General features: G+C 57.1%; 106 protein-coding genes, 1 other RNA gene and 1 riboswitch (2 of these 108 cut by a window edge). Of the genes, 63 read left to right on the forward strand and 44 right to left on the reverse strand.

The annotated features are described in order from the left end of the window. Both SANT_RS05375 and SANT_RS23785 read left to right on the forward strand, forming a co-directional pair. On the forward strand, window positions 1-763 hold the final stretch of the coding sequence (locus tag SANT_RS05375) for a hypothetical protein (protein ID WP_025421277.1). It extends 3,089 nt beyond the left edge of the window; only the last 763 of its 3,852 coding nucleotides appear in the window; the start codon falls outside the window, past its left edge; its stop codon occupies window positions 761-763. A gap of 160 nt (window positions 764-923) precedes the next feature. After that, entirely contained in the window at window positions 924-1,724 is an 801-nt protein-coding gene (locus tag SANT_RS23785; protein ID WP_237234654.1) for a hypothetical protein, read from the forward strand. A gap of 83 nt (window positions 1,725-1,807) precedes the next feature. Here the strand turns inward: SANT_RS23785 and SANT_RS05385 are convergent, their stop codons facing one another. The 4 genes from SANT_RS05385 to SANT_RS23240 all read right to left on the reverse strand — a co-directional run bounded on the left by SANT_RS05385 (window position 1,808) and on the right by SANT_RS23240 (window position 4,606). Beyond that, window positions 1,808-2,485 (reverse strand): inovirus Gp2 family protein, encoded by a 678-nt coding sequence (locus SANT_RS05385; RefSeq protein WP_025421278.1) that lies wholly within the window; start codon window positions 2,483-2,485, stop codon window positions 1,808-1,810. Between the two features lie 314 nt (window positions 2,486-2,799). Beyond that, entirely contained in the window at window positions 2,800-3,372 is a 573-nt protein-coding gene (locus SANT_RS23235; RefSeq protein WP_071881998.1) for a recombinase family protein, read from the reverse strand. A 141-nt stretch (window positions 3,373-3,513) separates the two neighbouring features. Next, window positions 3,514-4,272, reverse strand: a complete 759-nt coding sequence (locus tag SANT_RS05390) for a hypothetical protein (protein WP_025421279.1) — start codon at window positions 4,270-4,272, stop codon at window positions 3,514-3,516. Between the two features lie 121 nt (window positions 4,273-4,393). Beyond that, complete coding sequence (locus SANT_RS23240; RefSeq protein ID WP_071881999.1) at window positions 4,394-4,606, reverse strand: AlpA family transcriptional regulator; 213 nt, start codon at window positions 4,604-4,606, stop codon at window positions 4,394-4,396. Between the two features lie 125 nt (window positions 4,607-4,731). Between SANT_RS23240 and SANT_RS22860 the strand changes: the two genes are divergently transcribed. After that, window positions 4,732-5,484, forward strand: a complete 753-nt coding sequence (locus tag SANT_RS22860) for a hypothetical protein (RefSeq protein WP_025421280.1) — start codon at window positions 4,732-4,734, stop codon at window positions 5,482-5,484. A gap of 39 nt (window positions 5,485-5,523) precedes the next feature. Here the strand turns inward: SANT_RS22860 and SANT_RS05400 are convergent, their stop codons facing one another. From SANT_RS05400 to smpB, 3 genes are all read right to left on the reverse strand, one after another. Further along, on the reverse strand, window positions 5,524-6,756 hold the full coding sequence (locus SANT_RS05400) for an integrase (RefSeq protein WP_025421281.1): 1,233 nt from the start codon (window positions 6,754-6,756) through the stop codon (window positions 5,524-5,526). 202 nt (window positions 6,757-6,958) lie between these two features. After that, window positions 6,959-7,341: a transfer-messenger RNA gene (gene ssrA, locus SANT_RS23245) on the reverse strand. A gap of 45 nt (window positions 7,342-7,386) precedes the next feature. Continuing rightward, complete coding sequence (gene smpB, locus SANT_RS05405) at window positions 7,387-7,869, reverse strand: SsrA-binding protein SmpB (RefSeq protein ID WP_025421282.1); 483 nt, start codon at window positions 7,867-7,869, stop codon at window positions 7,387-7,389. A gap of 159 nt (window positions 7,870-8,028) precedes the next feature. Here smpB and SANT_RS05410 point away from each other — a divergent pair, with 159 nt between their 5' ends. After that, on the forward strand, window positions 8,029-8,463 hold the full coding sequence (locus SANT_RS05410) for an SRPBCC family protein (RefSeq protein WP_025421283.1): 435 nt from the start codon (window positions 8,029-8,031) through the stop codon (window positions 8,461-8,463). Next, window positions 8,456-8,740 (forward strand): RnfH family protein, encoded by a 285-nt coding sequence (locus SANT_RS05415; protein ID WP_025421284.1) that lies wholly within the window; start codon window positions 8,456-8,458, stop codon window positions 8,738-8,740. Before SANT_RS05410 ends, SANT_RS05415 begins: the two co-directional genes overlap by 8 nt. A 121-nt stretch (window positions 8,741-8,861) precedes the next feature. On the opposite strand, the gene bamE is transcribed toward SANT_RS05415, so the two are convergent. The 3 genes from bamE to nadK form a co-directional block, all read right to left on the reverse strand. Further along, window positions 8,862-9,215, reverse strand: a complete 354-nt coding sequence (gene bamE, locus SANT_RS05420; protein ID WP_025421285.1) for an outer membrane protein assembly factor BamE — start codon at window positions 9,213-9,215, stop codon at window positions 8,862-8,864. A 113-nt stretch (window positions 9,216-9,328) separates the two neighbouring features. Continuing rightward, on the reverse strand, window positions 9,329-10,990 hold the full coding sequence (gene recN / locus SANT_RS05425; protein WP_025421286.1) for a DNA repair protein RecN: 1,662 nt from the start codon (window positions 10,988-10,990) through the stop codon (window positions 9,329-9,331). Between the two features lie 87 nt (window positions 10,991-11,077). Then, a complete protein-coding gene (nadK, locus tag SANT_RS05430) occupies window positions 11,078-11,956 on the reverse strand; it encodes an NAD(+) kinase (RefSeq protein ID WP_025421287.1) in 879 nt (292 codons plus the stop codon). Window positions 11,957-12,080: 124 nt separating this feature from the next. Between nadK and grpE the strand changes: the two genes are divergently transcribed. After that, window positions 12,081-12,668 (forward strand): nucleotide exchange factor GrpE, encoded by a 588-nt coding sequence (gene grpE / locus SANT_RS05435; RefSeq protein WP_025421288.1) that lies wholly within the window; start codon window positions 12,081-12,083, stop codon window positions 12,666-12,668. A 301-nt stretch (window positions 12,669-12,969) separates the two neighbouring features. Here grpE and ung read toward each other — a convergent pair whose 3' ends face one another. After that, the gene (ung, locus tag SANT_RS05440; RefSeq protein WP_025421289.1) at window positions 12,970-13,653 is read right to left on the reverse strand and encodes a uracil-DNA glycosylase; all 684 of its coding nucleotides are present in this window, start codon (window positions 13,651-13,653) and stop codon (window positions 12,970-12,972) included. A gap of 318 nt (window positions 13,654-13,971) precedes the next feature. On the opposite strand from ung, the gene grcA reads away from it, so the two are divergent. Continuing rightward, window positions 13,972-14,355, forward strand: coding sequence for an autonomous glycyl radical cofactor GrcA (gene grcA, locus SANT_RS05445; protein ID WP_025421290.1), 384 nt, complete (start codon window positions 13,972-13,974; stop codon window positions 14,353-14,355). Between the two features lie 568 nt (window positions 14,356-14,923). On the opposite strand, the gene srmB is transcribed toward grcA, so the two are convergent. Then, window positions 14,924-16,267 (reverse strand): ATP-dependent RNA helicase SrmB, encoded by a 1,344-nt coding sequence (srmB, locus tag SANT_RS05450; RefSeq protein ID WP_025421291.1) that lies wholly within the window; start codon window positions 16,265-16,267, stop codon window positions 14,924-14,926. Window positions 16,268-16,381: 114 nt separating this feature from the next. Between srmB and SANT_RS05455 the strand changes: the two genes are divergently transcribed. Together SANT_RS05455 and SANT_RS05460 are read left to right on the forward strand one after the other, a co-directional pair. After that, on the forward strand, window positions 16,382-17,125 hold the full coding sequence (locus tag SANT_RS05455; RefSeq protein ID WP_025421292.1) for a tRNA1(Val) (adenine(37)-N6)-methyltransferase: 744 nt from the start codon (window positions 16,382-16,384) through the stop codon (window positions 17,123-17,125). Window positions 17,126-17,632: 507 nt separating this feature from the next. After that, window positions 17,633-18,238, forward strand: a complete 606-nt coding sequence (locus tag SANT_RS05460) for a lytic polysaccharide monooxygenase auxiliary activity family 9 protein (RefSeq protein WP_025421293.1) — start codon at window positions 17,633-17,635, stop codon at window positions 18,236-18,238. Window positions 18,239-18,673: 435 nt separating this feature from the next. On the opposite strand, the gene nadB is transcribed toward SANT_RS05460, so the two are convergent. After that, window positions 18,674-20,275, reverse strand: a complete 1,602-nt coding sequence (nadB, locus tag SANT_RS05465) for an L-aspartate oxidase (protein WP_025421294.1) — start codon at window positions 20,273-20,275, stop codon at window positions 18,674-18,676. A gap of 414 nt (window positions 20,276-20,689) precedes the next feature. Between nadB and rpoE the strand changes: the two genes are divergently transcribed. The 11 genes from rpoE to acpS all read left to right on the forward strand — a co-directional run bounded on the left by rpoE (window position 20,690) and on the right by acpS (window position 30,181). Next, window positions 20,690-21,265: an RNA polymerase sigma factor RpoE gene (gene rpoE / locus SANT_RS05470; protein ID WP_025421295.1), complete on the forward strand. Its 576-nt coding sequence runs from the start codon at window positions 20,690-20,692 to the stop codon at window positions 21,263-21,265. Between the two features lie 28 nt (window positions 21,266-21,293). After that, window positions 21,294-21,989 carry an anti-sigma-E factor RseA gene (rseA, locus tag SANT_RS05475; RefSeq protein WP_025421296.1) on the forward strand — a complete coding sequence of 232 codons (696 nt, stop codon included), beginning with the start codon at window positions 21,294-21,296 and terminating at the stop codon, window positions 21,987-21,989. Next, on the forward strand, window positions 21,989-22,945 hold the full coding sequence (gene rseB, locus SANT_RS05480; RefSeq protein ID WP_025421297.1) for a sigma-E factor regulatory protein RseB: 957 nt from the start codon (window positions 21,989-21,991) through the stop codon (window positions 22,943-22,945). The genes rseA and rseB overlap by 1 nt, the downstream gene beginning before the upstream one ends. Next, a complete protein-coding gene (gene rseC / locus SANT_RS05485; RefSeq protein WP_025421298.1) occupies window positions 22,942-23,400 on the forward strand; it encodes a SoxR-reducing system protein RseC in 459 nt (152 codons plus the stop codon). The genes rseB and rseC overlap by 4 nt, the downstream gene beginning before the upstream one ends. 254 nt (window positions 23,401-23,654) lie before the next feature. Continuing rightward, window positions 23,655-25,454 (forward strand): translation elongation factor 4, encoded by a 1,800-nt coding sequence (gene lepA, locus SANT_RS05490; RefSeq protein ID WP_025421299.1) that lies wholly within the window; start codon window positions 23,655-23,657, stop codon window positions 25,452-25,454. A gap of 15 nt (window positions 25,455-25,469) precedes the next feature. After that, a complete protein-coding gene (gene lepB / locus SANT_RS05495) occupies window positions 25,470-26,456 on the forward strand; it encodes a signal peptidase I (RefSeq protein ID WP_025421300.1) in 987 nt (328 codons plus the stop codon). Between the two features lie 177 nt (window positions 26,457-26,633). Continuing rightward, window positions 26,634-27,314 (forward strand): ribonuclease III, encoded by a 681-nt coding sequence (gene rnc, locus SANT_RS05500; RefSeq protein WP_025421301.1) that lies wholly within the window; start codon window positions 26,634-26,636, stop codon window positions 27,312-27,314. Continuing rightward, window positions 27,311-28,216, forward strand: coding sequence for a GTPase Era (gene era / locus SANT_RS05505; RefSeq protein ID WP_025421302.1), 906 nt, complete (start codon window positions 27,311-27,313; stop codon window positions 28,214-28,216). The genes rnc and era overlap by 4 nt, the downstream gene beginning before the upstream one ends. 9 nt (window positions 28,217-28,225) lie before the next feature. Further along, window positions 28,226-29,005, forward strand: coding sequence for a DNA repair protein RecO (gene recO / locus SANT_RS05510; RefSeq protein ID WP_025421303.1), 780 nt, complete (start codon window positions 28,226-28,228; stop codon window positions 29,003-29,005). A 64-nt stretch (window positions 29,006-29,069) separates the two neighbouring features. Continuing rightward, window positions 29,070-29,801: a pyridoxine 5'-phosphate synthase gene (gene pdxJ / locus SANT_RS05515; RefSeq protein ID WP_025421304.1), complete on the forward strand. Its 732-nt coding sequence runs from the start codon at window positions 29,070-29,072 to the stop codon at window positions 29,799-29,801. Next, window positions 29,801-30,181: a holo-ACP synthase gene (gene acpS, locus SANT_RS05520; RefSeq protein WP_025246245.1), complete on the forward strand. Its 381-nt coding sequence runs from the start codon at window positions 29,801-29,803 to the stop codon at window positions 30,179-30,181. The genes pdxJ and acpS overlap by 1 nt, the downstream gene beginning before the upstream one ends. Before the next feature lie 24 nt (window positions 30,182-30,205). On the opposite strand, the gene SANT_RS05525 is transcribed toward acpS, so the two are convergent. Together SANT_RS05525 and SANT_RS05530 are read right to left on the reverse strand one after the other, a co-directional pair. Beyond that, window positions 30,206-30,466 carry a YfhL family 4Fe-4S dicluster ferredoxin gene (locus SANT_RS05525; RefSeq protein WP_025421305.1) on the reverse strand — a complete coding sequence of 87 codons (261 nt, stop codon included), beginning with the start codon at window positions 30,464-30,466 and terminating at the stop codon, window positions 30,206-30,208. Between the two features lie 514 nt (window positions 30,467-30,980). Beyond that, window positions 30,981-31,694, reverse strand: coding sequence for a helix-turn-helix transcriptional regulator (locus SANT_RS05530; protein WP_025421306.1), 714 nt, complete (start codon window positions 31,692-31,694; stop codon window positions 30,981-30,983). 292 nt (window positions 31,695-31,986) lie between these two features. Between SANT_RS05530 and SANT_RS05535 the strand changes: the two genes are divergently transcribed. Beyond that, a complete protein-coding gene (locus SANT_RS05535; RefSeq protein ID WP_025421307.1) occupies window positions 31,987-33,261 on the forward strand; it encodes an acid phosphatase in 1,275 nt (424 codons plus the stop codon). 6 nt (window positions 33,262-33,267) lie between these two features. Here the strand turns inward: SANT_RS05535 and SANT_RS05540 are convergent, their stop codons facing one another. Beyond that, window positions 33,268-34,116 (reverse strand): MurR/RpiR family transcriptional regulator, encoded by an 849-nt coding sequence (locus SANT_RS05540; protein ID WP_025421308.1) that lies wholly within the window; start codon window positions 34,114-34,116, stop codon window positions 33,268-33,270. Between the two features lie 143 nt (window positions 34,117-34,259). Between SANT_RS05540 and murQ the strand changes: the two genes are divergently transcribed. From murQ to tadA, 4 genes are all read left to right on the forward strand, one after another. Beyond that, entirely contained in the window at window positions 34,260-35,162 is a 903-nt protein-coding gene (murQ, locus tag SANT_RS05545; RefSeq protein ID WP_025421309.1) for an N-acetylmuramic acid 6-phosphate etherase, read from the forward strand. Window positions 35,163-35,315: 153 nt separating this feature from the next. Beyond that, window positions 35,316-36,692, forward strand: coding sequence for a PTS transporter subunit EIIC (locus tag SANT_RS05550; protein WP_025421310.1), 1,377 nt, complete (start codon window positions 35,316-35,318; stop codon window positions 36,690-36,692). 3 nt (window positions 36,693-36,695) lie between these two features. Then, a complete protein-coding gene (gene yfhb, locus SANT_RS05555; protein ID WP_025421311.1) occupies window positions 36,696-37,334 on the forward strand; it encodes a phosphatidylglycerophosphatase C in 639 nt (212 codons plus the stop codon). A gap of 66 nt (window positions 37,335-37,400) precedes the next feature. Next, window positions 37,401-37,916, forward strand: coding sequence for a tRNA adenosine(34) deaminase TadA (gene tadA / locus SANT_RS05560; RefSeq protein WP_025421312.1), 516 nt, complete (start codon window positions 37,401-37,403; stop codon window positions 37,914-37,916). A gap of 108 nt (window positions 37,917-38,024) precedes the next feature. Here the strand turns inward: tadA and mltF are convergent, their stop codons facing one another. Beyond that, window positions 38,025-39,512: a membrane-bound lytic murein transglycosylase MltF gene (mltF, locus tag SANT_RS05565; RefSeq protein ID WP_025421313.1), complete on the reverse strand. Its 1,488-nt coding sequence runs from the start codon at window positions 39,510-39,512 to the stop codon at window positions 38,025-38,027. A gap of 291 nt (window positions 39,513-39,803) precedes the next feature. On the opposite strand from mltF, the gene purL reads away from it, so the two are divergent. The 6 genes from purL to glyA all read left to right on the forward strand — a co-directional run bounded on the left by purL (window position 39,804) and on the right by glyA (window position 50,640). Further along, the gene (gene purL / locus SANT_RS05570) at window positions 39,804-43,691 is read left to right on the forward strand and encodes a phosphoribosylformylglycinamidine synthase (protein ID WP_025421314.1); all 3,888 of its coding nucleotides are present in this window, start codon (window positions 39,804-39,806) and stop codon (window positions 43,689-43,691) included. A gap of 1,088 nt (window positions 43,692-44,779) precedes the next feature. Then, the gene (locus tag SANT_RS05575) at window positions 44,780-46,213 is read left to right on the forward strand and encodes a sensor histidine kinase (RefSeq protein WP_025421315.1); all 1,434 of its coding nucleotides are present in this window, start codon (window positions 44,780-44,782) and stop codon (window positions 46,211-46,213) included. Between the two features lie 3 nt (window positions 46,214-46,216). Beyond that, on the forward strand, window positions 46,217-47,281 hold the full coding sequence (locus SANT_RS22865; protein ID WP_081730420.1) for a hypothetical protein: 1,065 nt from the start codon (window positions 46,217-46,219) through the stop codon (window positions 47,279-47,281). Further along, window positions 47,278-48,615 carry a two-component system response regulator GlrR gene (glrR, locus tag SANT_RS05585; protein WP_025421317.1) on the forward strand — a complete coding sequence of 446 codons (1,338 nt, stop codon included), beginning with the start codon at window positions 47,278-47,280 and terminating at the stop codon, window positions 48,613-48,615. The genes SANT_RS22865 and glrR overlap by 4 nt, the downstream gene beginning before the upstream one ends. Before the next feature lie 60 nt (window positions 48,616-48,675). After that, on the forward strand, window positions 48,676-49,014 hold the full coding sequence (gene glnB, locus SANT_RS05590) for a nitrogen regulatory protein P-II (protein ID WP_025246230.1): 339 nt from the start codon (window positions 48,676-48,678) through the stop codon (window positions 49,012-49,014). A gap of 372 nt (window positions 49,015-49,386) precedes the next feature. Then, the gene (glyA, locus tag SANT_RS05600; RefSeq protein ID WP_025421319.1) at window positions 49,387-50,640 is read left to right on the forward strand and encodes a serine hydroxymethyltransferase; all 1,254 of its coding nucleotides are present in this window, start codon (window positions 49,387-49,389) and stop codon (window positions 50,638-50,640) included. Between the two features lie 262 nt (window positions 50,641-50,902). Here the strand turns inward: glyA and csiE are convergent, their stop codons facing one another. Continuing rightward, window positions 50,903-52,156 (reverse strand): stationary phase inducible protein CsiE, encoded by a 1,254-nt coding sequence (csiE, locus tag SANT_RS05605; RefSeq protein WP_025421320.1) that lies wholly within the window; start codon window positions 52,154-52,156, stop codon window positions 50,903-50,905. A 305-nt stretch (window positions 52,157-52,461) separates the two neighbouring features. On the opposite strand from csiE, the gene SANT_RS05610 reads away from it, so the two are divergent. Further along, on the forward strand, window positions 52,462-53,601 hold the full coding sequence (locus SANT_RS05610; RefSeq protein ID WP_025421321.1) for a nickel/cobalt transporter: 1,140 nt from the start codon (window positions 52,462-52,464) through the stop codon (window positions 53,599-53,601). Here SANT_RS05610 and idnO read toward each other — a convergent pair whose 3' ends face one another. Both idnO and suhB read right to left on the reverse strand, forming a co-directional pair. Further along, the gene (idnO, locus tag SANT_RS05615) at window positions 53,602-54,366 is read right to left on the reverse strand and encodes a gluconate 5-dehydrogenase (RefSeq protein WP_025421322.1); all 765 of its coding nucleotides are present in this window, start codon (window positions 54,364-54,366) and stop codon (window positions 53,602-53,604) included. A gap of 318 nt (window positions 54,367-54,684) precedes the next feature. Further along, on the reverse strand, window positions 54,685-55,488 hold the full coding sequence (gene suhB / locus SANT_RS05620; protein WP_025421323.1) for an inositol-1-monophosphatase: 804 nt from the start codon (window positions 55,486-55,488) through the stop codon (window positions 54,685-54,687). A gap of 117 nt (window positions 55,489-55,605) precedes the next feature. Between suhB and trmJ the strand changes: the two genes are divergently transcribed. The 5 genes from trmJ to sseB all read left to right on the forward strand — a co-directional run bounded on the left by trmJ (window position 55,606) and on the right by sseB (window position 61,407). Further along, on the forward strand, window positions 55,606-56,373 hold the full coding sequence (trmJ, locus tag SANT_RS05625; RefSeq protein ID WP_025421324.1) for a tRNA (cytosine(32)/uridine(32)-2'-O)-methyltransferase TrmJ: 768 nt from the start codon (window positions 55,606-55,608) through the stop codon (window positions 56,371-56,373). A gap of 407 nt (window positions 56,374-56,780) precedes the next feature. Further along, the gene (gene iscR / locus SANT_RS05630) at window positions 56,781-57,278 is read left to right on the forward strand and encodes a Fe-S cluster assembly transcriptional regulator IscR (RefSeq protein WP_025421325.1); all 498 of its coding nucleotides are present in this window, start codon (window positions 56,781-56,783) and stop codon (window positions 57,276-57,278) included. Between the two features lie 47 nt (window positions 57,279-57,325). Then, a complete protein-coding gene (locus SANT_RS05635; protein ID WP_025421326.1) occupies window positions 57,326-58,522 on the forward strand; it encodes an IscS subfamily cysteine desulfurase in 1,197 nt (398 codons plus the stop codon). Between the two features lie 716 nt (window positions 58,523-59,238). Then, the gene (gene pepB / locus SANT_RS05640; RefSeq protein ID WP_025421327.1) at window positions 59,239-60,534 is read left to right on the forward strand and encodes an aminopeptidase PepB; all 1,296 of its coding nucleotides are present in this window, start codon (window positions 59,239-59,241) and stop codon (window positions 60,532-60,534) included. 78 nt (window positions 60,535-60,612) lie between these two features. Next, a complete protein-coding gene (gene sseB, locus SANT_RS05645) occupies window positions 60,613-61,407 on the forward strand; it encodes an enhanced serine sensitivity protein SseB (protein ID WP_025421328.1) in 795 nt (264 codons plus the stop codon). A 174-nt stretch (window positions 61,408-61,581) separates the two neighbouring features. Here the strand turns inward: sseB and sseA are convergent, their stop codons facing one another. Continuing rightward, a complete protein-coding gene (gene sseA, locus SANT_RS05650; RefSeq protein WP_025421329.1) occupies window positions 61,582-62,430 on the reverse strand; it encodes a 3-mercaptopyruvate sulfurtransferase in 849 nt (282 codons plus the stop codon). 300 nt (window positions 62,431-62,730) lie between these two features. Here sseA and ndk point away from each other — a divergent pair, with 300 nt between their 5' ends. The 10 genes from ndk (at window position 62,731) to SANT_RS05700 (ending at window position 72,440) form a co-directional block, all read left to right on the forward strand. Beyond that, complete coding sequence (gene ndk / locus SANT_RS05655; RefSeq protein ID WP_025421330.1) at window positions 62,731-63,162, forward strand: nucleoside-diphosphate kinase; 432 nt, start codon at window positions 62,731-62,733, stop codon at window positions 63,160-63,162. A gap of 172 nt (window positions 63,163-63,334) precedes the next feature. Continuing rightward, complete coding sequence (locus SANT_RS05660; RefSeq protein ID WP_025421331.1) at window positions 63,335-64,516, forward strand: bifunctional tRNA (adenosine(37)-C2)-methyltransferase TrmG/ribosomal RNA large subunit methyltransferase RlmN; 1,182 nt, start codon at window positions 63,335-63,337, stop codon at window positions 64,514-64,516. Between the two features lie 66 nt (window positions 64,517-64,582). Beyond that, the gene (gene pilW, locus SANT_RS05665; protein ID WP_025421332.1) at window positions 64,583-65,353 is read left to right on the forward strand and encodes a type IV pilus biogenesis/stability protein PilW; all 771 of its coding nucleotides are present in this window, start codon (window positions 64,583-64,585) and stop codon (window positions 65,351-65,353) included. After that, on the forward strand, window positions 65,343-66,311 hold the full coding sequence (gene rodZ / locus SANT_RS05670; protein ID WP_025421333.1) for a cytoskeleton protein RodZ: 969 nt from the start codon (window positions 65,343-65,345) through the stop codon (window positions 66,309-66,311). The genes pilW and rodZ overlap by 11 nt, the downstream gene beginning before the upstream one ends. A gap of 40 nt (window positions 66,312-66,351) precedes the next feature. Further along, window positions 66,352-67,473 (forward strand): flavodoxin-dependent (E)-4-hydroxy-3-methylbut-2-enyl-diphosphate synthase, encoded by a 1,122-nt coding sequence (ispG, locus tag SANT_RS05675; protein WP_025246218.1) that lies wholly within the window; start codon window positions 66,352-66,354, stop codon window positions 67,471-67,473. An 18-nt stretch (window positions 67,474-67,491) separates the two neighbouring features. Then, window positions 67,492-68,766, forward strand: coding sequence for a histidine--tRNA ligase (hisS, locus tag SANT_RS05680; RefSeq protein ID WP_025421334.1), 1,275 nt, complete (start codon window positions 67,492-67,494; stop codon window positions 68,764-68,766). A 13-nt stretch (window positions 68,767-68,779) separates the two neighbouring features. Beyond that, window positions 68,780-69,403, forward strand: a complete 624-nt coding sequence (locus SANT_RS05685) for a YfgM family protein (protein ID WP_025421335.1) — start codon at window positions 68,780-68,782, stop codon at window positions 69,401-69,403. A 10-nt stretch (window positions 69,404-69,413) separates the two neighbouring features. Beyond that, a complete protein-coding gene (gene bamB, locus SANT_RS05690; RefSeq protein ID WP_025421336.1) occupies window positions 69,414-70,595 on the forward strand; it encodes an outer membrane protein assembly factor BamB in 1,182 nt (393 codons plus the stop codon). 136 nt (window positions 70,596-70,731) lie between these two features. Further along, window positions 70,732-72,210 carry a ribosome biogenesis GTPase Der gene (der, locus tag SANT_RS05695; RefSeq protein WP_025421337.1) on the forward strand — a complete coding sequence of 493 codons (1,479 nt, stop codon included), beginning with the start codon at window positions 70,732-70,734 and terminating at the stop codon, window positions 72,208-72,210. 11 nt (window positions 72,211-72,221) lie between these two features. Continuing rightward, a complete protein-coding gene (locus SANT_RS05700) occupies window positions 72,222-72,440 on the forward strand; it encodes a zinc ribbon domain-containing protein (protein WP_025421338.1) in 219 nt (72 codons plus the stop codon). A gap of 5 nt (window positions 72,441-72,445) precedes the next feature. On the opposite strand, the gene SANT_RS05705 is transcribed toward SANT_RS05700, so the two are convergent. The 7 genes from SANT_RS05705 to SANT_RS05735 all read right to left on the reverse strand — a co-directional run bounded on the left by SANT_RS05705 (window position 72,446) and on the right by SANT_RS05735 (window position 80,899). Next, on the reverse strand, window positions 72,446-72,814 hold the full coding sequence (locus SANT_RS05705; protein ID WP_025421339.1) for a protealysin inhibitor emfourin: 369 nt from the start codon (window positions 72,812-72,814) through the stop codon (window positions 72,446-72,448). 46 nt (window positions 72,815-72,860) lie between these two features. Continuing rightward, window positions 72,861-73,898 (reverse strand): M4 family metallopeptidase, encoded by a 1,038-nt coding sequence (locus SANT_RS05710; protein WP_038668248.1) that lies wholly within the window; start codon window positions 73,896-73,898, stop codon window positions 72,861-72,863. Window positions 73,899-74,081: 183 nt separating this feature from the next. After that, the gene (locus tag SANT_RS05715) at window positions 74,082-74,951 is read right to left on the reverse strand and encodes an NAD(P)-dependent oxidoreductase (protein ID WP_025421341.1); all 870 of its coding nucleotides are present in this window, start codon (window positions 74,949-74,951) and stop codon (window positions 74,082-74,084) included. A 22-nt stretch (window positions 74,952-74,973) separates the two neighbouring features. Continuing rightward, the gene (locus tag SANT_RS05720; RefSeq protein ID WP_025421342.1) at window positions 74,974-75,423 is read right to left on the reverse strand and encodes a GNAT family N-acetyltransferase; all 450 of its coding nucleotides are present in this window, start codon (window positions 75,421-75,423) and stop codon (window positions 74,974-74,976) included. A gap of 243 nt (window positions 75,424-75,666) precedes the next feature. Next, complete coding sequence (locus SANT_RS05725) at window positions 75,667-76,122, reverse strand: GNAT family N-acetyltransferase (RefSeq protein ID WP_025421343.1); 456 nt, start codon at window positions 76,120-76,122, stop codon at window positions 75,667-75,669. Between the two features lie 329 nt (window positions 76,123-76,451). Continuing rightward, window positions 76,452-77,723: an oligosaccharide MFS transporter gene (locus tag SANT_RS05730; RefSeq protein WP_025421344.1), complete on the reverse strand. Its 1,272-nt coding sequence runs from the start codon at window positions 77,721-77,723 to the stop codon at window positions 76,452-76,454. 53 nt (window positions 77,724-77,776) lie between these two features. Continuing rightward, window positions 77,777-80,899 (reverse strand): beta-galactosidase, encoded by a 3,123-nt coding sequence (locus SANT_RS05735; RefSeq protein ID WP_025421345.1) that lies wholly within the window; start codon window positions 80,897-80,899, stop codon window positions 77,777-77,779. Window positions 80,900-81,198: 299 nt separating this feature from the next. Here SANT_RS05735 and SANT_RS05740 point away from each other — a divergent pair, with 299 nt between their 5' ends. Further along, on the forward strand, window positions 81,199-82,278 hold the full coding sequence (locus SANT_RS05740; protein WP_025421346.1) for a LacI family DNA-binding transcriptional regulator: 1,080 nt from the start codon (window positions 81,199-81,201) through the stop codon (window positions 82,276-82,278). Between the two features lie 33 nt (window positions 82,279-82,311). Here the strand turns inward: SANT_RS05740 and SANT_RS05745 are convergent, their stop codons facing one another. After that, complete coding sequence (locus SANT_RS05745; RefSeq protein ID WP_025421347.1) at window positions 82,312-83,253, reverse strand: zinc-dependent alcohol dehydrogenase family protein; 942 nt, start codon at window positions 83,251-83,253, stop codon at window positions 82,312-82,314. Window positions 83,254-83,257: 4 nt separating this feature from the next. After that, entirely contained in the window at window positions 83,258-84,877 is a 1,620-nt protein-coding gene (mqo, locus tag SANT_RS05750; RefSeq protein WP_025421348.1) for a malate dehydrogenase (quinone), read from the reverse strand. A 522-nt stretch (window positions 84,878-85,399) separates the two neighbouring features. On the opposite strand from mqo, the gene SANT_RS05755 reads away from it, so the two are divergent. Both SANT_RS05755 and SANT_RS05760 read left to right on the forward strand, forming a co-directional pair. Next, on the forward strand, window positions 85,400-85,891 hold the full coding sequence (locus tag SANT_RS05755; protein ID WP_025421349.1) for a GNAT family N-acetyltransferase: 492 nt from the start codon (window positions 85,400-85,402) through the stop codon (window positions 85,889-85,891). 87 nt (window positions 85,892-85,978) lie between these two features. Further along, window positions 85,979-87,217, forward strand: coding sequence for an MFS transporter (locus tag SANT_RS05760; protein ID WP_025421350.1), 1,239 nt, complete (start codon window positions 85,979-85,981; stop codon window positions 87,215-87,217). A 264-nt stretch (window positions 87,218-87,481) separates the two neighbouring features. On the opposite strand, the gene xseA is transcribed toward SANT_RS05760, so the two are convergent. Further along, entirely contained in the window at window positions 87,482-88,858 is a 1,377-nt protein-coding gene (xseA, locus tag SANT_RS05765) for an exodeoxyribonuclease VII large subunit (protein WP_025421351.1), read from the reverse strand. A 168-nt stretch (window positions 88,859-89,026) separates the two neighbouring features. Between xseA and guaB the strand changes: the two genes are divergently transcribed. The 3 genes from guaB (at window position 89,027) to SANT_RS24840 (ending at window position 93,575) form a co-directional block, all read left to right on the forward strand. Then, window positions 89,027-90,490, forward strand: coding sequence for an IMP dehydrogenase (guaB, locus tag SANT_RS05770; protein WP_038668253.1), 1,464 nt, complete (start codon window positions 89,027-89,029; stop codon window positions 90,488-90,490). Window positions 90,491-90,604: 114 nt separating this feature from the next. Then, on the forward strand, window positions 90,605-92,182 hold the full coding sequence (guaA, locus tag SANT_RS05775; RefSeq protein WP_025421352.1) for a glutamine-hydrolyzing GMP synthase: 1,578 nt from the start codon (window positions 90,605-90,607) through the stop codon (window positions 92,180-92,182). A gap of 910 nt (window positions 92,183-93,092) precedes the next feature. After that, window positions 93,093-93,575, forward strand: coding sequence for a site-specific integrase (locus tag SANT_RS24840; protein WP_335328937.1), 483 nt, complete (start codon window positions 93,093-93,095; stop codon window positions 93,573-93,575). Between the two features lie 265 nt (window positions 93,576-93,840). On the opposite strand, the gene SANT_RS05785 is transcribed toward SANT_RS24840, so the two are convergent. After that, entirely contained in the window at window positions 93,841-94,176 is a 336-nt protein-coding gene (locus SANT_RS05785) for a hypothetical protein (protein WP_025421355.1), read from the reverse strand. 923 nt (window positions 94,177-95,099) lie between these two features. Here SANT_RS05785 and SANT_RS05790 point away from each other — a divergent pair. From SANT_RS05790 to SANT_RS05800, 3 genes are all read left to right on the forward strand, one after another. Continuing rightward, window positions 95,100-95,993, forward strand: coding sequence for a glycosyltransferase family 2 protein (locus SANT_RS05790; RefSeq protein ID WP_025421356.1), 894 nt, complete (start codon window positions 95,100-95,102; stop codon window positions 95,991-95,993). A 13-nt stretch (window positions 95,994-96,006) separates the two neighbouring features. Continuing rightward, the gene (locus SANT_RS23255; protein ID WP_038668262.1) at window positions 96,007-97,269 is read left to right on the forward strand and encodes an O-antigen ligase family protein; all 1,263 of its coding nucleotides are present in this window, start codon (window positions 96,007-96,009) and stop codon (window positions 97,267-97,269) included. Window positions 97,270-97,534: 265 nt separating this feature from the next. Continuing rightward, a complete protein-coding gene (locus tag SANT_RS05800; RefSeq protein WP_237234655.1) occupies window positions 97,535-98,023 on the forward strand; it encodes a cupin domain-containing protein in 489 nt (162 codons plus the stop codon). A 490-nt stretch (window positions 98,024-98,513) separates the two neighbouring features. Here SANT_RS05800 and SANT_RS05805 read toward each other — a convergent pair whose 3' ends face one another. After that, complete coding sequence (locus SANT_RS05805) at window positions 98,514-98,864, reverse strand: winged helix-turn-helix transcriptional regulator (RefSeq protein WP_025421359.1); 351 nt, start codon at window positions 98,862-98,864, stop codon at window positions 98,514-98,516. 339 nt (window positions 98,865-99,203) lie between these two features. Here SANT_RS05805 and SANT_RS05810 point away from each other — a divergent pair, with 339 nt between their 5' ends. After that, window positions 99,204-99,983: an SDR family oxidoreductase gene (locus SANT_RS05810; protein WP_025421360.1), complete on the forward strand. Its 780-nt coding sequence runs from the start codon at window positions 99,204-99,206 to the stop codon at window positions 99,981-99,983. 115 nt (window positions 99,984-100,098) lie between these two features. Here the strand turns inward: SANT_RS05810 and SANT_RS05815 are convergent, their stop codons facing one another. Further along, a complete protein-coding gene (locus SANT_RS05815; protein ID WP_025421361.1) occupies window positions 100,099-100,707 on the reverse strand; it encodes a TetR/AcrR family transcriptional regulator in 609 nt (202 codons plus the stop codon). A gap of 230 nt (window positions 100,708-100,937) precedes the next feature. On the opposite strand from SANT_RS05815, the gene SANT_RS05820 reads away from it, so the two are divergent. After that, window positions 100,938-101,696 carry an SDR family NAD(P)-dependent oxidoreductase gene (locus SANT_RS05820; RefSeq protein WP_200867277.1) on the forward strand — a complete coding sequence of 253 codons (759 nt, stop codon included), beginning with the start codon at window positions 100,938-100,940 and terminating at the stop codon, window positions 101,694-101,696. A gap of 25 nt (window positions 101,697-101,721) precedes the next feature. Here SANT_RS05820 and SANT_RS05825 read toward each other — a convergent pair whose 3' ends face one another. From SANT_RS05825 to SANT_RS05865, 9 genes are all read right to left on the reverse strand, one after another. After that, window positions 101,722-102,051, reverse strand: a complete 330-nt coding sequence (locus SANT_RS05825) for a helix-turn-helix domain-containing protein (protein ID WP_237234656.1) — start codon at window positions 102,049-102,051, stop codon at window positions 101,722-101,724. Window positions 102,052-102,088: 37 nt separating this feature from the next. Next, window positions 102,089-102,544, reverse strand: coding sequence for a PTS sugar transporter subunit IIA (locus SANT_RS05830; protein WP_025421364.1), 456 nt, complete (start codon window positions 102,542-102,544; stop codon window positions 102,089-102,091). After that, on the reverse strand, window positions 102,541-103,920 hold the full coding sequence (locus SANT_RS05835) for a PTS galactitol transporter subunit IIC (RefSeq protein WP_025421365.1): 1,380 nt from the start codon (window positions 103,918-103,920) through the stop codon (window positions 102,541-102,543). Before SANT_RS05835 ends, SANT_RS05830 begins: the two co-directional genes overlap by 4 nt. 10 nt (window positions 103,921-103,930) lie before the next feature. Next, window positions 103,931-104,206 carry a PTS sugar transporter subunit IIB gene (locus SANT_RS05840; protein ID WP_025421366.1) on the reverse strand — a complete coding sequence of 92 codons (276 nt, stop codon included), beginning with the start codon at window positions 104,204-104,206 and terminating at the stop codon, window positions 103,931-103,933. Between the two features lie 649 nt (window positions 104,207-104,855). Further along, a complete protein-coding gene (locus SANT_RS05845; RefSeq protein ID WP_038668264.1) occupies window positions 104,856-105,608 on the reverse strand; it encodes a sulfite exporter TauE/SafE family protein in 753 nt (250 codons plus the stop codon). Between the two features lie 30 nt (window positions 105,609-105,638). After that, the gene (locus SANT_RS05850) at window positions 105,639-106,070 is read right to left on the reverse strand and encodes a RidA family protein (RefSeq protein WP_025421368.1); all 432 of its coding nucleotides are present in this window, start codon (window positions 106,068-106,070) and stop codon (window positions 105,639-105,641) included. A gap of 165 nt (window positions 106,071-106,235) precedes the next feature. Further along, complete coding sequence (locus tag SANT_RS05855) at window positions 106,236-107,435, reverse strand: M20 aminoacylase family protein (RefSeq protein ID WP_025421369.1); 1,200 nt, start codon at window positions 107,433-107,435, stop codon at window positions 106,236-106,238. A 29-nt stretch (window positions 107,436-107,464) separates the two neighbouring features. Continuing rightward, window positions 107,465-108,877, reverse strand: a complete 1,413-nt coding sequence (locus SANT_RS05860; protein ID WP_025421370.1) for a YfcC family protein — start codon at window positions 108,875-108,877, stop codon at window positions 107,465-107,467. 366 nt (window positions 108,878-109,243) lie between these two features. Further along, window positions 109,244-110,377, reverse strand: coding sequence for a DSD1 family PLP-dependent enzyme (locus SANT_RS05865; protein ID WP_025421371.1), 1,134 nt, complete (start codon window positions 110,375-110,377; stop codon window positions 109,244-109,246). A gap of 95 nt (window positions 110,378-110,472) precedes the next feature. On the opposite strand from SANT_RS05865, the gene SANT_RS05870 reads away from it, so the two are divergent. From SANT_RS05870 to tsuB, 3 genes are all read left to right on the forward strand, one after another. Further along, a complete protein-coding gene (locus tag SANT_RS05870; protein ID WP_025421372.1) occupies window positions 110,473-111,405 on the forward strand; it encodes a LysR family transcriptional regulator in 933 nt (310 codons plus the stop codon). Between the two features lie 125 nt (window positions 111,406-111,530). Further along, complete coding sequence (tsuA, locus tag SANT_RS05875) at window positions 111,531-112,586, forward strand: thiosulfate utilization transporter TsuA/YeeE (protein WP_025421373.1); 1,056 nt, start codon at window positions 111,531-111,533, stop codon at window positions 112,584-112,586. 21 nt (window positions 112,587-112,607) lie between these two features. Further along, entirely contained in the window at window positions 112,608-112,832 is a 225-nt protein-coding gene (gene tsuB, locus SANT_RS05880) for a thiosulfate utilization sulfurtransferase TsuB/YeeD (RefSeq protein ID WP_025421374.1), read from the forward strand. A gap of 66 nt (window positions 112,833-112,898) precedes the next feature. On the opposite strand, the gene SANT_RS05885 is transcribed toward tsuB, so the two are convergent. After that, window positions 112,899-113,384 (reverse strand): GNAT family N-acetyltransferase, encoded by a 486-nt coding sequence (locus SANT_RS05885; RefSeq protein ID WP_081730421.1) that lies wholly within the window; start codon window positions 113,382-113,384, stop codon window positions 112,899-112,901. A gap of 273 nt (window positions 113,385-113,657) precedes the next feature. Here SANT_RS05885 and SANT_RS05890 point away from each other — a divergent pair, with 273 nt between their 5' ends. Together SANT_RS05890 and thiM are read left to right on the forward strand one after the other, a co-directional pair. After that, window positions 113,658-114,383, forward strand: a complete 726-nt coding sequence (locus SANT_RS05890; protein WP_025421376.1) for a helix-turn-helix transcriptional regulator — start codon at window positions 113,658-113,660, stop codon at window positions 114,381-114,383. Window positions 114,384-114,809: 426 nt separating this feature from the next. After that, a riboswitch (TPP riboswitch) is annotated at window positions 114,810-114,910 on the forward strand. Window positions 114,911-114,955: 45 nt separating this feature from the next. Continuing rightward, on the forward strand, window positions 114,956-115,343 hold the beginning of the coding sequence (gene thiM, locus SANT_RS05895) for a hydroxyethylthiazole kinase (RefSeq protein WP_398458726.1). 401 nt of this gene lie beyond the right edge of the window; only the first 388 of its 789 coding nucleotides appear in the window; the start codon lies at window positions 114,956-114,958; the stop codon falls past the right edge of the window.

A 115,343-nucleotide genomic window follows, 5' to 3' on the forward strand; every position in this document is an offset into this window, starting at 1 on the left:
CAAAGATAAATCTGCAGATACACTAGGTGCAGACTTTCGATTGATCGGGCTCGCTGCAGCTATTCAGAGGATTCAAAACAGCGACAGAGATCAAGGTGGGGCAATTGATTATCGCATGGAAAGAGTTATCAATGCTGCGTTGCGTTTCGATGGCAATGAGGCAAAAAAAATAGAGTGGTTGGACACAATCTTCAGTGTCGTTGATGAGCACTATGGATACATGTTTGGTTTTGATAAAACTATAGAAACGACAGTTTCGTTGATGCCAGAAGCATTTCTCAATCGCATTTTTGAAGGTACCGAGGAACAGCAACAAAGGAGGCTGTTCTTTATTCGTCGTGGTGGTTTACGCAGTTATCCCCTTGCAAAGATAAACACAAACGTTTTAATTGCGTGGTGCTGTGCCAGAAATGATCCCAGCGTTTGGCCTGCTATTGCTGGTGGCGTAACGCTTTGGTCAAAGAAAAGTGAGCAGAGTGTAATGACCTTACACGATGCTGCAATTGAATTGTTAGAAGCCTCGCCTGAGCCAATAGTTGTACTGGAGTCTTTTGCTGAGCGCATCGCTCCATCATCCTGGACTGGTAGCCTAGCGAACATAATGCAAGTCAGAGCTGGGGTCATCAGTATGTTGATCAAACACGAGCGTACAGATATTTCTGAGCCTGCCAAAGTAGTTTGTGAAAAAATGACTCAGTGGGTCGAACGCCAAAAAGAACGCGAACAACGGGAAGATAGTGAACGGGAACAGCGGTTTGAATAAAGGCTATTAGCGCTAGCCTATACTAACGTTCTGCGTTAAGGAGAAAGTAATGGAATCTGCACGTGATAAACGCACCGGAGAAAAAGTCGAGGCTGAAGATCTCTGGCTGCTGGATAGCGTTGATACTTAAGGCTACGTGTGCTGGGGATGTGGTATAACCATGCATCCTGCTGCATGGGAAAAAGATAAAAAAGTCAGAGCCTATTTTAAAAAGAAACGCCATATTCAACATCATCATGAATGTGATGCTGATGCTGAAAGCACAGTAATTCGTCGGGGTCAGAAGGAGAGTGTCCGTAACATACTGGACAGTGCTCCAGGTTTAATGCCCTCGGGATTAAAGTTGATTGAACAACGCCCGGTTGTTGAACCAGGTATCGCAGGTGATGAAAGCAAGTCCTGTTCGACGCGTTCAGCATCCTCAGCATTTGGTGAAGGAAATTCACCTGAACGACAATCCCGGCGTCAAGTGAATGCTATCCGCAATATTTGCCGTGCCTTCATCCGCTTCCCATATGATCGAGGAATGTCGTTAAACGTTCCTGGTATCAAGGGGCAAACTTACTCAGAGGTGTTTAAAAAGCTCCAAAGTAAAATTCAGCCCTATCCGGAGCCAAAGATCTTTTATGCTGAACTACTCTGGAATAAATTTGTTGAAGATGATGAAAAACTCATCATCCCGTTGTCTGGCGAGTGGGCGGAAGACGAATTCGGAAAGCGTAAATCCTCCCGAAGTTATCAGATCCACATAAAATGGGCTGAGTGGTCAAAAGCCAAGCGGACTGTGGTACGCAAAGAGTTGGAAGCTGCTCGTACAGAGGCACAGGAAGCTAAAGCAAAAAGATTAAAAGATAAGGCCAGGGTCTTCTTTATCGGTGAGCAAAGCGCTGATAGCCGCCTGGAGATCTTCTACGTAACTGATTACCGGTTAATTTGTGCGATTGTGGGACATATTACTTAACTCTGACGTAAAAAAAGGCCTTCCCACGCAGAGAAGGCCACCGCCGAGTTGCACGGAACTACCTACACTGTCATAACCGTAGACTACTTTAACAGGCTCGTGCCAAAGTTACGGTAGCCATCGTGAACATCTTTTGTATTTTCTTTAGCCAGATAAGACAAACGCAACAGGAAGTCCACATAAACAGGCGAGCGAGCCAGAGCATCGCTCCTGTCAAACTTAAACGACTGGTTCTTCGGGAAATTCGCTAAGGCTGCATAGTATGGATAATTAAGACCCACAGCGCTACACCAGGCTTTCTGCATCCTCGTTGCCATATTATCTGCATCGCGATTGGTATAATTTCCCAGATATCCGTAAACGTTCCGTTTGAACAACAGCATCAAATGATAGTGGGGATGTTCGCTTGTGTCACGCTCTCTGGCCCAGACATAAGCTGGTAAAGCAGGTTTCCCATGTCTGCCTGATCGTCTGTGATCCTCTCGTAACTGGCTTTTCAGCGACTCAATGCAGCGAGTTATTGCCTGCGGATCTACCCGTTGATGACAAACAAGCGAGTCAGGATCGTCAGATACATGATCCTCAGCAAACCTTAGGTCTGTACGGCAAGCAAATATACGATTATCGTGTTCAAGAGTGTTATATACCACAGCAAGAGATTTACGAAGAATATAACGCTCTATAGGTGAATCGTATTTCTTCTCTGCTGTTTTTAGCAGTAGTTCAAATTCTTTCTCGGTTAATTCATAAGGTGATTTCATAATATACCATTAGCTGTATTTGTGTTATCAGGTAATGGGTAGCTATTACGCCACCCATATGAGATGATGTATCTGCATTCAGTATGCTTTACTGGATACACCTCTAACTGAACCAGAGGTATATTACATATACCGGGCTCATGAGATAGATATCGCGTATTAATAATGAAAGCGGAAGGCGCGATATACCTTGCTTTAGAGATTATATTTGATCTCATGACAATGAATTAAATTACTCTGAAGTTATCTTAATTATGAGGGCTTATACCACACCCTAGATAACCGTATTTACAGGCTATACTTGGCAATAGAATTTAACCAATAATTCCGTTGCTCCAATGTCTTTTAACTGTGGATATGCTGACTCCTAATTCTCTTGCTACCTCTGATTGTTTATATCCTTTCAATTTGAGTGTGTAGATACTGAGTTTATGATGACTGCCTTCTTTTCGTCCAAGCGGTTTCTTGATTCTTCTATGCTTACTTCTGCTTGATTTAATGTTTTGAATATCTACCCCTGTTTGTACCGATATCAGAAAAGACATACAGCTTTCAGAAGAGGGCTCTATTCTCGTGTGAGGGTGATAGCAATAGATATTGATGTCTTTTTTGAAACAAAAAAATAAAATATCCAGTATATCCTCAACATTTCTTCCTAGGCTACTTAAGCCCGTCAGTATAATGGTGTCACCTTTGTTTGCTTTATGATTTACCAGTTCATGCAGTAGTCGCTGATGTGATACGGGCTGTTGTTCATTAACTATCTCAATCACCACATTATCAGGTGGAATAGAAAACTCTTTGCATATTTCCTTAAAGGTAACATGCTGCTTGATATTGCTTGCTGCCTCTGTATCCGCGCAGTTTAAATAAAAATGGAAGACCATTTTTTTAGCTCCATGTCAGAGAGTGGTATACGGATGCTTTTTTATTACGAAGAATAATCGAGAGTAATAATCACTCATCTTTGTATTTTGGATAAAATTGTTAAGCATTTTGCCGTTTTTGCATAATCCAGGTGTCATCTATTATTTTTTGCTCCCTGTGGTGAATGGGTTAATGAGAATGATTTTCTTTTCATTTTTCGTGCATTGTGGTAATTCAGCTTTACAGATGATCGGAAGCATGACAGCGAGATTATTGGTGTGATAAATATTTATCCAGCAAATATAAGGGTGAGAGAAATAGATATCCTTTCTTTTCAAAACCCCTTTCACTCCGAATATTATCAGTTCAGTAATAGGTAATACCACGATTTTGTTAATGTCAAAGTAGTATTCCCCGTATGAGGTTTCTTTAAGAAGAATAGTGTTTGAATATCCTTTAAGATACTGGCTGTTGTCATCTGTAATTCGGTCTGTATGAATATGTATAGCTGCCTTTGCTCTATTTGTGTCCACTAGAACTTCAAGGCGTTCTGTTATGTTTTTTATCTCCAATGTCCCCATCGAACCATCGTTGGTTTTTTTCTGGGAATTTTCAATCGATGGTATCCAAAGCGCACTTTTAATGTGAGTGTTCCAAACAGTCAGAAAAAACTCCTCATGTGTGATTTCAGGTGTGCCTCGAATCTGTGAAATATGTCCATGTATTGACTGTCTTAATAATATCATTTCGATCTGTCTAGCTTGATAATGATAAGAAGTGATTTTATTTAAAAAAGGAACTGATGCTTTTACTACTAATTCGAAAGCAGCAGAGCGTGAGACGTCCTTAACGTGACAAAAATTATCTACTGCTGTAATAAGTGACTCATCTTTAAAGTTGATAGTAACTTTTTTTGACATACGTTCTCCATTGCAATTTTTAATGAAAAATTACGAATTAGCAGCTATTTTGTTATTAAAGAAAAATAGCTGCGTAAAAGGACATGGACATTAATTTATGCATTTGCTTTAAAATAATTCTTCATGGAATGGAGTGGATTCGTTGTAGAATCCACTCATCAAGTTCAGCCTCTAGCCATCCCACCGACTGATTCCCCAAAGACCTGGGTCTTGGGAACGTTGGGTCAAAGCGGGGAGATTTTGGGTTCATCCAGTCATAAATTGTGGACCGGGCAAGACCTGTTTTGAGCGCGACAGCGGGTAGGCGTAGAATCTTTACATTTGGCGATGTCATGGTTTGTTCTCCTGAATCATATTGTTTTTGATGCAGCAAGATTAAGGATGTGGGCGTTTTAAAAAATATTTGTGCCTTCTCGTTTTTTTTATTGAAGGTTTAAATTACTTAACCTATTGATTTTAATGGAAATGAATTTTAAAGAAATTTACGATTTTTTGATTAAAAGCTTCGACGATGTACGTGGAACGATACCAGATTGGGTACAAAATACGCCGTGGGAATCAGCGTGGCGCATGTTGGACTACGAAAATCCTGACGTTCAGCTTTTTCTGGAACAGCTCATTGATGAGTTCACATCTAAGGACTCTTTTTTCAGAGCGAAATTTTCATTCACTTCTTTAGACCCTGAGCTCAAGCGAAAAAATAGTGATGGGTGGCATACTGCTTTTGGATCATTCTATCACCACTTAGAAAGTGCTCTTAGAGAGCGTCAAAGAGGGATATATCTCTGTAATAAACATGATTGCGAATCACTTCAGGCCCTTTTCAACGCCGTGAGTCATCTTGAGATTGCGAAAGGAATGTGTATTAATTTCAGTCACATGATAACTGTGGATATGACTGATTGGTATAGATCACAGGGTGCTGTTAAAGGCGGCTTGGCTAAGGCTGCATTGAACATCCCAGTAAAAGAACAAGCGGTAAAATTGCTGTACGAATACGTACCATCAAATGGAGGATGGAAAAATAGATCCATAGCGGCAGAGGCGATTGTAGATAAGCTTTGGGAGTTTATTGAAAGCGAAAATCAGCTTGGGAGAAAGATTGATTTAAAGTATGAAAATTTAGTCACTACTTTGAAACAATGGGCCTACAAAGATGAGCCGCTTAAAGCAGCCTTTGATCATACAGTTCGAATGAAGAAAAAAAAATGAAGTGCCGGAGGCACTTCATTGTGCGTTGTTCATGAATTGTTATCCAACCAATCGCAAAGATTCTTTGTGAGTATTCCCGCTTTCGGCGCTAGTGACGAAATCAGCCCACCATTGCATCATAGGACGACGTTGCTCAAGATAATCGCTGCGGTTATAAGCGCGACGTACCTCATTTTTGTCCACATGAGCCAATGCTGCTTCAATAACATCAGGTGGAAATCCCTGCTCATTGAGAGCAGTGCTGGCAATAGAACGTAAGCCATGAGAAACGAGAACGCCCCCCAATCCAGCACGCTTGAGTGCTGCATTCACTGTTTGGCTATTCATCGGCTGGGTTGGTTTGATGCGACTGGGAAAGATAAATTCTCGGCCACCACTGAGTGACTTCATCATTTCCAGAATAGAAAGAGCCTCATTGGATAGTGGAACCGTATGGTCCCGGTTCATCTTCATTCGGGCTGCTGGAATTTTCCATTCGCTAGCATCAAAATCGATCTCATCCCATCTAGCCTCAGCAGCTTCGGCAGGGCGGGTGATGGTGAGAAGCTGCCACATGAACAGACACCGCGTGGACACACTGATACTTGCCGTACGCATTGTTTGCATTAACTGTGGAAGTTGATCCGGGCGGATACTCGGCATGTTTTTCTTCTGCGGTTTCTCGAATGCTTTCCCGATGTTTACGCTGGGAACCGCATCAATCAGGCCCGTGTTCTGGGCGTAAATCATGACTTCGTTAATACGCTGACAAAGGCGGCGAACAGTCTCTAATGCCCCTCTAGCCTGAACAGGCTGCACTGCTTTAACCAGAGTATGAGCCTTAATCTCAGTGACACTGATATCACCGATTGCTGGGAAAATATCTCTCTCAAGCGAACGCCAGATGTCGTCGGCATAGTCCTCTGTTACGCTGGCTTTCTTCACATTCCACCAACGCTCAGCAACTAACAGGAAAGTGTTGGTTTTGGCCTCTTGAGAATTTCTCACCTGTTCTTTCTGATGTTCCTGAGGATCAATGTCTTTCGCCAATAAAACTTTAGATTCGGCTCTGAGTTTACGTGCATCAGAAAGCGAGACGGCAGGGTAGGCACCGAAGCTCTGTTTGGTTCGCTGCTTGGTCAGAGGTCGATAGTAACGGAACTGCCAGAGCTTGCTACCACTGGACTTGATTAACAGAGTAAGCCCGTCACCATCATACAGCTGGTAATCGGCATCTTTAGGTTTGGCGGCTTTGATTTCCGTATCCGTTAGCGGCTTGGTTTTTCTTGCCATGGGAGTCTCCATGCGTTTAGGCCCAACGAAAACAATAGAGCTTTTCGTTGGGCCTATCAATGGGCCTAAAAGGTTCGGATTTAATTAGTTCTCTTCGGACTTCGCGGGACAAATGACAGGCACAAAAAAGCCCGCAGGGCTTGCGCCGTGCGGGCTCTTAGGACTTCATCGGATGACTCTGGTAATCACCGGTGGAGAATTTTGGTGGAGCTGGCGGGATTTGAACCCGCGTCCGGAATTTCTACGCCCTCGGCACTACATGCTTAGTCCTGTCTTTACATTCGCCTGTCAGCTGCGGACGGACACGCCACTAACAGACTAGCCTGATTGGATTTAACGCTTCAGCCCCAGGCAGGACATCCACGCGATCTCTTTTGGGTTTGACCTCTCTTGATCCCCGTCCTAAGAGCGGAGGCTAGGGAGAGAGGGAATCTTCAGTTTATTAGGCTGATTAAGCTGCTAACGCAGCAGATTCGTATTGCGAGTCGTTTGCAATTATTTTTTTTGAGGCTTTTTTACGAGGCCAACCCCACCTCGGCATGCACCTTGAGTTTCGCAAATCCCGTCGAATCCAGGATCAGCCCCAAGTTGTTCATTTCATTGTAGCAAACTTACGGCGTGGCGGCAACGTTATCGACTGGCGTGCTTCATGATGCGCGCTTTGTCTAGCTGCCATTCGCGTTCCTTAATGTCGGTACGTTTATCGAACTCTTTCTTACCCTTGGCGACGCCGATTTTCACTTTCACCCAGGCGTTTTTCCAATAAAGCGAGAGCGCGACAACCGTATAACCTTCACGATTGACGCGGCCGAACAGTGAATCGAGCTCACGCTTATTCAACAGCAGCTTACGAGTCCGCATGGGGTCACAGACCACATGGGAAGACGCCACCGTCAGCGGCTGGAAAGTAGCGCCGAAAAGATAGGCTTCACCATCCCTGAGCAGGACATAGCTATCGCTGATGTTCGCCTTCCCGGCGCGGAGCGATTTCACTTCCCATCCCTGCAGCGAAAGTCCCGCCTCAAACTCCTGTTCAATGAAGTATTCGTGTCGGGCGCGTTTGTTTTGCGCAATGGTGGCTGAACCGGGTTTATGTGCTTTTTTCTTTGTCATAGTGCGCAATATTATACAGTTAAGGGCGGGGAAGAAAAGCTTTCGTCTCGCCCGGACTGGCTTTTCATCACGGACGTGGCATAGCGCACGTAACGGTCTTTTTGTCTCAGTGGAGAAAAATGATAATATTAAGGTGAATCGATAAAGACAGGAAAGATTATGCCTCATATTACGCGCTCCGCGCTGGTTCCGTATAGCGCAGAGCAAATGTTCGCCTTGGTTAATGATATCAGAGCTTATCCCGAATTTATTCCTGGGTGTACCGCCAGCCGGGTACTTGAGCAGAACGGCAGTGAATTGACCGCTGAAATGAATGTCTCCAAAGCGGGCATCAGTAAATCATTTACCACCCGTAATGTTATCACCGAAAATCAAAGTATTGTGATGCGCTTGGTAGAAGGCCCATTCAGCTCTTTTGCCGGCGATTGGCGTTTCATTCCGCTTAGCGAAGAAGCCAGTAAAGTCGAGTTTCATCTCGATTTTGAATTCAAAAACAAACTTATCGAACTGGCGTTTGGGCGCATTTTCAAGGAAATGGCCAACAGCATGGTCATGGCGTTTACCCGCCGGGCAAAAGAGGTTTACCATGCCTGACATCCGGGTCGAGGTGGTCTATGCCTTGCCGGAGCGCCAATATCTGCGGCAGCTGGTGCTCCAGGAGGGGAGTACTCTGGAACAGGCGATTCGTGCCTCCGGTCTGCTGGCGCTACGGCAGGACATCAATCTCGACGTTAATAAAGTTGGTATCTTCAGCCGGCCCGCTAAACTGGAAGACAAACTCAGTGACGGGGACCGGGTGGAAATCTACCGGCCGTTGCTCATTGACCCCAAGGAGCTGCGCCGTCAGCGCGCGGACCGCACGCGGAAATAACCCGCCGCCGTTATTTCCTGCCTGCGCAACGGCAGGCGTTCCCTAGCGCCGTACAGGCCCTGTGTCCAGCCGGCCTAAAGCCATTGTCCTGCCGCACTGTTGCCGGCTAAAAACACACCACTTATTGACTGGTGCTGGGACCTTCCAGCGTCGGTTTGTTGTCGATATGGGTCAGAATATCGCTACTGTTAAAGGTCAGCGTCAGCGTTTGCTGCGTGACGGATTCATGGCCCGGTTCGCGACGGAAAATGTAATACCAGGTATTCGAGCCGAACGGATCTTTCATCATTGAGGTGCCAAGGGTGTAGGCTACCTGCTGCTTTGTCATGCCGGTGTGGATTTTGGCGACGTCAGCTGCGGTCAGATAATTACCCTGATTGATGTCGGGACGATAAACCACTCTCTCGAACACGGAGCAACCGGCGGTAAACATCAGCATAACGACAGCAGCGGCAGTCAACGTCTTACAGCTCATAATAATCACATTCCTTTTGGGCATAGGATGCCGATGATAATAGACCTTGCCGGCGTTGGGAACCTCTGCAAGGCCCATCTATGACCGCAGGATGAGAAAAAAGTTGAGCTTTTCTAGGCCGCGAGTAGCTCCCTGGCGTTCGCCAGCGTGTTTTTAGTGACTTCGCTACCGCCCAGCAGGCGTGCCAGCTCCTGCAGACGGGCTTTTTTATCCAGCGCCTGCATTTGCGTTTGTGTGGCGCTGCCGTCGGTATTTTTGCTGACGAAAAAGTGATGATGCCCGAAACCGGCCACCTGTGGTAAATGCGTCACGCACATGACCTGAGTGGATTCACCCAACTGACGCAACATCTTGCCCACGATAGCGGCCGTAGGCCCGCTGATGCCCACGTCCACTTCGTCAAAGATCAGCGCCGGCGTGTCCATTTTACGGGCGGTAATGACCTGTATCGCCAGCGCGATGCGGGACAGCTCGCCGCCGGAGGCCACTTTCGCCAGCGGCTGAAGCGGCTGCCCAGGGTTGGTCGTCACCATGAACTCCACGCGGTCGGCGCCGTCAGCGTTAAGCTGCTCTGGCTGGAAGTGCACGTCAATGGCCAGCTTACCGTGCGGCAGAGCAAGATCGCGTAGGCTGTGGGTAATGTGGCCGGCTAAACTGCCGGCGTGCTCAACGCGGCGCTGGTGGAGCTGGCGGGCGAGATCCATCGCCTGTTGATGATGGCGCTCCACCGCCTCGGCCAGCGCGCCGGCGCTGGCATCGTACTGCGCCATCGCCGCCTGCTCCTGCAAGAGCTGCTGATGGTGCTGCGCCAGGGCTTCCGGCTGCACATGATGCTTGCGTGCCAGGCTGATTTGCCGAGACAGACGCTGCTCCAGCTCATGGAGGCGTCCGGGATCAAGATCGATGCGGTCGCCGTAATGGCGCAGTTCATTGCTGGCTTCGGTGAGCTGAATTGCAGCGTCTTCGAGCAGCGCCATCACCTCGGACAAGGCGGGATCCAACGTGACCAGTTCGCTCATCACATGCCTCGCGGTGTGCAACTGACTCAGTAAATTGGTCTCTTCGCCTTCGCTCAACAGCTCCAAGGTTTGTTGGGTTGCGGTGATCAACTGTCCGCTGTTGGCCAGCCGCTTATATTCCTGATCGATCTGCTCATACTCCTCCGCGACCGGCGCGAAGTCGTTCAACTCTTTCAATTGATATTGCAACAGCTCGCGTCTGGCGTCGCGTTCTGCGGCCTGCTGGCGCAGGCTGGCCAGATCCAGGCAGCTTTGGTGCCACTGGCGGTAGGCGGCCGCCATGGCCTGCTGAAGGTCTTTTTCACCCGCGTAGGCGTCGAGCAGCCGCTTTTGGTGATCGGGACGCAACATCAGCTGGTGGGCATGCTGGCCGTGGATTTGAATCAGGTACTGGCCCAGTTCACGCAATTGTGAGAGCGGCACCGGCGTACCGTTAATAAAGCCGCGTGAGCGGCCGTCCTGGCTCACTACGCGGCGCATCAAACATTCATTGCCGTTATCCAGCGCATTATCCGCCAGCCAGCGGGCGGCCAAGGGAGTATCGTTAAGTAAAAAGCGTGCGCAGATGTCCGCTCTCGCGGCGTCGGGCCGCACCATGCTGGCCTCGGAACGGCCGCCCAGACACAGACCGAGCGCATCGATCGCAATGGATTTCCCCGCGCCGGTCTCACCGGTAATCACGCTCATTCCCGACTGAAAATCAATCGTTAACGCGTGCACGATAGCGAAATTGGCAATGGTCAGTTGAGCCAGCATAGTTGCCTTCCTGTATATAAACACACAGCTGTGATTAACCACAGTATAAACTGGTTTTTTATACAGTAAAGCTGTGCCGGCAAAAATTTAGAATAATTTTTTCGACCAGCCAAGCTTGCTGCTTAACGTATTGAAATAGTTATAATCATTAGGATGAATCAAATCGAGATAGTAGTCGCTACGGCGGATGAAAATTTCTTCACCTTCCTGGATAGGCAAGGCTATCTGGCTGTCGCAGCTGATTTCGAGATCCGGCGTCAGTTGGGAAAACTTCAGGCGTATCGTACTGCCGCCGTTAATGACCAAGGGTCGTGATGAGAGAGTATGCGGAAACATCGGCACCAGCGCGATGGCGTCCACCAGCGGCGTCAGGATCGGCCCGCCGGCGGAGAGGGAATACGCCGTGGAGCCGGTAGGCGTGGCGATAATAAGGCCATCGGAGCGCTGGGAAAACGCAAAGGTATCATCAATATAGACCTCGAACTCAATCATATGCGCCACTTTGCCGGGATGCAGCACCACCTCATTAATGGCGCTGCTCAGCCGGCCGCAGACATCGCCCCGGCAGACCTGGGCTTCCAGCAAAAAGCGTTTTTCACTGCGATAGTGCCCCGCCAGCACGTCCGATAATTGCGCCAGCGCCGAGTCGGGATCGAGGTCGGTCAAAAAACCAAGGTTCCCGCGGTTGATACCAATGACCTTGATATCATAACGCGCCAAGATGCGTGCCGCGCCCAGCATGTTGCCATCGCCGCCCACCACGATAGCCAGATCGGCCTGCTGGCCAATATCGGCCAAACTACCGGTTATGGCCTGATCCAGCGCCAGATCGCGGGCGATCTGATGTTCCATGATGACGTGATACCCTTTCTCGTTGAGCCAGTGGTAAAGCGTTTCGTGCGTGGCCAGCGCATTGGGGTGACGCGGATGGCCGACGATGCCGATAGTGTGAAAAGTGGTAGTCATTTGATTGCTGATCCCCGGCGTATTTTTGCAAGCTTCATTATGCGTCATCCCTTGAATCCCCGCTATTCATCCCCATAATAATCGGACTAGCGAGAATAATGCTGAACCGCGGAGAAAACTCATGATGAGTAGTAAAGAACAGAACACCCCTGACGAGCAAGTCTCACAAGAGAGTGAAATGGAGCAAGGGCAGCAGGCGGAAGCGATGCCCGAGACGGTTGACGTCGTGGATCCGCGAGATGAGCGTATTGCCGAACTGGAGACCGCGCTGTCGCAGGCACAGCAGCGCGAGCGCGATAGCGTGCTGCGCGCCAAGGCGGAAATGGAAAACGTGCGCCGCCGCAGCGAACAGGATGTCGAGAAGGCGCATAAATTTGCCCTGGAACGTTTTGCCGGTGAACTGTTGCCGGTTATCGATAATCTAGAGCGCGCGCTGGACATGTCGGATAAAACCAACAGCGAGCTAGCGTCCACTATCGAAGGCATCGAGCTGACGCTCAAATCGTTGCTGGATGCCGTTCGCAAATTCGGTCTTGATGTGGTGGGTGACACGCACGTGCCGTTTAACCCGGAAGTACATCAAGCCATGACCATGCTGGAGTCCGACGAACACGAGCCTAATCACGTGATGATGGTGATGCAAAAAGGCTACACCCTCAACGGCCGACTTATCCGCCCCGCGATGGTGGCGGTATCAAAAGCGAAGAGCTGATATCTTTTCTCACGCCGCCGCGCGCGGCGTGAGAGCCTACGCCGACAGCGCCGTTGGCGGAAACGGGGATGCACGCTATCGCCCCCGAGGCTATCTGCCGGCGGTAGCGTTCTCATCGGCGGCTAAAACAGGTTACCGGTTGTGCTACTGCAGCCCACAACCGCCGTGCCCATCAGGATCGATCCGACGTTTCCTTCCTCTCCTCTAAAAGGTACTTTCTCTGTCAGGCTGCCTGGCGAAGTTCGCACAGACGATAATAGCCGCTTTACTTCTGAACGTGGCGCCCGGACTGGATCCGCCGTTAGGCGGGCGGCAGCGTTGGCGTCCAGTCGATAGCGGGTTGGCCTTGACGCGTCAGCAGGGCATTGGTCTGGGAGAAATGGTGGCAGCCGAGAAAGCCGCGATGCGCGGATAGGGGCGAGGGGTGCGGCGCTTTAAGCACATGGTGGCGTTTCGGGTCGATAATCATGCCTTTTTTCTGGGCATGGGACCCCCACAGTAAAAACACAACCCCTTCACGGTGCGTGTTGAGTACCTTTATGACCTTATCCGTAAACGTTTCCCAACCCAGACTGGCGTGGGAATGGGCTTTTCCCGCTTCCACCGTCAGCACCGTATTGAGCAACATCACCCCTTGTTGCGCCCAGCTTTGCAGACAGCCATGTTTGGGTATAACAAAACCGGGAATGTCGCTGGCCAACTCTTTATAGATATTGACTAAGGAGGGCGGGGCGGGCACGCCCGGCTTGACGGAAAATGAAAGGCCATGGGCTTGGTTGGGACCGTGATAGGGATCTTGGCCGAGGATCACGACTTTCACCGCATCCAACTCCGTGAAACGAAAAGCATTAAATACTTCCTTGGCCGGCGGATAGACGGTAATTCCCGCCGCGCGTTCCCTGGCGACAAAGGCCAGCGTTTCCTGAAAATAGGGCAGGGTTTTTTCCTGCGCGAGAGCATCGCGCCAGGTGAGCATTTGCGTCATGATACGCTCCATGATAGTGACGACATGGGCTAAGCTTAACGTTTTCTCTTCGTGGGTTAAACGTTTTCCCGCTGGCGGCGGAGGGAAAATTCGCCCAGCGGTTGGCGTTCAGCGGCCGCTTTAAATTGACCTAAATCAATAAATTTGCCCAACAATGCCGCCACTTTCCGCCAGACATTGATTTAAATCAAAGTATCGGCCCCGGTTGGCGGGTGTATAATCAGTTTTAGAAATTGGTTTTACCAAATGTCCAGGTAGGCTAAATGTTGAACGGCCTGCGTCTGGACGCCGTATGGCACCCCTACCACGGAGGCATCAATGATTATCGGAATACAAATTACCGAAGCTGAAAACAAAGCGCTGGTAAACTCTTTCTGGTTGCTGGATGACGCTAACCATCAAGCCCGCTGTCTGGCCGCCGTTGCCGGTTATGCCGACGACCAAGTGGTTCCTTTGCAGGAGCTGGGCAAATTTGATTACCGCGAAATTCCCCTTGAGCAGAAGGAAGTGGTGCGTGTTGAAGGCGGGCAGCACCTGAACGTCAACGTGCTGAGCCGCGAGACGCTGGAAGACGCCGTGGCGAACCCGGAAAAATACCCGCAGCTGACTATCCGCGTGTCGGGCTATGCGGTGCGTTTCAATTCGCTCACGCCTGAGCAGCAGCGAGATGTTATTACCCGTACTTTTACCGAAAGTATGTAATCGCCGCTTGTCACGCGCCTAACGGGGGCCTCGCGGGCCCCCGGCGGTAGTCCTAATGCAATAGCGTTGCTTTTCACCCGCATAAGGGGGCCATGGGCCCCCTTTTTTACATCGAGAGCGGGATATTGCCGACGCTTGGCGCGGGCCAGCGGCGTCGGCATAGGCCATAACCATACGCCGGGCGGCGTTCACAAAGCTGAATGCTGACAGCCGTAAGCGGCGCTTGGCGTGGCGCGGCGCCGATAAACGCCGAAAAGCGCTATTAAATGGCGTTAACCGCCGAGACATCCAGCGGCAAAAGCGCCCCGCTGGGGTAAAAGTAACCATGTCGTCAAATGCGGCCAGATGAGGTGTAGGTCAATGAAAAACAGGGATTTTATTTGATGGGTATCACCCTTGCAACATGACGGTTACCTTTCACTAACGATTAATGACACCTTGACGGCGGATGGCGCGCGAACGGCGCGAAAGCGCAGCTTTCAGCCCGATTTAGCCTCTCTCGCGCGCCACGATAATGTGGCGGGTGGTGTTTTTATCAGCATACCGCCGCGCCACGGTTCAGTGTGACTTAAGCGCCGTTTTCCGGCTTGCTGTCGCTGGCCGCGTCCGGCGCCGCTTTCGGCACGCGGCGTTTGCCGATGTTCTTTTTAGCGCGCAAACGTACTTTGGTTTTGTCTTTCGTGCGCGCCTGCTCTTTCTTTTCCTTGCGCTTCGCCAACACCTTTTTCGACGGTTTGCCGGTCATCTTTTCCGACGGCGCGCGCGTGGCGGGGCGCAGCGCGTCAATCGTGCGCGCTTTTAACGGTTCATTCAGATAACGGCTGATTTTGCCCAGTAGCAAATGATCGTGCGCTTCCACCAGCGAAATGGCGCAGCCTTTGCGGCCGGCGCGGGCGGTGCGGCCTATACGGTGCAAATAGACATCCGGCGTTGAGGGCAAATCGAAATTGATGACATGACTGATATCGTCAATATCCAGGCCACGGGCCGCAACATCCGTTGCTACCAGCACGTTGGTGCGGCCGTCGGTCATGCGTTTAATGGCCTCATTACGCTTGGCCTGAACCAGCTCCCCTTCCAGATAACAGGGCGTGATGCCGGCATCACGCAGCCAGCCCACCAGCTCATGAAGCCGCTCGCGTTTGCGGACGAATACGATACTTTTGCTGACGTCGGGTTGTTTAAGCAGGTGACAAAGCAGCGCGGTTTTGTGCGTCAGATCGTCGGCGCGATAATACCATTGCACAATTTTTTTGCGTTCACGGCGCGACGGCGCAGCGTCGATTTCGACCGGATCGTTGAGCAGGCGTTCTGCAAAATCCTTGACCGCGTTCCCTTCCAGCGTGGCCGAAAATAATAGCGTTTGCTTGCGCCAGCGGGTTTCTGCGGCGATCTGCTCGACGTCCTGGGCAAACCCCATGTCCAGCATACGGTCCGCCTCGTCCAGAATCAGCGTTTCTACCGCCCGGCAGTCAAAATTCTCTTCCTTGATGTATTGCAGCAGTCGGCCGGTGGTGGCCACCACGATATCCTGATTCTCGCTGAACACTTCCGCATGATTCATATAGGCCACGCCGCCGGTAATAGTGGCGATGTCCAGATGGGTGTGGGCGGCCAGTTGTTTGGCCTGCTCCGCTACCTGCATCGCCAGTTCACGGGTGGGGGTGACGATCAGCACGCGGGGTGGACCGGATTTCTTGCGAGGGAAATCAAGGAGATGCTGCAAGACCGGCAGTAGATAAGCGGCGGTTTTGCCGGTACCGGTCGGCGCCGAACCCAATACATCGCGTCCGTCCATGGCCGCCGGAATAGCTTCAGCCTGAATGGCGGTGGGACGCTCAAAGCCCTTGTCGCTCAATGCGGCGAGCAGGTCTTCGTGCAGCTCGAGTTCGGAAAATTGGGTTACAGTCATGGGCTACCTCTGGTTGGGGCGCAGATTATAGACGGATCCTGCGTAATCTTCATCTGTTTGTGCGTGTCAGTTTATTTTAAAGTAGAGGTATATGCCTGCAGGAGCCAGATGACTATGCTACCCACTGCCGTCACTAAACCGCTGCGGCGGGACGGATTTACTTTTAAACACTTTTTTGTCGCCCACGATCGGTGTGCGATGAAAGTCGGCACCGATGGGGTGCTGCTGGGCGCCTGGGCACCCCTTATTGAGGCGGGCAGGGCGCTGGATATCGGCACCGGCAGCGGTCTGGTCGCGTTGATGCTGGCGCAGCGTATGCACGGCGCCATTCCGATCGATGCGATCGAACTGGATTCGGACGCCTGCCGCCAGGCGCGAGACAATTTTACCGCCAGTCCTTGGGCGATGTCCCTCTGCGCTGTCGAGGGCGACATCTGCGCCTACGCCGGCAGAACGTCGCGGCGCTATCAGGCCATTGTCAGCAACCCTCCCTACTTTGATGCGGGGCCGGCCTGCGCCACCCCGGCGCGCGCGCGGGCCCGCTATACGCAGAGTCTGAGCCATCAGGCGCTGCTGACGGCCGCCACCGCGCTGCTGGATAAAGACGGTACGCTGGCGCTTATCCTGCCGTACGCCGCCGGCGAGGCGCTCATAGCCCGCGCGTTGGCCCAGGGCTGGTGGCTACAGCGGCGTACCGATGTCAGCGACAGAGCGGAATTGCGCCCGCACCGGCTGCTGCTGGCCTTGACGCGCCGGCCGGTGGCGTTAATTCACGACACGCTAACGTTGCGCGACCCGAACGGGGAAGGGTCGCCTGCGTTTCGCACCCTGGCCGGAGATTTTTATCTGGCGTTCTAACCGCCGAGCCGCTGTAGATGACCATTGCGCGGCAGTGTGCTGTTTCCGTCCGGTCCCTGCATGACGCATTGGTGGAGGGGCAGCCTGCCCGTGTTTATTTGCCCCTGGACATTATTACTATTGCGTATTCACTCCTATCTATCGATAAGCCATAAAGCTTGAGAAATAACACGTTGTGAGTGCCTTAAAAAATATTTCTCTGTCTTTATCTTCCGGTTAAATATACAGATTGTTCAAATTTAGGCGCCGCGGGTATGAATTTCCCTCGTACCGGGTTATGCCGCTAAATCTACTGCGGCGACGATTAAAATAAAGCAAGCAACGGTGCAAGCCATAATTTTATTGACAGTAATGAGGCTTATGGCTGGTGCAGTCCTGTCATCATGGAATGAGCATGGGCTTGATGTCTTAATATCTCCGTCACGGCATTATGATTCTGCCCCTTAACCGGCGCTGAAATGTTGTTAACAAATTAAGTAATTCATTAATATAATAGTGAGGATAATTATGGGTAAAAATAATGATATGATTAGACATGGTCGCATCACTTTTCCTGAATCACGGTCTGAAAAGATGGGACAATGGTGGGCAAATGCGTTAGAGAGTGGAAAGTTTTTCCCCGAAACGCAGGCGGGTTTGGCCGATAAATTCGCCCCTACCGATGAACTTAATGCCCTCCCGCCGCAGGATGGACAGATTGCCAGTGCCGGTTTCACGGATGGCGGTACGACTACCGCACCGCTCAAATTGGATGAATACGGTGAAGACCGCTGGGAAAAGAATGAAATAAAAGCGAATTCAGTTGTGGATTTCACGTGGCACTATACCGCAACACACGCCACGCGACGTTGGAATTATTTTATCACTAAAGAGGGTTGGAACCCTAATGAACCCTTAAGCCGCGCTCAATTTGAGAAAGAGCCCTTTTTCATGGTGCAAAACCCGCAGCAGCCGCATTGGGAATATGCCGATGAATTGACCCCCAGTGCCGCCGGGACGGTTCACAAAGTTCCCATGCCCGACAGAAAAGGCTACCATGTTATTCTTGGCGTATGGGAAATTGCAAACACCGCCAGAGCCTTTTATCAGGTCATCGATGTTAATTTTGTTTGATGATGACTTCCGGTTATTGCTCGCTTTAAAATAAAAGGCAATAACCACGTTATCCGAGTCGGTATGCGCTGGAGGCATTTTTAAGCACTATTTCACCGACATCGCATGCCGTCATGTTTAGCGTCAATAACCTGCCGCGTCATTAGCTTCTCCTAATTAAGTGAGCGACATGGTCAGGATGGCGCTGCAGGTAGGAAAATTGACAAGCTGGCAACCAAGGGGGAAATACATTAACGCCAAAGGGACGATATTGGCTAATGGACGCCATGCCCTATAATTCATGGCCTTTTGCAATCCAAACATGCGCCGCCCTCTCTGTTTTTGATCTCGGCACGCAACAGCATGCGGGCCGTTTTACACCGACCCTTACGCTATGATGCAATAGCAAACCGGAAAATCATCACCTGTCGAGTCTTCAACAGGTGATAATCTCAATCAGGGCTGCAAGATAGTGGGCTGCGGGTCAGGCTGCATAGCGGGATAATCCAGGGTGAAATGCAGGCCGCGGCTCTCCTTGCGTAGCAGCGCGCTTTTGACAATCAGCTCGGCCACCTGCACTAAATTGCGCACTTCCAGTAAATTATTGGAGATGCGGAAATTGGAATAATACTCGTCAATTTCGCGCGTCAGCAGCTCTATGCGGTGCAGTGCCCGCTCCAGCCGCTTGGTGGTGCGTACAATGCCCACGTAGTCCCACATAAAAAGCCGTAGCTCGTGCCAGTTATGTTGCAGCACCACCTCTTCATCGGAATTGCTGACCCGGCTTTCATCCCACGGAGGGAGCTGGCGAACCTGGGCGATGGTCGGCAGCCGGCGCAGGATATCTTCCGCCGCCGACCAGCCGTAGACCAAACATTCCAACAGTGAATTGGAGGCCAGGCGGTTGGCGCCGTGCAGGCCGGTATAGCTGACCTCGCCGATAGCGTAGAGACCGTCCAGATCGGTGCGCCCGTGTTTATCCACCATGACGCCGCCGCAGGTGTAATGGGCCGCCGGAACGATGGGGATCGGCTGGCGAGTCAGATCGATATCCAGCGTCAGCAGCTTGTCATAAATGGTTGGGAAATGCTGGCGGATAAACGCCTCCGGCCGATGGCTGATGTCGAGGTACATACAATCGGCGCCCAGCCGCTTCATTTCATGGTCGATTGCCCGGGCGACGATATCTCGCGGCGCCAGTTCGGCGCGGGCGTCGAACTCCGGCATGAAGCGGCTGCCGTCGGGCCGGCGCAAATAGGCGCCTTCGCCGCGCAGCGCTTCGGTCAGCAGGAAATTACGTGCCTGGGGGTGGAACAGGCAGGTGGGATGGAACTGATTAAACTCCAGGTTGGCGACCCGGCAGCCGGCCCGCCAGGCCATGGCGATACCGTCGCCGGAGGAAATATCGGGGTTGGTGGTGTATTGATAAACCTTGGACGCGCCGCCGGTGGCGAGCACCACCGCGCGCGCGCGGCACAGTTCCACCCGCTCTTCGGCGCGGTTCCAGATATAGGCCCCCACCACCCGCCGGGTACCCGGCAGCCCGAGGCGGTTGGACGTAACCAGATCCACCGCGTTGCAGCGTTCCAAAATCTGAATGCCCGGATGCGCCGCCGCTTTGCTGACCAATGTGGTTTCCACCGCCTTGCCGGTCGCATCCGCGGCGTGCAGGATGCGGCGGTGGCTGTGGCCGCCCTCGCGGGTGAGGTGGTAGCGATCGCCGGCCGGCGTCGAGGCTTCGGTGTCGAACAGCACGCCCTGATCGATAAGCCACTGCACACAGTGGCGGGCGTTGCCGGCGATGAATTCCACCGCCTCACGATCGCAGACGCCGGCGCCGGCTATCAGCGTATCTTCCACGTGAGAATCGACGCTGTCGGTCTCATCGAACACCGCCGCGATGCCGCCTTGGGCATACAGCGTAGAGCCCTCGTCCAACGGACCTTTGCTCAGGACCATGACCTCGCAGTGTCCGGCCAGACGCAGCGCCAGCGATAACCCGGCCGCACCGCTGCCGATGACCAGGACATCGGTGGTGTATTCAGTTGATGGTTGCATAGCGGATGGTGTGCATTCCGATAGAAAAGACTGTTTGGTCATGGTACCACCCAATGCGGCCCGGCTGTACCGCTTATCGCCGCTTTTTGACGCGGTTTTATTTACGCATGTTTACTGACAGCATGGCGAATTCACGTTACCCTGCGCTATTTATTGCAGCTGTTTCGCGTGGTGCTTTGGCTCCGCGAGAATCCGGGTACCGGCCATCCTATTTATGGTAGTCTGGTGCTCAGCCCGGCCGGCGGCCCTGGCGTTATTGTGGCCGCGCCCTTTATTTTAAGAAAAACACCAGGCGTGGCGGAACTTTATGATTATCATTAACTCCAATCGCCAGCTTGCTCGTAATATTGGTTCAGAAGCTGGCGGTACTCTTTTTTTGCGCGTGGAGAAAAATTTGAGGAGACATTACCTCGGATGAGCGAGCAGTTAACGGATCAGGTGCTGGTTGAACGGGTCCAGAAAGGCGACCAGAAAGCGTTCAATTTACTGGTCGTTCGCTACCAGCATAAAGTGGCGAGCCTCGTGTCGCGCTACGTCCCGCAAGGGGATGTGCCGGACGTGGTGCAGGAGTCGTTCATTAAAGCGTACCGTGCCCTGGCGTCGTTTCGCGGCGACAGCGCTTTCTATACCTGGCTATACCGTATCGCCGTCAATACGGCGAAGAATTACCTAGTGGCTCAGGGACGGCGTCCGCCCTCAAGCGATGTGGACGCCAGCGATGCGGAAAATTACGAAAGTGCGGGCGCATTAAAAGAAATATCGAACCCTGAGAATTTAATGTTGTCTGAGGAGTTGCGACAGATAGTGTTTCGCACTATCGAGGTGTTGCCCGAAGACTTGCGTATGGCGATTACGTTGCGGGAGCTGGATGGCCTGAGCTATGAAGAGATAGCCTCCATCATGGATTGCCCGGTAGGAACGGTACGCTCACGTATATTCCGTGCGCGCGAAGCAATTGACAATAAAATTCAACCGCTTATTCAGCGTTAACGACGGCGGCAGGAGAAGGTACCCAGGCATGCACAATGAAAAGCTTTCCGCTCTGATGGATGGGGAATCGTTCGACAGCGAACTGTTCAACGATTTGTCCAGGGATGTTAAGTTGCAGCAAAGTTGGCAACGGTATCACCTCATTCGTGACGTTATGCGCGGTGACGCGGGCGAAGTCCTCCATTTCGACATTGCCGATCGCCTGGCCGCCGCCATTGCCGAGGAACCGGTGCGGATCGCGCCGCAGGCCGTGAAAGAGTCGCAGCCGGCGCCGGAAACCTGGCAGACGTCCCCGTTCTGGCGTAGAGCCCGCCCGCTTACGGCGCGCATCGCCCAATTCGGCATCGCGTCGCACCTTACCCAAATCGGCGTCGCGGCCTGTGTCTCGCTGGCGGTCATCGTCGGCGTGCAGCATTACAATACGCAGCAGGGCGTCGGTCAGGACAGCAGCCAGCCGGAAAATCCGGTGTTTAACACGCTCCCGATGATGGGCCAGGCGTCTCCGGTCAGCCTGGGCGTCCCGTCGGCCAACAGCGCTGGGGTGGATAACGGCAATCAGCAGATGCAGGTGCAGGAACAGCGCAGGCGCATCAACGCTATTTTGCAGGATTATGAACTACAGCGCCGCCTGCATGCCGATACGCTGCAGTTTGATCAGCAAGACGCGCAGCAGGCCGCCGTACAGGTGCCGGGTACGCAATCATTAGGAATGCAGCCGCAGTAATGAAGCAAATTTGGTATGCCGTGTGTTTGTTGACGGGCAGCCTGCTCTATTCCATCCACGCTCCGGCTCAGACGACCGCATCCGGGGCGTTGCTCGCGCAAATGAGTCAGGCCAGCCAGACGCTGGACTATGAATATGCATACGTGCTGGTTAGCAAGCTGGGCGTCGACTCGCTGCGCTATCGCCATGTGGTTATCGATAAGCAACGGCTGGCGCAGCTGCTGCAAATGGACGGTCCACGCCGCGAGATAGTCCAGCGCAACGGTGAAATCAGTTACTTTGAGCCCGGGCTGGAGCCGTTTACCCTGCTTGGCGATCATATCGTCGATTCTCTTCCCTCTATTGTCTACGCGAACTTTGAGCGCTTGGCGCACTTCTACGATTTTATTTCCGTAGGCCGCGCCCGCATCGCCGATCGCCTGTGCGAGGTGGTGCGGGTCGTCCCCCGCGACGGCACCCGATTTAGCTATATCGTTTGGATTGATACCACGACCAAATTGCCGCTGCGTGTCGATCTGCTGGATCGCGATGGCGAAGCGCTGGAACAGTTCCGCGTTATCGCCTTCAACGCCGATAGGCAGGTCGAAAACACCATGGCCGGTTTGGAGAAGGTCACTTTGCCGCCCCAATTGGCGTTGCCGGCGTCAACGACCGCGGATTTCGACTGGTCCGTAAACTGGTTGCCGGCGGGCGTGACCGAGGCCTCCCGCAGCCGGCGCACGCTGCCGGGCATCAATGAACCGATTGAGGCCAGGCTGTACACCGATGGATTGTTCAGCTTCTCCGTCAACGTCGGTCAGGCGACCACCGGCAATGGGGAGCGCCTCATTCGCACCGGGCGGCGCACCATTCATACCGAGCAGCGCGGCAGCCGGGAAATTACCGTGGTGGGCGAACTGCCCCCGGCTACCGCGAAACGCATCGCCGACGCCGTTGTGTTCAAGGCTCAGCCATGATGAGAGAATGGGCCACCGTCGTGACTTGGCAGCATGGCGTAGCGCAAGTGCGCTGCGAACAGCGCGCGGGCTGCGGTGGCTGCCATGCCAAGCAATCCTGCGGTACCCGCATTCTGAATAAACTCGCGCCCGAAACGCAGCATCATCTAGAGGTGGCCAGCGCGCTGCCGCTGGTGCCGGGGCAGCGCGTCGAAGTCGGCATCACTGAGGGTAGTCTGCTGCGCTCCGCATTTCTGGTGTACATGCTGCCGCTGCTGGGGCTTATCGGCGGCGCGGCTATCATGCAGGCCACGGTGGGTACCGATCCGGCCGCCGCGTGCGGCGGCGTGGCGGGCGGCGTAGCCGGTTTTCTTTGCGCGCGCTACCTGGCGCGTCATACACATGAAACGCACAATAATCAGCTGGTGATTCTGCAGGTGGCGCTGCCGCCTTCGTCTCTGCATGTCCGGGATTGACGCCGGCACCCGCTCGGCAAGCCGCGTTATGTATCGTCACATAATACGCACCTCACGGCTACAAATTGACCACGCCCTTGTGCCGCGACGCCAAATCAAGGTGCGGATCCCGGCAATGTCCCCGCCATTCTTCCTTGCTTCCCCCAGACAGTGTAAGATGCGTCCATCATTTTGTGGGCCATCGGGGCCACGTTCCCCGCAGGGCGACCACCGGACCGACCTAGAGCGCCTGTTTAAGAGAAAAATTTATTAAGATGAAGAACATACGCAACTTCTCCATTATTGCCCACATCGACCACGGCAAATCGACGCTATCCGATCGCCTCATTCAGACCTGCGGCGGCCTGAGCGAGCGTGAAATGGCGGCCCAGGTGCTGGACTCCATGGACCTGGAGCGTGAGCGCGGCATCACCATTAAGGCGCAAAGCGTGACGCTGGACTATAAGGCGCCTGACGGTCAGATTTATCAGCTGAATTTCATCGATACCCCGGGGCATGTGGATTTTTCCTATGAAGTCTCCCGTTCCCTGGCGGCGTGCGAAGGGGCGCTGCTGGTGGTGGATGCCGGGCAAGGAGTAGAGGCCCAGACGCTGGCCAACTGCTACACCGCGATGGAAATGGATTTGGAAGTGGTGCCGGTGCTGAACAAAATCGACCTGCCCGCCGCCGATCCCGATCGCGTCGCGCAGGAGATCGAAGATATCGTCGGCATTGACGCCACCGACGCGGTGCGCTGTTCGGCGAAAACCGGTGTCGGTGTCACTGATGTGCTCGAACGGCTGGTGCGCGATATCCCGCCGCCGGAGGGCGACCCCGCCGCACCGCTGCAGGCGCTGATTATCGATTCCTGGTTCGATAATTACTTAGGCGTGGTATCGCTGGTGCGCATCAAGAACGGCACGCTGCGTAAAGGCGACAAAATAAAGGTAATGAGTACCGGTCAACTTTACAACGCGGATCGGTTGGGTATTTTCACCCCCAAACGGATCGATCGTGACGTGCTGACCTGTGGTGAGGTCGGTTGGCTGGTCTGCGCCATTAAAGATATTCACGGCGCGCCGGTAGGCGATACGCTTACGCTTGCGCGCCAGCCGGCGGATAAAGTACTGCCGGGCTTTAAAAAAGTGAAGCCGCAGGTGTATGCCGGTCTATTCCCGGTGAGTTCCGACGACTACGAGGCGTTTCGCGACGCCCTCGGCAAGCTCAGCCTGAATGATGCCTCGCTGTTCTATGAACCCGAAAGCTCTACCGCATTGGGTTTTGGCTTCCGCTGCGGCTTTCTCGGTCTGCTGCATATGGAAATCATCCAGGAACGGCTGGAACGGGAATATGATCTCGATCTGATAACGACCGCCCCAACGGTTATTTATGAGGTGCTGACCACCGACAACAACACGGTATATGTAGACAGCCCGTCCAAGCTGCCGCCGCTGAATAATATCGCCGAGCTGCGCGAGCCGGTCGCCGAATGCCATATGCTGCTACCGCAGGCTTATTTGGGTAATGTCATCACGCTGTGTATCGAAAAACGCGGCGTGCAGACCAATATGGTCTATCACGGCAATCAGGTAGCGCTGACCTATGACATTCCCATGGCCGAAGTGGTGCTGGATTTCTTTGATCGGCTGAAATCCACCTCGCGCGGCTATGCCTCGCTGGATTATGGGTTTAAGCGTTTTCAAAATTCGGACATGGTGCGGGTGGATGTGTTGATTAACGGCGAGCGGGTCGATGCGCTGGCGTTGATTACCCATCGCGATAACGCGCCGTATCGCGGCCGCGAGTTTGTCGATAAACTTCAGGAACTGATCCCGCGTCAGCAATTTGATATCGCTATTCAGGCGGCCATCGGCAACCATATCATCGCCCGTTCCACCGTCAAGCAGTTGCGCAAGAACGTACTGGCGAAGTGCTATGGCGGCGACGTCAGCCGTAAGAAAAAGCTGCTGCAAAAGCAGAAAGAAGGTAAAAAGCGCATGAAGCAGGTGGGTAACGTTGAGCTACCGCAGGAAGCGTTCCTGGCGATTCTGCACGTGGGTAAAGACAGCAAATAAGTTTGAGGAGATGGCATGGCCAATATGTTTGCCCTGATTCTGGCAATCGCGACGCTTATCACCGGGATCCTCTGGTGCCTGGAACGTTTCAAACTGGCGCCTGCGCGCCGCCGGCTGGCGCAGCAACCCGGCCAGCAACGCGCTGACGCCGTCGGGGTGCCGGCCGGGAATGACGTCGCCGCGAAGGTCAGCCATAAACCTGGCTGGATCGAGACCTGCGCGTCCATTTTCCCGGTATTGTTATTGGTGTTTGTGGTGCGCTCATTTATTTTCGAGCCGTTTCAAATTCCCTCCGGATCGATGATGCCGACGCTTCTGGTCGGAGATTTCATTCTGGTGGAAAAATTCGCCTATGGCATTAAAGACCCGATCACCCAGACGACGCTCATTGAAACCGGCCATCCCAAACGCGGTGACGTCGTGGTATTCAAATACCCGCCCGATCCAAGCCTGGACTATATTAAACGGGTCGTGGGTTTGCCGGGCGACCGAGTCAGTTATGATCCGGTCAACAAACGCGTGACGGTGCAGCCTGGCTGCGTCAGCGGGCAGGACTGCGCCACGGCGTTGCCCATTACCTATAGCGAATTCGCCCCAAGCGATTTTGTACAGACCTTCAACTCGACCGGCAACGGCGAAGCCAGTAGCGGTTTCCTGCAGGTCGCGCCCGATAGGCAGGTGGACGGCGGCATTCGCCTGGCGCAGCGCAAAGAGTCGTTGGGCGGCGTGGTGCACAATGTGCTGACGGTGCCGGGACAGCAAGATCAATTGGGCATTTATTATCAGCAGCCGGGCAGTTCACTGGCGGAGTGGGTAGTGCCGCAGGGCGAGTATTTCATGATGGGCGATAACCGTGATAACAGCGCCGACAGCCGTTATTGGGGATTCGTGCCGGAAAGAAATCTGGTGGGTAAAGCGACGGCTGTCTGGATGAGCTTCGATAAGCAGGAAGGCCAATGGCCGACCGGCGTACGCTTAAGCCGTATTGGCGGCATTCATTAATTCCTTTTTTAGCGAAGCATTATTTCGCTTACCGATGTAGAATACCTCTCAGGTTAGGAAAGGCGGGCTCCCTTCGCGGGAGCCACTGCAAACGAAACAGTTTTGGACAGGCGTGTCGTTCCCAGGCCTGTTCCGTCAGCTGCGGTTTTTTACGCATGGTTGAGTTATTGGTAACGCATGAATCCCATCTTAATAAATAGGCTCCAGAAGAAACTGGGCTACACTTTTCAACAGCACGATCTTTTGTTACAGGCGTTAACGCACCGCAGCGCCAATAGCAAACACAATGAGCGGCTGGAATTTTTGGGCGATTCGATATTGAGTTATGTTATCGCCAATGCGCTGTATCAGCGTTTCCCGCGCGTCGACGAAGGCGATATGAGCCGGATGCGTGCCACGCTGGTGCGCGGCAATACGCTTGCGGAAATGGCGCGGGAGTTCGAGCTGGGCGAATGTTTACGTCTGGGGCCGGGAGAGCTGAAAAGCGGCGGTTTCCGTCGTGAATCCATTTTGGCCGACACGGTAGAAGCGTTGATTGGCGGCGTGTTCCTGGACAGCGATATTCAAACCGTCGAAAAGCTGATCCTCGACTGGTACCGCACACGTTTGGATGAAATCAGCCCCGGCGATAAGCAAAAAGACCCGAAAACCCGGCTGCAAGAATACCTTCAGGGACGCCATTTGCCGCTGCCTACCTATCTGGTGGTGCAGGTGCGCGGCGAGGCGCACGATCAGGAATTTACCATACACTGCCAGGTCAGCGGGCTGGCGCAGCCGGTGGTCGGCAATGGCTCAAGCCGTCGCAAAGCCGAGCAGGCCGCGGCGGAACAAGCACTTAAACTGTTGGAACTTGAATGAGCGAACAGACGACCTATTGTGGGTTTGTGGCGATTGTGGGCCGGCCAAACGTCGGCAAATCCACGCTGCTGAATCAGTTGTTAGGGCAGAAGGTCTCTATTACCTCGCGCAAACCGCAAACCACCCGCCACCGCATTATGGGGATCCACACCGAGGGGCCCTATCAGGCTATCTACGTGGATACCCCTGGGCTGCACATTGAAGAGAAACGGGCGATCAACCGTTTGATGAATCGCGCCGCCAGCAGCTCCATCGGCGATGTGGAACTGGTGATTTTCGTAGTGGAAGGCACTCATTGGACGCCGGACGATGAAATGGTGGTGAACAAACTGCGCGACGTTGGCTGCCCGGTCGTACTGGCGATCAATAAAGTGGATAACGTCGCTGACAAGGAAAAGCTGCTGCCTCATATGCAGTTTCTCAGTCAGCAGATGTCTTTCCATGACATTGTGCCTATCTGCGCCGAGAACGGCATGAACGTCGATACGCTGGCCGGTATTGTGCGCAAGGCGCTGCCGGAGGCCGAGCATCATTTTCCCGAAGATTATATTACCGACCGCTCGCAGCGTTTTATGGCGTCGGAAATTATCCGTGAAAAGCTGATGCGGTTTCTGGGTGATGAACTCCCTTATTCCGTGACGGTGGAAATTGAGCGCTTCGCGGCCAACGATCGCGGCGGTTACGATATCCACGGTCTGATTCTGGTGGAACGAGACGGCCAGAAGAAAATGGTCATCGGCAATAAGGGCAGTAAAATCAAGACAATCGGCATTGAAGCTCGGCAAGATATGGAAGCCATGTTCGAGACACGGGTGCATCTGGAGCTGTGGGTGAAAGTCAAATCGGGCTGGGCCGATGATGAACGTGCCCTGCGCAGCCTGGGTTATGTCGACGACCTCTAGGGAGCGCCGATGGACGGTTGGCAACGCGCTTTCGTGCTGCATGCACGCCCCTACAGCGAAACCAGCCTGCTTCTGGACTTTTTCACCGAGCATCAAGGACGGGTGCGCATTCTGGCCAAGGGCGCGCGTTCGCGCCGCTCCGCGCTTAAAGGCGTGCTGCAGCCGTTTACGCCGCTGCTGGCCCGCTGGGGCGGCCGCGGCGAGGTAAAGACCCTGCGCAGCGCCGAACCCGTCTCGCTGGGCCTGCCGCTGACCGGGTTGATGCTGTATAGCGGACTCTATATCAACGAGCTGCTGTCGCGCGTACTCGCCCATGAAACCGATTACTCCACGCTGTTTTACGATTACCTCCAGTGTCTGCAATGGCTGGCGGGCGCCACCGGTTCACCGGAGCCGGCGCTGCGCCGTTTTGAACTGGCATTGCTGACGCATCTGGGTTACGGCGTCGATTTCCTGCATTGCGCCGGCTCCGGCGAGCCGGTCGACGACGCCATGACCTATCGTTACCGGGAAGAGAAAGGCTTTATCGCCAGCGTACTCTTGGATCGCTATAGCTTTACCGGCCGCGAGCTGCGCGCCCTGGCGGCGCGCGAGTTTCCCGACGTTGACACGCTGCGCGCGGCCAAGCGGTTTACCCGTATGGCGCTGAAACCCTATCTGGGCGGCAAACCGCTCAAGAGCCGCGAGCTGTTTCGTCAGTTTCTCGACCGGCGTCCGGGCGGCGCAGGCGGTGCGGCGGCGCGGGATGCGGGTCCGTCGGGGCCAGCCGGTGAAGCGGGTGAGCAATAAACTGGCCTGCGTCACAGCGCTGGTTTACACTGCGACACAGTATCGACAAAATCAGGGGAAGGGGATGTCTGAATTGCTGCTGGGCGTGAATATCGATCATATCGCAACGTTACGCAATGCGCGCGGGACGGCCTGGCCGGATCCGGTTCAAGCGGCTTTTATCGCCGAGCAAGCGGGGGCCGACGGCATTACCGTGCATCTGCGCGAAGATCGCCGGCATATCACCGATCGCGATGTCCATCTGCTGCGCAAGACGATTCAGACCCGAATGAATCTGGAAATGGCGGTGACGGAGGAGATGGTGGCTATTGCCTGTTCCCTGTCGCCGCATTTCTGTTGTCTGGTGCCGGAAAAGCGCCAGGAAGTCACCACCGAAGGCGGGCTGGATGTGGCCGGCCAGCGCGACAAACTTCGTCAGGCCGTGGCCCGTCTAAGCGATGCCGGGATCCAGGTCTCGTTGTTTATCGATGCCGATGAGCGTCAGATCGCGGCGGCGGCGGAAGTGGGCGCGCCCTACATTGAAATTCATACCGGCGCCTATGCCGATGCGGCCGATGAAGCATCGCGCGCCGCGGAGTTCGCTCGCATCAGTCATGGCGCGCAGTACGCCACGACGCTGGGCCTCAAGGTCAATGCCGGCCACGGTCTTGATTATCACAATGTGAAGCCCGTGGCCGCGCTGGCGCCTATGCACGAGCTGAATATCGGCCACGCGATTATCAGCCGGGCCGTGATTGGCGGTCTGGCGGAAGCGGTAAGCGACATGAAACGCCTGATGCGCGAAGCGCGCGGCTGATGGCGATTGTCGGCATTGGTACCGATATCGTCGAGATTGGACGTATCGAGGCGGTGGTTTCCCGCAGCGGCGATCGGCTTGCGCGCCGTATCCTCAGCCCCGATGAATGGTTGCAATATCAGCAGCACAATCAGCCGGTACGCTTCCTCGCCAAACGCTTCGCGGTAAAAGAGGCGGCGTCGAAGGCGCTTGGCACCGGTATTCGTGACGGGCTGGCTTTTGCGCAGTTTGAGGTCTGCAATGATGCGTTGGGTAAACCTTCGTTACGGTTGTTTGCCCAGGCGGCGGAGCTGGCCAGCCAATTAGGCGTCACCGGCATGTACGTCACGTTGGCCGATGAGCGGCATTACGCCTGCGCCACGGTCATCTTTGAACGCTGACGCCGCGCGGCGGCGGCCCTAGGGCTAAAGCCTATCGGCGTGGTGCAGCAGCACAAACTTTTCCCACAGCGCATCGCTATTTTCCACACGCTGCGGATCGGCAATGATCGTGTGATCGATAGGGCATACCTGCTGGCAGGTGGGCCGATCATAGTGACCGATACACTCCGTACAGCGGTCGGCATCGATTTGATAATACTCCGCGCCCATACTGATGGCCTGGTTCGGGCACTCCGGTTCGCACATGTCGCAATTGATGCAGCGTTTAGTAATAAGTAAAGCCATTTCAGGGTATTACCATGGTAACCATACAAAACTTCAAGGTGTGGCGTTGTCTTATTCTGTCTCGACGGCCTAAGTTAATCGCGCGTCGTCAACGCCGATAAGCGTCGTTGGGCAACACGACAGCGTTTTCTTTACGCAGGCATGGCGATGAAGCCCGCTTCCGCGCCTTGGCCGATAAGGTTTGAGAATGCCGCGCACTGTAACACATAAACCGGACGGGCCCAATGATGGCGATGATTACGCCTTGGTTACAAGTCAGTCGCTCCCGTCGTCGGTCAGTTTGAATGGACATAAAAGGGTGGGCTTTGACACCTCACGTCACCGACCGAAGAAAGGGCGCGGTTTGGCCACCTCAACCCCGTTGTCTTATCGCTAGGTTTTAATCGAGGCGACAGGACAAAGGCGTGGCCGTTTCGGCGCTCCCCACCGCCGTAGAGATTTCAGCACAGGTGACCGGCAGACCCCGCTCAGGCGGGCTGGCGCGGGCGAGCCGGCATTGCCGCGCCGCCAGGCGTTACCAGAAGAAATTCACGCCCTGCCGCAGGCGCTTTCTGGGGATATAGTGATTCAGGCCTGTGGCCTGGCAGTGATCGATCAGGGCGCTCAAGGAATTGATGCCGATTTTGCTGTAAATCGTACAGAGTCGATTTTCCACCGTCCGGTGCGACAAGGTTAACGCCGCGGCAATTTCCTTTGCGCTAAGTTTCTGTATGGCGAAGAAAATGATATCCAGCTCTTTTTCGTTAAAGGTGTCGTCAGGGGGCGTGAGGCTGATAACCGATGGTTTCAACTGTTTGCAAAAATCCCACAATGACAGAAAGGTGAACCTTTTGGCGTAACAGAAGGTGCCCAACACACCTCCTTGAGAATCATAGACGGGGAATTTGGCGCAGTACCATGGCTCCAGCACCGCGCGGCGGGTAAAAAAAGACGTGGTAATGATTTCCGCGCCCTCAGGACTGGCCTGCGCTTTTCTGTCGTGCGCCTGATAATCGGCGGCAAATTCCGCCCAGGGGGTGGGGAATTCACCGTCAAGACGGCCCTCGAAGTCAAAATTGGCGGGAATATTGGCAAAGTCCTGCGCCGCCTCATTGATATAAACATAGCGGGAATCGTGACTTTTCAGCGCCCACGGCAGGGGGGCTTTTTCCATAAACGTTATGAGCGGTAGGTGGTCGAGCGTTTCCCGGGTAAGCGCTGTGGACAATCCGTTGTCGTTTTGCTCCATGAGGGGGCCTCCTCGGCAATCGTTAGCCTGATGCGGTAATATGAAACACTTGGCAAGAGTAACGGTTACACAAATGCCAAGACGGATAAAGAGTACTGTTCCCTTACTTCAAAGGGTAACCCTATTCACTCATAAAAAGAGGTTCAAGCCTTGTCCGGCGGCCTCTGGCGTGATGATCCTCGCAGCGGCTTTCCCCTCCCGGCGCGATAATGAACTGACATAAAACCGTCATATAACGGGCTTAACATTGCCAAAAGCTGTCCGTCTCCCCTTGATTGAGAAGGAATTCCTCATGTCTTCGTTACGCATCTCCGCGCTGGTGTGTGCGCTCATACTGCCTTACGCCGCGTTAGCACAACGCCCGGCGCAGGCCCCCCTGCCGCAGACCTTGGAGGCGACGACCCTCGCCAATAGCCAGCCTGCGTTTTCGGCGCTGGACTCGAATATCGTGCAACATCTGCGCCACGCCCTCGCGGGCAACGGCGGCAAACTGGACCGCGCCAGTCTCGATGACGCCGATCAAACGCCGCAGCAGGCCGATAAAGCCTGGCTGCGTCAGAGCGGCTATGATTTTGCCTATCCCGCCAATCAACAGGCGGGTATCACGCTACTCGAGACGTTTAACTCGCTATCTCCCACCCTCCAGCAGGAGAGCCTGGCGCGAGTGACGAGCATCAATCAAAACGCGACCCGTGGCTTGCGCCAGCAGGCATTGGTGGATGCGGAAGGCATTCCCTATCTCTATTTTTTGGCGGACGCCCTTGGCCCTCGGCTGGGGAACGCTTTTATTAACGCCTATGATAAGGGCGAGTTGGGCAAGGCGGCTGCATTGATTAAAGCCAGCGAAGTCAGCACCTCGGCGGCGAAAAAACATTTCAATTATCCGCGGCCGTTTTTACCTCCCGGTAATCGCATTCTGCCGGTACCGGATGATATCGTGGTGCAGGATAACCATCCCTACACCGCCGACGGCGGCGCGTTTCCTAGCGGGCATACCAACACCGGGTATACCGATGCGTTATTATTGGCGGAAATGATACCTGAACGCTTTGTCCCATTGGTGGATCGCGGCGCAAAATATGGCTATTCCCGCCTGGTGCTGGGCGTGCATTACCCGCTGGACGTCATCGGCTCGCGGATGGTGGCGGAGCGTAATGTCGCGCATTATCTCAACGACCCGGCGTACCGTCGGCTTTTTGAACAGGCCAAACTTCAATTGCGCAGCGCGTTAGAAAAAGAGTGCGGCACCACAATTGCCCAATGTGCCCAGACCGGCCAGGAAGGCGACCCTTATGCCCAGAGCGGTATGACGGCATTTTATCGCTATACCATGACCTATCAATTGCCGCGCGCTAGCGTGACCCGCGCTCAGGCGGTCACCGTGCCGGCCGGGGCCGAGGTGCTGCTGGCGTTTCCGCTGCCCGAACTTAGCGCCAGCCAGCGGCGGGCGTTGATGGTGCGCACGATGATTGACGATGGTTATCCGCTCTCGGGCGGCCAGGGGGAGCAAAATTTCTGGCAGCGGTTGAATCTGCATGAGGCCGTGCTGCGGGCCCATGCCGGCTAGGCAACCTCAGACCAGCTTCTTGACCAGCTCTTCACTATGGCGGATGCGGTCTGGGGCGTGTTCAAGATCCTGTTGTACCAGCCCCATAAACAGTAGGTCGGTTAACGCCTGTTGCGCGATATTCGAGGAGATGGCCCCGCTACGCTGGGCCTGCTGCTCTGAGACGGTATACAGCGTCAAATCGGCATAGTGTTGCAGCTCATTGGGCGCGAAATTGGTGACCGCCATGACCCGCGCCCCCGCCCGCAGCGCCTCCTGCGCCGCCAGATTGATCTCCCGCCGCGTGCCGCTAAAAGAGATAGCGAACAGCAGATCGTCCGGACCCAGCGCCTGCACCGTCGCCAGCAATACGTGCATGTCGTTTTCCGCCACCGCCGCCATGCCGATTTTCATCAGCTTGTAAGAGAAATCGCGCGCCACCAGGCCCGATGCGCCGATGCCGACAATAATAATTCGCTTCGAGCGTTGCAGTATCTCCACGCCCTGGCGCAATTTGTCTTCGCTATTGATATCCAGCGTGCCGCGCAGGGCGGCCACTTTTTCCGCCAGCAGCTTTTCGCCTACGGTTTTGATGGGATCATCACTGAGTATTTGGTTATGTACCGGTATGGAGGGCGGATCCTGGCGATTGACCAGCGCTTCGCTCAGGGCAAGTTTTAGCGCGGTAAACCCTTTATAACCCAGCTTCTGAGCAAATTTCACCACGCTTGACTGGCTGACGCCGGTCATTTCCGCCACGCGCTGCGAACTAAGATGGCGCGCTTCTTCGGTATGATGCAGTAAAAAATCCGCCAATTTCTGGTCATTGCGCGATAGCGATCGGTATAACTGGCGTATCCGTAATAAACTGCTCATGCACTGTTCTCCGGCGTTACGCCGTCGTAGCGGAACGAGGGGAAGGCTCCCCGGGATCGGGCGGCGAGATTTCCCTCGCCTACAAGAATTATCTATTCGATAATAGTTTTTATTATTTGAATTAAAAATTCAACGGTGACTGTATGAATTTAGGGGCGCTCGTATCGGAAACACGCCATCCGGACTCGATGGCTTTGGATACCTTATCAACGCTTGAGATGGTGAGGCTGTTTAATCAACAGGACAAGCTGGTGCCGGAGGCCATTGCGTCCGAGCTGCCGGCGGTGGCAGCCGCTATCGATCGGGCGGCGCAGGCGCTCGGGGCCGGCGGGCGGCTTATCTATCTGGGGGCCGGCACCAGCGGCAGGCTGGGGGTGCTGGATGCGTCGGAATGCCCGCCGACCTTCGGCGTGCCGCCAGACAAAGTGATCGGCCTCATCGCCGGCGGTCCCGGCGCGCTGCTCAAAGCGGTGGAGGGGGCGGAGGACGATATGGCGCTGGGAGAACGCGACCTCCGACACCTCCAGCTCACCCCCGCCGATGTCGTCGTGGGGCTCGCGGCGTCGGGCCGAACCCCGTACGTGCTGGGCGCATTGCGCTATGCCCGCACGCTGGGCTGCGCCACCGTCGCGGTTTCCTGTAATCCGGATTCGCCGATCGCCCAGGCGGCGGATATTGCGATATCACCGGTGGTGGGGCCAGAAGTGCTGACCGGTTCGACGCGCATGAAATCCGGCACCGCGCAGAAACTGGTGCTGAATATGATCTCCACCGGCGCCATGGTGAAACTGGGCAAGGTTTATCAAAACCTGATGGTGGATGTAAAGGCCACCAATGTGAAGCTGCGCGACCGCGCCTGCCGCATTGTTTGCGAGGCCTGCGGCGTCGACGCCGACCGGGCAAAGGCGGCCCTGGCGCAGACCGACTATGACGTTAAACCGGCTATTCTCATGCTGCTAAGCGGTAAAAGCGCCGCCGAGGCGCAAGCGGCGCTGAGAGCGCACGACGGCTTTTTGCGGGCGGCGTTGGCGGACGAGCGCACATAACACGGGCCGGCGAGCGGCACATTGGGCAAAGCCGTCTTTGACCAGCGCCAAGGCGACGCCCAACCGCCCGCTATCCGCCCGTCGGCCTAACGGACGCCTGGGGCGCGCCGGCACAACGCGGTGCGCCATCATTAACGGCACGGGAGCCCCAGAATGCATCAGAGCGACAGCGTGGCGGCAGCGCTGCTGTCCGGCCTTGGCGGGCCGGACAATGTGCTAAAGCTGGAGAACTGCATGACCCGGGTGCGGGTCGAAGTGGTTGATGACCGACGCGTGGACATCGACGCCATCAAACGTGTGGCGGGCGTTAAAGGCTACATTATGCAGGGCCGGCAGCATCAGCTTATCGCTGGGCCGGGCGCCGCGGCGAAGATCGTCGACGCCATGCGCCGCCTACTGCCGAGTGCGCCGGGCGAGTCCCCCGTCATCGGTTCGGCGCACGGCGCGGCGCAAACCCGGGACCGCGTCAAGGCGCGCTATGCGACGCCCGTCAGCGGCGCTTTGCGCCAGTTGGCCAACGTGTTTATTCCGCTCATCCCGGCGTTTATCGCCTCCGGTCTTATCACGGGACTGATCAATTTGCTTACGCGTGCGGACGTCAGCGGCGATATAGCGCGGTCCTATCCTAATGTGCTCGGGCTGCTGGCGCTGTTTGGCAGTGCGGTATTCGCCATCATGAACATTTTGGTGGGGGTAAACGCGGCGCGGGTGTTCGGCGGTTCACAGGCCATGGGCGGGGTGATGGCCGCGATTTTGAGCAGCCCCGGTTTAGCGCAAATCCGGCTTTTCGACGAGCCGCTACAGCCCGGCCGGGGCGGGGTGATCGCCGTGTTGCTGGTGGTTGCCCTGATGTGCTGGGTGGAAAAAGCGTTGCGGCGCCATTTACCGGAGTCGATAGAGCTGATAGTTAATCCGCTTCTGACTACACTGATAACTGCGTCGCTGGCGATAGTCGTGCTGCAACCGCTCGGCGGGGCGGTATCCGACGCTATTGCCCACGGGGTGAATGTCGCAATTGATCGCGGTGGCGTGGCGGTCGGCGCTTTACTGGCGGGAAGTTTTTTGCCGCTGGTGCTGACCGGCCTGCATCAAGGGATGGTGCCGCTGCATGTGGAACTCATTCAATCCCACGGCGTCAACCCTCTGCTGCCGATCCTGGCCATGGCCGGGGTGGGGCAGATGGGCGCGTCCTTTGCCGTGCTGGTGAAAACCCGTAGCGCCCGGCTGAAAAAGGTGGTCAGGGCCGCCTTGCCGGTGGGGTTGCTCGGTATCGGCGAGCCGCTGATTTTCGGCGTTACGCTACCTCTTGGTCGGCCGTTTGTTGCCGCCTGCCTCGGCGGTGCGGTGGGCGGCGCGGTGATAAGTTATCTTAAAGTGGCGACGCTTATCACTTTTGGTCTGTCGGGATTGCCGCTGGCGCTGACCATCGTCACCGGTAAAGTCGCCGCCTATTTAGCCGGATGGGCGGCCGCCATCGCGGCGGGATTTATTTTTACATGGCTGATAGGATTCAACGATCCAGAGGAGTAGCTTTTGATTAACCCAACCGCCCAGCGCGTCGTATTTTTTGATTTGGACGGCACGCTGCATCAACAGGATATGTTCGGCTGCTTCCTGCGCTATCTGCTTGCGCATCTGCCGCTGAATATCGTGCTGGTGATCCCCGTTCTGCCGGTGGTGGCTCTTGGACTGCTGGTAAAGGGCCGCTCGGCCCGCTGGCCGATGAGCCTGCTGCTCTGGTCGATTACCTTCGGCCACAGCGAGGCCAAGCTGCAGGCGCTACAGGCGGCGTTTGCGGCGGTCTTCCGTCAGCGCGTGCGGCGTTTTCCGCGGGTATTGGCGCGCCTCGACGACTACCTCGCCAGCCAGGATGCCCAGGTGTGGCTTATTACCGGCTCGCCGGAGTCGCTGGTGGAAAAAGTTTACCACGATGCGGTCTTCTTGCCCCAGGTGCGGCTTATCGGCAGCCGTATGCATCGGCGCTACGGCGGCTGGGTGCTGACCCTGCGCTGTCTGGGCCATGAAAAAGTGGCGCAGTTGGAGCGCGAGCTGGGCATCCCGTTGAAATTGTATAGCGGTTACAGCGACAGCGTTCACGACAGTCCGCTGCTTTATTTTTGCGAATATCGCTGGCGGGTCACCCATGACGGTCAACTTAAGCGGCTGGATTGAGCGCCCCTTCCTAACCCGCGGCCTGGCCGGTATAATCCGCCGCGGTTGTCAGCCGGGGGAGCGGTCATGAGCGAGCATTGCAGCGATGAATTTTGGATGCGTCACGCCCTGATGCTGGCGGGGCGCGCGCAAGCCGAGGGCGAAGTGCCGGTCGGCGCGGTGTTGGTGTTGAACGACGAGATTATCGGCGAGGGCTGGAACCGCTCCATCGGTCATCATGATCCCACCGCCCACGCCGAAATCATGGCGCTGCGCCAGGGGGGGCGGCGGGTGGGTAATTACCGGTTGCTGAACGCGGCAATGTACGTGACGCTGGAACCGTGCGTGATGTGCGCGGGGGCGATGATCCACGCCCGCATCGGCCGTTTGATTTTTGGCGCGCCTGACGAAAAAACCGGCGCGGCGGGATCGCTGCTGGATGTGCTCGGCCATCCGGGGATGAACCACCGAATTATACTCACCGGCGGCGTGCTGGCGCAGGCGTGTTCAGCTCAGCTCAGCGCTTTCTTTCGCCATCGTCGGGCGCAGCACAGGGCACACCGCCTGGGGCTGCAACCGCCGCTGCCCGACGACCCCTCCTGACACCACCGCGGGCGCAGCACAGAACACCCCGCCTGGGGCTTGCCGCTGCCCGACGAACGCGCCTGACACCACCGCGGGCGCACACCGGACACAACGGAAAGCGCCGTGTTAAGGGTGGGCACCCGTGCCGGCCGGCGTTAGCGTCTGTAGATCCTCCGGCGTGACCACCGGGTAGGCATTGGCGGGATCGGCGTTCCAGGCCGCCAATTGCGCCGCCTTTTTCTCTTTTTCCTGCAAATACCCCACCAGACTGATTTCATAGCGGCGGATATTTTCCACGTAGTTATACGCCTGCTGGCCGCGGGCGTAACCGTACAGCGTTTGTTTGTAATAGCGCGGCTGGCTGAGCATCGGCAGCCGCAGCTTCACGTCGACCCAACTGTCGGGGTTGCCCTGCTGCTTCGCCGTCAGGGCGCGCGCATCCAGCATATGGGCATAGCCCATATTATAGGCCGCCAGGGCAAACCAAATCTTTTCATCTTCCGGGATGGAATCCGGCACCCGCTGCATCATGCGCGACAAATAAAGCGCGCCGCCGCGCACGCTTTGCTCGGCGTTGGTTCGATCGCCTATTCCCAGACTGTCGGCGGTGGGGCGGGTAAGCATCATCAGCCCGCGTACCCCGGTGGCCGACGTGGCTAGCGGATCCCAATGGGATTCTTGATAGGAAATGGCCGCCAGCAACTTCCAATCGATATCGCGGGCATAGCGTTGAAACAGCGGTTGCAGCGCGGGCAAAATCGCATCAATTGCGTTAAGGAAGGTTTTGGTATCCACATAATCGAACCCGCCAACGTGGCCGAGATACTTTTCCTCCAGCCGCGCCATGATGCCGTTGTCGTTTAACTGGCTGAAGAAGTCCAGCAGCGCGGCCGATAGCCCCTCGCTATCGCTGCGCCGAAGATACCAGGTAACCGGTTCTTCCTCGGTAATATCAAACGCCACCGCCAGCTGCGGATGCACTCGCTGCAGCAGCCCGACGGTGGCGGAGTCGGCCAGCGTATAATCCAGCTTACCCTCCGCCACTTTTTCCAGCAGCGACCGGCTGCTTAAATCCGATGAAACTTCCCAGGATAACTGCGGATATTGCTTCTTTTGCAACTGCCGGAGCTGGGAAATTTGCGCCGACCCCGAAGCGACCGCCAGTCGCCCCCGGAGATCCCCCAAATTTTTCGGCCGCGGCTGGCCCAGGCGGTACACCAATTGCTGCGATACCGAATAGTAGGACGGACCAACGGTGAATCTGTTCAGCCGCTCAGTGTTGTAAATCAAGCTAGCGGCCAGAAGATCGGCGTTGTCATTATCCAAGTCGTCAAATAGCTGATTCAGATTGCTGCGAACGCGCACCTTCAGTTTGACGCCGAGGTAATCGGCGAAGCGTTGCGCCAGATCGTAATCGAAACCCGCCGGTTGATTATTGACGCGATAATAGCTCAGCGGCGCGTCCAGAGTGCTGATACGAAGTTCGCCGCGCGCTTTAATGGCCGCCAGGCTATCCTGATGGGCGTTTCGCCAGGGGACGGTAGTCCAGAGTGCCCAGGTGAGCAAAATGGCGATAAGGCCGATAATAAAGTAATTTAATTTGAAGCGCTTCAAAGCGTTATCTCATGCCGGAGGCAGGCCTCGCTGTCGTTAACGGCAGTATTATTATGGTTTTTTCTCCGAACAGGAGGGCATTTTGCGCAACAAAGCGCCAACGTGCAACAAGATTGATGCATGCGCTCAGGTGCTCAGGGGGTCAATAAGGATGAAAGAATAACTGCGCAAACGGTTTCGTCCGCAGCCGGGATTCTCTATAATGACGCGCGTTTTCCCCTGTTGTTGCGCCCCATGAATGGTCGAGCCACACACCCGCGGCCGGCGGTTCAAAACGAGAGATCTGTTACTATGGAAATATTGCGCGGTTCCCCCGCTCTGTCCGCATTTCGCATTAATAAGCTGCTGGTCCGCTGTCAGGACGCCCGTCTGCCGGTCGACGATATCTATGCCGAATACATCCATTTCGCCGATGTCAGCGCGGCGCTCGACGAGGATGCGTTAAATCGGCTGCAGCGACTATTGCAATACGGGCCTTCTCTCGCCGAACATCAGCCGCAGGGGCGGCTATTGCTGGTGACGCCGCGACCCGGCACGCGGTCTCCCTGGTCGTCGAAGGCGACAGATATTGCCCACAACTGCGCCTTGCCCCAGGTCACGCGTCTGGAGCGTGGTCTGGCCTACTATATTCAGGCGCCGCGGCTGAGTGAGCCCCAGTGGCGCCAGCTCGCCGCCCTGTTGCACGATCGGATGATGGAAACGGTGTTTACCCGTCTGGAGGAGGCGCAGGCGTTATTTGCTCAGCACGCGCCGGCGCCGGTGACGCTGGTGGACGTGATGGGCGAAGGGCGCGGCGCGCTGGAGGCGGCCAATTTGGCGCTGGGTCTGGCGCTGGCGCAGGACGAAATCGATTATCTCTTCGCGGCCTTCACCCGTTTGGGGCGTAACCCCAGCGATGTCGAGCTGTACATGTTCGCGCAGGCCAACTCAGAGCATTGCCGGCACAAGATTTTCAACGCCGACTGGGTTATCGACGGCCAGCCGCAGACCAAGTCGCTGTTCAAAATGATCAAAAACACCTACGAGCAGACGCCCGAGTTTGTGTTGTCCGCCTATAAAGACAACGCCGCGGTGATGGAAGGATCGGCGGTGGGGCGTTTCTTTCCCGATGCGCAGGCGGGGCGCTATGACTACCATCAGGAAGCGGCGCACATTTTGATGAAGGTCGAAACCCATAACCACCCGACCGCCATCTCGCCCTGGCCCGGCGCGGCGACCGGCTCCGGCGGCGAAATCCGCGATGAAGGCGCTACCGGCCGAGGCGCCAAGCCGAAAGCCGGTCTGGTCGGTTTTTCGGTCTCCAATTTACGCATCCCGGGCTTTGAGCAGCCGTGGGAAGAAGACTTCGGCCGCCCGGAGCGCATCGTCAGCGCGCTGGATATCATGACCGACGGGCCGCTCGGAGGCGCCGCGTTCAACAACGAATTCGGCCGCCCAGCGCTGACCGGCTATTTCCGCACCTATGAGGAGCGCGTCGATAGCCACAACGGCGTGGAGCTGCGGGGTTACCACAAGCCGGTGATGCTGGCCGGCGGCATCGGCAATATCCGCGCATCCCACGTGCAAAAAGGGGAAATCAGCGTGGGCGCCAAGCTGATTGTTCTGGGCGGACCGGCGATGAATATCGGCCTCGGCGGCGGCGCGGCGTCTTCGATGGCCTCCGGGCAGTCAGACGCCGACCTGGATTTCGCCTCGGTGCAGCGCGACAATCCGGAAATGGAACGCCGCTGCCAGGAAGTTATCGACCGTTGCTGGCAGCGGGGCGAGGAGAATCCGATTCTCTTTATTCATGACGTGGGCGCCGGCGGCTTGTCCAACGCGATGCCGGAGCTGGTCAGCGACGGCGGGCGCGGCGGCCGTTTCCAATTGCGCGCAATTCCCAATGACGAACCGGGCATGAGCCCGCTCGAAGTCTGGTGCAACGAATCCCAAGAGCGTTATGTCATGGCGGTCGCGCCGGAGCGGCTGGCGGAATTTGACGCTATCTGCCGCCGCGAGCGCGCGCCCTATGCGGTGATCGGCGAAGCAACGCAAGCGTTGCATCTCAGCCTGGACGACGACCATTTCGGCGACCGGCCGATTGATTTGCCGCTGGATGTGCTGCTCGGCAAAACGCCGAAAATGCTGCGTGACGCCGTCAGCCTACAGGCCGCGGGCCATGCGCTGAACCGCGACGGCATCACCCTTGCCGAGGCGGTTAACCGCGTGCTGCATCTACCGGCGGTGGCGGAAAAAACCTTCCTTATCACCATTGGCGATCGCAGCGTAACCGGCATGGTGGCGCGCGATCAGATGGTTGGACCCTGGCAGGTGCCGGTGGCGGACTGCGCCGTTACCACCGCCAGCCTGGACAGCTATTACGGCGAGGCGATGTCCCTTGGCGAGCGAGCGCCGGTGGCGCTATTGAATTTTGCCGCTTCCGCCCGCCTGGCGGTGGGCGAAGCGCTCACCAACCTGGCCGCGACGCACATCGGCGAGATCAAGCGGGTGAAACTTTCAGCCAACTGGATGGCGGCCGCGGGTCATCCCGGCGAAGACGCCGGCCTGTATCAGGCGGTGAAAGCCGTGGGTGAGGAGCTTTGCCCGGCGCTGGGGCTGACTATCCCGGTGGGCAAGGATTCCATGTCGATGAAAACGCGCTGGCAGCAGGGAGCGGAGCAGCGGGAAATGACCGCGCCGCTGTCGCTGGTTATCACCGCGTTCGCCCGGGTGGAAGATGTGCGTGCGACCGTGACGCCGCAATTACAGCCGGCGCGCGATAATGCGCTGCTGCTTATTGATTTGGGCGCCGGGCATCAGGCGCTGGGCGCTACCGCACTGGCGCAGGTTTACCGCCAGCTCGGGGACGAAACCGCCGACGTGCGCGATGCCGGGCAACTGGCCGGCTTCTTCCGCGTTATGCAACAGCTGGTGGCGCAAGGAACGCTGTTGGCCTACCACGATCGCGCCGACGGCGGTTTACTGGTTACCTTGGCGGAGATGGCGTTTGCCGGCCACTGCGGCATTGATGCCGATATCGGCACACTGGGGGAAGATACGCTGGCCGCCCTGTTTAATGAGGAATTGGGGGCGGTTATCCAGATTGACGCGGCCGACCGCGACGCGGTAACGGCCCTGTTCCGCCAGGAGGGGCTGGAGGCGTGTCTGCACTATCTGGGCACGGCCCAGCCCGGCGACCGCTTTATCCTGCGCGCCGGGGAGCGCCCGCTTTACAGCGAGAGCCGCACCACCCTGAGAACCTGGTGGGCGGAAACCAGCTGGCAGATGCAGCGGCTGCGCGACAATCCCGAAAGCGCCGATCAGGAACATGCGGCCCGTCAGGACGATAACGATCCGGGCCTGACGGTAGCGTTGAGTTTCGATCCTGCCGATGATATCGCCGCACCGTTTATCGCCAGGGGCGCGCGGCCGAAAGTTGCGGTACTGCGGGAGCAGGGCGTGAATTCTCATGTGGAGATGGCGGCCGCCTTCCACCGTGCGGGCTTTGAAGCTGTCGATGTGCATATGAGCGATCTGCTCGCCGGTGCGCGGACGTTGGACGATTTCCATACGCTGGTGGCCTGCGGCGGTTTCTCCTATGGCGATGTTTTGGGTGCGGGTGAAGGTTGGGCGAAGTCGATTTTGTTCAATTCGCGGGTGCGCGATGCGTTCGAGGCGTTCTTTCACCGGCCGCAGACCTTGGCGCTCGGGGTCTGCAACGGGTGTCAGATGATGTCCAATTTGCGTGAACTGATCCCCGGAGCGGAGTTGTGGCCGCGCTTTGTCCGCAATAAATCCGAACGATTTGAGGCGCGGTTCAGCCTGGTGGAGGTCACCCAGAGTCCGTCGCTGCTGTTGCAGGGTATGGTTGGCTCCCGTCTGCCTATCGCCGTCTCCCACGGCGAAGGTCTGGTGGAGCTGCGCGACGCGGCGCATTTGGCCGCGCTTGAGCATGCGGGCCTGGTGGCGCTGCGGTATGTGGACAACTACGGTAAGGTCACGGAGAATTATCCCGCCAACCCCAATGGCTCACCCAATGGCATCACTGCGGTGACCAACGCCAGCGGACGCGTCACGTTGACTATGCCGCATCCTGAACGGGTATTCCGTACCGTCAGTCACTCCTGGCATCCCGCGGAGTGGGGCGAAGACGGCCCTTGGATGCGGCTGTTCCGCAACGCGCGCAAGCAACTGGGCTAACGCGGCCTGACGAATCTGCGCCGGCGAGCGGCCGGCGTGGAGACATAGGCCTGGGGCGATGATGCTATTGCCCGGGCGGCGCCAATGGGCTATTTGGCTCGGGGCTTCGCCCATGCTCCTATGGGCTGTCGGGCTCGGGGCTTCGCCCATGGACTCCTATGGGCAGTAGGGTTCGGGGCTTCGACCATGGATTCCTATGGGCTGTAGGGCTCGGGGCTTCACCCATGGACACCTATGGGCAGTAGGGTTCGGGGCTTCGACCATGGATTCCTATGGGCTGTAGGGCTCGGGGCTTCGACCATGGGCTCCTATGGGCTGTCGTGCTCGGGGCTTCGCCCATAGACTCCAATGGGCAGTAGGGCTCGGGGCTTCGACCATGGGCCCCTATGGGCTGTCGTGCTCGGGGCTTCGCCCATGGACTCCAATGGGCTGTCGGGCTCGGGGCTTCACCCATGGACACCTATGGGCAGTAGGGTTCGGGGCTTGGCCCATGGATTCCTATGGGCTGTTGGGCTCGGGGCTTGGCCCAGGGGGTATATAGCCCCGGCAGCGGCTATTGGCCTGATGGCTTCCCTCTGTCGTTTTTTCCGCTAGGATGCTCGTCTCACTGTCGTTAAAAGGCGACATTTATCTTCATGTTTTTCAATAATTTTTATTAAATCGCCCATTTCTGTCTCCCGAGGGCGACATTTTTATTCGTTTTCCGTCTGGATTGCAGCTCTGCTTGGGCAACAGATAAATAAAAAATCATGTAAATCAACATATTATAAGTATTATTGGCGATGTGGCACGGTTTCTGCTATATCTAACTCAGTCGCTCATTCATCTCGATATGTCAGCGTCCTGAGGGAAGCTTATTTACGCTCCATATCTTCCGAATGATGCCAATGTACGGTGCCTACCGTCCAACGTAACCGTTAATCGTTGCTCCGGCGGCGTTAACAATCACAGGGCGACACGTTGAGTGAGGCACCCCCTAATTTTTACCCTTTAAGGCACTTGACCCACGGGCGAGTGCCTTTTTTGTTCTTTCCCTGCTGGTGACACTCGGCTAGCATCAAGGCCTGTCCGTAAATCCTTTGAGGACGATGACCGTGAACAAGTGGCGTCCGTTTCCCCGTTCGCTGCGTCAATTGGTGATCCTGGCGTTCAGCCTAGTGCTACTGCCGCTGCTGCTGCTGGCGTGGCAAGCCTGGCAGAGTCTGGATACCCTGAGCGAGCAGGCGGCGGAGATCAACCGTTCGACGCTGGCGGACGCCCGGCGCACCGAAAATATGACCAGTTTGGCGCTGGCAATGGAGCGCAGCTATCGCCAATATTGCGTTCTTGACGACCCAACGCTGGCGCGCTTGTACCAAAATCAGCGCCAGCAGTATCTCCAGACCCTAAGCGGTCGCGGCGATCTTTTGCCGGATCCGCGTTATCGTCAGCGCCTCGAAAGCCTGTTGGCCGCCCTTGACAAACTTCTTTGTGAAAACAGCGGTCCGGGCGGTCAGGCCTCGGCGCAGCTGGAGGCTTTTTCCCACGCCAACGGCGAATTGGTGCAGGCGACGCGCGAAAATATTTTTGCCCGCGGCCGCCAGTTGCAGCAGGCCATCGCAGAACAGGGGCGCTTTTTTGGCTGGTTGGCGCTGTTGCTGTTTTTGTTCAGTTTGGCGCTGGTATTCTTGTTCACCCGTATGATTATCGGCCCGGTGAAGCGGGTGGAAAATATGATCAACCGGCTGGGGGAGGGGCAAGCGCTGGCCGCGGATACGCCGTTTAGCGGGCCGCGTGAAATTCAGTCCCTGGCCCAGCGCATTATTTGGCTGAATGAGCGTCTGGCCTGGTTGGAATCCCAGCGCCACGAGTTTCTGCGCCATATTTCCCATGAATTAAAGACGCCGCTCGCCAGCCTGCGCGAAGGGGCTGAACTGCTGGCGGATGAAGTGGCGGGTCCGCTGAGCGCCGATCAGAAGGACGTGGTAGCGATCCTCGATAGCAGCAGCCGCCACTTGCAGCAACTCATTGAACAATTGCTGGATTATAATCGCCGGTTGGCGGATGGCCCTTCTGGAGCTGAGGAGATCGATCTGGCGGCGATGGTAGCGGGCGTCATCGCCGCCCACAGCCTGCCGGCGCGGGCCAAAGGTATACAGAACCACGTAACGCTTGAGGTGACCCATTGCCGGGCACAGCCGGCGCTTTTAAGCCGGGTGCTGGATAATCTGTATTCCAATGCGGTGCACTACGGCCAGGAATCCGGTAACATCTGGATCCGCAGCCGCCTCAGCGGGCAGCGTGTCCTGCTGGAGCTGGCCAATAGCGGGACGCCTATCGCTCAAACGGATCGGACGCTGATTTTCGAGCCGTTTTATCAAGGCAGCATCCAGCGTAAAGGCGCGGTGAAAGGCAGCGGACTGGGATTGAGCATCGCTCGGGATTGTATCCGCCGCATGCGCGGTGAACTCGATTTGGTGAGCGTGGATTACGCCGCGGTCTGCTTTCGCATTACCCTCCCCCAAACCGGCGAGAATGGTTAATACATGACTGGAGCAGCACGTTCATCGCGGCAGACCCCGCGTTACCTCTCTTGGCATTTGTCGGCCGTCTGCCGCCCGCGCGCCGCGCTGGTGGTGTTGCTGGCGCCGCTGCTGCTCTCCGCCTGCCAGCAGGACGGCGGCCGCCATCGGTTGCTCAGCGAGGTACCGGGATCCCACACCCATTTGGCGCCGGCAACGCTTGCACAAGTGTGCGATGACATCTGGCAGCGTGACGATGGGGTGGTGAACAAACCTGACTACTGGTTAAGCCTGATGGAATGTGCTCCGCGCATGACGCCGGCGCAGGCGCGCGCGGAAGCCTGGCGACATCAGGATGCAAGCTGGCAGGACAGTTTCCGCCAGAGCATTCTGCTGGACGCCGCCGATATCGACATGACCGAGCGGCGGCGGGCCTATCATCGCCTGCTAAGCTACCGCGACAACTTTCCGGCCGGCATCTACCCCCTGTTTACGCTATGGCGCCAGCATCAGGCTCTACGGCTGGTATTGGCCGATGAGCGCAGCCGCGCCCAGCGTCAGCAACAGGAAAGCGACAAGCAGATGCGTGCGCTGACGGCGCGCGAACAGCAGCTTAAACAGGAGCTGGCGGCTACCGCCCGCAAGCTGCAAAATCTGACCGATATCGAGCGGCGCCTATCATCGCGCAAATGGCAGACGCCGGACGATGACGGCCCGGCCGCCTCCGACGGCGGCAGCGGCAAACCGCCGTCCGAAGAACGGCAGACGCCGAAGGCGGGCGGCACAAGCGCTGCCGGCGGCGGCGCGAATGCCGCTCCTGCCGGCGCGGTACTCGGTGGCTCCGGCAACAAACCGCCGTCCGAAGAACGGCAGACGTCGAAGGATGACGGTACAAGCGCACTCGGCGGCGGCGCGAATGGCACTCCCGCCGGCGCGGCACTCGCTGCCCCCGGCGGCAAACCGCCTAGCGAACGACAGAGCGCGAAGGGTGACGGCACCAGCGCACCCGACGGCGGCGCGGCGGCCCCCCCTGCCGCGGCCGCCCGTCCGCCTGTTGCGGCGCCGGAGGCCGGGGAGCCACGCCAATGAGAACGCGCAAACACGCCAATTTATTGCTGGTGGATGATGATACCAGCCTGCTGAAGCTGCTGGGCATGAGGCTGACCAGCGAGGGGTTCACGGTCACGACCGCGGAAAACGGCCCAGAGGCGCTGCGGCAGCTGCTGCGCAATAAAATCGACTTGGTCATCAGCGATTTGCGCATGGACGAAATGGACGGTATCGCGCTGTTCAAGGCCATACAGCAGCAGCAGCCCGGCCTGCCGGTGATCATACTCACCGCCCACGGCTCGATCCCGGAAGCGGTGTCGGCGACCCAGGAAGGGGTGTTCAGTTTTCTGACCAAACCGGTGGATCGCGACGCGCTTTATCGCGCCATCGACGAAGCGCTGGCGTTGACCCAACCCGCCAGCGATGAACGCTGGCGGGAGGCCATCGTTACCCGCAGCCCGCTCATGCTGCGCCTGCTGGAGCAAGCGAAGATGGTCGCCCAGTCGGACGTCAGCATCCTGCTAAGCGGGCAGAGCGGCACCGGCAAAGAGATTTTGGCAAAAGCGATCCACGCCGCCAGCCCGCGCGCCCATGCCCCGTTCGTGGCAATAAACTGCGGTGCCTTACCGGAGCCGCTGCTGGAGTCCGAACTGTTCGGCCATGCCCGCGGCGCTTTCACCGGCGCGGTCAGTCAGCGTGAAGGGTTATTCCAGGCCGCCGACGGGGGGACGCTATTTCTTGATGAAATCGGCGATATGCCGCTGTCGTTGCAGGTCAAATTGCTGCGGGTACTGCAAGAGCGCAAGGTACGCCCGCTCGGCAGCGATCGCGATCGCGCTATCGATGTGCGCATTTTGTCCGCTACCCATCGCGATTTGCCGAAGGCGATGGCGGCGGGGGAGTTCCGCGAGGATCTCTATTATCGATTGAATGTCGTCAGCCTGAAACTGCCGCCCTTGCACGAACGGGCCGAGGATATCCCCCTGCTGGCGCAGCATTTATTACGTATGGCGGCGCAGCGCCATAAACCCTTCGTGCGCAGTTTTTCCGCCGATGCCATGAGACGACTGGTGGCCGCCGGCTGGCCCGGTAATGTACGCCAACTGGTGAACGTGATAGAACAGTGTGTGGCGTTAACCTCCACGCCGGTCATCGGTGATGCGCTGGTAGCGCAGGCGCTGGCGGATGATACCACGGTGATGCCGACCTTCGCCGAGGCGCGCCATCAATTCGAGTTGCGCTATTTACGCAAGCTATTGCAGATAACCCGCGGAAATGTGACGCAGGCCGCACGGATGGCTGGTCGCAACCGTACAGAATTTTATAAACTCTTGTCCCGCCACACGCTGGACCCGAATGATTTTAAACATTGATCGGCCCTCGTTTCCGATGATCGACGGCGAGCGCCGGTAATCGACCAAGTAGGTGAAGTAATGAAAAAAATTGATGCGATAATCAAACCCTTTAAATTGGATGACGTGCGCGAAGCGCTGGCCGAAGTCGGCATTACCGGGATGACGGTAACCGAGGTGAAAGGATTTGGCCGGCAAAAAGGGCATACTGAATTGTACCGCGGCGCGGAGTACATGGTGGATTTCCTGCCCAAGGTGAAAATTGAACTGGTGGTGCCGGATGATATCGTCGACAGCTGCGTCGACACTATTATGCATACCGCACAGACCGGCAAGATCGGCGACGGCAAAATTTTTGTCTTCGACGTCGCCCGCGTCGTGCGCATCCGTACCGGCGAGCAAGACGAAGAAGCCATCTGAGGCACGCTGCCGGCGGCCGAAGCCATTGGAACACCGACGCCGTTGCGCCGGCGCCCGAGGAGCGGCACAGGATGCCTCTCGGCAATATCGCCACGCGTAGGCGGTAAGCGTAGGCGTGGGCGCCGTGAGCGCGCAACGCACCGGATGTCTGCGGGGGGCGCGCATGAATTTTTCCGCCTTCGCGATGAAAATATTTCGCGATGTGGCCCGGGGGGCGGCTACAGGCTGGATGCGGCCGTTTAAAGGAAATCGTTTGCGTAAAAAGCGGCGCTGGACCCTTTCGGAAATGTGGCAAAAAAGATTACACTGACGGCCGGTCATTCCCCCTAATTTAATCGCCGTAGTAGGTTAGCTGAGAGTCAGGAGAAACAGATGTTAAAGCGTGATATGAACATTGCAGATTATGATGCCGCACTGTGGCAGGCAATGGAGCAGGAAGTGGTGCGCCAGGAAGAGCACATTGAACTGATTGCATCTGAAAACTACACCAGCCCGCGCGTTATGCAGGCCCAGGGCTCACAGTTGACCAATAAGTACGCGGAAGGCTATCCCGGCAAGCGCTACTACGGCGGATGTGAATATGTCGACGTGGTGGAGCAGTTGGCCATCGATCGCGCCAAAGCGCTGTTTGGCGCCGATTATGCCAATGTTCAGCCGCATTCGGGATCGCAAGCCAACTTCGCCGTTTATACCACCTTGCTGCAGCCGGGCGATACCGTGCTGGGGATGAATCTGGCGCACGGCGGTCATTTGACCCACGGCTCCCCGGTCAATTTCTCCGGCAAATTGTACAATATCGTGCCTTACGGTATCGATGAGAGCGGCCATATCGATTATGAGCAGCTGGCCGAACTGGCGAAAACCCATCAGCCGAAAATGATTATCGGTGGTTTCTCCGCTTATTCCGGCGTGGTGGACTGGGCCAAAATGCGGCAAATCGCCGACAGTATCGGCGCTTATCTGTTCGTGGATATGGCCCACGTGGCGGGTCTTATCGCCGCCGGCGTGTATCCGAACCCGGTGCCCCACGCGCACGTGGTGACCACCACGACCCACAAGACGCTGGCCGGCCCCCGCGGCGGTTTGATCCTGGCCAAAGGCGGCAGCGAAGAGCTGTACAAAAAGCTGAACTCTGCCGTGTTCCCCGGCGCGCAGGGCGGTCCGTTGATGCACGTGATCGCCGCCAAGGCGGTGGCGCTGAAAGAGGCGATGGAGCCCGCGTTCAAAACCTACCAGCAGCAGGTGGCCAAAAATGCCAAGGCCATGGTGGAAGTTTTCTTGTCGCGCGGGTTCAAAGTCGTCTCCGGCGCTACCGATAATCACCTGTTCTTGCTGGATTTAGTAGATAAAAACCTGACCGGAAAAGAGGCGGATGCGGCGCTGGGCCGTGCCAATATCACCGTCAACAAGAACAGCGTGCCGAACGATCCAAAAAGCCCGTTCGTTACCTCCGGGGTGCGTATCGGCACGCCGGCGGTCACCCGCCGCGGTTTTACCGAGGCCGATGTGCGTGAATTGGCCGGCTGGATGTGCGACGTGCTGGAAAATATCAACGATGACGCGGTGATTGAACGGACTAAAAATAAAGTGCTGGATATCTGTGCTCGTCATCCCGTTTACGCCTGACGGTAGCGGACGGTACTAACGAAACAAGGGGACTGCTCGGCGCTTGCTGGCGCACCCCCGTCACAAACGGCTAACCGGCCCCCCGCGGGGCCGGTTTTTTTGGAGGTCCTGGCAGCGCCGAGGCGCGCTTGGGCTACCCTCGCCGCCGATTGTCGGCCCGGCGTTTTTCGGGCCACGCGCCGCCCGTCGGCCAGCGCGGGCCGAGGTTGTCTCAGGACGCGCAGGCGATACGGCACCGGCTCGGCAGTATCGCAGTCGGGATTCAGGATTCGAGCAGATCGCGGATCCGCTGGCGCTGCGCCTGCGGCAGCGGTATGCGCACCTGCAGCAGCGGCGGCGAGTATAAGGGCAATTGCATCTGGAACGGGGTAATCACCAGCACGGTATTTTTCGGCGCGCCGCGCGCCTGAAATTCGGTGACCGATTGAAATTTGATATTCAGCGGCAACAGCGTCAGTTCCCGAATTTGCAGCTCCAGTTTGCGTTCCTGCTCTCCCTCTGATTGGCTTAAAATCACCACCTGTTTTTCCTGCAAATCCGTCTCTTGCATCAACCAGGCGCCGAAGATGACCGCAATCAGACCCATCTCCTCTCGGCTGAAACGAATACGATACTCCGCTTCCAGCGGTATCATCGCCGCGCGGGTAGCGCGCAGCAGACTGGGATATTTTTCCTCTACTTCGCTTTGCAGGCTGCTATCGATGCCCATGTGGAAATGGCAGCGTTCCAACGCGGCGCTCAAATGGAAAAACAGCTGTTCCGCCAGCGGGCCCTCGTGGGGAAACGTTCTACCGGAAAGCTGCGCGAAACGGCTGATAAGTCGCGCGACCGCCTGGCTCAGCCGCCGATCGTCGGCTGAGTTCGGATCGGCGGGCTCAGGATGCTTCAGCAAACTGATCAGCAGCGTGAGCCCGAACACTTCGCTGTCCGGCAGCGACCAGTCGCGAAACGCTGCCTGCACCGCCGGGTACGCTTGTTTCTGGCTAAGCCATTGCCGCTGATGCTGATTGAACGCCGGCGTCTGCTGGCGGTGGCACTGTAACAGTAGATAACGCAGCCAGAGCGTGAGGAACTGGCGGTTACTTTCGGCACGTTGCACGGGCAATAGGGGTAAAAGGCGCTCAAGCGCGTCCGTCAGGCGCGACGGTGGAAATTGCAGCGCGGGCGGCAGGCTATGCCACTGCTGGGTCAGCGCCGCGGTGAAATCGCGTTCGACGCGATCGGGGCACAACCGCAGCGCCCGACGTAGACCCTCGAACAGACACAACCGATGATTGAGTATGTTGCCCTCAATACGGTATTCCTCCTCCCGGCGGCGCAGGGCGAGCCGATACAGCGTGCCGATTTCGGCGTCGAGTTGCGCGAGATCGCGTTGTGTGGTCTCGGGATCCGTCCCGCATTGATGCGCCAGCTGCGTCAGCGAGCAAGGCGCCGTCGCCGAATACAGCAGCAGCAACAGATGGCTGCGCCTGCCGGAAGCGGACAGCGCGGGCGCCTGTGAAGTGGGCGGACTCATGGGTCGTATAACCTTTTGGTTATCGTAATAGCCTTAATCATAGTCAACCGCCCCCGCTCGTTTACCGGCGTGGCGTTTTTTGTTTTACAGCTTTAAGCCGCGTCACATTTTTCCGCTTGGCCGCGTTAGAATTTCTTTTTTTGGAGTCACTTTTTCCATTCCAGCCTCGCCGCCTCTTTCTCGGCTCGGCCCGTGCGGCCGTGACGCTTGCCGGTCTGGTGAAACCAGGGATGGATCCTCGTCTAAGTTATGTTATTTTATAACATTATCAGGTTGAGGGCATCGAGCGCCCGCCGGGAGAAGGTGTGACAAAAACTAACGATCGCGCGCTGCGGCCGGGGGAATTTCGTTCGTTTCGCGTTTGGCTGAATTTATGGCCGCTAGGGGTTTTTTTAGGGGCGCTGGCGGCGGCGGGGCACGTGATCTGGCTACGCTGGCCGCAGATACTGTTGCAAATGGTCCAGTGGCAAAAGCAACTGCACCAGCACATGGTCGTGCTGTTGCAGGAGGTACAAGGCAATCCACACCATTATGGCGCCACGCTGCTGCTGTTCAGTTTCGTCTATGGCATCCTGCACGCGGTCGGACCGGGCCACGGCAAAGTCGTGATTACTACCTATCTCGCCACCCACCGTTCCCGGCTGCGGCAAAGTTTGCTGATGACGCTGGCCGCCGCCCTGTTACAGGGCTCGATGGCGATAATACTGGTCACCCTGACGCTGAATCTGCTGCGCCTGTCTTCGCGCACGCTTCATCTTGGCCAGTTCTGGCTGGAAAAGGCCAGTTTTGTCCTGGTGGGAGGCCTGGGCCTCTGGCTGTGCTGGCGCGCGCTTAAGCGCTTACAGCGGCTATTGCGGGCTGCTGCGGCACAGGAGAAGGCGCCGGTAGAGCGGGCGACCGCGGCGCCGGATAAGGCGCTGAGCTTACGGGCGGCCGCGGTGCAGGATGAGACGCTGGTCTCCGGGGCTGCTGCGGCACAGGAGAAGGCGCCGGTAATCCGGGCATTGACATCGTTGGACCATCACCATCACGCGGATTGCGGCTGTGGGCACCGCCATTTGCCGCGGGATGAGGAGTTGCGGGCGGCCGACGGCTGGTACGATCGCGCCGCCGTGGTGGTGTCCATGGGACTGCGCCCTTGCTCCGGCGCGGTGTTGGTGCTGCTGTTCGCCAAAGTGATCGGCGTGTATGCCTGGGGCGTCTCGTCCGCGCTGATGATGGCCGCGGGTACGGCGCTGACGCTGTTAGCGCTGGCGCTGCTGGTGTTCTTCGGCCGTAGCATCGCCGAACGGCTGATAACGCCGCGCGCGCCGTCGCTGTGGCGAAATGTGGTATGGACAACGCTGGCGCTCGCCGGCGGGGTGCTATTGGTGGGGGCGGGCGCGCTGCTATATTTCAGCGCGGTGCCGGAGATGGTAAGCGGTATCCGCCCGTTTAGCGTCTGATTACACCACCGCCGCCATGCCGCCGTCGACAAACAGCAGATGACCGTTGACGAAATCGGCGGCGGGGGAGGCGAGGAACACCGCCGCGCCGATCAATTCCTGGGGGTCTCCCCAGCGCCCGGCGGGCGTCCGCTGGAATAACCAGGTGTTGAACGCGTCGTCCTGCGCCAGCGAGGTGGTCATTTCGGTTTTGAAATAGCCTGGCGCGATACCGTTGACCTGGATATTGTAGGGCGCAAGTTCGGCGCACATCCCACGGGTCAGCATTTTGACCGCCCCTTTCGCGGCGGCGTAAGGGGTAATGTTGGGTCGGGCAAGCTCGCTTTGCATCGAGCCGATGTTGATGATTTTGCCTCGGCGGCGCGTCACCATCCGCTTTGCCACCTGTTGAGAAACCAGAAATACCGCTTTCTGGTTTACATTGATAATCTCATCCCAGTCGGCTTCGGGGAACGACAGCAGCGGATGCCGGCGCTGAATACCCGCATTATTGATCAATATGTCGATCGGACCCTGGCACTGCTCCAGTTTCTCAATCGCGCGGCTGACCTCGGCGCCATCGGTAATATCAAAGCACACGCCCAGTGCGTCCAGGCCCTCGGCGCGCAGTTGCTCCGCGGCCCGCTCGGCGTTCGCCGTGGTCGTCGCCGTCACGATAACGCTGGCGCCATAGCGGCCGAGGCCGCTGGCCAGCAGATACCCAATCCCCCGGGCACCGCCGGTGATGAGCGCCCGTTTTCCCGTTAAATCAAACAGATCATGCATCCAGTCCTCCTTTGTTGACGAGTAGGTGAGACAGTCGGAGAGATCGCCGCGGCGCTTTTCCCCCAGAGGACTTCTCTACCATGATTTGACCGGCATGGGAATGACCTTGCGTGGGCGGAAGGGCAAAATGAACCCGAGGAAGCGCTAAACGGCAAGTCAGACCGGGGCAACGGCGATTTTGGACAGGGAAACGGTAACGGGAGGGAAATAGCGCGGCAACGGAAAGAGGGGAGCGAGATAACGAACCTGTTGAACGGCACCAGGCGTTGCGCCCGTGACGCCAGGGCCGGCGGCGATGTGCCGGCCCTGGATAAAAGCTTAGCGCTTCAGCGCTTCGCTCAACTCGTCACGCATGGTCGAAAGCATGGCTTTCACGACGCGGGGATTACCTGCGACAATATTGCCGGAAAGCAGGTGATTATGGCCACCGGTAAAATCGGTGACCAGACCGCCCGCCTCGCGCACCAGCAATTCACCGCCGGCAAAGTCCCAGGGCTTCAGGCCGATTTCAAAAAAACCGTCCACGCGGCCGGCGGCCACATAGGCAAGATCCAGCGCCGCGGAGCCGGTGCGGCGGAAATCCGCGCACTGTACGAACAGTTTGCTTACCAAGGCGATATAGCTGTTGGCATGCTGTTTCTGCTTGAAAGGAAAACCGGTGGCCAAAATGGTGCCGTCCAGATCGCGTGCGCTACCGCCGCGCAGGCGATAGCCGTTCAACTGAGCGCCCTGGCCGCGGGAGGCGGTGAACAGCTCATTGCGCATCGGATCGTAGACCACGGCCACTTCCGTGCGGCCTTTAATGCGCACGGCAATGGAAACGGCAAAGTGGGGGAAACGCTTGATAAAGTTGGTGGTACCATCCAGTGGGTCGATAATCCATTGTACGTCGGTGTCTTCGCCGGCCAGCTCGCCGCTCTCTTCGCCGATAATGGCGTGCTGCGGGTAGGACTTGCGGATAACTTCAACAATCAAACGTTCCGCTTCGCGGTCAACGTTAGTGACAAAGTCGTTGTCGCCTTTCTGGCTGGCTTCGACGGCATCAGGGGTTTCGTAATGTTTGGCAATTAAATTACCCGCCTTTCGCGCAGCGCGAATGGCGATGTTGAGCATCGGATGCATGGATATCGTCCACTAAGATGTTAAAGAACTAAAACGGCGCGGAGTATAGCAGAGCGTCAGCAAAAAACCTACGGCTATGCTACCCTATCGCCCACATTTCCTCTGACTTGTAAGATTATGCTGCACAATATCCGCATCGTACTGGTTGAAACGTCTCATACCGGCAATATTGGCTCTACCGCCCGCGCGATGAAAACCATGGGGTTAAACAACCTCTACTTGGTCAATCCTCTGCATAAGCCCGATTCACAGGCCATCGCCTTATCCGCCGGCGCCAGTGACATTATCGGCAATGCTACCCTGGTTGACCATCTCGACCAGGCGCTGGCCGGCTGTAGCCTGGTGGTGGGAACCAGCGCCCGTTCCCGTACGCTCCCCTGGCCGATGCTGGAGCCGCGTGAGTGCGGCGTGAAAAGCGTGCAGGAGGCGGCGCAGGCCCCGGTAGCGCTCTTGTTTGGCCGTGAGCGCGTTGGCCTGACCAATGACGAATTGCAAAAATGCCATTTCCATGTCCAGATCCCGGCCAATCCGGAGTACAGCTCCCTCAACTTGGCGATGGCGGTGCAGATTTTGGCGTATGAAGTCCGCGTCGCCTGGCTGGAAAGTCAGCGCCAGGACGCGACGGCGCCGGACGCCTCGGTTTATCCTCTGGCAGAAGATCTGGAGCGATTTTATCAACATTTGGAGCATGTGCTGAGTACAACCGGTTTCATCCGTCGCGCCCATCCGGGACGGGTAATGAATAAGCTGCGTCGGCTGTTCAATCGCGCGCGGCCGGAAAGCCAGGAGCTGAATATCCTACGTGGCATGTTGACCTCCATCGAGCATCCGCAAACGCCGCAAACGCCCCCTGCGGATGACGGCGACGCTCGCCCGGAGGAATGATGAATTCTGATCGTGGCGGCGCTCGCCTGGAGGATTGACTTAGTATGGATGCCATTGGTGCCCGCACGGCGGATGGGTTTATGCTGAACGCCGGCTGTGCTCGCCTTAAGTATCGACCTATTCCGAATTCCTACAGCGAGCGCCCGGAGACGTTAGCCCATCCCGGCCGCTGACGGTGCCGCGTGCGGGATTGACCTATCCCCGATGCCCACAGCTGTTGTCGGCGACATCGCGCGCTTTCGCCGCGGTCAGCCTCCTCCGCCGAGGACGGCTTCTCGCCGGTGGCCGCTGAAAACGCAGCCGGCGGAAGGGAATAAATACTTGAGCAAATTACTCGGTTAAATAGTTGACTACTTTAGTCAGGAATGGCAGACTTTTGCTACGTTATTTTCACCGGTATTCTGATCATGAGACTGACTTCCAAAGGCCGCTACGCGGTTACCGCCATGCTTGATGTCGCCCTGCACTCCGGCAAGGGTCCCGTGCCGCTCGCCGAGATTTCCGAGCGCCAAGGCATTTCCCTTTCCTATTTGGAGCAGCTCTTCTCCCGCCTGCGCAAGCATGAGCTGGTGGCGAGCGTCCGAGGGCCGGGTGGAGGTTATTTGCTGGGTCGCGACTCTGATCAGATTGCCGTCGGCGCGATTATCACCGCCGTGGATGAGTCGGTGGACGCCACCCGCTGCCAGGGTAAAGAGGGCTGTCAAGGCGGCGATCGTTGCCTGACCCATACCCTTTGGCGCGACCTTAGCGTACGCATTAGCGAGTTTCTTAACAACATCACACTGGCCGAGCTGGTCAGTAATGAAGAGATTCTCGATGTCGCCGATCGTCAAGATAATGATACGCGCCGTCCGATCGCCAACGGTCGACCGCAGGAAACGATTAACGTCAACCTGCGCGCTTGAGTACAATAAGGGCATTCGTCGTTATTGATGCCCGGAGTTAACGCTTCATGAAATTACCGATTTATCTTGATTACTCCGCTACTACGCCGGTTGATCCGCGGGTGGCGGAGAAGATGATGCAGCATCTTACGCTGGACGGTATTTTCGGTAATCCGGCTTCCCGCTCCCACCGTTACGGCTGGCAGGCGGAAGAAGCCGTCGATATTGCCCGCAATCAGGTCGCCGCCCTGGTTGGGGCCGATCCCCGCGAAATCGTTTTCACCTCCGGCGCCACCGAGTCCGATAATCTGGCTCTGAAGGGGGCTGCTCACGCCGGCCGCGCTAAAGGTCGCCATATCATTACCGCCGTCACCGAGCATAAAGCGGTGGTCGATGCCTGTCACCAGTTGGAGCAGGAAGGTTTCAATGTTACCTGGCTGGTGCCGCCGGCGAACGGTATCGTTACTCCGCAGCAGTTAAGCGATGCGCTGCGGGATGACACGATTCTGGTGTCGTTGATGCACGTCAACAACGAAACCGGCGTGATCCAGGATATCGCGGCTTTTGGCGAACTGTGCCGCGCCCGTGGGGCGCTATTCCATGTGGACGCTACTCAAAGCGTCGGTAAACTGCCCATCGATCTGGCCGCGTTGCCGGTGGATCTCATGTCGTTCAGCGGCCATAAAGTCTATGGCCCGAAGGGCATTGGCGCTTTGTTCGTGCGCCGTAAACCGGGGGTGCGGGTCGAGGCCCAGATACACGGCGGCGGTCACGAGCGCGGCATGCGCTCCGGGACGCTGCCGGTGCATCAAATTGTCGGGATGGGGGAAGCCTATCAACTCGCGGCGCAGGCGCTGACGAGCGAAATGCCGCGCCTGCGGGCGCTGCGCGACCGGTTATGGCAGGGGCTGCAGCAGATAGACGGCGTGTTCGTTAATGGCGACCTGCAACAGCGCGTGGCGACGGTGCTTAACGTTAGCTTCCGCGATGTGGACGGTGAGTCTCTTATCATGGCGCTTAAGGATCTGGCGGTCTCAACGGGATCCGCCTGTACTTCCGCCAGCCTTGAACCGTCCTATGTCCTGCGCGCCATGGGCCTGGATGATGAGCTTGCCCATAGCGCCATTCGTTTCTCTTTGGGGCGGTTTACCACCGCGGAAGACATCGATTACGCCATCAGCCAGACCCGAACGGCCATTGCGCGCCTGCGCGAGGTCGCGCCGCAGTGCGCCGCCGGCGCTGGCGCGAACGGGATGCTGCGCTAAGATCTCTGCTCGCCAGCGCGTTGCCACGGCATGCGGTACCGGTCGCGCTCCTTTGCCATGCCGTCTCTCTCGACGGTTGTGTCGTCTGGCAATCGGGCCTAGTTGGTGTCCTGCGGATTTGCGGCGGCAGATAGCACCTAGGAGGATCCCTCGGCATGCCTTCTCCCTCGGCGGCGTCTCTGATTTTTTGCGGCGGCAGACAGCGCCTTGGGGGATCCCTCGACACGTTTTCTCCTTCAGCGGCGTCTGTGGTTTTTACGGCGGCATATTGCGCGCCGCCGTTGCTCCCCACGCTCAGGTACGCCGCCGGCTCGCCCGATCGGGTGCGTGGGCCCTCACTGGACTTTATCTTTAGCCGCCGCGGGCGCTTTCACCGCCGCGATCAAAGCCGGCGCTGGGTTGCCCCCGCCCTGTTCAACGCCGCGCCGCGGCACGCGCGGCCAAGATCTTGCGGCGCGAATTTGTCATTTTTCTGTCATCTGTTTCAACGACCATAACCCCGCCGCTGCTTTTCGCGCCAGTTGCCGGCGCCGGAAGAAAAACTGCTGGCGGCGACCGTTAGGGTCTGGTTAGATGAAGCACATCAGCCGGCGGTCAGGCCAGCCAGGCGGCCAGAGGCCGCTTTGACATAGGCGGCCCGGGATCGCTATGACACCCCACTGTACCGGATACGTACAGACGGCATTACTACCCTAATTTATTGGAGCAGTCTCATGATGACCGAAGCGATGCAGCTCACGCTTTCCACCGCACCCGCCGACCCGCGCTGGGGCGAAAAGGCGTTATTGAGCGCCGACGAGCACGGAATGACCGTCCATTTGACGGGCGATGATGCGCTAAGCGCTATTCAGCGCGCCGGGCGCAAAATTGACGGCCAGGGGATAAAACAGGTCGCGCTGGTGGGAGAAGGATGGGATCTGGCGCGGTGCTGGGCGTTCTGGCAGGGCTACCGCGCGCCCAAAGGCGAGCGCCATGTGGCGTGGCCGACGTTGCCCGAAGCGGCGCGCCAGGAGCTGGACAATCGGCTGCAAATCGTTGACTGGGTGCGCCATACCATTAATACCCCGGCGGAGGAGCTTGGCCCGGAGCAGCTGGCGCAGCGTGCGGTAGATATTATGTCCGCCGTGGCTGACGACGCCATCAGCTACCGCATCACGAAAGCCGACGATCTATTTGATAACCAGTATATGGGGTTGCATACCGTCGGCCGCGGCTCCGATCGCCAGCCGGTCTTATTGACGCTGGACTATAATCCGGGCGGCGACGCGCAAGCGCCGGTGCTGGCTTGCCTGGTGGGGAAAGGCATTACCTTCGACACCGGCGGCTATAGCCTGAAGGGCAGTAGTTTCATGGATTCGATGAAGTCCGATATGGGCGGCGCCGCCACGCTGACCGGCGCGCTGGCGCTGGCCGTCAGTCGCGGTTTGAACAAACGGGTGCGGCTGATTCTGTGCTGTGCCGACAACATGGTGAGCGGTAACGCCTTCAAGCTGGGGGATATTATTCGCTATCGCAACGGCAAATCGGTGGAAGTGATGAACACCGACGCGGAAGGCCGGCTGGTGCTGGCGGATGGGCTTATCGACGCCAGCGCGGCGCGGCCGCAGTTGATTATCGACTGTGCGACTTTGACCGGCGCCGCGAAAACCGCCCTGGGCAATGATTATCACGCCTTGTTCAGCTTTGACGACGCGCTGGTGGCGGCGTTGATGCAAAGCGCCGACGAAGAGAATGAACCGTTCTGGCGTCTGCCGCTGGCGGAATTCCACCGACATCATCTGCCGTCCAATTTTGCCGACATGAGCAACGTGGCGGGCGGCGCGCACAGCGCCGGCGCCAGTACCGCCGCGGCGTTTCTCTCGCATTTTGTGGAAAATTATCGCCAGGGCTGGCTGCACATCGACTGCTCCGCCACCTACCGCAAAGGGGCGGTGGAGCAATGGTCCGCCGGCGCCACCGGGCTGGGCGTGCGTACGCTTGCCAACTTGCTGCTGGCGCAGGCGCAGGACTGATGCCCGTTTTGGCTCGCGTGCGGGCCGTTTTTCCGCTTGACATGACGACCGTTCAGGCGGCGTTTGGAATCGCTAAGTATGACCCTCTCACAAGATAATGCGCTGGAACAGGCGCTCGAACGCGCCGCCGGCGATCCGGCTTATCGCCCGGCTTTTTTCAAGCTGCTGCTGACGGCGACGGTCTATGTACCGGGCGAAGCCGGCGATGATTGGATAGCCGGTGCCGCGCGCGATGACGGCGCGTCGCCGGTCACCTTGCAGCACTGGGAAAAACAAGACGGCGGATCGGCGATTCCCTTTTTTACTTCGGTGGCGGCGCTGGAAAGCGCGGTGGCGGGGCCGCAGCCTTTTGTCGCGCTGCCGGTGCGCACATTGTTCGCCATGACCGCCGGGGCCGAGCTGTTTCTCAATCCCAAGCTACCCTACGGCAAGTCCTTTGCCCCGGATGAAGTCGCGGCACTGCTGAGCAACGACGGCGATGCGTTGACCGAACGGCAGGTTCTGGAAGGGGAGATGCGCATGACCCTCAGCGAGCCGGCGGAGATGCCGCAACAGATGGTAGCCTCGCTGACGGCATTATTCGCGCAATACAAGCAGGTGCGCCGGGCTTATCTAATGCAGGTGCGGGATGACGCGGAGCAGGAGCCGCACTGGCTTATCGGTCTGGAGTGCGATAGCGCTGCCGAGGAAGCGATTCAAGCAACGGGTCAGGTGGCGACCGATACCGCGCCGGACGAGCAGCCGGTGGATATCTGCCTGGTTGAGGAGGGCGAGGCGGGCATCAGCCATTATTTCATCCACCACCTGACGCCTTTTTACGAACGGCGCTGGGGCAGTTGGCTGCGGTCGGTGAAGGACGGCGCCCCGTCATAAGACGACGCTGGCGGCCGCGCACGGCGGCGGGATTGGCCTCCCGCCCGCTGCCCTGCGCCGCAGACCCCTTTCGGCTAAAAGCCATCGCCGCGGCCGCGGCGGTCGTTCGACGGCGCACGGTCACGTGAAAGGGCCGGCGGTCTGCCAACGCAAGACCCGCGCCGGCGTTGGAGATCATTGCGCGCCGGCGATAGGCGTATCGTCGCGTGCGCCCCATTCGCTCCACGAACCGTCATACAGGCTGATGTCCTGCGCACCGAGCGCCGTGAGGGCCAACACCGCCACCGCCGCGGTGACGCCGGAACCGCAGCTGGCGACGATAGGCCGCTTGATATCAATCCCCGCTTGACGTATTTGCTCTTCCAGCAGCGGCAGGGGTTTTAGCTGCCCGTTTTGCACCAGCTGGTCCCAGGGGAGATTGAGGCTGCCGGGGATATGACCGCGCAGCAGGCCGGGCCGGGGCTCCGGCGCCTCGCCGCGAAAGCGGGCGGCGGGTCGGGCATCGACAATTTGCGCGGAGCGGTCGACGCTGATGCGGCGGATATCGTCGAGCGCGCGCACGCGATTAGCCGCTCTGCGCGGCGTAAAGGTCTGCGGCGCGAGCGTCGGTTGTCCCTTTTCCAACGGCCCTCCGGCGCGCGACCAGGCGTCAAGGCCCCCCGCCAGCAGCGACACCTGCCGGACGCCGCTGCTCTGGAGCATCCACCAGGCGCGCGGCGCTGAGAACAGCGAACCGTCGTCATAAATCACGCAATGCTGGGCGTCGCTAACGCCGAGTGCGCCCATATCGCGCGCGAACTGCGCCGGCGAAGTCAGCATATGGGGCAGGGAAGAGGCGCTATCGGACAGGGCCTCGATATCGAAAAACACCGCGCCGGGCAGATGGCCCGCGCGAAATTCCGCCACGATATCGCGCGGCCCCTGATACCCGGGCGGCAGCATGCGTGCGTCCAGAATACGCAGCTGGGGGTCATCGAGATGTTGCTGTAGCCACTGCTGGCTAACGAATAACGGTTGGGTCATCATAGGCTCCGTCTCGGCGTGCGTCGGACACTGTGCCGGCGCCATCGCATTGCCGGGCATTGTCGGCTTTTTTGCCGTTGGCTTCAAGGCGCAGACGGCGGCGACCGGGTCAGGGCGGGCGGAAAAGCGACGTGGGGAACGCTGGAGGCGCCATTGTTGACGTGGGGAGGTTATTTTTAATTAAATGTTATTTTTAAGGGTAGCGGAGCGCTGCACGCGCCCCTATAATCTGCGCCACTTGCACCGGCCGGCGTAACAGCGAATTAGCGCGGCCATAACAAAAACCACCTAGAGGTTCTCATGACCATTGAACGCACCTTTTCCATCATCAAGCCGAACGCCGTGGCCAAAAACGTCATCGGTGCCATTATCCAGCGCTTTGAAAGCACCGGGCTGACCGTGGTCGGCGCCAAAATGCTCCAGCTCACCCGTGAGCAGGCCGAGGGATTCTACGCCGAGCATAAAGGCAAGCCTTTCTTCGACAGCCTGGTGGATTTTATGATTTCCGGCCCGATCCTGGTGCAGGTGCTCGAAGGGGAAGACGCCGTGCGCCGCAATCGTGAAATCATGGGCGCCACCAATCCCGCCAATGCGCTGGCCGGCACGCTGCGCGCCGACTATGCCGATGGCTTTACCGAAAACGCGGTACACGGTTCGGATTCCGCTGAATCCGCCGCGCGCGAAATCGCTTATTTCTTCGCCGACGGCGAAGTTTGCGCCCGTAATCGCTAATCGTCGCCGCACAACGGCGAAAAAAGGGCTGCTTCACCTTTCAAGCCAGGCAGCTCTGCGCTAAAATCAGTCTCCAATGCGCCCCGGATGAGGTGGTAGTCCGCACTCGGCCGGGGCATTTCTTTATGTATTTCGCGCCATAACGTGTAATAACGAGGCCTGCAATAAAATGATGTCTGAACACATGGTATCTGAACGCTCACCCGTGGCGGTAATGTCCGCTTCTCCCGCGCCCGCGGCCCAGCAGAAATTGAACCTGCTTGATATGAACCGCCAGCAGCTGCGCGAATTTTTCTCGTCGCTGGGGGAGAAACCTTTTCGCGCCGATCAGGTGATGAAATGGATCTATCACTATTGTTGCGATGATTTCGATCAGATGACGGACATCAACAAGCATTTGCGCGCCAGGCTGAAAGCGCTAGCGGAAATCCGCGCGCCGGAAGTCGCCGAGGAGCAGCGCTCCGCCGACGGTACCATCAAATGGGCCATCAAGGTCGGCGACCAGCAGGTGGAAACGGTCTACATCCCCGAGGACGACCGCGCCACGCTGTGCGTCTCCTCCCAGGTGGGTTGTGCGCTGCAGTGTACCTTTTGCTCTACCGCGCAGCAGGGTTTTAACCGCAATTTGCGGGTGTCGGAAATTATCGGCCAGGTTTGGCGCGCGGCCAAGATCATCGGCGCGGCCAAGGTCACCGGCCAGCGACCTATCACCAACGTGGTCATGATGGGCATGGGCGAGCCGCTGCTGAACCTCACCAACGTGGTGCCGGCGATGGAGATCATGCTGGACGATTTCGGTTTCGGGCTGTCCAAGCGCCGCGTTACGCTGTCGACGTCGGGCGTGGTGCCGGCGCTTGAGAAGCTCGGCGATATGATAGACGTAGCGCTGGCGATTTCGCTTCACGCGCCGAACGATACGATTCGCGACGAAATTGTGCCGATCAACCGCAAGTACAACATCGATACGTTTTTGTCGGCGGTACGCCGCTATCTGGACAAATCCAACGCCAATCAGGGGCGCGTGACGGTGGAGTATGTCATGCTCGACCACATTAATGACGGCACCGAGCATGCGCATCAACTGGCGGCATGTTTGAAAGATACGCCGTGCAAGATTAACCTTATTCCCTGGAACCCGTTCCCTGGCGCCCCCTATGGCCGCAGCTCCAACAGCAGGGTGGATCGTTTCGCCAAAGTGCTAATGGGGTACGGGTTCACCACCATCGTGCGAAAGACGCGCGGTGACGATATTGACGCTGCCTGTGGACAGCTGGCGGGAGAGGTGATCGACCGTACCAAGCGGACGTTGCGTAAACGCTTGAACGGCGAACCGATTGAGGTGAAGGCGGTCTGATTGTCGGCGCTGGCGCTGATGTTGACCCTCGTTAACGGATGTAGCGATATTGATACGGGAACCGGCATGAAGCTGATTCGGATGGGTGGACTGGCAGTCATGATTGCCCTGCTGGGCGGTTGCGCCGGTGATAATCGGCAAGCACGGGACGACGCGCCGTTGCCGCAGGCGACGCCGCAGTCCGCCCCGACCCGTTTGCAACTGGGGATGGCCTACCTGACGGCGGGCAATCTGGACGCCGCCCGGCAGAATCTGTCGATGGCGGTGAAGGCCGCGCCGGGCGATTACCGCACCCAGTTAGGGATGGCGCAGTATGAACAGCGGGTAGGGGAAACCGCCGCCGCGCAGAATCGCTATCAGCTGGCCCTGAAACTGGCGCCGCAAAATAGCGAAGTTCTGAATAATTACGGTGCGTTTTTATGTGGTTTAGGGCAGTATGTACCGGCGCAACAGCAGTTTGCCGCCGCCGCGCAATCGGCGGATTACGGTGAGGTTGCCGATAGTCTGGAGAGCGCCGGCTACTGCTTTTTCAAGGCCGGGGACGACGCGCAGGCGCGGAGTTTACTGATGCGCGCGCTGAAGTATGATCCTGAAAAGGGCGTGGCGCTGGTGTCTGAAGCGAACCGGCAATTAACGGCGGGTCGGCCTGACAGAGCGCAGCGGCTATTGGATGTTTACCAACATGTGCTTCCGGCCAGCGCCGAAAGTTTATGGTTACAGATTCGTTTCGCTGCGTTAGCCAATCGGCCCGATGACGTGCAACGTTATGGCGCACGGCTTGCGCGAAGTTTTCCACAATCCGAACAGTACCAGCAATTCTTAGCTAATGAATACTGAAGCTCTCCAAGATCAAGCACCAACCACCACGGGTGGACGTCTGCGTCAAGCCCGCGAAAATATGGGATTAAGCCAGCAGGCGGTGGCCGAGCGGCTGTGCCTGAAGGTGTCTACCGTGCGCGATATCGAAGATGATCACGCCAATCCCAACCTAGCCTCGACGTTCTTGCGCGGTTATATCCGCTCTTATGCACGCCTGGTGCATATTTCTGAAGAAGAACTGATGCCGATGATGGCCAAGCAGGCGCCGATAAAAGCCTCAAAGGTCGCGCCGATGCAGAGCTTCTCGCTGGGCAAAACCCGCAAGAAACGCGACGGCTGGCTGATGGGGTTCACCTGGCTTATCCTGTTTGTGGTGATTGGTCTGACGGGTGCCTGGTGGTGGCAGAACCATCAGGCTCAGCAGCAGGACATCGCCAACATGGCCGATCAATCCTCCGCCCAGCTCTCCCAGGGGGATGATACGACCACGGTCCCCCTCGGCGACGGCGCTGACGACGTCGGCCAGCCGCCGGCGGACCAGCCGGCCGACGCCGGAGCGCCGAGCGCAGCGCCGGCTGCGCCTGCCGCCGCAACGCCGTCCACCCCCGACATCGCCGGCCAGACCGGCGGTGCCTCGCCGGCGCCGGCGGTGGTCAGTCCCTCCGCACCGCAGAGTGCGGCCGTAGCGGCTACGCCCGCCGCGCCGGAAGCCGGCGCCGCAGACGCAAACGGCAATGCGCTGGTAATGAATTTCACCGGCGATTGCTGGCTCGAGGTGTTTGACGCCGGCGGTAAGAAACTGTTCAGCGGTATTCAGCACAGCGGCGCCACGCTGAATCTTACCGGCCAGGCGCCGTACAAATTGAAAATCGGCGCCCCGGCCGCAGTGCAGGTTCAATATCAAGGCAAACCGGTGGATTTGAGCCGGTTCATCCGATCAAATCAGGTTGCGCGACTGACCGTAGCCGCCCAGTAAGTAAAGAGTAAAGCCAGTCGGCAAGGTTGGAGAAAGATCAATGCATAATTCCGCACCCATAATCCGTCGAAAATCGAAACGTATTTACGTCGGCAAGGTGCCGGTAGGTGACGGCGCCCCCATCGCGGTGCAGTCAATGACCAACACGCGCACCACCGATGTCGCGGCGACGGTGCAGCAAATACAGGCGCTGGAGCGCGTCGGTGTTGATATTGTGCGCGTGTCGGTACCCACCATGGACGCCGCCGAAGCGTTCAAACTCATCAAGCAGCAGGTCGCGGTGCCGCTGGTGGCGGACATCCATTTTGACTATCGCATCGCGCTGAAAGTGGCCGAATACGGCGTCGACTGCCTGCGCATCAATCCCGGCAACATTGGCAACGAAGGGCGCATCCGTTCAGTGGTGGATTGCGCGCGCGATAACAATATTCCGATCCGCATCGGCGTCAATGCCGGTTCCCTTGAGCGCGATTTGCAGGAAAAATATGGCGAGCCCACGCCGGAGGCGCTGCTGGAGTCCGCTATGCGCCATGTGGATATCCTCGACCGACTTAATTTCGACGCGTTCAAAGTCAGCGTGAAGGCCTCCGATGTGTTTCTGGCGGTGCAATCCTACCGCCTACTGGCGTCGCGCATCGATCAGCCGCTGCATCTGGGCATCACCGAGGCCGGCGGCGCCCGCAGCGGGGCAGTGAAATCGGCTATTGGCCTGGGGCTGCTTCTCAGCGAGGGCATCGGCGACACGCTGCGCATTTCGCTGGCGGCGGATCCGGTGGAGGAAGTGAAGGTCGGTTTCGACATTTTGAAATCGCTGCGAATTCGCGCGCGCGGTATCAATTTCATCGCCTGCCCGACCTGTTCGCGCCAGGAGTTTGACGTTATCGGCACCGTCAACGCCCTGGAACAGCGCCTGGAGGACATCGTTACGCCGATGGATGTCTCCATCATCGGCTGTGTGGTGAACGGTCCCGGCGAAGCGCTGGTTTCCACGCTGGGGGTGACCGGCGGCCATAACAAAAGCGGCTTTTACGAAGACGGCGTTCGCCAGCGCGAGCGTTTCGATAACGAACTGATGATCGACCAATTAGAGGCCCGCATTCGCGCGAAAGCGGCAATGTTGGACGAGAATAATCGCATCGCGGTCAATCTGATAGAAAAATAACACGGGTAGAGATTCGACATGGCAAAGAACATCCAGGCCATTCGCGGCATGAACGACTATTTGCCGGAAGAGACGGCATTCTGGCAGCGCGTTGAAGGGACGCTTAAGAGCGTGCTGGCCAGCTACGGCTACAATGAAATCCGCCTGCCGATCGTCGAGCAGACCCCGCTGTTCCAGCGGGCCATCGGTGAAGTCACCGATGTGGTGGAAAAAGAGATGTACAGCTTCACCGATCGCAACGGCGACAGTCTGACCCTGCGTCCGGAAGGGACCGCCGGCTGCGTGCGCGCCGGGATCGAACACGGGCTGCTGTATAACCAGGAACAGCGGTTGTGGTATGTCGGGCCCATGTTCCGCTACGAGCGTCCGCAAAAAGGGCGCTACCGGCAGTTTCACCAAATGGGCGCCGAAGTGTTTGGTCAACAGGGGCCGGACGTCGACGCCGAGCTGATTCTGCTTACCGCCCGCTGGTGGCGGGCGCTGGGCATCAGCGAGCATGTGGCGCTGGAGCTGAACTCCATCGGGTCGCTGGCAGCGCGCGCCCGGTATCGCGAGGCGCTGGTGGCGTTTCTCGGGCGGCATGAAGACCGCCTGGACGAGGATTGCCGCCGCCGTATGCACACCAATCCGATGCGGGTGCTGGACAGCAAAAACCCCGATATTCAGGCGCTGCTCAACGATGCGCCGGTCATGATCGATTATCTTGACGACGATTCCCGCAGCCACTTTTCCGGTCTGTGTGAACTTTTAGACCTGGCCGGCATCCCATATACGGTTAATCCGCGTTTAGTGCGCGGTCTGGATTACTATAACCGGACGGTTTTCGAGTGGGTGACCACCCGCTTGGGTTCGCAGGGTACCGTTTGCGGCGGCGGCCGTTACGATGGCCTGGTGGAACAGTTGGGCGGTCGCCCCACCCCCGCCGTCGGCTTCGCCATGGGGCTGGAGCGGCTGGTGCTGCTGGTGCAGGCGGTTAACCCGGATTTTGCCGCCGCGCCGCGTGTCGACGCCTATCTGGTGGCGGCGGGGGACGGCGTGCAGCGCGAGGCGCTGCGGCTGGCGGAGCAGCTGCGTGACGCGCTGCCTTCCCTGCGGCTGATGACCAATTACGGTGGCGGCAGCTTTAAAAAGCAGTTTGGTCGCGCCGATAAGCACGGTGCGCGCGTCGCGCTGGTGCTGGGAGAAAGCGAGGCGGCGGCGCAGCAGGTGGTGGTGAAGGATTTGGCCACGGGTAACCAGGAAACGCTGGCGCAGAGCGATGTCGCCGCGCGGCTGGCATCGATTTTAGGTTAAGGAGAAGGACACCGTGGAAGTCTACAGCACTGATAATGAACAGCGCGAAGCGCTGCGTCGTTTCTTTGTCGATAATGGCAAAGCGCTGGCGATAGGCGTCGTGTTAGGCGTTGGCGCTCTGGTGGGCTGGCGTTACTGGCATAATCATCACAACGACGCCATGACGGCGGCATCCAGCGCCTGGCAGCCGGTGAACACCGGTCTTGCCGGTCAGGCAGGCCAGCCGCAGTTGGACGCCGCCCAGCATTTTGCCGACGCCAACGACAATAATTATGGCGCGCTGACCTCTCTGGGGCTGGCGCGGCAATACGCGGAGCGGGGCGATTTCGCCGCCGCCCAAACGCACCTGCAAAAGGCGCTTGGCCAAACCCGCGAGGCCAATCTGCAATCGATCATTAATCTGCGTTTGGCGCGCGTGCAGCTGCAGCAGAACAATGTGGATGGCGCATTGAAAACCCTCGACGGCGTGAAGGAGAAGGGCTGGACGGCGCTGGTGGAGGATACCCGCGGCGATGCGCAGGTGGTTAAAGGCGATCATCAGGCCGCGCGCGCCGCCTACGAAAAAGCGCTGCAGTCCGGCGCGCCGCAGGCGCTGCAGGCGCTAGTGCGCATGAAACTGAATAATCTGTCCAGCTGAGAGGGACCCCATGCAATTGCGTAAGACGATGTTTGTAGGACTGTTATCGGTCACCCTGCTCAGCGGGTGCGCGTGGTTCAGCGGCGAAGAGGACGTGGTGACCATGTCGCCGCTGCCCAAAGTGGACAATCAGTTTCAACCGACGACGGTATGGAGCCGCTCGGTCGGCGGCGGCTCCGGCGATTTCTATTCCAATTTGCACCCGGCCTGGCAGGATGCCCGCGTGTTCGCGGCCGATCGTCGAGGCGTGGTGAAAGCGCTGGATGCGGACAGCGGTAAAGAAATCTGGTCAACGGATCTTTCCATCCGCACCGGCTTCTTTTCGCGCAATCGTCCGGCGCAGCTCTCCGGCGGCGTAACGGCGGCGGGAGATCGGGTCTACGTGGGCAGCGAGCTGGCTAAAGTCTACGCCCTCGACGCACAGGATGGCAGTCTCGCCTGGGAGACGACGGTGGCCGGCGAAGCGCTGTCCACCCCGGTGGTGAGCGATGGCGTGGTGCTGGTGCATACCAGCAACGGCATGCTACAGGCGCTTAATGAGGCCGACGGCGCGGTGAAATGGACCGTTAACCTCGATGTGCCGCCGCTGACGCTGCGCGGCGAATCCGCGCCGACCACGGCGTTTGGCGCCGCGATCGTGGGCGGCGATAACGGCCGCGTCAGCGCGGTAATGATCAATCAGGGCCAGCTGATTTGGCAGCAGCGCATCTCGCAGCCGAGCGGCGCCACGGAAATCGCCCGTATCAACGATGTGCAAACCACCCCGGTCGTGGTCAACGGCGTCGTTTACGCTCTGGCCTATAACGGCAACCTCGCGGCGCTGGATCTGCGCTCCGGCCAGGTAATGTGGTCGCGGGAAATCGGCTCCGTCACCAATCTGCTGGTGGACGGCGGACGAATTTATCTGGTGGATCAGAACGATCGGGTGATTGCGGTGGATACCCAGGGCGGCGTGACCCTCTGGCGCCAGAGCGACCTGCTGCACCGCAATTTGACCTCCCCGGTGCTGTATAACGGCTATATCGTTACCGGCGACTCGGAAGGCTACCTGCATTGGATCAATACCGATGACGGCCGGTTTGTCGCGCAGCAAAAAGTGGACAGCGCCGGCCTGCTGGCGGCTCCCATCGTTGCCGGCGATAAACTTATCGTACAGGCGAAAAATGGCGAGGTTTACGCCATTACCCGCTAAGGCGTGCTATCATCCGGCGCCGGTAGCCGGATAGACGCTTCCCGCAACGGCTCCTGACATATTCAGGAGCCGTTTTGTCTTATATAATCAGTCCTGTTGCTGTATTACCCGTTTTTTACCTGATGAGGTTGTAATAATGATACCTGTCGTCGCGCTGGTCGGGCGCCCGAATGTAGGAAAATCCACTCTATTCAATCGACTGACGCGCACCCGTGATGCGCTGGTGGCGGATTTTCCGGGGCTGACGCGTGACCGCAAGTATGGTCGTGCCGAATGGGAAGGCCATGAATTTATCGTTATCGACACCGGCGGTATTGATGGCACGGAAGAAGGGGTCGAGACCCAGATGGCCGGGCAATCGCTGGTAGCGATTGAAGAGGCCGATATCGTGCTGTTTATGGTGGACGGACGCGCCGGGCTGATGGCGGCCGACCAAGGTATCGCCAAACATCTGCGCAGCCGCGAGAAAACCACGGTCATCGTCGCCAATAAAACCGACGGCATCGATGCCGACAGCGCCGTAGGCGATTTTTATGCCCTGGGCATGGGCGACATCGTGCCTATCGCCGCCTCGCACGGGCGCGGTATCAACAGCCTGCTGGAGCAAGTTCTGCTGCCGCTGGTAAGCGACGGCCTGCCGCTGGACGATGCGGGCGACGAAGACGAGTTTGAACCCTGGCCGGACGATGAAGCCGAGGCGCTGGCGCAGGAAGAAGAGGAAGAGCCCTTTGACCCGCAGTCGCTGCCGATAAAGCTGGCGATCGTCGGCCGTCCCAACGTCGGTAAATCCACGCTGACCAACCGCATTCTCGGCGAAGAGCGCGTAGTGGTGTACGATATGCCCGGCACCACCCGCGACAGCATTTATATTCCGATGGTGCGTGACGAGCGGGAATATGTCTTGATCGACACCGCCGGCGTGCGCAAGCGCGGTAAAGTCACGGAAACGGTGGAAAAATTTTCCGTCATCAAAACCCTACAGGCTATCGAAGATGCCAATGTGGTGTTGCTGGTCATTGACGCGCGCGAAGGTATCTCCGATCAGGATTTATCGCTGCTGGGCTTTATTCTCAACAGCGGGCGGTCGCTGGTGATCGCGGTCAATAAATGGGATGGCCTGTCCAGCGAAACGCGCGACGACGTGAAACAAGCACTGGATCACCGTCTGGGCTTTATCGATTTCGCCCGGGTTCATTTCATTTCGGCCCTGCACGGCAGCGGCGTCGGCAACCTGTTCGAGTCGGTAAATGAAGCTTACCAATGCGCCACCAAGCGGGTGAGCACGGCACTACTGACGCGCATCATGCGCATGGCGGTGGATGAACATCAACCGCCGCTGGTGCGCGGACGGCGCGTCAAACCTAAGTATGCCCACGCCGGCGGGTATAATCCGCCGATCGTGGTGATCCACGGCACGCAGGTTAAAGATCTGCCGGACAGCTATAAACGTTATCTGATGAACTATTTCCGCCGCTCGCTGGAGATAATGGGCACGCCCATCCGTATTCAGTTCAACGAGGCCGCCAACCCCTTTGCCGGCCGGCGTAACACCCTGACGCCAACGCAGCTGCGTAAACGTAAACGGTTAATGAGCCATATCAAGAAAAACAAATAAGCGGGGGAAGCATGGCGCAATGTGAAGTCTGCCAACACGCGCTGGTGGCGCGGGGCGCTGGGCTGCACTGTCCCGCCTGCGGGCAGGATTACCGTGAGCAGGCGCGTTGCCCCGATTGCGGGCAGCCGCTGGAGATACTCAAAGCCTGCGGCGCGGTGGATTATTTTTGCCCTCATGGCGACGGTTTGATCGCCAAAAAGCGGGTGACGCTGTCGCTTGTCCCCCGCTGAAACGGTCATCGCGCTGTCGATGAGCCGTCGTTGTCCAACTGTCGCTGGCGCCATAACGCCTGGAGTTCAGGCGGTGCGCTTTGTTCCGGCACCAGCAATTCCAGGGCGGCGGCGCTGGCTTCTCCGCCGTCGCGATAAAACAGCTGAATACGAAAATAACGCTGGTCGCCGCGTCCCGGAGCGTTTACGCCGCGGGGCGGTTGCGCCAGCGGCGCGGCGCGAGTGATGAGGTTGCATAATCGTTCGCGATCGGGCGGCGGCATATCCGCCAGTACGAAGCGCTGCGGACTCGCCAGCGTGGGGATATAGGCAAAGCCGCCTTCACGCGACAGCGCAATCACGCTACAGTCATCCAAAACAGGTAATCTGCCCATGCTGTTCTCCCGGGAGGTTGCGGCATCTTCCGCAGGGCTGGCCCCATTAGGATAACACACCCACCTGTCGCCAGGCGTTCTCCACCGCATTGCCGGTCTCTGCGTCGAATTGCTCTGTGGCGTGGCTCACGGTCAATTTAGCGAAATCAGCGAAACTGGCGTTTTGCAGCAGCTGTTTATCCGTCAGCGTAGCATACCAAATGGCGCCCGCTTTTTCCCAGGCATTGCCGCCCAAGGCGATAGACGCCAGATAGAATGCGCGATTGGGGATACCGGAATTGAGGTGGACGCCGCCGTTATCTTCCCGCGTGTGGACAAAGCCTGACATGTCTGCCGGCTGGGGATCTTTGCCCAATAGCGGGTCGTCATAGGCGGTGCCGGGAGCCGACATCGAGCGTAGCCCGTCGCCATGGATCCCCTCAGCCAGCAGGCCCGCGCCGATGAGCCAGTCCGCCTGGCGAGCGGTTTGCCGCAGATGATACTGTTTCACCAGCGAACCGAATACGTCGGACAAGGATTCATTCAGCGACCCCGCCTGCTCAAAATAGATCAGGTTGGCTTCATGTTCCGTTACGCCGTGGGTCAACTCATGCGCCACCACATCAAGCGCAATCGTGAAACGGTTAAAGATCTCCCCGTCACCATCGCCAAACACCATCTGTTCCCCATCCCAGAAGGCGTTTTCATAAGCACTACCGTAGTGGACGGTGCCGACGAGCGGTAATCCGCGCGCATCCAATGAGTTACGTTGAAAGACGCGCCAGTAAAAATCGTAGGTGATACCGAGGTAATCATAGGCCTCATTGACCGCCACATCTTTCCCCGGCGGCTGCCCCTCTTGCCGCACTTTGATGCCGGGCAGATTCATACTGTTGTGAGTATCGTAAATGGTGCGTTTGATCTTTCCCGGCGCTTGTGCGTTTGAATAATGCGCAACCGACGGATTACGCCCCATCAGGTTATGGACATGGGTCAGGGTATGGTGCGCGAACAGGCGTTGATGCTCACTGCCTTTCTCCATGATGCGTTTCAAAAGGTAAGGGGGAATGACGCTGGCAAAACGCGGGCTGCGAATGTTCGGCATAGGAAACCTCCTGCGCTTGAAGAAAGAATCCCACCGCCGTAGGGCGAAGCCGGACGGGGAATTGTTCTTATTACATGGAGGTTAATTATAATGCGGTTAAAAAATGGTACTAATTATTATTTGTTCATAGAATAGTCAGCAAGCACCTGACCTATGGCCGGTGCTTGCGTCGGTTCTGTGCGTTCAAGGATGCAGGTAACGATAGACAACCGAAATATCGCTATCGCCATGGCCGGCGTCTACCGCCTGCTGCCAGATCTCGCTAATGCGCTGCAACCCCGGCAGATGGCGCGGGTCCGCTGCCTTGAGCGCCAGCCGGGCATCCTTCAGCCCCCAAACCAACGCCATTTGCGGATCGTAATTATCTTGCTTGATCATATCCAGCTTGCCCTTGACATAGGGTGCCGCCAGCGGACCGCCTTCCAGGACGCCCCAGAGATCGTCGGGGCTGAACCCCAACGCCGCCGCCAGCTGCGCGCTTTCCGCCAGGCCTTCCATCATGGCAATAAGCCAGGCGTTAACCACCAGTTTCATTCGGCTGCCGGCCCCGGCCGGCCCCAGCCAGCGGGCGCCTTTGGCGATGGCGGCAAACACCGGTTCCACGGCGGCCGCCGCCTGGCGATCGCCGCTCGCCAAAACCAACACCTGGGCGTTTTCCGCCGGCGCTTTAGTGCCTGAGACCGGCGCATCAATAAACACAATGTCCTCGCGTGACTGACCGACCGCCGCGATGAGCGCCTCCGTGGCTTCTACACCCAGGGTCCCCATCTGGGCCAGCACCGCCTTCGGCTTCATGGCCGCCAGCGCTCCCTCTGAGCCCAACAGCACGGTACGCGTCGTGGGACCGTCCGGCAGCATGGTCAGCACCACATCGGCCTCGCGCGCCGCGTCAGCCGGAGTTGCGCAGAGGGTTGCGCCTAAGTCTGCCAAATCTGCTCCCCGCGACTGAGTACGGTTCCATACGCGCGTCGCCAGGCCTCGTTTGAGTAAATTGGCGGCAAAAGCATGACCCATGGCGCCCAATCCGAGCACCGCGACGGTAGGTTGCTTCATCATCTTGACCCCGCTCCTTTCGCTAACGCTGATATTTTATGAAATCGGTTTTACGGGCGATCTTATCGTAAAGACGCATGGCCTGAAGATTGTCGCTCTGCGTCATCCAGTATACGCCAGCCAGCGCCTCCCGATCGGCATAGCGGTAAACCTCTTCAATGAGGCGTCGGCCAATGCCTTGACCGCGCACATGATCGTCCACGTACAGATCCTGCAGATAGAGCATCGCCGGCTGATACCAGCCGTGATCGTGCAAGATGCAGTTGGCGATGCCCACCAAATGACCGCCGCGTTCGGCGACGAAGCCACACATGCTAGGGTAGGCGTTATCCGTCAGGCGCGCAAAAGTGTGTTCGTAGAGCGCATCGTCGCGAATAGTGGAATAAAAACTGAGATAGCGACGCCACAGGAGTTTCCAGTCATCCTTATCGCCAGGGGCGAGGGCGCGGAGGGTCACAGCGCGGTTATCCATAGTAGGAGCCTCCTGATTAAAAAGCCAAAGCCATGACGTTATCGGCAAAACCTTCGCCCTGTCAATGGTGAACCCTTGATACGGTTTAGCCTCTGTGGAGGGTAAAATCACGGCATCGGCGCTGGCGATGGCCCCGCGTAAGGGCACAAGGATGCGGAGTGAGGACCATCGGGGGGCAGGAGCAGGGGGAAAGCGCCCGTCGGCTCCCGTTTGCCCCTGTATTGCCGGTAACGGCTTGCGGAATCAGTCCGCGGTGATGGGCGGCTCCCGGCGCATATGCCAGGCGTAATCATCGCCGGTCGTGATAATAAAGCCGAGGCGCAGGTAAAGATTTTTAGCGGGATTGCTTTTCAGCACCTTCAATTCCACCGCTAATCCCTCCCGCTGGGCCTGCTGCAGGACGCCCGCCAGCAATTGCTGACCGATCCCCCGGCGCTGGAATTCCGGCGCCACCTGGATCTGGCCGATAAACCAGGCATCGTCGGTAAGATAATATTTGAACAGGCCGGCCAGTTTACCCTCCATCAGGATAATATGGGCATCGTTCCAGTGATCGATAATTCTGCTCAAATGCGTCTGCTCATCCGCATCAATGCCGCCGTTAATCAAATAACCCTCCATGGTGGCGAGTCGTAACGCATACAGGGCGGGAATGTCGCCGACTTCGGCCCGGCGCAGGCTGAGAGGGGTTGAGCTCATAATCACTCCAGAAAACACATGCTGAGATTATGCGTGCTTGGGGGGTAATGAGCAATAGGAAAGGGGTTGGGGGGCGAGGCCCCCTTGCCCGATGCGGCATCTAAGGGGCCACGCCAGCCTGGCGCACTGAATGCCAGAGGGCAAAATACCCAGGGCATGCCCGTAGCGCAAGGGCCCCTTTTGACGCCTGCGCCGATGCCAGTTTCTGCCTTTGTGCCTGCGCCAGTGCCAGTTTCTCCCTTCGCGCCTATGCGTCTAGGGCTGCGTCTGGTCAGTGTTCTCCGGGCGCCAGCGCCGCCATGGTGTTGAGACGTGCGTCTTCAACTGCCTCAGATAATTTTGCCGGTTTGCGTTGCCGGCGCCGCCAGCGCTTTATGGCGCCCCGTCAGCAAAAAGGCGGAAATAAGGGTAAACGACAGGGTTATCAGGCCCAAGACTAAATACGCTTGATGAAAGCCGACCTGGTCGTACATTCTGCCTACCCAGGTGGACAGCACGACGCCGGATAACTGTTTCGATAAATTGAAGCCGATAAGAAACAGCGTCGCGGATAACCGAGGATCGAATACCGAGGAGATATATTTAAAGGCTCCCACCAGCAAAAACGGGAGTTCAAACATATGCAGCGTCTTAAGAATGATGACTTCGACACCGCTGGTGGCAAATGACGAGCCGAGAATACGCACCGACATGATAAGGCCCGCCACCAGCAGCGCGTTTTTACTGCCGATGCGATTAATAATCGCCGGGGTGAAAAACATAATCAGGCCGTTGAGCAATTCGCCGCCGGTGGTCACAAAACCGAAGATTTCGGTCCCCTGCTGGGGGCTGGCAAAAAAACCTTTGAAGAAATTGGCGAACTGCTGATCGAAAACATCATAAATGCTGGCTACCCCGATAACGTAGACAATAAACGCCCAAAAACGCGGCATAACCAGCAGCTCTGCGGCCATTTTCAGCGAAAAAGCGCGCCGGTTGGCGCCCAATTGGTCCAGCACCTGCGCATTCCTATTGCCTTCAGGACGCGATAAAAACAGCAATAGTGCCAATATCACCGCAAAACCGGAGGCGATCCAGAAAGTGATATTGGGATCAATACTGAACAATATTCCGGTCAACGAGGCGCAAATGGCCCAACCCACGCAGCCGGAGACGCGCACCCGGCCATATTCAAAATGATTAGCGCGGCTGACGCGCTCGATAAACGCTTCCACCGCGCCGGAACCGCTGGAGAACACGAAGCCAAGATACAATCCCCCCGCCAGCGCGCCGGCGTAAATATTGAATTGCAGCAACGGCGATAGCACAAAGATGAAAAATGGCGCGAACAAAATCAGCCCGATGGTAATGCTCCACAGCAGATGTTTACGCAACCCCAATTTATCGGAGATTAGGCCAAATAGCGGCTGAAATACGATAGCGAAAAACGAGATTGACGAGAACACCATACCGGTCTCGGTTTTGCTGAGGTGATTGACGTCCGCCAGCCAGATAGGAAAAAACGGGAAATAGGCGGACATAATGAAATAATAGAAAAAGAAGAACAGCATAAAGTAGATAAAATTATGCTTCTCCCGGGTGGTCAGCATCGCAGTCTTCATCATCGTCACCACGTTTGGTCGGTATCGGGGGGATTAAAGGGGGGCGAGCCCCCTCAGTTCAACTGCCAGCGCAAGGTGTAGCGGTAGCGTTCGGCAGTCAGCAGATAGGCCTGGTGCACGCTTGGACTCCATGAATCATCGCCGCCGACGCCCATATGCGCGGTATCCAAATTGAGCCAGAGGCCGGTTTCGGGACGCAGTTGATGCCAATGAGCTGTCTCGGTCAACTGTTTGGTACCAAAGGGACTGACCGAAAAATGAAAGTCGCCGGTGACGCGCAGCGGGCCGACGTCGAGTTCGCGGGTATGGCAGCGCATGCCGTTTTCGCTGGGGAAAATGTAAGGGGTACGCATCTCGGCCAGGGGGCGCCGCCAACGGGAGAAGCGGGCGGCGGTGCGGCGGTCGGGATAGTTTTCGTGCGGGCCTTCACCCAGCCAACCGATGTCCGGCGCTGCACTGTTAATACGGCAGGTGACGCCGACTCTGGGCATCGGCGGCAGTTGCGACGAACGCACTACCTCGATATCAGTCTCCATGACGCCGTCAGCGCTAAAGCTTAGTTGCCAGCGGCTGACAAGAAGTAGCGTCTGCCGATGGAAATAGCCCATTTCGCTGCGTACCACCACGCGATCGCTCAGTCGCTCGGCCGTCACGCTAAAGCAGCGCTGCTCCAGGTCAAACAGGCCGGCGGCGCGCCAGCGCTCCACCCAGGCGTTGGGGTCGATTCTGTCCACCTCGCTGATGCCAATATCGTTGTCCAGCGGCGCACGGATGAATTGGTCCATCAGCGGCGTGAGCAGCAGGGCGTGCTCGCCTTGCAGCCATTGATCGAGATAGCCGCTGCGTTTGTCGACGCGCCAGCGCTGCTTTTGGTGGGTAATCACTATCTCGCTGGCGGTCTCGGCGAGCTCGGGCACGGCGGCCGAGTACGCCGGCGGCGGCGCGGGCGCTATCAGCCTAGCCGGCAGCGGCCACTGTTGCCAAGCGCTAAGGTGACCGGCCGGCGACCAGGGCGTCGACGCGGGCTGTAGCACGCTAACCTGTAGGGTTAGAGCGCCCCCGCGTGCGGGCGGCGACCATCGCGGGTCAAGGGTGAGGACGCGCCGCTCGCCCGGCGCCAGCCGCAGCGGCAGCTCGCCGCCGTGCAGGCGTTCCCCCTCTAGCTCCACCCACCATGCCAGAGTTTCATTATCGCTGGTGCGGAACAGGTATTCGCTCTCGACGGCAATTTGCAGCGTGGCGGCGTCCAACAGAGCGAACTGAAAGAATTGCTGCTGCTTTTTCACCTCATACAGAGCGGGATGCGGGCTACGATCGGGAAACACCAGGCCATTCAAACAAAACTGCCGATCGTTAGGCGTATCGCCGAAATCGCCGCCGTAGGCCCAATAGGTATTGCCGTGCTCATCCTGCCGTTCCAGCGCCTGATCGGCCCAGTCCCAGATGAACCCGCCCTGCAGGCGAGGATATTGGCGGAACGCTCGCCAATAGTCGGCAAAGCCGCCGAGGCTGTTGCCCATGGCGTGGGCATATTCGCACAGGATCAGCGGACGTTGCTCACCGGGCATCCCGATCCATTTCTTGATCGCCCATTTTGGCACCGCCGGTATCGGCAAATCCTCCTCCACCCGTGCGTACATCGGGCAGAGAATATCGGTGGCGGCGGTGTCGGCGCCGCCGCCTTCATATTGTACCGGCCGCGATGGATCCTGCGTCTTGACCCAACGATACAATGCATCGTGGGTAGCGCCGTGACCCGATTCATTACCCAACGACCAGATAATGATGCTGGCGTGATGGCGGTTACACTGCACCATCCGGCTGACCCGCTCGCTAAAAGCGGGGAACCATAGCGGATCGTCCGCCAGCCGGCCCATGGGCTCCATGCCGTGCGTCTCAATGTTGGCTTCGTCCACCACATACAGGCCATAGCGATCGCACAAACGATACCAAAGGGGGGTGTTCGGATAATGGGAGCAGCGCACGGCATTAAAATTATTCTGCTTCATTAATAAGATGTCTTGCACCATGGTCTGCTCATCCATGGTCTGGCCGTTGGCCGGGTGGTGTTCATGGCGGTTGACGCCGCGTATCAGCAGCGGTTTGCCGTTCAGCTGCAGCAGCCCGTCGCGCACGATAACCTGACGGAACCCTATGTCATAGGCTTCCGCCTCCACCAGTTGGTCTTCACCGTCACGGAGCGCCACGACCACGCGGTACAGGGCGGGATCTTCCGCGCTCCACAGCCGCGGCGCCGCGACCGGCACCTGCAGCCATGCCCGCTCGGTATAGCCGCCGCGCTCATCCACCGGCGCTGTGCCCAACGGCTGGCTCTGCTCGGCGACAAGGTGATCCTGCCACCATAGCGCGACCTGTACTTGATAGGACGCCAGCGCCTCAGGCCTTGCACTGATAGACGCGCCCACCTTTAGCGTGCCGTGGCTGAACAGGGCATCCAGCTCGGTATCGAGACGAATATCGCTAAACGTGGCGTCGGGTTTGTGCAATAAGGTCACCGAGCGGAAAATACCGCTCATACGCCACATATCCTGATCTTCTAAATAACTACCGTCGCTCCAGCGCAATACCAGCACGCACAACCGATTGTCGCCGGGGTGCAGCGCATCGGTCAGATCGAATTCGGCCGGCAGGCGGCTGTCCTGGGAGTAGCCCAGCCATTGGCCATTGCACCAGAGATAAAAGGCCGAACTGACGCCGTGAAAAATAATGCGCGTGCGGCCGCAAGCCTGCCACTCGGTCGGCAAGTGTAGGCTGCGCGCATAACATCCGGTGGGATTGAGCGCCGGTACACGCGGCGGATCGACGGGGAAGGGGTATTTAACGTTGGTATAGATAGGGCAATCGTAGCCGGCCAACTGCCAGTTACCGGGGACCTGGATGACGCGGGCGTCGGCGTCATCCTGCGTCAACCAGCTTTCCGGCACCGCTTCCGGGCGCGGGAAGTAGCTGAATTGCCATTCGCCGTCCAACGACAGGTGGCTGGGGGAATCATCGCCAACGCGCGCAGCGTCCCTATCCCGATAACTCATGAACGGCGCGTGCGACGGCAGTTTGCCGTAATGGGTGACCGCCGGGTTTTCCCAGTCCCGCCGCGCCAGGACATCTATTAGGGCAGCAGAGGCCGCCGCTTGCGGTTGATGAACAACGTGGGTCATGATTCGCCTTACTTTCGACAAGGGGGGACGTGGTTGCACGTAAATGAGCAATGTTATGCGCTCACATAATGTGATCAGTTAACGGCTTTTCAATCGCTTTTCGCAAGCCCGTGTCGGAGTAATGGTGATCGTTTTCAAATTTAAACCGATAATTTTGGCTTAATTAGCGACATGTATCACAAAATGAGCTGGTGTGAGCGTGTGACTTTTTACTGACGTATAGCGTTGTTCGCGCATTGATTTATGATGTTAAGATAATAATGATAAGCCCTGAGTGGGTCAGCGACAGGAACAATAACGTGAAGCACAAAAATCCTACCCTTGACGACGTCGCCCGCCAGGCCGGCGTTTCGTATCAAACGGTTTCCCGGGTGTTAAATGGATCGGCGCACGTGGCTGAAGCGACGCGCGCTCGGGTAGAGGACGCCATCAAAACGTTAAACTATGTGCCTAACCGGATGGCCCAGCAGTTGGCCGGCAAGCGGGGCTGCACCCTTGGACTCATCACCGCCTCCCTCAGCTTCCATGCGCCATCGCAAATTGCGTCCGCCATAAAGGGCGTCGCCGGCCAGTGCGGATACAATGTCCTTATCGCCATGACCGACCAGCAGCACGCAACCGGGCTACAGGACGCCCTCAATGAGTTGAAGGCGCAGCGGGTGGAGGGGGTGATTATCAATTTACCGCTGGAAGCGGAAAGCGCCGCGCAGATCGTCGCCGCTAATCCCGAACTTCTGTGCCTGTTCCTGGATGTCCCGCCGGATGCCGGCGTATTCCACGTGATGTTTAATCCCGGCGACGGTACGCGCGCAAGCGTCGACCATCTCTATCGGCTGGGTCACCGTGACTTCGCGCTGCTGGCGGGCCCGCAAGAATCGGTTTCCGCGCGCCAGCGGCTGCTGAGCTGGCAACAGGCGCTGAAGCATTACGGTCTGCAACCGGTTGCAACCGCGCAGGGAGACTGGAGCGCCGCGAGCGGCTACCGGTGTATGGTAACGATGCGCCAGGCGCAGGTGGCGTTCACCGCCGTGCTGGTCGCCAACGATCAGATGGCCCTCGGCGCGGTTAGCGCGCTGCAACAGCAACAGCTGGCGGTGCCGGAACACGTCTCGGTGATAGGCTATGATGATACGGAAGACAGCGCTTATTTCCTGCCGGCGTTGACCACCGTTTCACAGGATTTCAACCGGCTAGGGCAGGAGGCGGTGAACCGGCTGCTGGCGCGTTTGGCGCAGGGGGGTGCCGCGCGCGGGCCATCGATGATGCTGCCCACGCATCTGGTGGTCCGCCATTCCACCGCCGCACCGCCGGACGGTAAGCCGAGTCTGGGCCTGCTGGCCGACGAGTTGCAGCGGATAGCGGCAGTATTGAGGCGCTGAGGCGGATGTCATCACCCCGAGCACCGGCCGACACTACGCCAGACACAGGAGAGGCTTGACGGCGCGGCCGGACCGGTAGAACAGCGACAGCGCCTCGCGCCAGCGGCTTAGCGGAAAGGGCGCCAGCGGCGATAACTGCGCGCGACGCAGTAAAGGCCAAAGGGCGGTAAAGGCGTTCTGCCAATCGCTGACGGACATCCCGGCCAGGGCATCGCGCAAATGGAACCGTTGCGGCACGGCGCCGCCGGGCGTGACGGGGACAGATTGCCCCGAGAGCAGACCGTAGCTTACCAGCGTCGCGGCAGGGGGAAGACCCGCCAGCAGTGCGCCGCCCAGCGGCCCCCCTACGGCGTCGAAAACCAGGCTGCTGTGCGCCGCCAGCCGGAGGATCTCGTCCTGGCGATCCATCGTCAGCGGCTGTATACCGAGCCGGCGCAGACGCGGCGCGTGCTCTGGCGCGCGGTGCAGGCCTATGACCCGCCGCGCCCCGCCCGCCAGCGCCCATTGTCCCAACAGACGTGCACAGTCCGATCCTGCCGCGGTCAAGATTATCTGCCGATCCCGCACCGGCCAGCGGCGCAACATCAGCTGCGCCGCCAGCGGATTGATATAACCCCGCAGCGCGGTGTCGTCCGCGATATCTTCCGGCACCGGCACCAGCCATTGTCCGTTGCAGTTCAGCCGCTGCTGCCAGGTGCCGTCACCCCGCAGCGGCAGTACCCGTTGGCCAAGGCGAAAGGGCGAGGTGCTTGATGTTGCGACCACCTGGCCGAGCCCCTCATAGCCCGCGACCCGCGGCGGCTGGACCCGGTGCGCATAGGCGCCGGTAATGGGGATCACATCGGAGGGGTTGATGGGTGCGGCAATCATCATGACCTGCACTTGGTCGGCGCCGGGTGTTGACAGCGGCGCGGTCTCGAGTGACAGGACCGCTTCGGGATGGCCGAAGCGGCGATACCACAGCGCGCGATTCATCGGCTTATATCGCTTTCTGTAGCCCTTCCCATTTACCGTCCGCCGACTCGCCGGGCAGCGGCTTGGCTTCGATAAAGGTCAGTCCCAACACCTCGGAGGTATAGCGGCGGATCTCGTTGGTCAGCGCCAGGTTGCCGTTGATTGTCTGGCCGTAGGAGGGCACCATCTCTTTAAGTTTGCGCTGCCAGGCGTCGCTGGCAACCTGTTCTTTAAACATGGACGCCAACAGCTCCAGCATAATGGGCGCCGCGGTGGAAGCGCCGGGCGAGGCGCCAAGCAACGCCGCCAGCGAGCCGTCGGCCGAGCTGACCACTTCGGTGCCGAACTGCAAAATACCGCCTTTGCCGGCGTCTTTTTTAATGACCTGCACCCGCTGGCCGGCCTCAATCAGCGACCAATCCGCCATATTGGCCTGCGGATAATATTCGCGCAGGGCGTTGAGGCGATCTTTATCCGACATCAACAGCTGGCTGATGAGATATCTCATCAGCGCGAAGTTATCCAGACCGACGCGCAGCATGGGCAACAGATTTTGTCGCGTAAGTGAATGGAACAGATCCAGCCAGGAGCCCCGCTTGAGGAATTTGCTGCTAAAAGTGGCAAAGGGGCCGAACAGCAGCGCTTGCTTGCCGTCCAGGATACGGGTATCGATATGCGGCACCGACATCGGCGGCGCGCCGACCGAGGCTTTACCGTACACTTTGGCGTGATGATCGCCAACGACCGCAGGGTTGGTTGCCACCAGAAATTGCCCGCCCACCGGGAAGCCGGCATAGCCGTTCACCTCGGGAATGCCGGATTTTTGCAACAGCGTCAACGATGCGCCGCCGCCGCCGATAAAAACATGGCGGGCGCGCACCGTGGACTGCCGACCGCCGTTGCCGCCGTCGGCGACGCGCACGTTCCAGGTGTTGTCGGCGTTGCGCTTGATATCCACCACGTCATGCTGCAAATGCAAATGGAACTGAGGGTGAAGCTGCAGCGCCGCGAGCAGTTGCTGAGTCATTTCCCCGAAGTTCACGTCGGTGCCCATGTCCATGCGGGTGGCGGCCACTTTTTGGAAGGTATCGCGCCCGTCCATCACCAGCGGCGCCCACGCGCGGATCTGCTGGGGATCTTCGGAGTAGGCCATGCCGCGAAACAGCGTACTGGTTTGTAGCGCATCGAAGCGCTGACGCAAAAAGCGGATATTATCCTCGCCCCAGACGAAGCTCATGTGCGGCACATCGTTGATAAAGGTATGCGGATTGGTGAGGATCTGCTGTTTAACCAGATAGGCCCAGAACTGGCGCGAGATTTCAAAAGATTCGTTTACCGCGACCGCTTTAGCGATATCCACCGTACCCGTTGGGGTGAGGGTCGTGTAGTTCAGCTCGCAAAAAGCGGCATGACCAGTGCCGGCATTGTTCCAGCCGTTGGAGCTTTCTTCCGCCGTTTTTTCCAGGCGTTCATACATATGAATCGTCCAGCCCGGCTCAAGCGCTTTCAGATAGGTTCCCAGCGTGGCGCTCATGACTCCGCCGCCAATCAGTACGATGTCTACCGGGGGTTTATCCGCAACCTGCTGCTGTTTGGCTGACGCAGAGAGAGTCATACCAAGGGCTGCGATAAAATGCTCTTTCATGCGCAGTATCTCTTTTAAAAAAAATGAAGCCGACGCCCGGGCCATTTTCGTTCGGATTGGCGCCCAGGGAGGTCTGCTAATACTCTTCGATTCTATTAGTCACTACCGGTTAAGTAAACTACAAAATTATTGCAACTGAGACTAACAGTAACGAATGCTAATGATTGATAAGATATTGAAATTGATGAAAATTAATCATATGATAAATTGATGGTTAACATATGATTAACCAAAATTTACCATCTTTATTTTAAAGCTATAACAAGGATTTTAAGTGTGATCCACTGCATAAAAATAAAGTAACGGTTTTAAATACTATAAAAATACATTTTTTAGCATCTCATAATGTTAGGTCCGGGCGAACCGCCCGCGATAAAGTTGTTTTCATTGCCCGGCCGCTGATATGATTTTTATTACTACAGGGGTAATCAGGTTGCCCCGCCGCGCTTTCGCCCCACGGCGCCGCTGCTGTGGGGACGAGCAACGTCAATTGACGGGCCTGGGGATGCCAGGGGATGACAGATGATTGAAATCAGATCGTATCGGGAGCGGGACAGGCAGGCGGTGACGGCCATCATTCTGCCTATCCAGCAACAAGAATTCGGCATCGCTATCAATGCCGCCGACCAACCCGATCTGCAGGATATCCGGGGATTTTACCAATCCGGCAACGGCGGGTTTTGGGTGGCCTGCCACCAGGGAGAAGTAGTGGGCACCGTGGGTCTGAAAGATATCGGCGCCGGCCAGGCCGCGCTGCGTAAAATGTTCGTTAAATCCGGCTACCGCGGCGCGCCTTTGTTGGTGGCGGCAGGGCTGCTGGACCAGGCGCGCGCCCATGCCCGCACGCATCGCATTAGCGATATCTATCTTGGCACCACCAACCAGTTTATTTCCGCCCAGCATTTTTACCGCAAACAGGGGTTTAGCGCCGTTACCCGCGATGACCTGCCCGCCGCATTTCCCTTGATGGCGGTCGATTCCCTCTTTTTCCATTTATCGCTATCGCCGCAATAACGCCCGGCGCGCATGGGGCGCCGCCCACGCTGCGGCGCCAAGCGCGAAGATGTTTCCCTGTCTTACCCTTGATGAAGGATTGCTCCGATGCAAAACGGTAGTACAGCGCCCGATGACAATGATTATTGGCGGCGCAATTTAGTCGTCTGTGTGTTTGGTTCCTTTACCACTATCGTCGCGATGACGTTGCTATTGCCGTTTCTGCCTCTTTACGTTGAGCAACTCGGTGTCACCGGCCATGCGGCTATCAGCGAGTGGTCGGGGGTGGCCTATGGCGCGGCCTTTTTCACCGCCGCGCTGACCGCGCCGCTTTGGGGACGATTAGGGGATCGCTACGGCCGCAAGCTAATGCTCATCCGGGCCAGTCTCGGTATGGCGGTGGCGATGACGCTGCTCGGCATGGCGCAAAGCGTATGGCAACTGGTGGCGCTGCGCCTGCTGGCCGGTTTGCTGGGTGGATACGCCTCCGGATCCACTATCCTGGTCGCTACCCAAACCCCCAAAGCCCGCACGGGATGGGCGCTGGGCATGCTCTCCTCCGGCATTATGGCGGGAAATCTGGTCGGACCGCTGATTGGCGGTACGCTGCCGCCGCTCATCGGCATCCGCGCTACCTTTATGTTAGCGGGCGGGGCGATCTTTATCGCCTTTTTGGCCACGGTGGTGCTGCTAAAAGAAGTCCCCGGCAGCGCCTCGCGTCCGGCTGCCGCCGCGACTTCTCCCGCCATTAGCCCCTGGCGCAACCTGCCGGTGATGGCAATGCTGATTACCGGCACATTGCTGATGCTGGCGAATATGTCCATCGAGCCGATTATCACGCTGTATGTCGCGCAGCTGGTAAGCGGCCAGCAGGTGACGTTTGTCGCCGGTCTGGTAATGGCTGCCGCGGCGCTGGGCAGTATTCTATCGGCCTCCAGGCTCGGACGGTTGGCGGACAGGGTAGGCCATTGGCGAGTGATCATAGGTTGTTTGCTGGTGGCGGCGGTGTTGCTTATCCCGCAGGCGTTCGTTACCGCCGGTTGGCAATTGGTGGCGCTGCGCTTTTGCATGGGGCTGGCGTTGGGCGGGCTGCTACCCTGTATCGCCAGCGTCATTCGCCATAGCGTACCGGCGGCGAAGGTCGGCGGCGTGCTGGGCCTGTCGACCTCCGCCCAGTATGTCGGCCAGGTAACCGGGCCGCTGCTGGGCGGGGTGGTCGGCGGCCATTTGGGTATGCGCCCGGTCTTCCTCGGTACCTGCCTGCTGCTGGCTATCGGCGCCGGCTTCAACCAACTGTGTCGCAACGCCGCCGACCGTTCGGCGGGGGACGTTCAGGGTCGGCCGTGACGGGCGGACCAATAATGAAAAATGCGTCATGGTGCCGGGGCGGCACGCCCGCGTGGGGGAAGGAGGCTTGTGGGAAGCGCACCGCAGCCTAGGCTCTCTGGGCCGGGCGCGGGATGTTGCGGTGGATCCCGCACTTGTGTGCTGAGCAATATGCGTGGCGTAATAGGGCGTGCGGTCATGCAGGGCGTACGGCGCTGCGGTAACCTTCGGTCATGGACTGAGCACCGTGGCGGGTGGGGGCAGGCGCCAGGGCGCGCCGTGGCATCAGTCCTTTGAGCGCCGCTGGCGTTTCGCCGGCTGCCGGGTAATCTGGGTGACCTGGCTCTCCACCCAACCATCGCTCAACCGTGTCGTTAGACGATCGCCGGCGCTTAGTTGACGGGTTTGTTTCACCACCGCGCCGTGGCTATCGGTCGTGACGCTGAACCCGCGCGCCAGGGTTTTCAGCGGGCTAACGCCCTCCAGCCGGGAGCAGAGCGCCACAAAGGCATTATTTTGCCGACTTAGGGGGCGGCTTATGCTCTGGCTTAGTTGGTAACGCAGCGCCTGCAATTGCTGCTGGGCACGGTTGATGCGCGCCGTGGGCGCCTGCTGCTGCAAACGTTGCCGCAAATAGTCGTGACGGCGCAGCGCCTGGCGCAGTTGCCCCTGGAGGCCGTCGTCCAGGCGGCGGCGCAGGGCCATCAGCGCGGTTTGCTGGCGGGCGAGTCGTAATTGAGGATGCTGCTGGTGCAGGCGATGCTGAAGACGGCCGTAGTGTTGTTGGCGCTGCGCGAGGAAATAATCCATCGCCATTTCCAGCCGCTGCCGTTGAGACTGCAATTGACGCAACAGTTCCAACTGGTTGCGGCTTACCAGCTCGGCCGCCGCCGACGGCGTTGGCGCGCGCAAATCGGCGACAAAATCGGCGATGGTTACGTCGGTCTCGTGGCCGACCGCGCTGACCACCGGCAAGCGGCTGGCGAAAATCGCCCGCGCCACCCGTTCATCGTTAAAGCTGGCGAGATCCTCCAGCGAACCGCCCCCGCGACCGACGATCAGCACATTGCACTCAGCGCGACGATTGGCGGTTTCGATGGCGCGCACGATCTGCACCGGCGCTTCCTGCCCCTGCACCGCGGTGGGGTAAACCACCACCGGCAGCGACGGATCGCGGCGTTTCAACACCTGCAAAATATCGTGCAGCGCCGCGCCGCTGGCGGAGGTAATCACCCCTACCCGGCGGGCCGGGCTGGGCAGCGGCTGCTTATACTGTTGGCTGAACAGTCCTTCGTCGCTTAATTGCTGTTTAAGCTGCTCGAACTGCTGTTGCAGTAACCCGTCGCCGGCCGGCTGCATACTCTCGGCAATAAGCTGATAGTCGCCGCGCGGCTCATACAGCGTGAGCGTTGCGCGCACCAATACCTGTTGACCGTTGCGCGGCGAAAACGTGGTGCGGCGATTGGTGTTGCGAAACATGGCGCAGCGCACCTGGGCGCGGTCGTCCTTGAGTGTGAAGTACCAATGACCCGACGCAGGTTGGGAAAAATTGGATATTTCTCCCGTCAACCACACCTGACCCATTTCGCCTTCCAACAGCTCGCGTACCGTTTTATTGAGACGGCTAACGGTAAAAATCAGGGAAGTGGGCGGGGTAGACATGTGAGCGGGATCAAACTCCATTGCAAAGTCTTAATCGATTGATATTACTCATTGCGAAACGGTAAGCAAGGATTTTTTGAAAATAGTGCTGGAGGCAACCGATTACGTTCTGTATAATGCCACGGCAATATTTTATCTGTTTCACATCCACCTTGGTGAGATATTGCTATGTTACGTATTGCTAAAGAAGCTCTGACATTCGACGACGTTCTGCTCCTTCCCGCTCACTCCACGGTACTGCCCAACACGGCCGATCTCGGCACCCGATTGACTCAGAAAATACGCCTGAATATACCCATGCTGTCCGCGGCAATGGATACGGTAACCGAATCCAGCCTGGCTATCGCGCTGGCGCAAGAAGGCGGTATCGGCTTCATTCACAAAAACATGTCTATCGAACGCCAGGCCGAGGAAGTAGGTCGCGTAAAACGCCATGAAAGCGGCGTCGTAACCCATCCCCAGTGCGTGACGCCCAGTACTACGCTTTCCGAGGTAAAAGAACTCACCGCGCGCAACGGTTTCGCCGGCTATCCGGTGGTAACGGAAGATAATGAACTGGTCGGGATCATCACCGGTCGCGACGTTCGCTTCGTCACCGATCTTAGCCAGCCGGTTTCCGCCGTGATGACGCCGAAAGAACGCCTGGTGACGGTTAAAGAAGGCGAGGCCCGCGAAGTGGTGCTGGCCAAAATGCACGAAAAGCGCGTCGAAAAAGCGCTGGTGGTGGATGAGCAATTTCATCTGCTCGGCATGATAACGGTAAAAGATTTCCAAAAGGCCGAACGCAAACCCAATGCCTGTAAAGATGAACACGGCCGCTTGCGCGTCGGCGCGGCGGTAGGCGCTGGAGCCGGTAACGAAGAGCGCATCGACGCCCTGGTGAGCGCCGGCGTTGACGTCCTGCTTATCGACTCTTCCCATGGTCATTCCGAAGGCGTGCTGCAGCGTATCCGCGACACGCGCGCCAAATACCCCGACCTGCAAATTATCGGCGGCAACGTTGCTACCGGCGCCGGCGCGCTCGCGCTGGTCGAGGCGGGGGTCAGCGCGGTGAAAGTGGGCATCGGCCCCGGCTCCATTTGCACCACCCGCATCGTCACCGGCGTGGGTGTGCCGCAGATCACGGCTATTTCTGATGCGGTCGAAGCCCTGGAAGGTACCGGGATCCCGGTTATCGCCGACGGCGGCATCCGTTTTTCCGGCGATATCGCCAAAGCCATCGCCGCCGGCGCCGCCTGCGTTATGGTGGGATCGCTGTTGGCGGGTACCGAAGAATCCCCTGGCGAAATCGAACTGTTCCAAGGCCGCTCTTTCAAATCTTACCGCGGCATGGGATCGCTGGGCGCGATGTCCAAGGGGTCATCGGACCGGTATTTCCAGACCGACAACGCCGCCGATAAACTGGTGCCGGAAGGCATCGAAGGCCGCGTGGCGTATAAAGGACGCCTGAAGGAAATCGTTCATCAACAAATGGGCGGCCTGCGTTCCTGTATGGGGCTGACCGGTTGTGCTACTATCGACGACCTTCGTACCAAAGCGGAATTTGTCCGTATCAGCGGTGCCGGCATTCAGGAAAGCCACGTTCATGACGTCGCCATCACCAAAGAATCCCCGAACTACCGCATGGGTTAACGAATTTCCCCGGCGCGGGCCGTGCCAGCTCGGCGGCCCGACGCTATTCTGCTCGGTACTTTCCCGGCCGGGCAGTGACCTTTTTTTGCTATACGCTCTCGGAATACGCCATCAATGACAGAAAATATCCATAAACACCGCATTCTGATTCTGGACTTCGGCTCGCAATATACCCAACTGGTGGCCCGCCGGGTACGTGAGCTTGGCGTCTATTGCGAACTTTGGGCATGGGATGTAACCGAAGCGCAAATACGCGAATTCCATCCCAGCGGTATTATCCTTTCCGGCGGCCCGGAAAGCACCACCGAGCAAGACAGCCCGCGCGCGCCGGACTATGTGTTTCAAGCGGGCGTGCCGGTGCTGGGCGTTTGCTACGGCATGCAAACCATGGCGATGCAGCTCGGCGGTAAAGTGCAGGGCTCTTCCCAGCGCGAATTTGGTTATGCCCAGGTAGAAGTGTTGACCGACAGTTTGCTGGTGCGCGACATCCAGGACGACATCGGCACCGGCGGCGCGCCGCTGCTGGATGTCTGGATGAGCCATGGCGACAAGGTTACCGCCATTCCGGCGGATTTTGTCACCGTCGCCAGCACCGAAACCTGCCCGTTCGCCATTATGGCCAATGAAGAAAAACGGTTTTACGGTGTGCAATTCCACCCCGAAGTCACCCATACCCGCCAGGGACAGCGCATGCTGGAGCGCTTCGTGCTCGATATTTGCCAATGCGACCCGCTGTGGACGCCGGCCAAGATTATCGAAGATGCGGTGACGCGCATTCGCCAGCAGGTCGGCGACGATCGGGTTATCCTCGGCTTATCCGGCGGCGTGGACTCTTCGGTGACCGCGATGCTGCTGCATCGGGCCATCGGCGATCGATTGACCTGCGTGTTCGTCGATAACGGCCTGCTGCGCCTCAATGAAGCCAGTCAAGTGATGGACATGTTCGGCGATCACTACGGCCTGAACATTATCCATGTGCCGGCGGAAAACCGCTTTCTCTCCGCGCTGGCCGGCATCGACGATCCAGAAACTAAACGCAAAACCATCGGCCGGGTATTTGTTGAGGTGTTTGACGAACAGGCGCTGAGCCTCACCGAGGTAAAATGGCTGGCGCAGGGCACCATTTACCCCGATGTTATCGAGTCCGCCGCCTCCGCCACCGGTAAAGCGCACGTCATCAAGTCGCACCATAATGTCGGCGGCCTGCCGAAAGAGATGAAAATGGGCCTGGTGGAACCGTTGAAAGAGCTGTTCAAGGATGAAGTGCGCAAGATAGGCCTGGAACTCGGCCTGCCTTACGATATGCTTTATCGTCATCCGTTCCCCGGACCGGGTTTGGGCGTGCGCGTGCTGGGCGAGGTGAAGAAAGAGTATTGCGATCTGCTGCGCCGCGCCGACGCGATCTTTATCGAAGAGCTGCACAAGGCGGATCTGTACAACAAAGTCAGCCAGGCCTTCACGGTCTTTTTGCCCGTGCGCTCCGTCGGCGTGATGGGCGACGGCCGCAAGTACGACTGGGTGGTGTCGCTGCGCGCGGTGGAAACCATCGACTTTATGACCGCCCATTGGGCGCATCTGCCGTATGAATTCCTGGGGCGCGTTTCCAACCGCATCATCAATGAGATCGACGGCATTTCCCGGGTAGTGTATGACATTTCCGGCAAACCGCCGGCGACGATAGAGTGGGAATGACGAATAGGCCCAATTTATCCTTTTATATCTATTGATCTATATACTCAACCCCTTGTTTTTACAAGGGGTTTTCTTTGATATCACTTTATATCTATCGGCTAGAGCAACGTTTTTCTGACGGTACTTTTGTCGGTATTACCCTTTAGGTAGTATTCTGCGGAGACAAAATACCGTACACCGTTGGCATCCCCTGACGGTATAGAAAGGTTAACGCAGATGCTTACCGACACCAAGTTAAAAAGGTTAAACCTCGCGAAAAGCGCTACAAAGTCATAGTTCGTGATGGCCTCTATTTTGCCGGCACGCCCAGCGGAACCGTGACCTTTCGCTATGACTAGCGTATCAATGGTCGTAGGGAAATAGTGACCCAAGGGTAGTACGGTCCTGACGGTATTACATTAGCTGAAGCAAGGGAAAAATTGCATACCGTCTAAAAGCAGGTCAGCCTAGGCGTGGCGCCGGCTACCGCCAAGCGTGACGGTAAAGGATCGTTAAAGGAGCAATAAGGTTTAGCGATTATACCGTCGCATAGATGAAAAACGTACGTTTGGCAGACAGTACTTGAGCGATGAAGCAGGCAGTCATTGATAGAAACATACTGCCAGTTTTTGGTAACCGCCTCATGCATGAGGTCAACCCCGCATGGCTGCGAGCGAGATGCTATAAGCTTGTTGAAGACGGGGCGCGAAAGCCGCCGCTTTACAGGTCAGGGAAATCGTCGGCAGTGTGTCACATACGCAATCGATCACGGTCTTGATGTCGTCAATCCCGCCGAGTATGTTAAAGCCTCTTCAATAGCCACGTTCGAGGCGCGGGAAAGAGCGTTGAAGCCGCATAAAATTAACTTTTCTTCCTGGCTTGCAAAGAGACAGGGGCATCCGCGACACTAAAGCTCGCGATCCACTTCGTTTTGATAACACTGGTTCGCAAAAGCGAATTGACACAAGCGGAGTGGAGAGAGAGTGATTCCGATAAAGCCGTCTGGACGATTTCCGTTCATCGCATGAAGGCAAGTCGAGAACACAACATTTATCTTTCCAGGCAGGCCATGGACATCATGATCGGGTTGCAGGTTTGCGTCGGCGGCAGTGACTATATCCTGCCGGGTCGATACGATATCAGAAAACACATTTCCAATTCCTCACTTAACCGTGTAATAAGCGAAACAGTAAACTTTATTCAGCAGCGGGGGGAGGAATTCGAACATTTTACAGTGCATGATCTGCGCCGCACGGCCAGCACGCTGTTACATGAGGCGGGATTTAACAGTGATTGGATCGAAAAGCAGCTGGCGCATGAGCAGCGCGGCGTCCGTGCCGTCTACAACAAGGAGGAAAGGGCCGCCCAGCGCCGGGATATGCTCCAGCAATGGGCTAACATGGTAGATAAATAAATAACGTCATGAAAAAAAAAGCCATACTACGCTGCATCACTAACATTGGTCTGCAGGTTCATTTATTTTCTTGCCAACAAAATGGTGGGCGGTAATGCTTCAGGATTTGAATAACGCTTTTATGGGACCTTAGCGAATTGGATAATAGTATTTTCATTTCCTTCCTCCCAAAAGTGCCATTTTTTCAACAGAGATAATTTGGCTATTGGTCCTTTCTTTTTTTTTTGAATCAGAATTAATTGATAAACGAATTTTATCTGAAAAGTTATGGCATAAATAATTTCCGCACTATTTCGCTGTCCTCGACGTAATGATTCTCGTTATCCGTCAGGTTATTAATAAGGAATTTCTTACTTTCTCGCGCCGTCATGCCGCTAAAAATTTTTATCAGTTTTTTGACGATGAGTTGGTATATGCATTTAACGCCGGCCAACCTGGCAGCAGCATAATTGTGGTACCCATCCATAAGCATGGTATACTGCCGTCCACGTAGCACCACGAGGTATACCATGACAATGAATACTCGGAATAAGTGCGCTTTATCGATGACTTTATCGTGGTCTAAATAGTGCTGGCTGCTGATCGATGGCCCCATTAACATACTGAACTCCCATTACTTTTCTGAATGCGAAATTCTGGCTGCTGCCGTAACAAGTGGCTCAGGTATTTCTCAATGCCGATGAACGTAACCCCATTTATTATTGCGGCTTTTCCCTTTGTGCCGTATCCCATCCATGGGGCGGGAACCACCCCGCCTATAGGGGTAACCCGTCGGCATAGGTAACGCATCATTAGGGCAACCGGTTTAACAGCGGGGGGCGTTCCTCGCCCCGCCGGTTCTCCCAGCTCCGGCGCGAGGACTGTGCAGTCCGTCACTGCCTCCTTTACTGCCCCCGATCATATCGGCTATAGACGCATTGACAAGCCGCTCCATGCCTTCGTCGCGCTCGGATTTACTGACTTATGCACAGTAGAAACCGAGCCGCTGATGTGCTGTCATCAACATGCACCCCAGGGAACGCTACCCACGACTGATTCCCGCCCATGGTTACCGGGCCGCTAAATGCATCTGCTTAGAGCGAATGACATTGATAATCCTGAAGCTGAAAATAGGTATAGGAAAAAGCAAAGTTACCGTTGTACCATTCAATAAGAGTCTGAATCAATTTCCCTGAAACTAAATTCCTTTTGTCTACGCGTCCTATAATCCGCATTGTTATGATACTATCAAACCCTTATTGATTTTTTTCTGATATTGCAATCAACTATCACGATAGGGTCGAAGTAAGCCTAATGACATCTCTGACAGGTAACTACGTTGAAGGGATAACAATATATTGAAGTGTATTTATATAATAGTTGTCTTTTGCATTAGATTATGAAGCACATAAAACGATGAGTAACGGATTCTCACTTTTAGGTATAACTTTGCGTTACGCTTAACTTTTTAGTCTTGTAAATAAATGGCCAGGGGCCATTGAGATTACGAAAGGGAAAACACAGAATTAACGTAGGGATAACGTAATGACTATTTCTTTATCTATTGTTATTGCCGTTCATAACCTGGAAGATTATATATCTACATGTTTGGATAGCGCGTTAGCAGCAATGAAACATGAGCATGATTATGAAATAATATTAGTTGATGATTCATCTTGTGATGCTTCTCCCAAAATTATGAAAGAATACTCTACGAAATATTCACAGATCCACTATTTCCGCGTTGAGTTTAAGAACATAGGAAGAGTAAGACAATATGCATTAAATCAATGTCAAGGGAAGTATTTTACTATCCTTGACGGTGATGATACATTTTATGGGGATTTTTTAAAAAATATACTTGTTTTTCTAAGAATGAAAGATTTTGACTTGCTTGTTACCCCAATTGAGGGAAGGAATATAAAAAAATTCAACATTCCGCAAAATATACCAAAGAAAGATTTTATAAAAATGTACTTGAAAGGAAAGAAAATACAGGGGCATTTTGCAGGTAAATTTTATCAGACGGCATTACTAAAACAAATCGGGATAGAGGAGAAAAAATTCTATGAGGATGAATACACTTTGCTTAAAGCCATACCTATGATTAATAATGTTTTCTTTTCCAAAAGTGGATTTTATAGCTATCTAAAAAGAGAAAATAGCTTGACTCACAGTATAAGTGCTAAGCAGATTGTTGAAAGAATGAACTTAGAGAAAATAAAGATCCAGATGCTAAACAGACAAGGATCAATTGCCTATTGTAGCGCAATAAATGAACTTAGAAAATTGCCTCCTGAGTATTTTCATGAAGAATCTATCAAACTTCTCATCGATGTGTGCCAAAAAATATCAATGGTGAGGTTCATTTTATCACCATTTGTTAGATTCAGTGATAAGAAAAAATATTTAAGATTGAAGGTGAGTGGAATAATATAGTTGGAGTGTTTTTATGGGTCAAGGAAATAAAGAGTCAATGAAAAGATATATCGCTATCTTATTTTTCTGTTCTTTTTTTGTTATCTTACCGTTAGCTTTTATCGACGAAAAAATTAGTAGAGTTTCTTTCTATCTCTGTGGTTATTTGGGTTTTCTAGGTATTGCGATTAACTTTAGAGAATGTCTATCTTCACTTTTGGCTTGTAAAATTATACTCCCTGTTTTACTAATGTCGATTTTATACACCATCTGGTCATTATTGTGTGAAATGGTATCTTATAATGCTCAGGGAACGTTATTCACACCAGGTAAGCGCTGGTTTGTGGCTGCGGTAATTAGCTGGTATGCTGTATGGTTATATAATCACGATAGTGCTCAACGCGCACTCATACGCCGATATTGTATATTTTCTCTATTGAGTGCATTTATCATCGCAAGTATTTATGGTATATGGCAATATATCGAGACATCAGATCGCATAGTTTTTGCTATGAATCGAGCCACAGGCGCAGCATATCAATATAGCGCATTATCGTTAGTATTGATGACTGTCACCTTATGTGATAGATTAAGCCTAAAAAAACAATATTTTATTTTTACTTCAGGACTTTTGTCGATATATGTGATCTTCCTTACCGAAACGAGATCTGCAATGGTCATCCATACATTGGCTGTAAGCATGCTGATCTTACATGTTGTATTTAAATATAAAAAATTAAAATCAATCCCCTTGGTATTTATCATTCTGACCTTGGCATCGATCATCTACACTAATTGGGATTTAATTTCATTACGTTATAATAGAACATCGCAAGAATTTTCACTTTACCAACAGGGTAATGACAAAACTTCATTAGGTGCCAGATTTACTATGTGGCGTGTTGGCGTCATGGCATTCATCAATGCACCGTTAGGTGAAACACAAGCCTTTAGAAACGAAAAAATAGTGGATTTTCTGCATTCTGAAAAAAATCAAAATTCCGATGCACTCAGATATTTAAATGTTCACTTACATAATGAAATCATTCAGACTGGCTCTTTGTTTGGAATATTTGGTATTTATATTTTAGGTTTTTTTTATTACACGCTAATATTTAGCAATAGTCTCGGAAAAAACTTTCTCTACAATCCAATCTCACTGTTATCTTTGACTGCTTTGCTTTATGGTTTAACTGATGTTATTTTAACTTCAATAGAATATGTGGTGGTATTCTCTTTACTTCTGATCACCTCCAGGTTAGCATGCAATGAACCTGGCAATGCCATAAAAGATTGAAAATTGTCTTTATAGATGCCATTGTAATTTAAAAACTCCGTAATGTGAAAAATTGCGGAGTTAAAACAGCATTCAATGAATTTTGTAATGATAATAATAATTGGTGACTCGCAAGACTTGACGAGAAAACAACATTTAATCAATCACAATATATACAGAAGTTCATTAAGCGAAAATTTTTTTAGGCCCCGTAGGCGGTGTTGCCACTCAAAAGAAGGGGCGGGCAGGCCCCACACCTGTCTTCCCCTGTCGTGATGGAGATGGTATGGTTTTTGACCACCCACCGGCCGAAATAGAGAAAGGATCTCGTATGCGACGCGTCAATCGTACTTTATCTATTTGTATATGCTCTACTTTTCTCATCATCCCTTTTTTAATCCAGGCACATGAAAGCAATAAGGATGGGGGTATTAACGTCGAAAAACTGCTTGAGACGGAAAAGTCTTGGGATGGCGTTGCATACCAGGCATACCCTAAAGGCACACCGCAACTTTCCGTTCTCAAAATTACCGTAGCGCCCAATACCAGTCTCCCCTGGCATGAACACCCGATTCCCAATGCAGCCTATGTGCTAAAAGGGGCTTTGACCGTTGAAAAAAAAGCGAATGGCGAAAAACGCACGCTTAAGGCCGGAGACGTGGTGTCAGAGATGGTCGACAGCGCGCATCGCGGTTACACCGGCAAAGAAGGCGTCACCCTTGTGGTGTTCTATGCGGGGCAAAAAGGGCTCCCTTTATCGAAACCGGCCGGATAACTGCGCCACAATAGGCGTGTTTTCCCTGCGGGCATGTTCCGTTAGCGCTCTTTCCATTAAGCGCGTAATTGAAACGCTACGGCTTCACCGCATGCGGTAACATTTTAAGCGTCGTGGCGCCGCTGGCTTGCCAGGTTAACCGTTTCACCCGCGCCGGGTCTCGGGCATTAACCGCCGTAGCCGCTGGGCAAAATGTGAAGATTCTCGTTATGACCCGGTATTTCACCGCCGTTGAGGGGTTGACTTGACGCCTATCGGCGCGGGCCCGTAGCGCACAGCGTCCCTCCTTTTGCCCTGGTTATGCCGCAGCAAGGACGACCGTTGTGCTCATCGTTTTGCGGACACCACAACGCGCTGGGGGGTGATTTCGCCGCAGCGGCTAGGAGGCTGCGGCGTAAACAACGGCTTTCTCGCCTCGTTGTAACCCTGATGTTTCGCTCTGCGGCTGTTGGCGTTTTGGCCCCGATTCGCTGGCGAACTTTGGTGCGTTTTAGCTGGCGGGCGCCGACGAAGGGAAATCATCCTTCTGCTCTGCCCATTTAAGCATGGCGTCTAACGCCGGGCATAATGCCTGGCCCCAGGGTGTCAGGCGGTATTCGACCTTGGGGGGAACTTGCGGATAAATTTTGCGTGCCACGATGCCATCCGCTTCCAATTGCCGCAATTGCTGGGCAAGCATCTTCTGTGAAATACCGGGGATCAGTTTTTCCAGGTCGGAATAACGCTGCACTTTCCCGTCAAACAGGTGGAACAGTATGATGAGTTTCCATCTCCCCTCTAAAAGCTTGAGCACGTGTTCCACCCCATTGGCCGCGGTCGCCGGTGTATAGATCTTTCTCATAGGTAGGTTACTTACTTTTAGGTGCGTTCTTGATAATTGGTTAGCTTATGAAGAAAATAATCGCACGGCAATCAATAATTAGAAACGACCATGACGTGTTCATTACCCGAAGCATTTAAGACCTCCTTTACCGTGAACAATGATGCGGAAATTACCCGTTTGACCGCCTGTTCTGCGCCTAATGCTGCCGTTTCGGATGAGCGACAGGCCGATCAAGGCCGCGACGCTATCTCGTCTTGGCGGCCAGCGGCGCAGCAGGCCTACCCCTACCGTGTTGCCCCTCGGAATGTAGGGCGGCCGGGGCGAGGGGACCGGGTGGTCGCGAAGGTTGTACCGCCGATGAAATGGGATTTGCAACTACAAGGTCAGCGCGTCCTGGTGACCTCGGGGACCAAAGGCGTAGGCATGGCGGTGGTTCAACTCATGCAACAACTGGGTGCCAGGGTGCTCACTAGCGCGCGTCATCGGCCGGACGATACGCCGGCGGAATTTTTTGTCGCCGCCGATTTGACCACCTATGAAGGCTGTGATGCCGTAGCCAGGGCCGTCGGTAGCCACCTTGGGGGCGTGGACGTCATTGTGCATGTCTTAGGCGGTTCGTCAGCGCCAGCAGGGGGATTCGCGGCGCTGGGTGAGGAGGCGTGGCAGCGTGAGCTGAACCTCAACCTCCTGCCCGCCGTACGGCTGGATCGCGCGCTGCTGCCTGCGATGTTGGCGCAAAAGAAGGGGGTTATCATTCACGTGACCTCAGTCCAGCGTGCGTTGCCTTTACCCGAATCGACCACGGCCTATGCCGCCGCTAAAGCCGCGCTATCGACCTACAGCAAGAGTTTGTCAAAAGAAGTGACGCCGCAAGGCGTTCGGGTGGTACGTGTGGCGCCGGTGTGGATTGAAACCGAGGCCGCCGTGGCCCTAGCCGAACGGCTTGCGCAGCAGGCGGAGACCGACTACGAAGGGGGAAAACGCATCATCATGAACGCCCTCGGCGGCATTCCGCTCGGGCGGCCCTCGACGCCTGCCGAGGTTGCCCATCTTATTGCGTTCCTGGCATCACCCCTGGCGGCGGCAATTTCCGGTACAGAATACGTGATTGACGGGGGCACAATCCCCACGGCCTAACGGGCGTGAAAAGTATGATGGCCAGGGCGGTGTTAACGGAGGGTCGGCGGTAGGCGCGCGGCCGCACGCCGGGCGTGCCGCGATGTCGCGACCATCGAGGGCAGACGCGCTTGCTCTAGCGCTGCTCGCCGCGCTCCCCCTTAGAAGTTGGCCAGGTGCTGAGCACGTGATCGACCAGTCCCGCCAACGCGTCCTTCGACGCGCCGGCCTTCGCCTGCACCGCCATACCCTGCGAAACGGCCATAACGTAGGATGCCGAATGTGCGGGGTTCACCCACGCCGGCAAATCATCCTCCGCCTGCGCCCGCTCAAAACGTTGGGCCAGTAATGCTTGCGCCAACTCGCGCCGGCGTACCAGTTCGCGACGAATGGCTTCGGCGTCATCCGAACAGGCGAGGGCGCCATTAATGCCCAGGCAACCCGGGTGTGCGGCGTCGAGGGTATGGAGCGCTAGGGCACCGCGCAGCATATGTTCCACCACCTTCAATGAGGTAGGCGCATCCAACGCTTGCGTCATGAAGCACATATATTTTGTTTGATAAAGGTCAAGGGCCTTGCCAAACAGCGATGCCTTATTGCCAAACGCAGCGTAAAGGCCGGGACGGGCGACGCCCGTGGCCTTGGTCAAATCGTCAAACGAGGCGCCTTCATAACTTTTTTGCCAGAAAACGGCCAACGCCGCGTCAAGCGCCTCGCCTTCATCGAACTGTTTATGTCTTCCCACAACCTGCCCATCATTTAATTCAGTAATGGTCATTATAAAACGCTTGACGCCGTTTGTACAATAACCTACCGTTCGATACAGTAACGATCGATATTCTATTTACTGTAAACCAAACTCGGCGAAAGCGATCGCCCCAATTTCCAAAAAACGATCGGGATAGGGGGTGGCTGCCGGTTTTGTAGTGCATTCCATTTCCCTTTCTATCAGGCAGGGTAAAACTTAGGGGTTTGATGATGAATAACACGCTTTCCGGCAAAGTAGCCTTGATTACCGGCGGTTCACGCGGGTTGGGAGCCGCCACCGCGGCCGCGTTGGCGGCTCAGGGCGCAGATGTTGCCATAAGTTATGTCGCATCCGCGGATAAGGCGGCAGCCGTGGTGGCTAAGCTGCAAAAAAGCGGGGTTCGGGCCGCAGCGTTTCAGGCGGACCAGGGGGACCCGGCAGCGCCGATGCGGCTGATCCAGCAGGTTGTGGATCGGTTCGGTCAACTCGACATACTGGTCAACAATGCCGCCGTGGCCTGGCAGGGCCATAAGATAGACGATCCGGCGATCGACAACGCCGCGATGGATAGGCAATGGGCGATCAATACCCATGGCGTTATCGCTACCCTCCGCGCCGCGGTCAAAGTGTTACCCGAAGGGGGGCGGATAATTTCGGTCGGATCTGGCCTGGGTACGCGCGTCGCTTTTGCGGGGACCACGGACTACGCGGCGAGTAAGGCCGCCATCGTTGCTTATAGCCGGGGCGCCGCGCGCGATCTCGGTGCGCGCAAGATTACCGTCAATGTGGTGCAGGCAGGGGTCATGGATACCGATATGGCGGCGAATTCACAAGGCAAACTGCCGCCTGGGTTGCTGGAAACCTTTGCGATACCGCGTTATGCAACCCTTGAAGAGGTGACGGCGACGATTGTGTTCCTGGCGGGGCCGGAAGCGGGCTTCATTACCGGCTCGGTGATTGAGGTGAACGGCGGATTCACCGCCTGATCGGAGGTTAGCCGGAGAACGGTGCCTATTTCGCCGGCGTTTTGGGCGTGAAACGCGCCTCGGTCATTTCCGTCCGTGCCGGTGGATCCATGGCCTCAACGGCTTTTTGCAGTTCGGATAACGCGAATTTCAGGCGCTCGACTTCCTGCTGTAGCGCCTGCACTTCCAGCGCGGCACGGTTGGCTTTGGGGAAGGCGTCCAGTACATCGTCCTGATGGAACATCCGCACCTGACGATTGTTCTGGAACACCAGTTGATATTTCAACCGCCCGCTGTTGATGGCATTGTAAACGGTTTTGCGGCTCACCATGGCGATGTCGATCACCTGGCTTACCCTCAACATGGCTTTATTCACCGCCGTCTTCCCCTTTGCGCTTTGACCGTCTCCCATTCTAACGAGTTGTGATGGCCTGCGAGAATGTTTTCGCTATCTCTGCCGGTGAGTATTCGCTGATTTTGTTCACTGCATCAACATCCGCCAGCAGGGCGAACAGCGATTGGATAATCGCGACTTTCTCGCAGGTTGGATCGATGGCCATCAGCACCACGATCGCCGGTTTAACCTGTTGCTCCGGGGCGTCGGTGCGCTGGAACGCCACACCGGCGCGGTTGATGGCAACCGCGAAACCGGTTTTATTGACATGCTCATATTCGGTATGCGGAATGGCGATGGCATGGGTTTCCATATCGATGCCGGTGGGGTATTCCCGCTCGCGCGCCAGTACGCCGCCAAGAAAGCTGTCTTTGACCAGGCCATCAGCGAGCAGGCTATCCGCCAGCAGCGTCAGTAATTGCTCCCGGCTGATTGGCTGGTCAACCACGATGACGCGGCGTTCGCTAAACATCATGATGCGTTCTCCACATGGGTTTCAGCCTGCTGCGCCTGCGCCAGCTCCCGGGCTTCTTGCAAAATCTTGCGCCGATTCCATAGCGCCAGCAGCAGGGTTATCACGGTGAGGACCACAACGCCCACCACCTTGAATTTAAATCCTTGAATCATCGCCCAGGGCAGCATGGCGCCGGCATAGTCAACGCTGCTGATGCTGGAGGCGCCGTTGGGCAGCGAGAAACCGGTGCTGACGGCGGTGCTGGTCACCAGCGGCGCCAGGTTAGTACCGATTAATAGCGCCAGACTTAAGGTCAACAGACCGGTTAGCAGCGTGCGGAACATATCGCCGCGACAAACGGCGGTCACGAGCACAAAGGCGAACGGCAAACCGGTGAGCGAGGCGAAGGGCAGGAATTCATTGCCGGGAATGATCGCCGCCAGCACCAGCATAATCGGTATCATCACCATCGATACCGACAGCGTAACCGGGTGGCCGACGCTGACCGCGGAGTCTAGGCCAATAGATATCTGCCCGAAAGAGCCGGCGCGCGCCTGGGCGATTTCCTGGATGCGTTCGCTGATGGGATAGACGCCCTCCATCAGCATTTTCGCCATTCGCGGAATGATGGTCATGACCGCGGCCATGGTAATTGCGGTTTGTAAAATTGCTTTCACCTCCACGCCGGCGATAATTGCCAGCACGCCGCCGATGATGGCTCCGAGGGAAGCCGGATCCCCCAGGACGGACAGGCGGCGCTGGATCACCTCGGTATCGATTTTGATGTCGCGCACGTAAGGGATGCGATCCACCACAAAGTTCACCAACCAGGCGGCGGGAACGAACGAGGCAGAGAAGCCATGGGGAACGGAAATGCCCGGTAGGCTGAGATATTTTTCCACATCTTTACTGGTGCGATCGGCGATAACCATCGTGATGGCACAGTTGAGCACCGCCGCGAACAGCCCCAGCCACAGATTATCGGTGATAATGGCCACCAGCGAGCCGGCAAAGGCGTGGTGCCAGAGGTTCCAAATATCGACGTTCAGGATGCGCGTGGTTTTGGTGTACAGCATTAAGACATTCAGCGCGACGCACACCGGGATCACCAGGGCGCCCACCCGAGTACCCATCGCCACCGCGGCGGCGGCGGGCCATCCCATATCCAGCACGGTCAGGTTGAGACCGAAACGGTTGACGATGGCATGGCTGACCGGCGTGAGGGAATCAATCATCAAATTGACGGTGATACTCAGACCGATAAAGCCAATACCCACCATCAGGCCGGCCTTGATGGCTTGCGATATCCGCAGGCGCAAAATGAGACCCAGCACAATAAAGATAAGCGGCATCATCACCGATGCGCCGGTGCTGATGATGTAGTCGATAATAAACATGGCGGGATCCTCAGCCCAGGATTTGGGCTTTAACGCTCTCGAATACCTTATCGGTGCCCATGCCGGTCAACAGCGGCAGCGCATTAATCACCGGCACCGCCACTTTGGCGGGCGAGGTTGAGACGATAAAATCCAGGTCGCTGCGCGTGGCGGCTTCGGCCACCGTGCCTTGCGAAATTCTCACCTTGTCAAGCAACCCTTCCGCCGCCAGATAGGTTTCCAGTTTTTTTAGCGCGACGGTACTGGTCGCTACGCCGGCGCCACAACAGATCATCATGTGTTTCATAGTCAGTTCTCATTAAAGAAGGTGAACTGATTAAAACACTTTCAATGCAAATGAAATGTGATCACTGTGTAATTTTACACACTAAATATCCCTTGTTTGATAAGTCAGGAGATAAACGGTGTCTACGGAAAGAATCAACGAGATTATTTTTATTTTAATTTATTGATTATAATATATTTTTAAAAGCGAGCGCGTCCTGAGCGCGATCGTCGAGATTAGCAAAGGCTGCCCGGGGTCTGTGTAACTGTAAAGCGGAATTTGCGTGATTGCCACTGCTGGGACATAGGATCGATGTCACCGCTGCTGGGGCAGTAGGGTCGATGTCACGTTGCTGGGTTGGTAGGGTCGCCGTCGCCGCTGCCGGGGCAGCAGGGTCGGCGACGCCGTTGTGGCGCAGTAGGGTCGATGTCACGTTGCTGGGTTGGTAGGGTCGCCGTCGCCGTTGTGGGGCAGTAGGGTTGGGGGCGCCGTTGTGGGGCAGCAGGGTCGGCGACGCCGTTGTGGGGCAGTAGGGTCGGCGGCACCGCTGCTGGGTCAGTAGGGTTGGGGGCGCCGTTGCTGGGTCGGTAGGGTCGGCGGCGCCGTTGCGGGGCAGTAGGGTTGGCGTCGCTATAGCGGCGTCTATCGCCTCGTCGTTACCGCGCCATGCTCAGGCCGCCAGCATCGCGATCGCCACGCCGATCAGCACCAGACAAAAGGCAAATTTTAGCCACATCACGGGCAGCTTGTGTGCCAGGGCCACGCCCCAGGAGACGCTGACGATGCCGCCCAGCGCCAGCGGCAGTCCGATGCTCCAATCCGCGTTGCCGGCTTGCGCGTAGGAAAACAGCGCCGCCAGGGCCCCGGGGACGACCAACGCCAGGGCGATCCCCTGCGCCTGCGTCTGGCTAAAGCCGAACAGCGACACCAGCGCCGGCACTACCACCAACCCGCCGCCAACGGTGAAAATGCCCGACATAAACCCGCTCGCAATGCCGAGCAGCGGTAAAAACCGGGCGGACAGAACGGCGGCGGCGACCGGATGGCGGCGGCTGTCGAACCACTGCCAAAGGTAATAGGCCGCAAGCAGCAGCAAAAACGCGGCAAACGCCTTTTGCAATCCGTCAACGGGCATGGCCGACGCCATTTGCGCGGCGAACCAGGCGGATACGGTAGCGAACAGACAAAGTTTGAAGGTTTGCCGCAAATCGATATGGTTGCGTTGGCGGTAGCGCAGAAACCCGATCAGCACATTGGGCGTTACCATAATCAGCGCGGTACCTTGGGCAAGCAGCTGATCCATGTGGAACAACAGGCTTAACACCGGGATAGCGATCAAGCCGCCGCCGATGCCCAGCATACCGCCGCATATTCCCAGCCCAACGCCCAGAATAAGACAGCACAACAATTCAGACACAATCATAGCTGCATTTGATCCATTTCAACTGCGGACTTAACTCTCCCTGTGGCGTTCCGCCAGCGGGGGCGACTGGGGCGAAGTAACTACCGCCGTCAGTTGGATCTCAATCAAATAACCGTGATGCAGCGCCGGCACGGGCACCACCGCCCGGGCCGGCTTGTGGTGCTGAAGAAAGTGCGCGTAGCATTGATTGAACACGGGCCAATGGGTAATCCCGACGATATAAGCGGTACATTGCGCCACCTGCGGCCAGCCGCATCCCGCTGCCGCCAGTATCTGCTGGCACTGGCGCAGAGCCGCCTCGGTCTGCGCGGCGAAATCCGCCTCGGGCGTCACCGTCACCGGCAATACGCCCGACACGAATACCCAATTGCCCGTTCTTACCGCATGGGAGTAGTGGCCGGCCGGCGGCGGCACGTCCGGGGCGGTGATGCACTGTAACGCAACGTGCGATGTTTCAGTCATAATCAACCTTATTGGTTCGTCAGACAACAGGGGACAACATGCTCGGCCACCGGCCACCGGCCACCGGCCACCGGCGTCAGGCGTCAGGCGTCAGCGCGGCATAGCGCGCCGGCAGCGTGCCCGGCGCGACCCCTTCGGCCAGCGCCGGCCGGGCCGCGGCCGGGATCAGGACGCGCGCGGCGGCAAGTATCGCTCGACCAGCCGTGACCAGTAGGCGGCACCGGTAACTAGATTATTATCGTTAAAGTCATAGCCCGGGTTGTGCAACATCTTATTGGCTTGTGCTTCACCGTTGCCGATGCGTATCAGGCAGCCGGGGCGTGCCTGGAGCAGGTAGGCGAAATCCTCACTTCCGGTCAGCCTAGCCATGTCGCCGTCCACATTGTCCTCGCCCACCAATTCCGCGGCCACCTGTAGCGCCAGAGTGGTTTCCGCCTCGCTGTTGCAGACCACCGGATAACCCTCGACATACTTAATCTCGGCGCTCAGTCCCAGGCTGGCGGACTGCAACTGCACAATGTCGGTAATGCGTTGGCGCAGCAGCGCGCGAATGGCCGGATCGAAGCTACGAACGCTCAGCCCCAGTTGCACTTCAGCGGGGATCACATTCAGCGCTTTGCCGCCGTGCAGCATGCCAATGGTGACCACCGCCGTTTTATCCGGGGGGACATTTCGCGCCACCACCGTTTGTAGCGCCATGATGATACTGGCGGCGCCTACCACGGGATCCTGCGCCAGGTGCGGCCGCGCCGCATGGCCGCCTACGCCGCGCACGGTAATGAACACCCGGTCGCCGGCGGCCATAAACGGGCCGCGCCGGCTCATCAGTCGTCCGCAGGGGCTGCCGGGGTGATTATGCATGGCGAAAACGGCGTCGCACGGGAAACGCTCAAATAGGCCTTCGTCGACCATTCTTTGCCCACCGCTGTCGAAGCCGCGCTCTTCCGCCGGTTGAAAAATGACATTTAGGGTGCCGTTAAAGCGGCGCGTAATGGCCAGATAACGCGCCGCGCCCAGAAGCATCGTCATATGGCCGTCATGGCCGCAGGCGTGCATGATACCGGGCTGGCGGCTCTGATAGTCGAAGGTGTTTTCTTCATTTATGGGCAGGGCATCCATATCCGCGCGTAGCCCGATGGCGCGGTCGGCGTCCCCGAGCCGCAATGTGCCGACAACCCCCGTGCCCGCGACGCCGGTGGTGACGTCATAGCCATATTCGTCGAGCAATTGTGCAATCGTGGCGGCGGTATGATGCTCTGCAAACGCCAGCTCCGGGTGCTGGTGGAACCGGCGCCGCAGGGCGGTCAGTTCGGCGTGCCAGGGCGCAAGGTCGGCAAGCTGGACGCCGTGAAAAGGTGTCTTCATTCTATAATCCTTCCTGTTATTTGCCCGCCTTAAAAGGGGCCCCATTGGATCTGAACGCCGATGATGATGGCGATGATGGCGATGACGAGCCACATGAGCGTGAGGGGAAAGACGAACCGCAGCCACTGACCATAGCCGATGCGGCCGATGGCCAGTACGGCCATCATTACGCCGGAGGTGGGATTGACCGAGTTAATGACGCCTTCACCAAGCAGAATGGTTTCGACCGTCACCTGACGGGTGATGTGCAACGCATCGCCCAGCGGGACATACAGCGGCACCAGCGCGGCCGATTCCCCTGAACCGGAAGAGATGGCGATATGCATCACCGCAGCGCTGATGAACATTCCCAGAGCCGCGAACATTTCATTTAATGGCGCAAGCAGGCCGGCAATGGCGTTCACGAGTGTATCGAGAATATGCCCGTGCCCCAGCACCAGCGCAATCGCCCGCGCTAGACCGACAATCAGCGCGCCCGGAATCAGTTGGGCGCAGCCTTGTAAAAAGGTGTCGGCGATAGCGCCGCCCCGCATTCGGGCAATCAGGCCGACGCCCAGCGCCACGACAATAAACATTGCCGACATTTCGTTCTCGGACCAGCCGTAGTTGACCGCGCCGTAAATGAACGTTAGTAGCGCAAGGGCGGTGAAAGCCAGAATAAGCCAATGGGAGGGAGTGACGTTGGCGGTGATGTGCTGTTGTGCGTTTTCGTCTTCGTTAGCCACGCCTTCGCGGCGACAGCGGCGGGCATAAAGGGTGAGGAAAACGATTGCGCAGACGGCAAAAGCGAGATAAATGCCCAGGCGAAACCCCATGCCGGAAAACAGCGGCAGTTCGGCCAGACGCTGCGCCAGGCCGGTGGTGCCCGGGTTGATGATGGCGGCGTTGAAGCCGGCATAGGTACCCAGGTAGATGAGACCGACGCCGAAAATACGCGGCAGATTCATCGAGCGCGCCAATAGCATGCCTAACGGAATAAACGCCACCACCGAATTGATGACAACGCCTGTGGTGCCCAGCACCGAGAACACCGCGCAGACGCTAAGGATGATTACCGTGTCGCTGCTGCCTTTGCGCCGCGCCATGGCGTTTAGCGCATTGCTCAGCGCGCCGGACTGTTCCAACACGTTAACCGCGCCGCCGGTAAAGAGGATTAAGAAAATAATCGGCGCGGACTTCACCATACCCTCGGCGATAAAGGTAAATAATGTTCCCGGACCGACGCCGCTGCGCGCGACAGGATGAAGGCTGCCCGGTACGGCAAATTTCACCCCCTCGCGCAGGACATGGTCGAATTCACCAGGCGGAACGATCCAGGTTGCCGCCGCGGTAATGACCAGCATAATGAACAACAGGACATAGGGATTGATGGTACCGGTCTTTCGGTTGCGCTGGGTTGCCGGTGCGTTACGCGTCGGGTCTGCGGTGATATCGTGCTGCATTACTGCCCCTCCCAAAGTAAATTAATCAAACATTGCTATCAACTTCAACTACTTACTCTTCGGGTAGCCTTTCCCATTGGCCGGCGGCGTCGCGCCGGCCAATCCTCACTTTCGCCGTGTTGGGTGCTTGCGCCGCGCTCACCGCGCGGACTGGGCGTATTACTGGGTCTGTACTTGATACCTTCGCGCCGCGCAGTGCTTGCGCGGTCCCAGGTACCCTTGTAGCGCGCAGTACTTGTGCGGTCCCAGGTGCCCTTGTAGCGCGCAGTGCTTGTTCGGTCCCAGGCGCCCTTGTAGCGCGCAGGACTCGCGCCGGCTAAGCACGTCTACCGCGCCGGCTGTGGTCGCCCGCTTGCCGCGGGCGCGTTACCAGCCCTGAAATCGTGACCAGGGCGCGGTATTGCCTTGCGCATCGCAGGCATGCATTACCGCATGCTGCGCGCCGGTGGCGCAGGCGTGGTTGGGTAAAATGCGCAATTGTGCCCCCAGGGGAAATAAGGTGGTGATATCGGCCGCAGGTTGGGACGGTTGGGCGGCAATAATGCCGTGCTCTTGATTGGCGCCGATAACAATAAAGCCGTCGAAGGGAGTGCCGTCCAGCCGGCAGGGCTGTCCGTAACCGTAATCCCGCTGTTGGCTGGCGGTGCCGCGGTCGCGGCTCAGGGCCATCCAGCCGGCGTCCACCATAACCCAGCCTTTCTCCCGCTGATGACCGATGACCGTGGTCAACACGCTTAAAGCGATATCGTCCAGTTGGCAAACGCCGACGTTGTGCATCACCAAATCGAAAAAGGCGTAGACTCCGGCGCGCACCTCAGTGACCCCCGCCAGCTGCTGCGCGGCGAAAGCCGTGGGCGTAGATCCTACGCTGACCTGCTCGCAGGGAATACCGGCATGACGCAACCGGGTGGCGGCAAGCACCGCGCCGGCCCGCTCTTGTTCCGCCAGAGCGGCAAGTTTTTCCGGCGAATGCAGTTCATAGCTGGAGCCGGCATGGGTTAACACGCCGCCCACGGTGGCACCGTTTTCCTGTAACTGCGCCGCCACCGTCAGCAACTCACCTTCCGCGGGATCAATACCGGCGCGATGACCATCGGTATCGACTTCAATCCAGACCTCGAAATGTTCATCATGGGCGCGGCCGAATTCGCCGACCTGGCGCGCCGACTCGGCATTATCGACGATAATCTTCAGATCGCAGCCCTGACGGCGCAGCGCCAGCACCCGCGGGAGCTTGCGGGCGGAAATACACACAGCGTACAAAATGTCGCGGATCCCGGCGGCGAAAAAGACCTCGGCTTCTTTTAACGTCGATACGGTAATGCCGTGGGCGCCCGCCGCCAGTTGCAAATTGACGACCTCAAGACATTTGGACGTTTTGACATGCGGCCGGAATTTCACCCCCAGCTGGTTCATGCGCTGCTGCATGCGCTGTATGTTTTCTTGTAGCCGCGCGCGATCCACGATTGCGCACGGGGTGTCGAGCTGGTGGAGATGCATGAAGAAATCCTTGACGGAGACGGTAAGACGATTTTTTTATACTAATCAATCTGGAGATCATTGATATTTAATTATGCTAATTCTATGATTCAGTTATGCTGAACTCCTCCGATATACAGTTTCTGCTGGTGATCCGGGAAAGCGCCAGCCTGCTGGCGACGGCGCATAAACTCGGCCTCACCGCCTCCGCGGTGACCCAGCGGCTACAGCAGCTTGAACGAAAGTTGGGTATCCAACTGGTGGACCGCAGTGCGCGTCAGTTGCAGTTTACCGACGAGGGCGAGCTGTTGTGCCAGCGCGGCGTGGGGATTATCGATGAGATCGCCGGCCTGATGGAGACGCTGCATGCCAGGCGGCACGGAATGGTCGGCCGCCTCGCCATCAATGCCCCTTTCGGCTTCGGCCGGCGCTATGTCGCATCGGTAGTCGCCGCATTTCGCCAGCGCTATCCTGACGTGGATATCAGAATGACGCTCTCCGACCAGCCCTTGGTCGCCAGCAGCGACCGTAGCGATCTGGTTATCCATATTGGCGAGTTGCGTTCATCGAACCTGATTAGCCATTACATCGCGCCCAATCGACGCCTGCTCTGCGCCTCGCCGGCGTTTATCGAACGCTATGGCCAGCCGGCACATCCGCAGGATCTGGCGACGCTACCGACCATCGCGCTGCATGAAAACAACGAAGACGTGACGCTGTGGCAGCTACGATCGCGGCGCACCACGGTCAACATTCGTACGCAACCGATATTAATCAGCAACGACGGCGAAGTGATCCGGCAATGGGCGGTGGAGGGGCTGGGCGTCATCATGCGTTCGGAATGGGATGTGGCGGATGCCCTGGCGGAGGGAAAACTGTTGCCGCTGTTGCCTGACTGGCGATTGCCCGACGCCAATGTCGTGGCGCTTACCCACCAGGGCGCAGGGCTGCCGGAGCGGACGCGCGCATTTATGCGTATGATGCAGGAGCAATTCCAGCCGCAGGCTCCCTGGCGCCAGCGATGGCAGGCGGCGGCGCGGCGCGGGTGAGTCTGTCGTCACCGCGGGCGGGGGAAATATTTTTTCTTTATATAATAGTGTATTTGGATATTGGCGGGCCGTGCAGGTGGGGAGAATAATTATATATCCTAATGTTTTGATATAGAATATTTATTATGCTGAAAACACTTTTCACCGGGCTCATTTGCGGTGCGCTTCTTGGCTTTGTTATGCAACGGGGGCGATTCTGCCTAACGGGCGGTTTTCGCGATATGTATCTGGCCAAAAATAATCGTCTCTTCTACGCCTTACTGATTGCCATCGCTATTCAAAGCATCGGCGTATATACCCTCATCGCCGCGGGGCAGTTCAGTTACGATGCCGGCGCTTTTCCCTGGTTGGGCACTATCGTTGGCGGGTACGTCTTTGGTATTGGGATCGTCATGGCCGGCGGCTGTGCGACCGGTACCTGGTACCGCGCCGGCGAAGGGTTAATCGGCAGTTGGATTGCCCTGGCGGCCTATATGTTAACCAGCGCCGTAATGCGCTCCCCGCATCTGGCTCGTTTCAATCAACACCTTGCCTCCTTCCATACTGCCCATAATTCGATGGCGGATACCTTGGGCTTGTCTCCCTGGCTGTTCATCGCCCTACTGGTGCTGGTGACCGTCTGGTTAGCGCGCCGGGAATTGAAAAAACCGACGCTGGCGGTAGCCGCACTACCGGCAAAAAAAACCGGGCTTGCCCATTTACTGTTTGAAAAACGCTGGCATCCCTTTGCCACTGCCGTAGTGATAGGCCTTATCGCGACGCTGGCCTGGCCGTTAAGTATCGCCTCTGGGCGCCTCTTCGGCCTGGGCATTACCGCGCCGAGCGCCAATATTGTGCAGTATCTGGTGATAGGGGATGACAAATTCATCAATTGGGGGGTGTTTTTAGTACTGGGCATTTTCCTTGGCGCGTTCATCGCCGCCAAAGGCAGCGGCGAATTCCGCCTGCGCGCCGCCGATGCCGCCACCTCGATGCGCAGTTGCGCCGGCGGCATCCTGATGGGTTTCGGCGCGACAGCCGCCGGCGGGTGTTCCATCGGCAACGGCCTGGTGATGACCGCCATGCTGACCTGGCAGGGCTGGGTCGGGTTGGCCTTTATGATTTTGGGCGTCTGGACGGCGTCATGGTATCTGTTCGTACGCCCGCGGCGCCGGGCGGCGTTGCGCGCGGCATCAGCCTAATACAGGTAATAAGGAAACGTAATGATTAAGAAACTTGATGTTATCAGCCAGGTGTGTCCTTTCCCGCTTATCGAAGCGCAGTCCGCGATGGCGGCGTTACAGGCCGGCGACGAGTTGGTTATTGACTTCGACTGCACGCAGGCGACGGAAAGTCTGCCCCAATGGGCGGCGGAACAGGGGCATCTCGTTACCGATTACCAGCAGGTGGGAGCCGCACAGTGGAGCATCACGCTTAAAAAAGCCTGAGGCGGCACCCGGGGAATAGCGCAGACGGCGCATCGCCAAAGCCCTTGATGGCGGCACTGGCCGCCATCAAGGGCGCGTGGATGCGGCGTTTCGACGCGATGAAGCCGGCGGCTGGCGGTGGTGCATCAGATAGTATTCGCCGTTCTCCGCCAAACCGGTAGTAATGACGCGCCAGCCGTTATGCAGATAGAAACGCAGCGCGCGTTGATTGAGCATGAGGCACTTCAGCGCCATCGTGCCCCGGCATAAGGGATAGCAGGCGTCCAGCAGGGCGGTCCCCACCTTTTGCCGCTGCCACTGGGGAGCAATGAACAGGTTATGCAAAAAACGGTCTTGCACCGAGAGCGAAGCAAAGCCGGCGATAGCCTGGTCGATTTCCGCCACCAGGATCTTTTCCCCAAGCGTGACCGCGTCAAAATCCTCCAACTGCCAGTGGCGGTCGTCCAGCCACAGCCAGTTTGCTTTGCGTGAGGCGAGAAACAGCGTGCGCAAAAAGGGGCGGTCCGCTTCCTGATAATTTCTGACGGTAATGTCGCCGCTGTTGCTGTTCATTGCATGTCCTGCTGGCCGGGGAACCCAAAGATGTGTGAGAGTTAATTATAGTACATGTTATTTAATGTTCAGGCTAATCAAAGCAACCGCAACGGATTGATTTGTGCGGCCCGATACTGTGACGGATAATTATAAACACCTCTGTTAGTGGTTGCTTCCATTGTGGGCTTCTTATACTATCCAATAATCATAAAGTAAAATAACTGCAGCGCCGGATTTCCATCATCGGTGCGATTATTCCGTTCATTCAAATAAATATAACAGGTAGAGATAATGGGTGACCCAAGCGATAAGGATTATATGCTATTCAACAACCAGATGAAGAAAAATATTAAACTTTATCTTTCACATATATTTAACGATTCCGATGTTTTCACTTTCGCCTACTTCATGATGAATAAGGACGAAGGACACCCTGCCTATATGATATCCGATTACCCGGCGGGCTGGCTGAATCAATATCGTAATTATGGTTTTCAAAAAATTGACCCGGTAATGCTGATCGCCTGCCGTAAATTTACGCCTTTTAGCTGGCAAAATAATCCCAATCTGCCGGACCAAAACTTTTATAAGATGTCTAGCGATTACGCCCTTGACAATGGTTATACCTTCACGCTGCATGATCCTGACAACAATCTGGCGACGCTAACAATAATTCAGATGAAGCAAGGTGCTGATTTTTATGATGTCATAGAGCGTGAAAAAGATAAATTTCAGATGTTGCTCATCACCACCCATGAAAAAGTCATCCGCTTTTTCGACGCACGTAAGGAACAGGTGACCCAGGGGACTGAACCAGAACCCTGCCGGCTATCGCCGCGAGAAAAAGAGGTGTTGTTCTGGGCAAGCGTGGGTAAAACCTATAATGAAATCTCCACTATCCTGTCTATCCGCGAGGGGACCGTTAAATTTCATATTCGCAATATTATCAATAAACTCGGTGTGGCGAACGCAAAACACGCTATCACGCGCGCAATGGAACTGAAACTGTTAAGTTAGTCGTCTAGAAGATTTCCTTCTCAATTCAACGATACCATTGAGACCCTACTAATTAATCCATTTTTTTTATTTAATCTGTATAACCTACTTTGCGGTGGAGGATGTCGATTCCATTCCTTTAGTTCCCACACCATTTGTGTCTTTGTTCTCCCAGCGCTTGGACGTCATTAAAAGACTCGAGCTAATAACCCCCCGTCGGGTAAACCTGGAAAATAAAGAGGTAAATTAACGCGCCGTGCTGGCCCGGGGCATCGCTGTCGGGCACGCGGCAACGGTGAAACGCGTGATCGGGACCGAAAGCGCGGTGGTTCCGTTGGTTGACGCGTTTGTCAGACGCTAGAGCGTAAATGGATTGTATTCCGCCGGGCCATTGGGCTATCATGCCCGAAGGAAGATATCGCCGTTTATCCCTAAAAATGCTGTTTTATCAATGACTCGGGGTGCCTCGACCGCCAGGTTAAGGCTGAGAAATACCCGTATTACCTGAACTGGATCATACCAGCGTAGGGAAGTCACGGTATCCATTCACCCGCGGAACCGCCTTCTTGATCGCCGGTGGGAGAATGAGAACCATGCAACCCTCCGAATTACCGGGCGCAATTGCCGCCCAGACCCTGCTGCAACTGCGCCAGCAGGCGCCGCTGGTGCACTGCCTCACCAATGACGTGGTGCAAACCATCACCGCCAACACGCTGCTGGCTTTGGGCGCTTCCCCCGCTATGGTGGTGGAGCCGGAAGAGGCCGCGCAATTCAGCGCCATCGCAGATGCCTTATTGATTAATATCGGCACGCTATGCCAGCAGCGCGCCGCGGCCATGCTAGCGGCGATCGCCGCCGCCAGGACGGCGGGTACGCCTTGGGTTCTGGATCCCGTCGGCGTCGGCGCGCTGGATTACCGCAGTCATTTCGCCCGGCATCTATTGACCCTGCAACCGGCGGCGGTGCGCGGTAACGCCTCGG

Origin of the sequence: Sodalis praecaptivus (genome assembly GCF_000517425.1) — a bacterium.
Taxonomy (GTDB): Bacteria; Pseudomonadota; Gammaproteobacteria; order Enterobacterales; family Enterobacteriaceae; genus Sodalis_A; species Sodalis_A praecaptivus.

Excerpts from the sequence above, each read along its gene's own strand:
- era (WP_025421302.1), top strand. The coding sequence starts at position 27,311 with ATGAGCGAACAGACGACCTATTGTGGGTTTGTGGCGATTGTGGGCCGG.
- rnc (WP_025421301.1), top strand. The coding sequence starts at position 26,634 with ATGAATCCCATCTTAATAAATAGGCTCCAGAAGAAACTGGGCTACACT.
- SANT_RS05635 (WP_025421326.1), top strand. The coding sequence starts at position 57,326 with ATGAAATTACCGATTTATCTTGATTACTCCGCTACTACGCCGGTTGAT.
- srmB (WP_025421291.1), bottom strand. The coding sequence starts at position 16,267 with ATGACTGTAACCCAATTTTCCGAACTCGAGCTGCACGAAGACCTGCTC.
- glnB (WP_025246230.1), top strand. The coding sequence starts at position 48,676 with ATGAAAAAAATTGATGCGATAATCAAACCCTTTAAATTGGATGACGTG.
- der (WP_025421337.1), top strand. The coding sequence starts at position 70,732 with ATGATACCTGTCGTCGCGCTGGTCGGGCGCCCGAATGTAGGAAAATCC.
- sseB (WP_025421328.1), top strand. The coding sequence starts at position 60,613 with ATGACCCTCTCACAAGATAATGCGCTGGAACAGGCGCTCGAACGCGCC.
- SANT_RS05455 (WP_025421292.1), top strand. The coding sequence starts at position 16,382 with ATGCTACCCACTGCCGTCACTAAACCGCTGCGGCGGGACGGATTTACT.
- rodZ (WP_025421333.1), top strand. The coding sequence starts at position 65,343 with ATGAATACTGAAGCTCTCCAAGATCAAGCACCAACCACCACGGGTGGA.
- SANT_RS05415 (WP_025421284.1), top strand. The coding sequence starts at position 8,456 with ATGCCTGACATCCGGGTCGAGGTGGTCTATGCCTTGCCGGAGCGCCAA.
- nadB (WP_025421294.1), bottom strand. The coding sequence starts at position 20,275 with ATGCAACCATCAACTGAATACACCACCGATGTCCTGGTCATCGGCAGC.
- SANT_RS05800 (WP_237234655.1), top strand. The coding sequence starts at position 97,535 with ATGGTTTTTGACCACCCACCGGCCGAAATAGAGAAAGGATCTCGTATG.
- SANT_RS05575 (WP_025421315.1), top strand. The coding sequence starts at position 44,780 with ATGACCGTGAACAAGTGGCGTCCGTTTCCCCGTTCGCTGCGTCAATTG.
- guaA (WP_025421352.1), top strand. The coding sequence starts at position 90,605 with ATGACAGAAAATATCCATAAACACCGCATTCTGATTCTGGACTTCGGC.
- SANT_RS05710 (WP_038668248.1), bottom strand. The coding sequence starts at position 73,898 with ATGCCGAACATTCGCAGCCCGCGTTTTGCCAGCGTCATTCCCCCTTAC.
- hisS (WP_025421334.1), top strand. The coding sequence starts at position 67,492 with ATGGCAAAGAACATCCAGGCCATTCGCGGCATGAACGACTATTTGCCG.
- SANT_RS05550 (WP_025421310.1), top strand. The coding sequence starts at position 35,316 with ATGCATCAGAGCGACAGCGTGGCGGCAGCGCTGCTGTCCGGCCTTGGC.
- SANT_RS05540 (WP_025421308.1), bottom strand. The coding sequence starts at position 34,116 with ATGAGCAGTTTATTACGGATACGCCAGTTATACCGATCGCTATCGCGC.
- tsuB (WP_025421374.1), top strand. The coding sequence starts at position 112,608 with ATGATTAAGAAACTTGATGTTATCAGCCAGGTGTGTCCTTTCCCGCTT.
- xseA (WP_025421351.1), bottom strand. The coding sequence starts at position 88,858 with ATGTCTACCCCGCCCACTTCCCTGATTTTTACCGTTAGCCGTCTCAAT.
- recO (WP_025421303.1), top strand. The coding sequence starts at position 28,226 with ATGGACGGTTGGCAACGCGCTTTCGTGCTGCATGCACGCCCCTACAGC.
- SANT_RS05400 (WP_025421281.1), bottom strand. The coding sequence starts at position 6,756 with ATGGCAAGAAAAACCAAGCCGCTAACGGATACGGAAATCAAAGCCGCC.
- guaB (WP_038668253.1), top strand. The coding sequence starts at position 89,027 with ATGTTACGTATTGCTAAAGAAGCTCTGACATTCGACGACGTTCTGCTC.
- SANT_RS05715 (WP_025421341.1), bottom strand. The coding sequence starts at position 74,951 with ATGAAGCAACCTACCGTCGCGGTGCTCGGATTGGGCGCCATGGGTCAT.
- SANT_RS23785 (WP_237234654.1), top strand. The coding sequence starts at position 924 with ATGCATCCTGCTGCATGGGAAAAAGATAAAAAAGTCAGAGCCTATTTT.
- SANT_RS05885 (WP_081730421.1), bottom strand. The coding sequence starts at position 113,384 with ATGAACAGCAACAGCGGCGACATTACCGTCAGAAATTATCAGGAAGCG.
- SANT_RS05700 (WP_025421338.1), top strand. The coding sequence starts at position 72,222 with ATGGCGCAATGTGAAGTCTGCCAACACGCGCTGGTGGCGCGGGGCGCT.
- SANT_RS05460 (WP_025421293.1), top strand. The coding sequence starts at position 17,633 with ATGGGTAAAAATAATGATATGATTAGACATGGTCGCATCACTTTTCCT.
- SANT_RS05810 (WP_025421360.1), top strand. The coding sequence starts at position 99,204 with ATGAAATGGGATTTGCAACTACAAGGTCAGCGCGTCCTGGTGACCTCG.
- SANT_RS05855 (WP_025421369.1), bottom strand. The coding sequence starts at position 107,435 with ATGAAGACACCTTTTCACGGCGTCCAGCTTGCCGACCTTGCGCCCTGG.
- SANT_RS05530 (WP_025421306.1), bottom strand. The coding sequence starts at position 31,694 with ATGGAGCAAAACGACAACGGATTGTCCACAGCGCTTACCCGGGAAACG.
- SANT_RS22860 (WP_025421280.1), top strand. The coding sequence starts at position 4,732 with ATGGAAATGAATTTTAAAGAAATTTACGATTTTTTGATTAAAAGCTTC.
- SANT_RS05745 (WP_025421347.1), bottom strand. The coding sequence starts at position 83,253 with ATGAATCGCGCGCTGTGGTATCGCCGCTTCGGCCATCCCGAAGCGGTC.
- bamB (WP_025421336.1), top strand. The coding sequence starts at position 69,414 with ATGCAATTGCGTAAGACGATGTTTGTAGGACTGTTATCGGTCACCCTG.
- SANT_RS05390 (WP_025421279.1), bottom strand. The coding sequence starts at position 4,272 with ATGTCAAAAAAAGTTACTATCAACTTTAAAGATGAGTCACTTATTACA.
- glyA (WP_025421319.1), top strand. The coding sequence starts at position 49,387 with ATGTTAAAGCGTGATATGAACATTGCAGATTATGATGCCGCACTGTGG.
- bamE (WP_025421285.1), bottom strand. The coding sequence starts at position 9,215 with ATGAGCTGTAAGACGTTGACTGCCGCTGCTGTCGTTATGCTGATGTTT.
- SANT_RS05850 (WP_025421368.1), bottom strand. The coding sequence starts at position 106,070 with ATGACTGAAACATCGCACGTTGCGTTACAGTGCATCACCGCCCCGGAC.
- nadK (WP_025421287.1), bottom strand. The coding sequence starts at position 11,956 with ATGACTACCACTTTTCACACTATCGGCATCGTCGGCCATCCGCGTCAC.
- SANT_RS05730 (WP_025421344.1), bottom strand. The coding sequence starts at position 77,723 with ATGAAGACTGCGATGCTGACCACCCGGGAGAAGCATAATTTTATCTAC.
- trmJ (WP_025421324.1), top strand. The coding sequence starts at position 55,606 with ATGCTGCACAATATCCGCATCGTACTGGTTGAAACGTCTCATACCGGC.
- SANT_RS05725 (WP_025421343.1), bottom strand. The coding sequence starts at position 76,122 with ATGAGCTCAACCCCTCTCAGCCTGCGCCGGGCCGAAGTCGGCGACATT.
- lepA (WP_025421299.1), top strand. The coding sequence starts at position 23,655 with ATGAAGAACATACGCAACTTCTCCATTATTGCCCACATCGACCACGGC.
- rpoE (WP_025421295.1), top strand. The coding sequence starts at position 20,690 with ATGAGCGAGCAGTTAACGGATCAGGTGCTGGTTGAACGGGTCCAGAAA.
- SANT_RS22865 (WP_081730420.1), top strand. The coding sequence starts at position 46,217 with ATGACTGGAGCAGCACGTTCATCGCGGCAGACCCCGCGTTACCTCTCT.
- SANT_RS05790 (WP_025421356.1), top strand. The coding sequence starts at position 95,100 with ATGACTATTTCTTTATCTATTGTTATTGCCGTTCATAACCTGGAAGAT.
- pilW (WP_025421332.1), top strand. The coding sequence starts at position 64,583 with ATGAAGCTGATTCGGATGGGTGGACTGGCAGTCATGATTGCCCTGCTG.
- grpE (WP_025421288.1), top strand. The coding sequence starts at position 12,081 with ATGAGTAGTAAAGAACAGAACACCCCTGACGAGCAAGTCTCACAAGAG.
- SANT_RS05805 (WP_025421359.1), bottom strand. The coding sequence starts at position 98,864 with ATGAGAAAGATCTATACACCGGCGACCGCGGCCAATGGGGTGGAACAC.
- tadA (WP_025421312.1), top strand. The coding sequence starts at position 37,401 with ATGAGCGAGCATTGCAGCGATGAATTTTGGATGCGTCACGCCCTGATG.
- smpB (WP_025421282.1), bottom strand. The coding sequence starts at position 7,869 with ATGACAAAGAAAAAAGCACATAAACCCGGTTCAGCCACCATTGCGCAA.
- SANT_RS05735 (WP_025421345.1), bottom strand. The coding sequence starts at position 80,899 with ATGACCCACGTTGTTCATCAACCGCAAGCGGCGGCCTCTGCTGCCCTA.
- idnO (WP_025421322.1), bottom strand. The coding sequence starts at position 54,366 with ATGCATGATCTGTTTGATTTAACGGGAAAACGGGCGCTCATCACCGGC.
- SANT_RS05385 (WP_025421278.1), bottom strand. The coding sequence starts at position 2,485 with ATGAAATCACCTTATGAATTAACCGAGAAAGAATTTGAACTACTGCTA.
- rseC (WP_025421298.1), top strand. The coding sequence starts at position 22,942 with ATGATGAGAGAATGGGCCACCGTCGTGACTTGGCAGCATGGCGTAGCG.
- SANT_RS05720 (WP_025421342.1), bottom strand. The coding sequence starts at position 75,423 with ATGGATAACCGCGCTGTGACCCTCCGCGCCCTCGCCCCTGGCGATAAG.
- SANT_RS23240 (WP_071881999.1), bottom strand. The coding sequence starts at position 4,606 with ATGACATCGCCAAATGTAAAGATTCTACGCCTACCCGCTGTCGCGCTC.
- acpS (WP_025246245.1), top strand. The coding sequence starts at position 29,801 with ATGGCGATTGTCGGCATTGGTACCGATATCGTCGAGATTGGACGTATC.
- lepB (WP_025421300.1), top strand. The coding sequence starts at position 25,470 with ATGGCCAATATGTTTGCCCTGATTCTGGCAATCGCGACGCTTATCACC.
- suhB (WP_025421323.1), bottom strand. The coding sequence starts at position 55,488 with ATGCATCCGATGCTCAACATCGCCATTCGCGCTGCGCGAAAGGCGGGT.
- SANT_RS05410 (WP_025421283.1), top strand. The coding sequence starts at position 8,029 with ATGCCTCATATTACGCGCTCCGCGCTGGTTCCGTATAGCGCAGAGCAA.
- rseA (WP_025421296.1), top strand. The coding sequence starts at position 21,294 with ATGCACAATGAAAAGCTTTCCGCTCTGATGGATGGGGAATCGTTCGAC.
- SANT_RS05785 (WP_025421355.1), bottom strand. The coding sequence starts at position 94,176 with ATGTTAATGGGGCCATCGATCAGCAGCCAGCACTATTTAGACCACGAT.
- SANT_RS05535 (WP_025421307.1), top strand. The coding sequence starts at position 31,987 with ATGTCTTCGTTACGCATCTCCGCGCTGGTGTGTGCGCTCATACTGCCT.
- pepB (WP_025421327.1), top strand. The coding sequence starts at position 59,239 with ATGACCGAAGCGATGCAGCTCACGCTTTCCACCGCACCCGCCGACCCG.
- SANT_RS05845 (WP_038668264.1), bottom strand. The coding sequence starts at position 105,608 with ATGATTGTGTCTGAATTGTTGTGCTGTCTTATTCTGGGCGTTGGGCTG.
- pdxJ (WP_025421304.1), top strand. The coding sequence starts at position 29,070 with ATGTCTGAATTGCTGCTGGGCGTGAATATCGATCATATCGCAACGTTA.
- ung (WP_025421289.1), bottom strand. The coding sequence starts at position 13,653 with ATGACGCAAATGCTCACCTGGCGCGATGCTCTCGCGCAGGAAAAAACC.
- csiE (WP_025421320.1), bottom strand. The coding sequence starts at position 52,156 with ATGAGTCCGCCCACTTCACAGGCGCCCGCGCTGTCCGCTTCCGGCAGG.
- SANT_RS05755 (WP_025421349.1), top strand. The coding sequence starts at position 85,400 with ATGATTGAAATCAGATCGTATCGGGAGCGGGACAGGCAGGCGGTGACG.
- purL (WP_025421314.1), top strand. The coding sequence starts at position 39,804 with ATGGAAATATTGCGCGGTTCCCCCGCTCTGTCCGCATTTCGCATTAAT.
- SANT_RS05835 (WP_025421365.1), bottom strand. The coding sequence starts at position 103,920 with ATGTTTATTATCGACTACATCATCAGCACCGGCGCATCGGTGATGATG.
- mqo (WP_025421348.1), bottom strand. The coding sequence starts at position 84,877 with ATGAAAGAGCATTTTATCGCAGCCCTTGGTATGACTCTCTCTGCGTCA.
- ndk (WP_025421330.1), top strand. The coding sequence starts at position 62,731 with ATGACCATTGAACGCACCTTTTCCATCATCAAGCCGAACGCCGTGGCC.
- SANT_RS23235 (WP_071881998.1), bottom strand. The coding sequence starts at position 3,372 with ATGGTCTTCCATTTTTATTTAAACTGCGCGGATACAGAGGCAGCAAGC.
- SANT_RS05890 (WP_025421376.1), top strand. The coding sequence starts at position 113,658 with ATGGGTGACCCAAGCGATAAGGATTATATGCTATTCAACAACCAGATG.
- SANT_RS05820 (WP_200867277.1), top strand. The coding sequence starts at position 100,938 with ATGATGAATAACACGCTTTCCGGCAAAGTAGCCTTGATTACCGGCGGT.
- SANT_RS05705 (WP_025421339.1), bottom strand. The coding sequence starts at position 72,814 with ATGGGCAGATTACCTGTTTTGGATGACTGTAGCGTGATTGCGCTGTCG.
- SANT_RS05660 (WP_025421331.1), top strand. The coding sequence starts at position 63,335 with ATGTCTGAACACATGGTATCTGAACGCTCACCCGTGGCGGTAATGTCC.
- sseA (WP_025421329.1), bottom strand. The coding sequence starts at position 62,430 with ATGACCCAACCGTTATTCGTTAGCCAGCAGTGGCTACAGCAACATCTC.
- SANT_RS05870 (WP_025421372.1), top strand. The coding sequence starts at position 110,473 with ATGCTGAACTCCTCCGATATACAGTTTCTGCTGGTGATCCGGGAAAGC.
- iscR (WP_025421325.1), top strand. The coding sequence starts at position 56,781 with ATGAGACTGACTTCCAAAGGCCGCTACGCGGTTACCGCCATGCTTGAT.
- ispG (WP_025246218.1), top strand. The coding sequence starts at position 66,352 with ATGCATAATTCCGCACCCATAATCCGTCGAAAATCGAAACGTATTTAC.
- SANT_RS05860 (WP_025421370.1), bottom strand. The coding sequence starts at position 108,877 with ATGCAGCACGATATCACCGCAGACCCGACGCGTAACGCACCGGCAACC.
- tsuA (WP_025421373.1), top strand. The coding sequence starts at position 111,531 with ATGCTGAAAACACTTTTCACCGGGCTCATTTGCGGTGCGCTTCTTGGC.
- SANT_RS05830 (WP_025421364.1), bottom strand. The coding sequence starts at position 102,544 with ATGATGTTTAGCGAACGCCGCGTCATCGTGGTTGACCAGCCAATCAGC.
- recN (WP_025421286.1), bottom strand. The coding sequence starts at position 10,990 with ATGCTGGCTCAACTGACCATTGCCAATTTCGCTATCGTGCACGCGTTA.
- SANT_RS05760 (WP_025421350.1), top strand. The coding sequence starts at position 85,979 with ATGCAAAACGGTAGTACAGCGCCCGATGACAATGATTATTGGCGGCGC.
- SANT_RS05840 (WP_025421366.1), bottom strand. The coding sequence starts at position 104,206 with ATGAAACACATGATGATCTGTTGTGGCGCCGGCGTAGCGACCAGTACC.
- SANT_RS05865 (WP_025421371.1), bottom strand. The coding sequence starts at position 110,377 with ATGCATCTCCACCAGCTCGACACCCCGTGCGCAATCGTGGATCGCGCG.
- SANT_RS23255 (WP_038668262.1), top strand. The coding sequence starts at position 96,007 with ATGGGTCAAGGAAATAAAGAGTCAATGAAAAGATATATCGCTATCTTA.
- SANT_RS05525 (WP_025421305.1), bottom strand. The coding sequence starts at position 30,466 with ATGGCTTTACTTATTACTAAACGCTGCATCAATTGCGACATGTGCGAA.
- glrR (WP_025421317.1), top strand. The coding sequence starts at position 47,278 with ATGAGAACGCGCAAACACGCCAATTTATTGCTGGTGGATGATGATACC.
- murQ (WP_025421309.1), top strand. The coding sequence starts at position 34,260 with ATGAATTTAGGGGCGCTCGTATCGGAAACACGCCATCCGGACTCGATG.
- rseB (WP_025421297.1), top strand. The coding sequence starts at position 21,989 with ATGAAGCAAATTTGGTATGCCGTGTGTTTGTTGACGGGCAGCCTGCTC.
- grcA (WP_025421290.1), top strand. The coding sequence starts at position 13,972 with ATGATTATCGGAATACAAATTACCGAAGCTGAAAACAAAGCGCTGGTA.